General features: G+C 56.0%; 73 protein-coding genes, 1 tRNA gene, 1 other RNA gene and 1 pseudogene (1 of these 76 only partly in view). 46 read left to right on the forward strand and 30 right to left on the reverse strand.

Going from position 1 to position 115,343, the window contains the following annotated elements; all coding sequences use genetic code 11:
• Positions 1-204 precede the first annotated feature (204 nt).
• From PT275_RS00180 to leuA, 4 genes are all read left to right on the forward strand, one after another.
• A complete protein-coding gene (locus PT275_RS00180; protein ID WP_277151186.1) occupies positions 205-1,278 on the forward strand; it encodes an aspartate-semialdehyde dehydrogenase in 1,074 nt (357 codons plus the stop codon).
• Between the two features lie 378 nt (positions 1,279-1,656).
• Positions 1,657-2,277, forward strand: a complete 621-nt coding sequence (locus tag PT275_RS00185; protein WP_277151189.1) for a DUF5701 family protein — start codon at positions 1,657-1,659, stop codon at positions 2,275-2,277.
• The gene (locus PT275_RS00190; protein WP_277151191.1) at positions 2,228-2,590 is read left to right on the forward strand and encodes a hypothetical protein; all 363 of its coding nucleotides are present in this window, start codon (positions 2,228-2,230) and stop codon (positions 2,588-2,590) included. Before PT275_RS00185 ends, PT275_RS00190 begins: the two co-directional genes overlap by 50 nt.
• 139 nt (positions 2,591-2,729) lie before the next feature.
• Entirely contained in the window at positions 2,730-4,640 is a 1,911-nt protein-coding gene (gene leuA, locus PT275_RS00195; RefSeq protein ID WP_277151193.1) for a 2-isopropylmalate synthase, read from the forward strand.
• Positions 4,641-4,802: 162 nt separating this feature from the next.
• Here leuA and PT275_RS00200 read toward each other — a convergent pair whose 3' ends face one another.
• Both PT275_RS00200 and PT275_RS00205 read right to left on the reverse strand, forming a co-directional pair.
• Entirely contained in the window at positions 4,803-4,991 is a 189-nt protein-coding gene (locus PT275_RS00200) for a hypothetical protein (protein WP_277151195.1), read from the reverse strand.
• Between the two features lie 274 nt (positions 4,992-5,265).
• On the reverse strand, positions 5,266-7,644 hold the full coding sequence (locus tag PT275_RS00205) for a transglycosylase domain-containing protein (protein ID WP_277151197.1): 2,379 nt from the start codon (positions 7,642-7,644) through the stop codon (positions 5,266-5,268).
• A gap of 285 nt (positions 7,645-7,929) precedes the next feature.
• Between PT275_RS00205 and PT275_RS00210 the strand changes: the two genes are divergently transcribed.
• Complete coding sequence (locus PT275_RS00210; RefSeq protein WP_277151199.1) at positions 7,930-9,072, forward strand: inositol-3-phosphate synthase; 1,143 nt, start codon at positions 7,930-7,932, stop codon at positions 9,070-9,072.
• A 334-nt stretch (positions 9,073-9,406) separates the two neighbouring features.
• On the opposite strand, the gene glf is transcribed toward PT275_RS00210, so the two are convergent.
• The gene (glf, locus tag PT275_RS00215) at positions 9,407-10,588 is read right to left on the reverse strand and encodes a UDP-galactopyranose mutase (protein ID WP_277151201.1); all 1,182 of its coding nucleotides are present in this window, start codon (positions 10,586-10,588) and stop codon (positions 9,407-9,409) included.
• A gap of 323 nt (positions 10,589-10,911) precedes the next feature.
• Between glf and ffs the strand changes: the two genes are divergently transcribed.
• The 5 genes from ffs to PT275_RS00240 all read left to right on the forward strand — a co-directional run bounded on the left by ffs (position 10,912) and on the right by PT275_RS00240 (position 23,730).
• Positions 10,912-11,008, forward strand: an RNA gene (ffs, locus tag PT275_RS00220) — signal recognition particle sRNA small type.
• A gap of 148 nt (positions 11,009-11,156) precedes the next feature.
• Positions 11,157-16,322 carry a PD-(D/E)XK nuclease family protein gene (locus PT275_RS00225; RefSeq protein ID WP_277151203.1) on the forward strand — a complete coding sequence of 1,722 codons (5,166 nt, stop codon included), beginning with the start codon at positions 11,157-11,159 and terminating at the stop codon, positions 16,320-16,322.
• A 1-nt stretch (position 16,323) separates the two neighbouring features.
• Positions 16,324-20,991, forward strand: a complete 4,668-nt coding sequence (locus PT275_RS00230) for a UvrD-helicase domain-containing protein (protein WP_277151205.1) — start codon at positions 16,324-16,326, stop codon at positions 20,989-20,991.
• Positions 20,992-21,208: 217 nt separating this feature from the next.
• Positions 21,209-21,910: a GNAT family N-acetyltransferase gene (locus PT275_RS00235; RefSeq protein ID WP_277151207.1), complete on the forward strand. Its 702-nt coding sequence runs from the start codon at positions 21,209-21,211 to the stop codon at positions 21,908-21,910.
• A 464-nt stretch (positions 21,911-22,374) separates the two neighbouring features.
• Positions 22,375-23,730 (forward strand): MFS transporter, encoded by a 1,356-nt coding sequence (locus PT275_RS00240; RefSeq protein WP_277151209.1) that lies wholly within the window; start codon positions 22,375-22,377, stop codon positions 23,728-23,730.
• A 387-nt stretch (positions 23,731-24,117) separates the two neighbouring features.
• On the opposite strand, the gene PT275_RS00245 is transcribed toward PT275_RS00240, so the two are convergent.
• Positions 24,118-25,164, reverse strand: coding sequence for a hypothetical protein (locus PT275_RS00245; RefSeq protein ID WP_277151211.1), 1,047 nt, complete (start codon positions 25,162-25,164; stop codon positions 24,118-24,120).
• Between the two features lie 397 nt (positions 25,165-25,561).
• On the opposite strand from PT275_RS00245, the gene dapB reads away from it, so the two are divergent.
• From dapB to PT275_RS00260, 3 genes are all read left to right on the forward strand, one after another.
• Positions 25,562-26,314 (forward strand): 4-hydroxy-tetrahydrodipicolinate reductase, encoded by a 753-nt coding sequence (dapB, locus tag PT275_RS00250; RefSeq protein ID WP_277151214.1) that lies wholly within the window; start codon positions 25,562-25,564, stop codon positions 26,312-26,314.
• A gap of 282 nt (positions 26,315-26,596) precedes the next feature.
• The gene (gene dapA, locus PT275_RS00255) at positions 26,597-27,508 is read left to right on the forward strand and encodes a 4-hydroxy-tetrahydrodipicolinate synthase (protein WP_277151216.1); all 912 of its coding nucleotides are present in this window, start codon (positions 26,597-26,599) and stop codon (positions 27,506-27,508) included.
• A gap of 159 nt (positions 27,509-27,667) precedes the next feature.
• Positions 27,668-29,722 (forward strand): ribonuclease J, encoded by a 2,055-nt coding sequence (locus PT275_RS00260; RefSeq protein ID WP_277151218.1) that lies wholly within the window; start codon positions 27,668-27,670, stop codon positions 29,720-29,722.
• 261 nt (positions 29,723-29,983) lie between these two features.
• Here the strand turns inward: PT275_RS00260 and PT275_RS00265 are convergent, their stop codons facing one another.
• Positions 29,984-31,894: a BspA family leucine-rich repeat surface protein gene (locus PT275_RS00265; protein WP_277151221.1), complete on the reverse strand. Its 1,911-nt coding sequence runs from the start codon at positions 31,892-31,894 to the stop codon at positions 29,984-29,986.
• 143 nt (positions 31,895-32,037) lie between these two features.
• On the opposite strand from PT275_RS00265, the gene PT275_RS00270 reads away from it, so the two are divergent.
• Both PT275_RS00270 and PT275_RS00275 read left to right on the forward strand, forming a co-directional pair.
• Positions 32,038-32,520 carry a hypothetical protein gene (locus PT275_RS00270; RefSeq protein ID WP_277151223.1) on the forward strand — a complete coding sequence of 161 codons (483 nt, stop codon included), beginning with the start codon at positions 32,038-32,040 and terminating at the stop codon, positions 32,518-32,520.
• Positions 32,521-32,879: 359 nt separating this feature from the next.
• The gene (locus tag PT275_RS00275) at positions 32,880-33,725 is read left to right on the forward strand and encodes a phosphatase PAP2 family protein (protein WP_277151225.1); all 846 of its coding nucleotides are present in this window, start codon (positions 32,880-32,882) and stop codon (positions 33,723-33,725) included.
• 22 nt (positions 33,726-33,747) lie between these two features.
• On the opposite strand, the gene PT275_RS00280 is transcribed toward PT275_RS00275, so the two are convergent.
• Both PT275_RS00280 and PT275_RS00285 read right to left on the reverse strand, forming a co-directional pair.
• Positions 33,748-34,038, reverse strand: coding sequence for a hypothetical protein (locus PT275_RS00280; RefSeq protein WP_277151227.1), 291 nt, complete (start codon positions 34,036-34,038; stop codon positions 33,748-33,750).
• A complete protein-coding gene (locus PT275_RS00285) occupies positions 34,029-34,421 on the reverse strand; it encodes a hypothetical protein (protein ID WP_277151229.1) in 393 nt (130 codons plus the stop codon). The genes PT275_RS00280 and PT275_RS00285 overlap by 10 nt, the downstream gene beginning before the upstream one ends.
• 524 nt (positions 34,422-34,945) lie before the next feature.
• Here PT275_RS00285 and PT275_RS00290 point away from each other — a divergent pair.
• From PT275_RS00290 to PT275_RS00305, 4 genes are all read left to right on the forward strand, one after another.
• Complete coding sequence (locus tag PT275_RS00290; RefSeq protein ID WP_277151231.1) at positions 34,946-35,098, forward strand: hypothetical protein; 153 nt, start codon at positions 34,946-34,948, stop codon at positions 35,096-35,098.
• A gap of 295 nt (positions 35,099-35,393) precedes the next feature.
• Positions 35,394-38,003 (forward strand): aminopeptidase N, encoded by a 2,610-nt coding sequence (gene pepN / locus PT275_RS00295; RefSeq protein ID WP_277151233.1) that lies wholly within the window; start codon positions 35,394-35,396, stop codon positions 38,001-38,003.
• 453 nt (positions 38,004-38,456) lie between these two features.
• On the forward strand, positions 38,457-39,845 hold the full coding sequence (gene glmM / locus PT275_RS00300; RefSeq protein WP_277151235.1) for a phosphoglucosamine mutase: 1,389 nt from the start codon (positions 38,457-38,459) through the stop codon (positions 39,843-39,845).
• Positions 39,845-40,618: a peptide deformylase gene (locus PT275_RS00305; protein WP_277151237.1), complete on the forward strand. Its 774-nt coding sequence runs from the start codon at positions 39,845-39,847 to the stop codon at positions 40,616-40,618. Before glmM ends, PT275_RS00305 begins: the two co-directional genes overlap by 1 nt.
• Positions 40,619-40,702: 84 nt before the next feature.
• Here PT275_RS00305 and PT275_RS00310 read toward each other — a convergent pair whose 3' ends face one another.
• Positions 40,703-41,767: a helix-turn-helix transcriptional regulator gene (locus PT275_RS00310; protein ID WP_277151239.1), complete on the reverse strand. Its 1,065-nt coding sequence runs from the start codon at positions 41,765-41,767 to the stop codon at positions 40,703-40,705.
• Between the two features lie 667 nt (positions 41,768-42,434).
• Between PT275_RS00310 and PT275_RS00315 the strand changes: the two genes are divergently transcribed.
• From PT275_RS00315 to PT275_RS00355, 9 genes are all read left to right on the forward strand, one after another.
• Positions 42,435-43,787 (forward strand): sugar ABC transporter substrate-binding protein, encoded by a 1,353-nt coding sequence (locus tag PT275_RS00315; protein WP_277151242.1) that lies wholly within the window; start codon positions 42,435-42,437, stop codon positions 43,785-43,787.
• Between the two features lie 137 nt (positions 43,788-43,924).
• Positions 43,925-44,857 carry a sugar ABC transporter permease gene (locus tag PT275_RS00320; RefSeq protein ID WP_277153589.1) on the forward strand — a complete coding sequence of 311 codons (933 nt, stop codon included), beginning with the start codon at positions 43,925-43,927 and terminating at the stop codon, positions 44,855-44,857.
• Positions 44,854-45,867 carry a carbohydrate ABC transporter permease gene (locus tag PT275_RS00325; protein ID WP_277151244.1) on the forward strand — a complete coding sequence of 338 codons (1,014 nt, stop codon included), beginning with the start codon at positions 44,854-44,856 and terminating at the stop codon, positions 45,865-45,867. The genes PT275_RS00320 and PT275_RS00325 overlap by 4 nt, the downstream gene beginning before the upstream one ends.
• A 212-nt stretch (positions 45,868-46,079) precedes the next feature.
• Positions 46,080-48,356: a beta-galactosidase gene (locus PT275_RS00330; protein WP_277151246.1), complete on the forward strand. Its 2,277-nt coding sequence runs from the start codon at positions 46,080-46,082 to the stop codon at positions 48,354-48,356.
• A gap of 33 nt (positions 48,357-48,389) precedes the next feature.
• A complete protein-coding gene (locus PT275_RS00335) occupies positions 48,390-49,466 on the forward strand; it encodes a LacI family DNA-binding transcriptional regulator (protein WP_277151248.1) in 1,077 nt (358 codons plus the stop codon).
• A 277-nt stretch (positions 49,467-49,743) separates the two neighbouring features.
• Positions 49,744-53,784, forward strand: a complete 4,041-nt coding sequence (locus PT275_RS00340) for an ATP-binding cassette domain-containing protein (RefSeq protein ID WP_277151250.1) — start codon at positions 49,744-49,746, stop codon at positions 53,782-53,784.
• A 311-nt stretch (positions 53,785-54,095) separates the two neighbouring features.
• Positions 54,096-54,971 carry an aldo/keto reductase gene (locus PT275_RS00345; protein WP_277151252.1) on the forward strand — a complete coding sequence of 292 codons (876 nt, stop codon included), beginning with the start codon at positions 54,096-54,098 and terminating at the stop codon, positions 54,969-54,971.
• 102 nt (positions 54,972-55,073) lie between these two features.
• The gene (locus PT275_RS00350) at positions 55,074-55,346 is read left to right on the forward strand and encodes a BrnT family toxin (RefSeq protein WP_277151254.1); all 273 of its coding nucleotides are present in this window, start codon (positions 55,074-55,076) and stop codon (positions 55,344-55,346) included.
• On the forward strand, positions 55,324-55,575 hold the full coding sequence (locus tag PT275_RS00355) for an antitoxin (RefSeq protein ID WP_277151256.1): 252 nt from the start codon (positions 55,324-55,326) through the stop codon (positions 55,573-55,575). Before PT275_RS00350 ends, PT275_RS00355 begins: the two co-directional genes overlap by 23 nt.
• 145 nt (positions 55,576-55,720) lie before the next feature.
• Here the strand turns inward: PT275_RS00355 and PT275_RS00360 are convergent.
• The 5 genes and pseudogenes from PT275_RS00360 to PT275_RS00380 form a co-directional block, all read right to left on the reverse strand.
• Positions 55,721-58,898, reverse strand: a pseudogene (locus PT275_RS00360) (DUF3427 domain-containing protein).
• Positions 58,891-59,310, reverse strand: a complete 420-nt coding sequence (locus PT275_RS00365) for a (deoxy)nucleoside triphosphate pyrophosphohydrolase (RefSeq protein ID WP_277151258.1) — start codon at positions 59,308-59,310, stop codon at positions 58,891-58,893. The pseudogene PT275_RS00360 and the gene PT275_RS00365 overlap by 8 nt, the downstream one beginning before the upstream one ends.
• Before the next feature lie 162 nt (positions 59,311-59,472).
• On the reverse strand, positions 59,473-59,814 hold the full coding sequence (locus PT275_RS00370) for an ATP-binding protein (RefSeq protein WP_277151260.1): 342 nt from the start codon (positions 59,812-59,814) through the stop codon (positions 59,473-59,475).
• 149 nt (positions 59,815-59,963) lie between these two features.
• On the reverse strand, positions 59,964-61,019 hold the full coding sequence (locus PT275_RS00375) for a Gfo/Idh/MocA family oxidoreductase (protein ID WP_277151263.1): 1,056 nt from the start codon (positions 61,017-61,019) through the stop codon (positions 59,964-59,966).
• A 95-nt stretch (positions 61,020-61,114) separates the two neighbouring features.
• The gene (locus PT275_RS00380; RefSeq protein ID WP_277151265.1) at positions 61,115-62,167 is read right to left on the reverse strand and encodes a bile acid:sodium symporter family protein; all 1,053 of its coding nucleotides are present in this window, start codon (positions 62,165-62,167) and stop codon (positions 61,115-61,117) included.
• 146 nt (positions 62,168-62,313) lie between these two features.
• Here PT275_RS00380 and PT275_RS00385 point away from each other — a divergent pair, with 146 nt between their 5' ends.
• A complete protein-coding gene (locus tag PT275_RS00385) occupies positions 62,314-62,877 on the forward strand; it encodes a very short patch repair endonuclease (protein WP_277151267.1) in 564 nt (187 codons plus the stop codon).
• A gap of 84 nt (positions 62,878-62,961) precedes the next feature.
• On the opposite strand, the gene PT275_RS00390 is transcribed toward PT275_RS00385, so the two are convergent.
• Entirely contained in the window at positions 62,962-63,738 is a 777-nt protein-coding gene (locus PT275_RS00390; RefSeq protein WP_277151269.1) for a DUF4391 domain-containing protein, read from the reverse strand.
• Positions 63,739-63,943: 205 nt separating this feature from the next.
• On the opposite strand from PT275_RS00390, the gene PT275_RS00395 reads away from it, so the two are divergent.
• Together PT275_RS00395 and PT275_RS00400 are read left to right on the forward strand one after the other, a co-directional pair.
• A tRNA-Arg gene (locus PT275_RS00395) sits at positions 63,944-64,016 on the forward strand.
• A 154-nt stretch (positions 64,017-64,170) separates the two neighbouring features.
• Positions 64,171-65,814, forward strand: a complete 1,644-nt coding sequence (locus tag PT275_RS00400) for an ABC transporter substrate-binding protein (protein ID WP_277151271.1) — start codon at positions 64,171-64,173, stop codon at positions 65,812-65,814.
• 196 nt (positions 65,815-66,010) lie between these two features.
• Here the strand turns inward: PT275_RS00400 and PT275_RS00405 are convergent, their stop codons facing one another.
• Positions 66,011-66,934, reverse strand: coding sequence for an isoaspartyl peptidase/L-asparaginase (locus PT275_RS00405; protein ID WP_348519502.1), 924 nt, complete (start codon positions 66,932-66,934; stop codon positions 66,011-66,013).
• 272 nt (positions 66,935-67,206) lie between these two features.
• Between PT275_RS00405 and PT275_RS00410 the strand changes: the two genes are divergently transcribed.
• Both PT275_RS00410 and PT275_RS00415 read left to right on the forward strand, forming a co-directional pair.
• Positions 67,207-68,376 (forward strand): endonuclease/exonuclease/phosphatase family protein, encoded by a 1,170-nt coding sequence (locus tag PT275_RS00410; RefSeq protein ID WP_277151275.1) that lies wholly within the window; start codon positions 67,207-67,209, stop codon positions 68,374-68,376.
• 179 nt (positions 68,377-68,555) lie between these two features.
• Positions 68,556-68,756: a hypothetical protein gene (locus tag PT275_RS00415; protein WP_277151277.1), complete on the forward strand. Its 201-nt coding sequence runs from the start codon at positions 68,556-68,558 to the stop codon at positions 68,754-68,756.
• A gap of 182 nt (positions 68,757-68,938) precedes the next feature.
• On the opposite strand, the gene pntB is transcribed toward PT275_RS00415, so the two are convergent.
• The 4 genes from pntB to xseA all read right to left on the reverse strand — a co-directional run bounded on the left by pntB (position 68,939) and on the right by xseA (position 74,087).
• Positions 68,939-70,327, reverse strand: a complete 1,389-nt coding sequence (pntB, locus tag PT275_RS00420; RefSeq protein WP_277151279.1) for a Re/Si-specific NAD(P)(+) transhydrogenase subunit beta — start codon at positions 70,325-70,327, stop codon at positions 68,939-68,941.
• A 4-nt stretch (positions 70,328-70,331) separates the two neighbouring features.
• Positions 70,332-71,942 carry a Re/Si-specific NAD(P)(+) transhydrogenase subunit alpha gene (locus tag PT275_RS00425; RefSeq protein ID WP_280924657.1) on the reverse strand — a complete coding sequence of 537 codons (1,611 nt, stop codon included), beginning with the start codon at positions 71,940-71,942 and terminating at the stop codon, positions 70,332-70,334.
• 419 nt (positions 71,943-72,361) lie between these two features.
• Positions 72,362-72,697: an exodeoxyribonuclease VII small subunit gene (locus tag PT275_RS00430; protein WP_277151283.1), complete on the reverse strand. Its 336-nt coding sequence runs from the start codon at positions 72,695-72,697 to the stop codon at positions 72,362-72,364.
• A 130-nt stretch (positions 72,698-72,827) separates the two neighbouring features.
• Entirely contained in the window at positions 72,828-74,087 is a 1,260-nt protein-coding gene (gene xseA / locus PT275_RS00435; RefSeq protein ID WP_277153590.1) for an exodeoxyribonuclease VII large subunit, read from the reverse strand.
• A gap of 461 nt (positions 74,088-74,548) precedes the next feature.
• On the opposite strand from xseA, the gene nrdD reads away from it, so the two are divergent.
• The 3 genes from nrdD to PT275_RS00450 all read left to right on the forward strand — a co-directional run bounded on the left by nrdD (position 74,549) and on the right by PT275_RS00450 (position 83,241).
• Positions 74,549-76,945, forward strand: a complete 2,397-nt coding sequence (gene nrdD / locus PT275_RS00440; RefSeq protein WP_277153591.1) for an anaerobic ribonucleoside-triphosphate reductase — start codon at positions 74,549-74,551, stop codon at positions 76,943-76,945.
• 210 nt (positions 76,946-77,155) lie between these two features.
• The gene (nrdG, locus tag PT275_RS00445; protein ID WP_277153592.1) at positions 77,156-77,875 is read left to right on the forward strand and encodes an anaerobic ribonucleoside-triphosphate reductase activating protein; all 720 of its coding nucleotides are present in this window, start codon (positions 77,156-77,158) and stop codon (positions 77,873-77,875) included.
• A gap of 299 nt (positions 77,876-78,174) precedes the next feature.
• The gene (locus PT275_RS00450) at positions 78,175-83,241 is read left to right on the forward strand and encodes an acyl-CoA dehydratase activase-related protein (protein ID WP_277151285.1); all 5,067 of its coding nucleotides are present in this window, start codon (positions 78,175-78,177) and stop codon (positions 83,239-83,241) included.
• A 109-nt stretch (positions 83,242-83,350) separates the two neighbouring features.
• Here PT275_RS00450 and PT275_RS00455 read toward each other — a convergent pair whose 3' ends face one another.
• Complete coding sequence (locus tag PT275_RS00455) at positions 83,351-84,478, reverse strand: NADH:flavin oxidoreductase/NADH oxidase (RefSeq protein WP_277151287.1); 1,128 nt, start codon at positions 84,476-84,478, stop codon at positions 83,351-83,353.
• Between the two features lie 417 nt (positions 84,479-84,895).
• On the opposite strand from PT275_RS00455, the gene PT275_RS00460 reads away from it, so the two are divergent.
• Positions 84,896-86,170: a glutamate-cysteine ligase family protein gene (locus tag PT275_RS00460; protein WP_277153593.1), complete on the forward strand. Its 1,275-nt coding sequence runs from the start codon at positions 84,896-84,898 to the stop codon at positions 86,168-86,170.
• Between the two features lie 46 nt (positions 86,171-86,216).
• Here the strand turns inward: PT275_RS00460 and PT275_RS00465 are convergent, their stop codons facing one another.
• Positions 86,217-86,819, reverse strand: coding sequence for a helix-turn-helix domain-containing protein (locus PT275_RS00465; protein ID WP_277151289.1), 603 nt, complete (start codon positions 86,817-86,819; stop codon positions 86,217-86,219).
• A gap of 171 nt (positions 86,820-86,990) precedes the next feature.
• Positions 86,991-88,271 carry an MFS transporter gene (locus tag PT275_RS00470; RefSeq protein ID WP_277151291.1) on the reverse strand — a complete coding sequence of 427 codons (1,281 nt, stop codon included), beginning with the start codon at positions 88,269-88,271 and terminating at the stop codon, positions 86,991-86,993.
• A 416-nt stretch (positions 88,272-88,687) separates the two neighbouring features.
• Here PT275_RS00470 and PT275_RS00475 point away from each other — a divergent pair, with 416 nt between their 5' ends.
• From PT275_RS00475 to PT275_RS00490, 4 genes are all read left to right on the forward strand, one after another.
• Positions 88,688-90,520, forward strand: coding sequence for an ABC transporter ATP-binding protein (locus tag PT275_RS00475; RefSeq protein WP_277151294.1), 1,833 nt, complete (start codon positions 88,688-88,690; stop codon positions 90,518-90,520).
• Between the two features lie 76 nt (positions 90,521-90,596).
• The gene (locus PT275_RS00480; protein ID WP_277153594.1) at positions 90,597-92,612 is read left to right on the forward strand and encodes an ABC transporter ATP-binding protein; all 2,016 of its coding nucleotides are present in this window, start codon (positions 90,597-90,599) and stop codon (positions 92,610-92,612) included.
• A gap of 99 nt (positions 92,613-92,711) precedes the next feature.
• Positions 92,712-93,104, forward strand: a complete 393-nt coding sequence (locus PT275_RS00485) for a cupredoxin domain-containing protein (protein ID WP_277151296.1) — start codon at positions 92,712-92,714, stop codon at positions 93,102-93,104.
• Positions 93,101-95,824 carry a heavy metal translocating P-type ATPase gene (locus PT275_RS00490; RefSeq protein ID WP_277151299.1) on the forward strand — a complete coding sequence of 908 codons (2,724 nt, stop codon included), beginning with the start codon at positions 93,101-93,103 and terminating at the stop codon, positions 95,822-95,824. The genes PT275_RS00485 and PT275_RS00490 overlap by 4 nt, the downstream gene beginning before the upstream one ends.
• A 460-nt stretch (positions 95,825-96,284) precedes the next feature.
• On the opposite strand, the gene PT275_RS00495 is transcribed toward PT275_RS00490, so the two are convergent.
• Together PT275_RS00495 and PT275_RS00500 are read right to left on the reverse strand one after the other, a co-directional pair.
• Complete coding sequence (locus tag PT275_RS00495) at positions 96,285-97,085, reverse strand: DUF6198 family protein (RefSeq protein WP_348519511.1); 801 nt, start codon at positions 97,083-97,085, stop codon at positions 96,285-96,287.
• Positions 97,086-97,248: 163 nt separating this feature from the next.
• The gene (locus PT275_RS00500; protein ID WP_277151301.1) at positions 97,249-97,680 is read right to left on the reverse strand and encodes a MarR family transcriptional regulator; all 432 of its coding nucleotides are present in this window, start codon (positions 97,678-97,680) and stop codon (positions 97,249-97,251) included.
• 134 nt (positions 97,681-97,814) lie between these two features.
• On the opposite strand from PT275_RS00500, the gene PT275_RS00505 reads away from it, so the two are divergent.
• The 3 genes from PT275_RS00505 (at position 97,815) to PT275_RS00515 (ending at position 104,636) form a co-directional block, all read left to right on the forward strand.
• Positions 97,815-100,172: a TetM/TetW/TetO/TetS family tetracycline resistance ribosomal protection protein gene (locus PT275_RS00505; RefSeq protein WP_277151303.1), complete on the forward strand. Its 2,358-nt coding sequence runs from the start codon at positions 97,815-97,817 to the stop codon at positions 100,170-100,172.
• A gap of 124 nt (positions 100,173-100,296) precedes the next feature.
• Positions 100,297-100,998: an ABC transporter ATP-binding protein gene (locus PT275_RS00510; protein ID WP_277151305.1), complete on the forward strand. Its 702-nt coding sequence runs from the start codon at positions 100,297-100,299 to the stop codon at positions 100,996-100,998.
• A 5-nt stretch (positions 100,999-101,003) separates the two neighbouring features.
• A complete protein-coding gene (locus PT275_RS00515) occupies positions 101,004-104,636 on the forward strand; it encodes an FtsX-like permease family protein (protein WP_277151307.1) in 3,633 nt (1,210 codons plus the stop codon).
• Between the two features lie 247 nt (positions 104,637-104,883).
• Here PT275_RS00515 and PT275_RS00520 read toward each other — a convergent pair whose 3' ends face one another.
• The 6 genes from PT275_RS00520 to PT275_RS00545 form a co-directional block, all read right to left on the reverse strand.
• Positions 104,884-106,905 (reverse strand): bifunctional hydroxymethylpyrimidine kinase/phosphomethylpyrimidine kinase, encoded by a 2,022-nt coding sequence (locus PT275_RS00520; protein ID WP_277151309.1) that lies wholly within the window; start codon positions 106,903-106,905, stop codon positions 104,884-104,886.
• A gap of 19 nt (positions 106,906-106,924) precedes the next feature.
• Complete coding sequence (gene thiD / locus PT275_RS00525; protein WP_277151311.1) at positions 106,925-107,791, reverse strand: bifunctional hydroxymethylpyrimidine kinase/phosphomethylpyrimidine kinase; 867 nt, start codon at positions 107,789-107,791, stop codon at positions 106,925-106,927.
• 169 nt (positions 107,792-107,960) lie between these two features.
• The gene (thiE, locus tag PT275_RS00530) at positions 107,961-108,701 is read right to left on the reverse strand and encodes a thiamine phosphate synthase (protein ID WP_277151313.1); all 741 of its coding nucleotides are present in this window, start codon (positions 108,699-108,701) and stop codon (positions 107,961-107,963) included.
• A 236-nt stretch (positions 108,702-108,937) separates the two neighbouring features.
• Positions 108,938-109,855, reverse strand: coding sequence for a hydroxyethylthiazole kinase (locus PT275_RS00535; RefSeq protein ID WP_277151316.1), 918 nt, complete (start codon positions 109,853-109,855; stop codon positions 108,938-108,940).
• 244 nt (positions 109,856-110,099) lie between these two features.
• Entirely contained in the window at positions 110,100-110,729 is a 630-nt protein-coding gene (locus PT275_RS00540) for an NAD(P)H-binding protein (protein WP_277151318.1), read from the reverse strand.
• 106 nt (positions 110,730-110,835) lie between these two features.
• Entirely contained in the window at positions 110,836-111,450 is a 615-nt protein-coding gene (locus PT275_RS00545) for an NAD(P)-binding domain-containing protein (RefSeq protein WP_277151321.1), read from the reverse strand.
• A 339-nt stretch (positions 111,451-111,789) separates the two neighbouring features.
• On the opposite strand from PT275_RS00545, the gene PT275_RS09185 reads away from it, so the two are divergent.
• Both PT275_RS09185 and PT275_RS00555 read left to right on the forward strand, forming a co-directional pair.
• Complete coding sequence (locus PT275_RS09185; RefSeq protein WP_277151323.1) at positions 111,790-114,672, forward strand: ABC transporter ATP-binding protein/permease; 2,883 nt, start codon at positions 111,790-111,792, stop codon at positions 114,670-114,672.
• A 385-nt stretch (positions 114,673-115,057) separates the two neighbouring features.
• Positions 115,058-115,343, forward strand: the 5' portion of a protein-coding gene (locus PT275_RS00555; RefSeq protein WP_277151325.1) for a PLP-dependent transferase. The gene runs 1,127 nt beyond the window's last position; only the first 286 of its 1,413 coding nucleotides appear in the window; the start codon lies at positions 115,058-115,060; its stop codon lies off the right edge, out of view.

The raw sequence follows: 115,343 nt of genomic DNA on the forward strand, positions 1-115,343 counted from the left end.
GAGCCTTTTCAAATGCGGTCTTTGGACGTGCCATGACGCTGATGTCTCACATACTCGTCACGGCCCTGTTGCCGTGTGGCACCTCGCGCTATGATGTGCCACATATGTAGCCTGCCGCTTTTGCGCGTGGGTGGCAAAGAAATGCAAGGGATTACCGCGATACCGGCCAGAAGCAGGCAATCGCAAAGCGGAAGGGAAACACCAATGGCTGAGTCCAACGAAACGCAGCAGCGTAAGGTCAACGTCGCAGTGCTGGGGGCCACGGGCCAGGTCGGTATGGTGATGCGCCGGGTGCTTGACGAACGCAATTTCCCTATCAATAACCTGCGTTTTCTCGCTTCTTCGCACTCGGCAGGTACCGTGCTCAAGTGGCGCGGCCGCGACATCGTTGTCGAGGACGTGGCCAAGGCCGACCTGAGCGACATTGACATCGCCATCTTCTCCGCCGGTGGCGGCACTTCCAAGGTCTGGGCGCCGAAGTTCGCCGAGGCCGGGGCTTATGTCATCGACAATTCCTCGCAGTGGCGCATGCATGATGACGTGCCGCTGGTAGTGGCTGAGGCCAATCCTGACGACCTCGATGATATTCCGCGCCGTATCGTCGCCAACCCCAACTGCACCACGATGGCCTGCATTCCGGTGCTCAAGGCGCTGGATACCCACTTCGGCTTGAAGCGTTTGATTGTCAGCTCCTATCAGGCGGTTTCCGGAGCCGGCCGCGCCGGTGTCGAGCAGCTGATGAACGAGGCCAAGGCCGCTGTCGACCAAGGCGCGGACAAGCTCGTTTTCGACGGTTCCGCCATCGATTTCCCCAAACCCACCAAGGTTGTACGCACCATCGCGTTCAACGCCGTGCCTTTCATCGGTGCCATCGTCGACGATGGTAGCGAGGAGACTGACGAGGAACAAAAGCTTCGCAATGAAAGCCGCAAGATTCTGCACCTGCCGAACCTCGCCGCCTCCTGCACCTGCGTGCGTGTCGGCGTCTTCACCGCTCACGGCATGTCGGTCAACGCCGAGTTCGAGCGCGATGTCACTCCCGATATGGCCCGCGAGGTGCTGAAGGACGCGCCGGGCGTCGAGCTCAACGACATCCCGACCCCGCAGCTGGCTGCGGGTAAGGACCCGAGTTTCGTCGGCCGCATTCGCCAGGACCAGGCCGTCGACGGCAAGAAGGGCCTTGCCTTCTTCATCGCCAACGACAACCTGCGCAAGGGCGCTGCGCTCAATGCCGTCGAACTTGCCGAAATCGTCGCCCGCAAGCACTTTGGTGCGTAACTTTTTATAGTGTTGGCGCGCCCCACGTGCCTCAGCTGCAACGCGACCAAAAGCATGGAAAATGGTGCTTTTGGTCGCATTATTCGTTTTGTTGCGAAAAGCATAGAAATGGTCTGGAATTGTGCTTTGCCTCGTGATGCTGGTTCTTTGGGGTAGTAATCGTGGGGGAACAGCTCGGAGCCGTGATTTTCATCTCCTGTTTAGAAGTATGCGATCAAAAAGCACGAAAAGCTGAAAGTCGTGCTTTTGGTCGCGTTTCTATAATCTCCAGACAATGGGTAGGAGCCACGATCCCATCTCGGTGAAGCGGATTGCATGCGGTGAGCGTTGAAATGGTTTGCTTCACGCTTCATCATGAGCAGGTGACATACTGGAACTATGTCGAAGGCATCTGAAGAAGCGAAAAAACAATTGGACCGCATCGTGGCGTTGGGGTATCCCGACGTGGCCGACATGAGCGCGGCGGCGTTCCGTGCGCTCGCGCGTCCGCTTATCGATGCCCTGAAAGACAGCGACTTGGGCGAGAATATCCTTCTGGTACCTACCCACGAGCTCGTGAGCCCGGAATCGCTGATCGCCCGAACCAGCATCAACCGCATGGCCGGTTTCACCACCATGCCTCCGCGCGATGTCGCGAGTTTCCTTCCGCAGGACGGCTTCGAGCCGCCGGAGGGCCCGTTCTATCTGGTCGTCGATCCGCACACTGGTACCGCTTACGTCAATCGAGAGCCGGACGTGGCCCGAAAGCTCATCGATTCCGACGAGCGCATGCCACTGACCCTTGAGGAAGGCCTTGCCATCGCCACCCAGCACCCGGATTGGCTGGTCAAAAAGAACGGCTTCAACCTGCTTGGCTCCCGCAGTGCCGATGGCCGCGTGCCGAGCATCTGGATGAGCCAGACCGCCCCCCGTCTTGGTTCGGTGTGGCCGACATCCCGACACACGTGGCTTGGCAACGCGTATTGCCAAGCCCGTCGAGGCGTCTCGCTTTTCCGCTGATTTCCGCGTTTTCGCGCCACTTCATTCGCTGTCGATTTCTTCGGTAACTCTTTCGTGGCGCGGCAATGTCATCGTGTTTTTGCTTTTATCAGTTCAGCCTCTCTTACATTTTTTTGGGGTCTCTTGGCGCGCCAAGAGCTTCGATTTTGCAAGATTGTTGACCAATTCTTCATTTTTCGAGGTGCTTGGCGCGCCAAGAACCCCTTTTTACGAGGAATATGGTGGCAAAGTTGCGATTTTGGGGTGCTTGGTGCGCCAAGAACCCCTAAATATGGCGAATATCGACGTTGGACGCAATCGAATCTTGGAATAAGGGCGATTTGAACGCTTTGAACCGTCTATCATAGTCATTTATATGTTTCCGCTTGGTAATCACACCGAGCGAAAGCATATGATAGCTGTTGATATCGCGCCGCAACCTGCAGCACGTAAAACCAAGAAAAGGAGGAGTGATGGGTCAGGATCAAGAATCATCGGTATTTGATCTCGCGGCGGTCGCCGCACAATCCAATGGAGGTAACAATGACCTGCTGCTGCCTCCCCGGCGTTTCGTAGGAGAACCCCAAAAGCCGAGCTCGATGCCGTATACCAAGTATGTGGCCTACGACAAGCAGATTCCATTCGATTACCCGGAACGCACCTGGCCGTCCAGGAAACTGCGCCGGGCCCCGCGTTGGTGCTCGGTCGATCTGCGCGACGGCAACCAGGCGCTGGTCAACCCCATGGATTCCGAACGCAAGCTGCGTTTCTGGAACCTCCTGATTTCCATGGGCTTCAAGGAAATCGAGGTCGGCTTCCCGTCGGCATCCGACACGGATTACGATTTCGTGCGCCTGCTTATCGAGCGCGAGCTCATTCCCGACGACGTCACCATCGTTGTGCTGACGCAGGCCCGCGAGCATTTGATTCGCAAGACCTACGAATGCCTGCGCGGAGCCAAGCGCGCCGTCGTGCATTTCTACAATTCCGTCTCCGTCCTGCAGCGCGAGGTCGTCTTCCGCAAGGACAAGGAAGGCATCAAGAAGCTCGCGACCGACGCGGCAGAGCTATGTAAAGATCTTGAAAGCGCGGCCGGCGGCACCGACCTCTACTACGAGTATTCGCCGGAATCCTTCACCGGAACCGAGCCGGATTACGCCGTTGAGGTGTGCAACGCCGTCATCGACGTCATCAAGCCGACGCCGGATCACAAGATGATCATCAACCTGCCGGCTACCGTCGAAATGACCACGCCGAACGTCTTCGCCGACGAGGTCGAGTACGTCTCCAACAACCTCAAAGACCGCGATTCCGTAGTACTTTCGCTCCACCCGCACAACGACGAGGGCATGGGCGTGGCCGCGGCGGAACTGGCCGTGCTGGCCGGTGCCGACCGCGTCGAAGGCTGCCTGTTGGGCAACGGCGAACGCACCGGCAACGTCGATCTGGTCACGCTGGGCCTCAATATGCTTACCCAGGGCGTCGATCCGCAGATCGATTATTCCGACGTGCCGAAGATCCGCAAGACCGTCGAATACTGTAACCAGCTCGCCATTTCCGAGCGCCACCCCTACGCCGGCAACTTCGTGTTCACCGCCTTCTCCGGCTCCCACCAGGACGCCATCAAGAAGGGCCTGGAAGCCCGTCAGGCCGCGGCACAACGCGCCGGAGCCAACCTGGACGATTTCGTCTGGCTCGTGCCCTACCTGCCCATCGACCCGAAGGACATCGGCCGCAGTTACAAGGCCATCATCCGCGTCAATTCGCAATCCGGCAAGGGCGGCATGGCCTATTTGCTCAAGACCAACCACAACCTCGATCTGCCCAAGCGCCTGCAGATCGAGTTCGAGAAGGTCGTGCAGGACTACGCCGACAAGACCGACAAAGAGGTCAGCGACGACGAGATCTGGCGCCTCTTCAAGGACGAGTACCTCCCGGTCGAGGAGGACGGTGCGTTTGCGGCCGGCGAGGCTGTGGGCGATGAGGGCGACGACGATCTCGAGTCGTGGGGCCGCCTGAAGCTTTTGAATGTTTCGGTCTCTTCGGGCGCGGACGGTTCCGATACCGTCCTGAAGGCCAAGCTTTTGGACCGTGGTGCCGAATACGGGGCCGATCCGATCGAACGCGAGGTCTCGGGAGCCGGCAATGGCCCGCTTGACGCCTTCCTCAATGCGCTTTCCTCGATTGGCATTACCGTCAGTGTGATGGATTACGCTGAGCACGCGATGACCGCCGGTACCGACGCGATGGCCGCCTCGTATATCGAGTGCCAGATCGGCGGCGAGGCCAACGCGAAGATCATTTGGGGCGTCGGCATCGATTCGTCGATCACCACCAGCTCGCTGAAGGCGATCATCTCTGCGATCAACCGTTCGATGCGCTGATATTCTTAGGCCCTTCGTTAGGCGTCGAGTCGCACATATCGGCTGATACCGTATAGCGGTAATCGACATTGAAATATCAATGGCGGTGCCGACGACATACAATCGTCGGCACCGCCATTTTGATTGAACGGTCTTTTTATTGTGCTTATTGTGCTTCCGTCTTTACGGAATCAAGCCATGACCGGCCGCGCGACCTTCGTCGATTTTACGGTTGATGTCGTTGTATGCTGCCTGTGTGCGGGGGTCATCGGAATCTTTGACTTTCTTGTCAATGCGATGACTCGGGCTCAGCAATGTCGCCGCGACGATACAGGCGATAAGGACTCCGATGATGATAATGATCTTCAGCATATTTTTCACTCTTTTCGGTGGTACGCAAGTAGGGAACCTAGCTAACTTTTCCAGGTCGAGCGATGCGTTCATCTGCAAAATCGGGCGGTTTTGTGGGTAGCGCCTAGTTTCCGGTATCAATCTCCTTTGATTATCGCTGTTCCTTAATGAATAGGAACAATAATTAATTGTATCATCTGTCCCATCAGTTTTTGCAATAAGCCAGGGGGATGAATCATTACAATTCATCCCCTAAGCGACATCGTTTTGCCATACGAGTTTGAGTTTGATTCGGTTATTGCCCGGTCTGTGTCTGAGGTTGGGACTGACCGTTGTTGCCCTGGCTTGGAGTCTGATTGGCCGGTGGGGTAGTGGTGGCGTTTCCACTTGTCGTATTTCCTTCGGTCGTGGTGCCAGTGCCACCAGAGGTCCCGTTCGAGGAATTTCCGTTTGAGGAAGTGCCTCCAGTCTCATTGGACCTGCTGGTCCCGTTCGAGCTATCGGTACCGGTGCTGCCTGTGCTGCCGGAACCGCTCGAAGAATTGCTGTTCGAGTCATTGCCTTCTGTGCTCCTGCGGCTGTAATTGCCGTTTGAGGAGCTTGAGTACCTCGCGCCGGTGCCCCAGCTGCCGTCGGGCCCGCCGACCTTGCCTTCGTCGTGGGCGACGGGGAACGATTCGGAGTCCGTGTCCGCAAGCGTCTGCTTCATATACTCGGTGAACAGATGGGCAGGGTAGAGGCCACCGGATCCGTAGCGTCCCAGCGCCTTGATTTCCTGCGGTTTGCCGTCGGCCCCCGGTTTCCACATCGCGATTACGGTCACTACGCTTGGTGTAAAGCCGATGAAGCTGCCCGCCGTGGAATCGTTGGCGGTGCCGGTCTTGCCGGCGATGGGCTTGCCAACGCGACGCACTTCGGTGGCGGTGCCGTATTGCACCGTTCCGGTCATGGCCTTGGCCACCAGAGCTGTGTCGTTGGCGCTGAAGATGCGCTCGCTGCCCGTGGGCGCGCGGTACATGTCCTTGCCGGCCGAATCCTTGACGCTCGCCACGATATGCAGCGTCGGCTTGTTGCCCTGGTTGGCGATGGTGGAGTAGGCCTGTGCGATGTCGGAGACGTGCACGCCGTCGTTGCCCAGCACCGTGAAGGGGTTGTCGCCGGTCATCAGCTTCGGGTTCATGCCGGCGGCCTGTGCGGTCTGCGCCACCTTCTTGGCGCCCAGATGCTCCTGCAGATCCATGTAGACCGTGTTGACGGAATTTGCCGTTGCGTTGTACAAGTTCGTATAGCCGTACTGTTCGTTGCCGAAGTTACGAACCGGCTGGGTGATGCCGGCGTAGGTGCGCGGCGAATTGCCGTTGAACGTCGTGTTAAGGCTCACACCGGCCTGTATAGTGGCCAAAAGCGCGAACGGTTTCATGGTGGAACCGGGTTCGTAGGTGGCCTGGGTGGCGTTGTTGAGCTGTTTGGTGAGGTAATCGTCGCCGGCGTAGAACGAGATGATCGAGCCGTCCTTGGGATTGACGCTCATTCCACCGGTCTGCATGCCGTCGTTGAGGATTTTCTTGTTCTCGTCGGTCGAAGGGCTCACGGTGTTAAACATCAGGTCCTGTTTGTCTTTATCGATGGTGGTGACGATGGTATAGCCGCCGGTGTCAAGGTCGTCGGGGGTGAAATTCCCGCTGCCGGTCAGTTCATCACGGACCATCTGCAGAATATAGCCGTTGGTGCCCTTATAGGAGCTCTGTTGCGTTTGGGGCGGTACGGTAGGCGGCATCTGTTGGGTGGCGGCCGCGTCCTGGGCGCTGATATAGCCCTGGTTCTTCATAATGTTGATGACGCGGGTGAAACGCTGTTGTGCGCGTTTGGGATTCACGGCCGGGTCCCAGGTCGAGGGAGCGGGGATGATGCCGGCGAGCAGCGCCGACTCCGGCATGGTCATGTCTTTGGCATCCTTGTTGAAATAGGCCTTCGACGCCGCTTCGATACCGTATGCCCCTCGTCCCAGATAGATGGTGTTCATGTAGTTGCACAGCACCTTGTCCTTGTCTTGGGATTTTGTGATTTTCATCGCAAGAATCGCTTCGCGCACCTTGCCTGAATACGTGTGGGTGTCGCCCATATAATAGCGTTCCGCGTACTGCTGGGTGATGGTGGAGGCACCTTGCCGCGCCCCGCCGCTGACGTTGTTGAGCAACGCGCGTGCGATGCCCTTGAAATCGACGCCGGTATCCTTATAAAAGCTTTGGTTTTCCGAGGCAACCATGGACTGGCCGATGTATTTGGGCAGCGCGTCGCAGCTGATGATCTCGCGGTTCTGCGTGGCGAAATTGCCGACCGGTGTGGTCCCGTCGGCGTAATAGACCTTCGTTTTTTCCGCCATCGCGATTTTTTCGGGAAGAGGAATTTCGGTGGTGGCGTAAAGATAGGCGAACATGCCGATGCCGGCCAGAATGATGGCTGCAATGATGCCCAATGTCCATTTGAGAATGCGGTGCCTGTGTCGCTTCGGCCCCCTGCGTTGCGGGGCACGCGGGGCGGAGCCTCTGCCTGTATTGCTACCGCGTCGTGGCTGTTCAGCGCGGCTTGGCTTGGCGCTTTTATAGGCGCGTCGCGGTTTGGCTCTGCCTGAGCCAATCGAACGTGCCGAAACTCTGCGGGACTCTTTTTCCATGCAAACTACCGTAACTGTTACCCCTGAAAAACTGCTGGAACGAAGGGTTAAAAGCTGTTGAAATGTGCATTTTTTGTGTCAAAAGGCAAAAAATGGTATAGCTCATAGTTATGTCCACAAGGGGTGTAATCTAATTATCCGTGGGCTGTATCACATGGAAGATTTATAGGTATCTATAGAGTTGTCTTCGCGTTGTTGAATATGTGCAGTATCTGGCGGTGTCCTTTTCTTTATGGGGGGCTAAGCTGGTAAATGGAATTTTGCACGTGAAATAAAGGAGTCGATATGAGTATTCGCGTGGCAGTGGCAGGCATAGGCAACTGTGCCTCGTCCCTAATTCAAGGTGTCGAGTATTACAAAGACGCAAAGGATGATGAAAAGATCCCAGGCCTGATGCACAACAACTTCGGCGGCTACCGGGTGCGTGATATCGAATTTGTAACGGCATTTGACGTCGATGCCCTTAAAGTGGGCAAGGACATCTCCGAGGCCATCGGGGCTTCGCAGAACAATACCTACAAGTTCTGCGACGTACCGAACAAGGGTGTCGAAGTGCTGCGCGGACCGACCTATGACGGTCTGGGCGAGTACTACCGCAAGATGATTACCGAGTCCGACGCCGAGCCGGTTGACGTGGCCCAGGTTTTGAGGGATAAGAAGGTTGACGTTCTGGTCAGCTACATGCCCGTTGGCTCGGAGCAGGCCGACAAGGCCTATGCTCAGGCCGCAATGGATGCCGGTTGCGCTTTTGTCAACTGCCTGCCCGTCTTCATCGCTTCCGATCCTGAGTGGGCCCAGAAGTTCCGCGATGCCGGCGTGCCGATCATCGGCGACGACATCAAGAGCCAGGTCGGTGCCACCATCACCCACCGCGTGATGGCCCGCCTCTTCGAGGACCGCGGCGTGCGTCTTGATCGCACCTATCAGCTGAATGTCGGGGGCAACATGGACTTCATGAACATGTTGCAGCGCACGCGCCTGGAATCCAAGAAGGTTTCCAAGACCCGCGCCGTCACCTCGATTGTTCCGCATGAGATGGACCCGCACAACGTGCATATCGGCCCGTCCGATTACGTGGCGTGGCTTGATGACCGCAAGCTCGCGTTCGTGCGCTTGGAGGGTACCACTTTCGGCGATGTGCCGATCAGCCTTGAGTACAAGCTTGAGGATTGGGATTCGCCGAACTCCGCCGGCATCGTCATCGATGCCGTTCGTGCCGCCAAGATCGCGCTTGATCGCCACCTCTCCGGGCCGATTCTTGCGCCGAGCTCCTACTTCATGAAGTCCCCGGCTGTCCAGCATGAGGACTCCGAGGCTCGTCAGTTGGTGGAGAAGTTCATCAAGGGCGAAGTCGAGGGCGACGAAGCTGAGCTCGATGCCGACGTGAAGTCCGCTAAGGATAACGGTAAGGACGTCTGGCACGCCTGAGTAGCCAATCGGCGTGTTGTCGCGTTGGAATCGTAATGATGGCCGTCATCTGCATGGTGCAGGTGGCGGCCATCATCGTATTCCGGAATATCGGCGCATTGGCTGAGTACGTCCGTCTGCTGTTTCGTTACTGCTGGTAAATGGACTCTGACGTTGCGTTACGGTCCGTCTTCCAGCACCAATCTTTGCGGGCATTGATAAAATGCGTGTTTTCCAGCATTCTACACAGATTTATGCTGGAAAAGTCCTATTCTGTACGGCTAAATGGGACTTTTCCAGCATAGGTAGTGCACTTACTGCTGGGAAAGTTGTCTTTGCTCCGCCGATCTGTCGGTCACTTGCCCAGCAGCGGTCCGACCTGCTTTTCATAGGCGACGAGCGCGGAATTGATGACCTGGTGCATGTCGTAGTAGGCATAGGTGCCGAGACGGCCGCCGAAAACGACCTCCGGCTCCTTGGCCGCCAAATCCTTGTACTGCTGATAGAGCTTCTGATCGTCCGCGGTGTTGATGGGGTAGTAGGGCTCGTCGTCGCGTCCGGCCGAACGGCTGTATTCCTCCCAGACCACGGTCTTGTTCGGGTTCTGCTGGTCCTTGCGTTCGGGGTTGAAGTTCTTGAACTCGATGGCGCGGGTGTACGGTACATCGGCATCCACGAAGTTCATCACCGGGCAACCGAAGTGGTCGCCCTCGTCGTAGCGCTGCTCCTTGAAGTCGACGGTGCGCCATTTGAGGTCGCCGAGCGCGTAGTCGAAGTACTTGTCGACCGGACCGGTGTAGACGATCGGCACGCGACCGAGTAGCGCCTTCTTGTTCAGGGGCTGGTTTTCGTCGAAGAAGTCGGTGCTCAACGTCACGTGAATCTTCGGGTCGTCGATCATGCGCTGCATCCAGGCGGTGTAGCCATCCTTGGGCAGGCCCTCCCAAGTGTCCTTGAAATAGTGGTTGTCGTAGGTGAAACGCACCGGCAGGCGCTTGATGATCGAAGCGGGGAGCTGCGCCGGGTCGGTCTGCCACTGCTTGCCCGTGTAGTTCTTGATGAACGCTTCGTAAAGCGGCCGTCCGATGAGCTGGATACCCTTGTCGTTCAAATTGCTGGGGTCGGTGCCGGCCAGCTCGCCCGCCTGCTCCTTGATGAGCTCCTGGGCCTGAGCCGGCGTGTAATGCGCGTGGAAGAACTGGTTGATGGTCCCCAAGTTGATTGGCATGGGGTAGACCTCGCCGTCGTGGGTGGCGTAGACGCGGTGCTGATAGTCGGTGAATTCGGTGAAGCGGTTGACATAATCCCACACGCGCTTGTTGGAGGTGTGGAAGAGGTGCGCGCCGTACTGATGGATTTCCGCGCCGGTCTCCTTGTCCATATAGGAGTAAGCGTTACCACCGATATGCGGGCGGATGTCGATGATCTCGACGGTGTGCCCGTTCTCTGCCGCCTGCTGCGCGACGGTCAACCCGAAGAGCCCGGCTCCCACCACCACCAGATCCGGCAGTGCGGTGTCCTTTTCGTTATTGGTCATTGCAGTTTCCCTTTCCGCCCCATAATTGGCTTTTGCGAAAATCGCATGGCTTGCCCGAACGCGTTTCTCGGCGTTTCGGTCGTGGATAAACAGGATCGTTGCGATTGCCGCAATCCCTACCTGCCATATGTGTGGCCGCGTGATTTCCGACGATTAATGACCCATAATACTCGTGGGCTTGTTTTTGCTTCTTCTGCGCCGTTCCAGCTGGTACTGGCAAGTAATCGTTCGGCTTGCATCTTGGGCGCAAGCCAAGTGTATTGACTTCTAACCGGCAACCCAACCACCTTTGACATGGCGTTATCCGGGCATGGGGTATACTGGTTAAGCCTTCACGTGGCGTTATGTCACCCAATCCCCCCAGGGCAGGAATGCAGCAAGGGTAAGTGGCCTCTGTCGGGTGCGTGAAGGTTTTCTCGTCTTTTCAGGCAACGGAATCGGTGTCGATTCCGGCGTCATCGTTTGTTTTAGCGGCTGTAATGATAAGTCAGAACGTGTGTCATTATTCGTTCGGGGACGGTGCGGGACATATGGAACTGGCGACCACACCGGCCTCTAGACTGGAACAATGGCTATGAGTGGGAATGATACATTGGATTTGCGCGATAATGCCGCAATGGACGCGGTGAAAACGATGCTGGACGGGCAGCCCGACACCCACACGCTTTTGATTGCGGGTGCGCCATGCTCGGGCAAGACCGAGTTCGCGCTGGCGGCGACGCTTGAAGGCATTTCAAGATTCGGAGATGCCCACGTTTCGATGGTGGTTTCGGGGCGGCAGACCGCCGACAAGCTTTCGGACAGGATCATTCGTGCCGTCGGCTCCACTTCCAGCGCCCGCCCGGTAACCACCCTTTCGGCGCTCGCATTCCGTTTGCTTTCCTCAGTGCGTGAAAGCGAACGTGAGCCATTGCCGAAGTTGCTGAACGGCGCGGAGCAGGACGCTTTGTTGCGTCAGGTGGTGGCGGTGCATGTCCGACATGCCCAGACCGGTGAATTGTGCGACACCTGTGAACTGATGCGGCAGTATTTCGCCACCGACGATTGGGTTGACACCGTTTACGGTGACGACGGAAGTGAAGTGAGCGGCGGGACTCGCAGTACTGTGACCGATCAACGGGTGTCAGGCACTTCGGCTTCCAAGGGGCAACCCCGTTCGACTTCGAAAGGCATCGGTTCCAGCGATGTCCTGTTCGCTCGCGGCGTCAACGACGCTTTTGTCATGCAATTACGCGACATGCTGGCGCGTATGGATGAGCTCGGCTTGGGTGCCGAGCGTGAGGACGAGGTCCTTGCGATGCTTGCGGATTCGCAGGATTCCGGCGAGGGGTACAGCCTGCGGGTGGAACGGCTTGGCATTCAGTGGCGGTTGGCGTTCGCGCTGCGACATGAGTATTCACAGGCGGTGACGGATGGTTATCCGGGGGAGTTTCGGCTGGATTCCTCGCGTCTGCTGGTCGAGGGTGCGCAGGCCGCAGCAAAGGTCGCCGATGCTGTGCTTCCGAAACTTGTGGTGGTCGATGACTTTCAGGATCTGACGCTGGCCGGTCTCACGTTCCTTGAGATTTTGGCGCATCGCGGCGTGAAGCTGGTGTTGGTCGGCAATCCCGACGAGGCGGTGCAGACCTTCCGCGGCTCTTATCCTGAGTATCTGTTCAGTCGTGCTCAGCAACCCCCGCTTTCGGCCGAGTCGATGACATTGCCGGCTTGCCGGATTCGCAAGGTTGTCGGCATTTTGCATGGTTCCGACGATGTCGGGAAATCTGGCGATTCTCGCAATCTGGCGGATAAGGGCAGCGTCGTTGGACCCAAAATTTCCCAGTCGGTCGACGATGAGGATAATAGCGGAACAGCCTGCGAAAACGGTTCTGCAGCAGCGGTTTCGTATCTTGATTTACTGGCTTCACGCGTCTCGCTTTCCATAGCCGCGAATGAGGACACGTCGGTGGCGTTGCCTGACCGGCCCGGAAAACTGCCGCGTCTTGCTGGTAGCCTTCCCATCACATCACTTGATCCCAATGATCCCAAGCTCCAGGACGGCAGTGTCAGAACCGCACTCTATCGGACCTCGCGAGAGGAACTGGACGATGTGGTCTGGCGCATCAAGGAAGCGCATCTTGCTTCTGGTCGTCAATGGAACGACATTGCCGTCATCGCCCACGACAACGATACGGTACGCGCGTTCGGTGAACGGTTGCGGCGTGATGGGGTGCCGGTGCGCTATTCCGCGGTCACCGAGCCATTGAAAGATGATCCGAGCGTGCAAGGGCTGTTTGCGCTCTTGGAACTGGCCAAGCTGCGACACGATGGCATCGAACAGACGAGTATGTCGTTGACGCAAACCGCACGATATGTGCGCGGTCGCGTGCAGACTCTGTTGGAAAGTCCGTTGGTCAGCCTTCGCGCGTCTTCATCGGGTTCTCTTTCGTCTTCTCCGGCACGTCTGGCACCGGTGGAGTCGGTGATGAAAGCCATCGCTTCGCTGGCACACGTTATCGATGTGGACGATTCCGCGTCGGTGCAGGCTTCACGGGATGTGACAGTCGGAGATGGTTTATCGAATCAGAGCGAATCTTCATTGGCCGATGATACCGATGTTAGTGGTGCTTCCGCATCTGCTGATTCGTCGTCTCACGCGACGTCCCCTGATTCGCAGGTCTTGGACGAAACCAAAGATGAGGTCGGTCGTGCGGATGTCGTCGACGTTACCGCTGCGTTGCCTCGTTTGCAGCAGGAGTGGCGCGAGCTGCGTGACCGTGTATTGGCCGCACGAAAACAAAGCGGTGTGCAGGTTGACGACAGCCTTGTCAATGCAAGTGCCGATGGTGGCGAGGACGAGGCGGATATGCCGTTGGGCGTGGATGCGCTCTATATCATGCTTGGTTTTGATATTGCGCAACAACCGTCTGAAGCCTCCGTTTCCCAGAAACACGTGAAAACCGGCAAAAGGCGTTCTTCCGATTGCGATGAGGCCAGCGGTGTTGCCGATGAGGTATTGGAATTGATCGGTAACGTGGGCGGTGACCTGTACTCCCGCGCCTTTGCCCATGTCTGGAGCCTGGTGGGCAAGGTCGAGCATGGCTTATCGGCGTTGCCGAGCCGTGAACCGCAATATGCGCTGGGACTGGCATGGGACGCTTGCCGTGTGGCCAATTCCTGGCAATGCCAGGCGTTGGTGAACAATGACGAAGGCCGTGCCGCCAACGACCGGCTTGACGTGATGATGCGGCTTTTCGCCTACGCTTCCGGTTCAGGGGCGAAACAAAGTGTTGAGGATTTCATCGCCGGTGTGCGTTCCATGCGCATTGAGGCGGATTCACTGGCGAAGGTCGCGCCCATCGATCAGGCCGTCACCCTCAGCACACCGGCCGGTGCTGCAGACGGGCATTGGCCTCTGGTCTTTGTCCCTCAAATCCAGCAGGACGTTTGGCCCAACCTCGCCGAGCGCAACACCATGTTCGGCGGTGAAAACCTTGCCGAAATCGTTTTACATGGCCGGATGGGCAATGAGCGGAAGCAACAGGCCGGCTGCGTCGACCCCGAGCTTGCGCAGGTGCTTTCCGCCGAGCAGAAGAGCTTTTTGGTGGCGTTGACCAGAGCCGGCGAGCAGGTGATGTTGAGTGCCGTCTTAAGCGATGACACGGTGCCCTCTGATTTCCTCTATACGTACATGCCTGAGCGGTTTGATCGCGTGCGCGATGCCGATCCGGAAATGCGGGATTATGCGCAGCTCGCCGATTCGGACCGGTTCGCCGGTCTAGACACCGATCCGCGCGGTCTGGTGGCGGCGGCCCGCATCGAGCTGATGCGACAGTCGGATACGAACACAGTTCAGACCGACGGCGCTGACGGTGTTAACGGTGGCAGCAATAGTGGTAGTGCTGGTGATTCCACAGGTGGGAACGCCGCCGGTGTGGGCGATTCTACTGGCGGCGACTTTAGCGATGCTCGTAGCTACTCTAGCGATGCCGGTAGCGAATCGAATGATTCTTGTAACAATAAAGATTGTTCTTCCATGTTCATTGGAACCGATGCGCAGTCATCAGCCCGTGTGCGCGATGCCGCGGTATCACTGGTTCTTCTTGACGATGTGGGTCTGCAGGCTGCCGACCCCGATAGCTGGCCATATACATATGGCGTGGTCGATCAGAATAATAATGGCAACACCGATCAAAATGGTATCGATACTGGAAGTGCGAACACACTTAGCCCGGCTGTTAAGAGCGGTGGCGTCAATACCGTTGAGAACGCTAGCGGCGATACCGCTTATCAGGGCGGCGGCGGTTCTTCTTCGGCGTCTGGTGATTCCATGGCCGGCGGCCCGGCCCGGACCTCTGTGAAAAATTCGGCATCGAACAAATACGATGTCGTGGCGCAAGAGGCGTTGAAGACTGATTCTCCGGTTGCCGCATCGCTTCCGCGGGCTTCGCAAAACGAATCTCAATCCAATCAACAAACGGTTTTGCCGTCGGCGCCGACGGTGACGCTTTCGCCCTCGCAAGTCGACCGCATCTGGGCGTGCCCGGTCTGTTGGATGCTCGAAAGCCAATTCGCCGGACCCCGTCCTTCCAACGCGGCCACCAATTACGGTTCGGTCATCCATAAAGTCGCCCAGATGGCCAGTGCCAAAGGGCTTGACAATCCTGATTTCATGGCGGAGCGTTCCAGCCACGAACGTATTGCCAGCATCACTTCGCAGATGATGGACATGTACCGTCAGCTCACCGATGATGCTGACACGATCGACGACCCGGAACAACGCTACAACGCGGAAGGCAAGGACGAAGGCGCCGAACAGACGCTTACCGATATCGCCACGTATTTTGTCAATTCCAACGACAGCGATTATCCCCATGGCAACCTCAAGAACTTCAGTGTCGGTCGGCTGCGTCGCGCGGAATGTGAGTACGAGTTCGCTTCGAAATTCGATGTCGAGGACATTCGCGCCGCCTATAACGCGATTGACGGCATTGAGCCGGTCACCAATGCTGAACTCGTCGCCATCATGGGTGTGCTCAACGGCGGCTGGCCGTCAGGGATGCAGCCTGATTTGCAGATACGGCTCACCGGCCGGATCGATCGCATGGAATGGAGGGATTCGGGTGACGGCAACGAGCACGTCCGTCTCATCGATTGGAAAACCGGCCATAAGCACGACGGCAAGCAGATGTTCAACGATCTGCAGCTGGTTTGTTACCAGCTCGGTCTTGCATTCCCCGAATCGAATCAGCCGACGGACACCGAGGGCGCGGCTTCAACGTATTTGCCCAATGCCGGACTGCATGGCGTGGACGCGATCAAAGCCATGCCCGACATCACCCAATCGGCGCTGTTCGACGTCGATTTGGCTTCGTCTCCGGGGCAGGGGTACGGTGCCGACGAGACGTTGTTCCAGCCGCCGCTGTTCCACGCGGGGACGCTGAACGCTACCGGATTCACACGCCGCAGCCATTACGCGGAACTGCAAAAACTGGCCGACCTGCCCGACCCGCCTACCGAAGCGCCGGAAGGCGTAAGCGCGCAAGCCTGGCAGCAGCTCCTTTCCCTGCGCGGCACGCAAGCCGTGTGGGCGTTGACCATGATCTCGCGCATCTTCTACGCTGCAGCGGCCTCTCGCTCGAAGACCTTGGTTGCGCGCCCGCAATCCAGTCACGTTCAATTCTGCAGAATGAAAACGGTATGCCCGGCCTGCGCCGGCGAAGTCGATACGGTTTACGAAGTCAGGAGGGGCTGAAATGGATAAGAACGATAAACTGTCCCAATTCAACGGCATCAACGGGGTGCGTGTCGGTATGGGTGTATCCGATAGCGATAGCGGCCACAATATGCAGGATGACGCTGATCGCGCCGCCGACAATCCTATGAACGTTTCGTCACCAGAGCAGGCGGCAACAGGCGAATCGGCGCATGGCCCAGTTTCCGGCCGTCAACCCCCCACCGACAGCCCCGAACAGGAGGCGGTCATCAACGCGCCTAAGGACGCGGACGTGCTGGTGGTGGCCGGTGCCGGATCGGGCAAAACCTACACCATGACCCGCCGCATCATCAACCTCATCAGGGTCGGTGTGCCGCCCGAAAAGATTCTCGGCCTGACTTTCACGCGCAAGGCTGCCTCCGAACTTTTGGGGCGTGTGTCGAGCGCCGTGGTCGAAAACGCGCGAATCGAGGAGCGCAGTGCCAGCGTGACCGGAACCTCGCGTCGCGTCAACGTTTTCCTGAAGCCGCAGGTATCGACCTACGATGCGTTCTTCCAATCCATCGTCCGCCAGTATGGCCTTCTGGTCGGCTTCGACCAGAACACCCAGCCCCTGAGCGAGGCCGGTGCCCACCAGCTTGCCGTCACCGTGATCGACGAGAACATGGACATTCTCAAAGGACAGGGATTCGGCAGTTTTTCGGACATCGTCACCAAAGTGCTCGATCTTTCCAATGCCATCAGCGGTTCGATGATCGGCGAGGGGTGTGCGAGCGTGCCCGAAGCCATCGCGCGCATCCGGCAATGGGATCAGGCGTTCATCGCGCAGATGGATGGGGCGATTGGCGACGAAACGGTTCCCGATGATGAGCCGAAAACGGGCAAGCCTCCGAAGCGCAGGAAAAAGGAGAGCGAGGAGCAATTCGCCGACCGTCAGGCACAATACCGTGCCACATACCACCAATTGGCCATCTACCGCACTGCCGGCCTGCGGGACGTTGCCGGCAAACGGGAAATATTGCTGACGTTGGTCGAGCGTTACCACGAGCGCAAACAGCAGCTGAATATGGCGGAATTCAATGATTTCACCGTAGCCGCCTACGCGCTGGTCACTCGTTTCCCCTCAATCGGCGAGCGGCTTCGCCACCGGTACTCGCACGTTCTTTTGGACGAATACCAGGACACGTCCACCACCCAAGCCGCGTTGATCGCAAAATTATTCCATCCTGATAATTCTCGGAATCGCAATGATCTCGACGGTTTCAGTAATACAAATAATCTGAATCCAGCGTCCGTGTCGGCGGATGGCGTTTCATCTGGCAACCCTCAAAACCGTCTTCAAACCGGCAACCGGCAATCGGGCAGCTCCGCAGTCAACGCCGTGGGTGATCCCTTCCAATCCATCTATGCATGGCGTGGCGCGAGCCCCGGCGCGTTCCGCATGTTCGAACGTGACTTCGGCATGGACGAAACGGCCAAACCGTACTCGTTGAGCGTCACGCGCCGCAACGCGCGGGTTGTGCTCGAGGCCGCCAACGACTTGACGCAGCCGTTGCGTACCCCCGACCGCATTCCCTCAAGCTCGCCCATGCGCGAGGTGCCGGTTCCGGCGCTTACGACCATCGACAGTGCCAAAGAAGGGACGCTGGGCGTACTCGGTTTCGACACGCTCGGCCAGGAAATCGATGCCGTGGCGCGTTTCGCCAAAGCCTCCATCGCCCGTCACACTCCTAAAGACCCAAGTCAAAAAGACGTTCGTCCGCATGTCGCCGTGCTCTTCCGCGGCAAAAACCACATGCCGGAATTTGCCGAAGGATTGCGTAAAGCGGGGCTGACAACGTTGACCGTCGGATACTCGGCGTTGCTCGACCGCCCCGAAATTCGGGACGTGCTCGCCCTGTTGCATGTCGTGGCCGACCATGCCGATTCCAATGCCTTGATGCGTCTTCTGGCCACACCGCGGTTTGGCCTCGGCAGCAAGGATCTGACCGCTTTGTCCAAGCTCGCCAGCCGCCGCAACGACAAATACCGTCTTCGCGCGTTGGCTGAAGCCGGTCTGGTGCCGGCGAACGCCACGCAGGAGGAGAAGGCGAAACTTCTCGCCAAGCATCGTGACAAGGTGCCCAACATGGTGTTCCTCGCCGACGTGCTGATGGATGACAAGCTTGAAACCCTCTTGGATTCGCCGCACGTCGCCGGTGCCTTCAGTTCCGCGGGACTTGTGACGATTCGCCGCGCCGCTAAGGTTTTCAGGCAGGTCGGAGCCGTCATCAACCATCCGCTTGCGCAGATTGTGCAGACGGCCATTGAAGCGCTCGATCTTGATATCGATTCTGTGGTGGCGCAGGCGATTGCGCAATCGGGCAAGCCGGTTCAGCCGGTTTTGGCACACTCGCCGATGAATGCGTTGATCGATCTGGTCGATACCTATACGCACGAGATTACGGAAGGCGCGACGCCGACGTTGCGTGGGTTCGTTTCCTGGGTGGATTCGTTGAACAGCATTCCCGACGAAATGGCGGCGGTTCCCAGCGATCCGGTCGATGTCGTGCTGATGACCATTCATCAGTCCAAGGGCCTCGAATGGGATTCGGTGGCCATTGTCGGCATGAAAAAGGGCAGTTTCCCCTCCAACCAGGGCGACGGGCTCAAGGTCGACATCGATGACGATTACATCGGCGGATTGCGCGAGGGAAGCTGGCAGTCGCCGCAGTACCACGAAACGGCCAAGACCTGGCTCGACAACCCTGCCGCTGTGCCCGTTCCGGTGCGTGCCGACGCTGATATCCTCCCGCGATTCCCGCACGACGTGGGTGTCGGTGACGATCCGCTTGAGGCGTTGTCTGCGCTGGCCGACGTGGAAACGGTAGCGAATGAGTCCGAAGGATTGATGCGTCTGTTTGATGCAATCGACGGCGACGATGGTGATCTATCTACGATTGGTGGGATTGCGGGGCCGGCCAGCGGTAGCGCGAACTATCTGTCACAGCAGGAAGAATACGGCCGCAGATTGCACGCCGACGAACGCAGGCTCGCTTACGTGGCGCTGACACGCGCCCGTGAGGAAGTGCTGATGACCTATAGCCGCCACGCCGATCTTTCCCGCGATTCGCGGGACGCCGGTACGCGCAATAGCGCAAATCCATCGAATTTCTTCTCCGAAGTGCATGACGCCCTGTCCTATCGTGACGGTGTTGTGGCCGTCGGGTCGGGGACTGATCAGACCGACGCCGATACTCAAAAAGCCGTCGATACCCGCGAAACCGCCGATACCGATCGCCGGGACGTTCCGACCACCTTGTCGTCTTTGGGCGTCGCCAAACCCGACGGGCTTTTCGTGGGGGCACAGGCGAAGGAATACGAGCAGGCCATCGTCGAACAAGCGTGGCAGGCCCCTCTTGAACTGGATGGGCAGGAAAGTGAACCATTGCCTTGGCCCGCTTCGATGAGCGAGGGGATGGCCGGTCGGCTGCAGCGTTCGGCCGATGTTGTGCGTCAGGTGCGTCGCGGTCTTGTCAGTGAAGTTTCGGCCGGGCGTGTTGCCAATGCCGGTGTGCCTTCTGCAAAAGCCGAGGGAGAGGATGACAACGAAGCTGGGAATGGTGCCGGAATCGGAGGCAACGGTACCGAAACCAGACAAGGCGATGCAAAGAGAAGCAGCGTTGAAACCGAAAACGGTGCTGAAGTTGGACGTAACGTAAAAACCGGAAGCGGTACCATCGCCGGCAACGACGTCGTGACCGAAACCGTGAACAACCTGACTGCCGAACTTCCGGCAGGTCAATCGCTGGCCGAACGCACACGCATGCTTCTGGCGGATGACGATCTGATGCCTTCCGTCCAAGTCAGTGTGCGCGACAGCGACACGGTCCAAGGGGCAGCGGATAGAAGCGATTCCAACGCCGAAAGCACCAATGCGCTTGATGTCGAGGTACGTAGGCGCGGCAAACGCATCCTTGCCGGCAGACGGCAGAATGTCACCTCGTTGCAGGCCGGTGCCGGCAGGATGAGTGAGCGTGAAAGTCGGGAATACTGGCGTGGGCTCGTGCGCCCGGTTCCCCGCGTGGCCACTCCCGCAGCGCAGGCCGGCACTCGTTTCCATGCCTGGGCGCAGCGTTTCATGGACGCATACGACGTTGAGGTGTCGGCGACCAATGCGAATGGCGGCGTTTCGGCGGTGGTTACCGGTGAAACGCCGGAAACCCGCGCTTCGATGGTTGCCGGGCTTGAACGCGCCGAGCGGCATCCTGATCCCGATCAGAGTGCGACGGATCGCAAGATAGTGACGTGGCAGCATCGCCTGGTTGACAGCCGTTGGGCGTCTCGCCGTCCGTATTCCGCCGAGCAGCAGATCGTCGTTGCGATTGACGAGCTTGGCGGCCGTATCGTCAACGGCAAGCTTGACGCCGTTTTCTACGGTGGACTTGACGAAAACGACAGGACGAAGCGCTTCACCATAGTCGATTGGAAAACCGGCAAGAAACCGACCGCGCAGCAGGACATCGAACACAAACTGGTTCAGCTCGATATGTACCGGCTTATGTTTTCGGCTATGAAGGGAATCCCGTTGGACAGCATTGACGCTACGCTATATTACTTGGATGTCGCACGCGAAGAGCAACGTGAGATTCATGCCTTGAACAAATCGAAAGCCGAGATCTTGAAGGAATTGAACGTCGAGATTCCTGTCTGGAGCGATGAGGACTAGGTATTTGTGCCATTAATGTATACGGTATGATGCTATATTGAGTGATGTTTTGTATCTTAGATTGATGATGCGTGAGCGTCGTTTTCTAGGATGCGGCTGTAGGCGTTATGGCCTGTTCATGTTAGGTGAATGGCTTTGCGCGTCGAGGTAACGAAACCGAATGGGTTTTTGCTGCGTCGATTGGGGATTGACGTAGGAGACAACGGGGGGATAGTAGATGCAGGACGTTGCAAAAGGCGATGCCGGAATCGGAATCGTATATTCGCCGATGATTTGGAGCGACGTCGAGGCCATCACGCGCTCGTTTGACGAGACCTGGGGCCATTATGCGCCGATCGGTGACGATAAGAAGCTTTCGATGCTGCTTTCGTACCATTTTGTCCTGCATTATATCGAGCCGGCCACCCGTGGCGAGATCGCCCATAAGAACGGTGAATTCATGGGGGTCACGCTTTCGCGCGTCGTCGGCCAACCGGTGATGTTCGCTGATGTGGCCAAGAGAATGGCGAAAATCGATGACCGCCTCAACGCCACGTCTGCCGGGCACAAGGCGCTCGCTGATCTCGAGCGCGGTTTTGAGATCGAGCGGCGTATGGAACGCCAGACCGGCATCAATGACAAGGCACCCGCCGAAGTTGAGCTTTTCTTGGTTTCTCGTGCAGCTCGGGGTCACGGCGTCGGTGGTGAGTTGTGGCGCCGCGCCATGGATTCCTTCAGACGCTTTGAAGTGCCGATGTTCTACCTGCACACCGATTCGGATTGTGATGTGAGTTTCTATGATCGTCACGGCATGACGCGCATCGCCGAGCGGCAGGAGCAGCGTCATCCTGATGATGGCCGCGATCAGCAGATGGCCCCGGCTGAGATGTACATCTATGCCGGCGTCCCGCAAAAGGTCGCGCGCACCGTGGCTAAGTAGCGGCAATCGCTGGTATGAGGTGGTCAGACGGCAGCCGAGACGACAGGCAGTGTCAGGGTGAAGTCGAAAGTATTGCGGTTGCGATGTCAAGGCGACATGAAGTAATACAATCGTAATATTGCTATTGTGCTGGAACGTTGGTATACGCTCAACAATCCACTCCGACAGCAGTGACGTATATGTATTGATTTTTTTAAAGCGGCTTCGTGCCGCTTTTACTGTATTCAGACCATTTCTTTGTTGCGGTATTCACGCTGGAATCATTGCGCGATTCTCTGCAAAACTCTTCTATTTACGCTGCAGGCTTTTCGTCCGAGCCGGTTGGATAGACTGGATATATACATTAAAAATATCGAATTATGTGAGTAAAAATGTGCCATAATCAGGCGATTTGCAGAGGCGAAAATGTTTCCTCTCAATTCCGCCGTGATTGTGGTTGTCTTGTCTGAAAGGATTGATGGGTAGTGAATAATGCAGGTCGTAGTGTGCCGAAGCAGCGTCATAAGTCACCGTATGGGCGACTTTTCGCCATCTCTGGCGCCAAGGCGTTCTGTATTTCCGGGGCGGTGGCCAGGCTCCCGATTTCGATGATGAGCCTTGGAATCGTGCTCGCACTGAACCACATGTACAACAATTGGACGGTCGCCGGCACGATGAGCGCCGTGTATATTCTCGCCGTCGCCGCTGTCACGCCGTTGTACGCCCGTCTGTTCGATCGGTTCGGCCAGCACAAGGTCGGTTGGATGGCGCTTGTGCTTTCCGTGGTTTTCATGCTGGTATTCGCACTGGCCGCTTGGGCCCGCGTTTCGATTCCAATCCTCTTCGTGTTGGCGATTCTGATGGGATGCACGCAGTTCTCGTTCGGGTCTTTGGTGCGTACCCGTTGGGCGTACGCACTGCGCGACCCGAAGGACAGTGATCTGCTTGATACGGCCTACGCGCTTGAGGCTGGCATCGACGAAATGGTGTTCATCCTGGGACCGATTCTCGCCGCGTTCCTAGCCACTTCGGTGAGTCCCGTTTCTCAGCTTTTCGTGCCGACCATTGCCTGCGCCGTTGGCGGATCGGTGTTCTTTTCACTGAAAGATACCCAGCCGCCGGTCATCGAACCCGTATCTGTTGTCGCTGCCTCGCCTAATGACGAGGACGTGAAGGCCGCTTCCGCCAATCTTGGCGGGACCCAGGGCGCTCGGCTGGACGAGGACGGCGTGAGCCTGCGCCAATTGCACACCCACGTGCCCAAACCCAAGAGCGTGCTGCTTTACGCCGGCATCATTCCGCTGCTGGTGGTCTTCGTGGTCTTCAACATGAGCTTCAACGAGTTCGACGTTTCTGTTACAGCGATGATGAAGGCCATCGATCGCGAGCAGTTGCTGGGCCTGCAGTTGGCCATGTTCGCCGTTGGCTCCTGCATCGGTGCGTTCATCTTCGGTTCCAAGAAACCGAAAGGTTCCAATTGGCAGCACATGGTCGTTTTCCTTACGCTGCTGACCTTCGGCTACGTCTTCTGCCGGTTGGCAATGGACAATCTCATTTTGCTTGGTGTTTTTTCGATTCTCTCCGGTTTGTTCGTCTCACCGCTTTTTGCGACTGGCAATCTCATCGTCAAGGATATCGTTCCGCCCAGTTCGCTTACCGAAGGCCTTTCCTGGGTCACCACGGCCGGTTCGGTCGGCACATCCTTCGGCTCGTCTTTGGCCGGCATGGTACTTGATGTCTCCAGCCCGCACGTCGGCTTGATATTGCCGATCGTCACCACGTTCGCCGCCGTCCCGTTGGCCGTCTTGGGCTGGTTCCTCGCCCGCAAGCACAATGCGTAATCAATCCTGATGATTTCGCTCCCCGATTTCCGTTTTTTGGCATTGTTGGCGCGCCAAGTGCCCCAAAAATGAAAGATTCATGCCCATATCTTCTGTTTTCGCCCCTCTCGGCGCGCCAAGAGGGCTGTTTTTTAAAGAATTACCCTTAATTCTTCATATAATCAGTCTCTTGGCGCGCCAAGAGGGTTAAAAAAACAAGAATGAATGCTCATTCTTTTAAAAATTAAAAACTTGGCGCGCCAAGAATGCCGGAAAGAGAATGTTGGTCTCTTTCTGAGTATTAGCTGGCACGACTAAAAATCTCGCATGGCTCCAATGCCATTTATCATCCAATTTCGAAAAGAGCGGACATACTTCTACGGAGTGATAAAGGGTATACCTCCTGCTTTATGGAAGAGTTTTGAGATTTGAAAGTATGGAGATGTTCCCGTGGCGTTCTGATTGAGACTGATCTTTTCTTGTAGGCGGACAAGAACGTTTTATGATTGTGCTGTTGCCATTATTCTTTTGATATTTTCGTTTCAGCAAGAGAATATCGCCATATTTAAGTAATTGCCGATCGGAGAAGGTTTCATGCGCCATCACGCGTTTTCCTGAACTGCGTTCCAAAGCGGCAATGATGGTTTTGGCGATTTCCGAGCAAGGACCTACCTCGGAAAGTTCGCTTAAATCCTTTGCGTATACCGTAATAATTTGCCATCCCGATTTGCGTAGACGTTGACGTTTGTGAGTATCGGCTATTACCTGTTGTTCTGAGAAATGATAGTGTCCGTCATATTCAAGACCTACTTGATATTCGCTCCATGCTAAGTCTATTGACCACTTATGCTGTTCCTCAGCGTCGAAGACTTGTGCGTTGATTTCCATACCTCCCAGACCGATGCGTTCAAGTTGTATTCGTAGTCTGCTTTCCATCGAGGAGTCCGTGTTTGGACGCATAAAACGTAAAGCTGACTTGCATTTTGCCAGTCGTGGGGTGTTGGGCTGAAAACTATTAATCGATTTACGGAAGACTTCAGCAGTTATGCGCTTCAAAGATGAATTTTTGCGCATCATGCTATCTCCCAGCACTACAAGTTCCTCCCAATTGAGGTATGCGGACATTTGCCACCAGGCCAGAACGGGAGGTACTGAGCGAATATGGTCTTCAATGTCTAACGGTTCGTAGTGGATTCTGGTGCTATGGCAAGTAATCAAAGTGGAATCAGGCAGGCGCTGGGAATGTTGCCGATCGCTGAGAATATGAAGTCTGTCGTTTTGGTTGTTGAACGACAAGGGCAATTCAATACGTAATAATTTAAGTGCCGTTGTGCGGCTGACGATGACTTCTTCGCCGAATATGGGTACTAACTCGTGCAGTACTTGCACTGTCTGATCGTATACAGCCTTAAGCTGTTGTTGAGCGAGGCTTTCAGTTTGATATGCCGTTGTCATAGTGGCAGTCTAAATGAAAATCGACTTTTACCGTGTCGAAAACGACCACTGTGGTCGAATGATAGGAGTTATCCACATTTTCGGGCGTGTCGTCATTTTATATGAAATTATGTGTGGGCTGTTGTCAATTTTGCTTATTTTTGGCTCTCTTGGCGCGCCAAGTACCACTTTTTTTAATGAATTACCCTCAATTCTTCATATAATCGGTCTCTTGGCGCGCCAAGAGGGTCGAAAAATGAAGAATGAGCACTCATTCTTTTAAAAAATGGCTTCTTGGTGCGCCAAGAGGACAAAAATATGAACATTGAAGATGTTTGGCGATGAATGGCTGTTGTACCATGAAAGAAAAACAGATTTCTATATTTTATTTTGTGCCAATGTGTGAATTGGAGGAAACATGATCAGGGTTTCGGTAGTAGGCGCATCCGGGCGTATGGGCGGCAGCGTTGTTGAGGCCGTCAAGGCCGCGGACGATATGCAGATTGCGCAGCGGATCGACGAGCACGACGATATCGCAACGGTTACGCCGGACAATACGGATGTGGCGGTGGAATTCACCGTGCCGACCTCGTCGCTGGGCAACGTGTTGAAGCTCGTGGCTCAGGGCGTCAACGTGGTGGTCGGCACCACCGGTTGGACCGACGAGAAACTCGATCAGGTCAAGGCCGCGCTCGCCATTGCCCCTCGCCGTGACCAGGCCGTCTTCATTGCCCCGAACTTCGCCATCTCCGCGGTACTTGCCGACAAGTTCGCCGCCGAGGCCGCCAAATACTTCACTTCCGCCGAAGTCATCGAGCTACATCACCCCGACAAGGTCGATGCACCTTCTGGCACTGCCATCCACACTGCGCAGGCGATTTCCGTGGCCCGCAAAAAGGCCGGTTGCGCCCCGATGCCCGACGGCACGCAGGGGGAAGCGGCCTCCCGCGGCCAGGTCGTCGACGGTGTCCATGTCCACGCGGTGCGCTTGCAAGGCCTTAACGCCCACGAGGAAGTGCTGTTGGGCAACACCGGCGAGCAGCTCACGATTCGTGCCGACAGCTTCGATCGCGCTTCCTTCATGCCCGGCGTGCTGCTGGCCGTGCGCAACATCGCTTCGGGGTCCCACCCAGGATTGACCGTTGGCCTCGATGCATTCCTTGACCTTTGAGGTCAGTCGCGAATCTGTCTGATACGCAGATGCTTGCAAAAAGTTGACTCATTCCTTGAGATCTCTAGGCACAGGTACCAATCTGTCTGATACGCGGGGCTTGCACGAACCAATCATTCCTTACGGTTCCCGAGATTAGCCGCGAATCTGTTCAGCATGTCAGCAGGTGCAAGGCAAGCCTGTATTCGGCGGTTTCGCATGAACAGGAACCGCAATATGTATTGCAATATTGTTGTTTATCGCGAGCCGACAACCGTCCCACCCGAGAAGTAGCGTTGAAGTATGAGTGAGTCTTCTATGCATCTTCTTGATCCAGCGCCATTTGGTCGGGTTATCCCCGCAATGGTGACGCCGATGCACAATGATGGTTCCGTTGATTTTGAAGCATCCGTGGCATTGGCCAAGCGCTTGGTCGCCTCCGGTGCCGATGGCCTGTTGGTCAACGGCACGACCGGTGAATCGCCGGTCACGCATATGGACGAGAAGGTCAAGCTCGTCCAGGTCGTCAAAGCTGCCGTCGACGTTCCGGTGATTTCCGGCGCAGGTTCCAATGACACCGCCCACACGGTACGTATGGTCGAGCAGACCCAGGAGGCCGGCGCCGACGCGGTGCTGGTGGTCGCGCCTTACTACTCCCGTCCTTCGCAGGAAGGCATTTTCCGCCATTATCAGGCGGTCAACGAGTCGGCGGACAAGCCGATCATCGTCTACGATGTCCCGGGGCGTACCGGCGTGCATCTGACGCTTGACACGTATCGTCGCCTTGCCGGCCTCGACCACATCAAGGCCGTCAAGGATGCGACGGGTGACATCGCGGGGGCTGTGCGCAAGCGTATGGAAACCGGCCTGACCTGGTATTCCGGCGACGACGCGCTCTTCCTGCCGTTCCTTTCCATTGGCGCGGTCGGCGTCATTTCGGTGATTGCGCACGTCGCGTCCAACCCGATGCGCCAGCTTGCCGATGCTTTCGATCGTGGCGATATCCACGAGGCCCAGCGTCTCGCGGTACGCCTCGCCCCGTTGGTCGATGCCCTCAACGGCACCGGGTTCCAAGGGGTTTTGGCCAAGGCCGCGTTGCACGAGCGCGGATGGCTCGACGAAACGACGATGCGCCTGCCGAACGTCGGTCCGGGAGAGCCAGAATACCGGCGTGCCCACCAGGGCATGGTCGATGTCGGAATCCTGGACGCCTAGGTTTAGGGAAGGCTTTTTGACGACAAAGCAGGGTATGGCATAACCATTACAGCGGGGAAGTCGGTGGCGAGGAATGGCCACGGGCTTTTTCCGCTATTTTTATTCCTCGTCCACACACAGGTGCGGACACTAAGAAAACAGAAAAACAGTTAGATAGATATGACAGATACAGAAGAAAAAACCACAGCGGCAACCACGCATCGGCGTGGCAGCGCCAGCAAGTCACGGGCTCGCAAAAGCGAAGCGACCGCTGAAAAAACCGAAAAGCGCACCAGCGTCAAACGCGGCACCGGCGCTAAAACCAGTACCAAGAGCGGCGAAAAACGCACCAGCACGAGCACGAGCAGCAAGCGCAGCGAATCCCGCGGTTCCTCCCGTTCCGGTTCACGTCGTTCCGGCGGCTCCGGTTCATCGCGTAATACACGCAGCGGCAGCCATTCCAACAGCCGTCGTTCCAGCTCGCGCACCGTCTCCCGCACCCCGGGCACTTCGCCCAACCAGGACGCCGTGTTGATCGCGCCGCCGAAGTACCGTAAGGGCTCCATGCGCATCGTGCCGCTCGGCGGCCTCGGCGAAATCGGCCGCAACATGAACGTGATCGAATACAACGGCCACCTGCTGCTGGTCGATTGCGGCGTGCTCTTCCCCGACGAGGAACAGCCCGGTGTCGATCTCATCCTCCCCGATTTCAGCTATATCAAGGATCGTCTCGATGACGTTGAGGCACTTGTCCTGACCCACGGCCACGAAGACCATATCGGCGGTGTGCCGTATCTGCTGAACCTGCGCCCGGACATCCCGCTGATCGGCTCGAAGCTCACGCTCGCCTTCGTCAAGGCCAAGTGCGAGGAACATCACCAGAACCCGCGCTGCATCGAGGTCACCGGCCGCGACAAGATCAAGGTAGGCCCGTTCAATCTTGAGTTCATCGCCGTCACCCACTCGATTCCTGACGCGCTGGCCGTGTGCATCAACACGCCTGCCGGCACCGTCATCGACACCGGCGATTTCAAGCTCGACCAGCTGCCCATCGACCATCGCATCACCGATTTGGTCGAATTCGGCAAGCTCGGCGAGAAGGGCGTCGACTTGGTGATGGTCGATTCCACCAACGCCGAAGTCCCCGGCTTCGTCCGTCCCGAAAGCACCATCGGCCCCGAGCTCGAGCGCGCCTTCAGCGAGGCCACCCGCAAGATCATCGTCGCCTCTTTCTCCAGCCACGTCCACCGCGTCCAGCAGGTCGTCGACGCCGCGCACAAGGTCGGCCGCAAGGTCGTCTTCGTCGGCCGTTCGATGGTGCGCAACATGTCCATCGCCGCCGACCTCGGCTATCTGCATATCCCGGAAGGCACCGTCGTTGACCTGAAGAAGGCCAAGGACATCCAGGACAACAAACTGGTCTACATGTGCACCGGTTCTCAGGGTGAGCCGATGGCCGCGCTTGGCCGCATCGCCGACGGCACCCACCGCGACATCACCATCAACGAGTTCGACACCGTCGTGATGGCCAGCTCGCTGATCCCCGGCAACGAGAACGAGGTCTACGGCATGATCAACAAACTCGTGCAGAAGGGTGCCCGCGTGGTTAACCGCGACAACGCGAAGATCCACGTCTCCGGCCACTCCAATGAGGGCGAGCTCACTTACTTCTACAACATCCTGAAGCCCAAGTGCGTCATGCCGATCCACGGCGAGAACCGTCATCTGGTCGCCAACGGCCTCGTGGCCGTCAAGACCGGCGTTGACCCGAAGAACGTCGTGCTCGCCGAGGACGGCGACGTGGTCGATCTCTATCATGGTCAGGCTGCGGTCGTTGGCTCAGTGCCGTGTGGTTACGTCTACGTCGACGGCGATACCGTCGGCGAGCTCACCGACGAAGAGCTCGAGAAGCGCAAGGTGCTCGGCACTGAAGGCTTTGTCTCCGCTTTCGCCGTGGTCGACACCGACGCCAAGAACGTCATCTCCGGCCCGAAGGTCTACTTGAACGCGATGCCCGAAGACGAAAGCGAATTCGAGAACGTGCGTCACCAGATCGTTCAGCAGCTCGAGGACGCGATGATGGACGGCACCCACGACACCCACAAGCTCCAGCAGATCATGCGCCGCACCATCGGTAGCTGGGTCTCCCGTCAGCTCCATCGCAAGCCGATGATCATCCCGGTCGTCGCCGACGTCGCCCACGACGTGATCGACGGCACTTCGTACGGCAACTGAGGCTGAGACAAAACTAGAAGAATGCTGACTGTCAGGCACATTACGTACAGTCGTTTGTGCTTGGCATTCAGCATTTTCTGTTTTATGCCTTGGGAAAGTAAAATAACCGTCGACAGCGTTTGAACAATAAAACACGGTTGACGGCTATTCTTTACCTGTTTGAAGTTTTAATTTCTGTGATGCTAGTTGGTATCTAACAATTAGATTTGCCCATTGACTGATACTGTTTTGGCGCAATCTTCGGCCTTGGTTTGTCTTTGCCTACCTGTTTGCCCTATCAGGGTATCCTTTTGGATTAAAAATTCTGCGGCGGCGCAAAACCTCAATGCCAACGACGGCTAACGCGGTGAAAGCGGCGCCTGTCAACGGCAGGAAATAGTGGAGTGCCTGAGAACTCATGCTTGCTCCTGTCATAGGCAGCGATGAGACAGTCGGCATCGTCAGTGGCAACGAAACCTGCTGTGAGACGTTCGGTGCAGTAGTACCGGTACCGGTCAACGTCACTGTGTCAGCGGTTGCCGGGAGGTCCTGTACGCTGATTTGTGCGGAACCGCCAAACGCAGTACCGGGCGGTGCAACTACCGAGAAAGCGCCGTTGCCGTTGGTGGTTGTTGTTGATAATGTGGTCGGTGAGGATCCGGTGGGCCAAATTATCGTTACTTTGTCGCCTGATTCTTTATCGCGGTTCGATTGGGCAACGGCATCACCCGAACTATAGACGGTGCCTGAAACGGTGCGGGTGGATGGGTTGAAGGTGAGACCGTCAACGGCGGGCGCCACCAAATCGGCTTTGAATGTGAAGAACGCAAACCCTGAATTGCCGTGCCCGCCGGTGCGCAGACGTACACGGAATGTCGGTGTGGTGCCTTTGCCGGTTTGGTCGTAAGCATTGAGAGCAGAGACGGGGAACTGTGCACTCCACTTATTTGTTGAAATGATGAGCGTTGAAGAACTGGCCTGAGTTCCGACTGATTCGGATGTAGAAGTAGAAGTTGTGCCGGGCGGCATCAGCCAAACATCTTCGACATCGCCGCTTGCTAGCGGGAAGTAGTTGGAACCGGAAGTGAGTAGTCCGGTTACTGTCACGGAATCGGGCGTATCGTTGGTAGGTGGCAGCAACTTTACATCGGTCGATGTAGGCAGTGTTTTCGGGGGTGCATATTGCCACACGACATAAAACGTGGTATTTTGTTGAAGTGTTCGCAGGGTATCTCCCGGACTGTACTGTTTGTTCGTAGCGGAAGGATTGGTACTCCATCCCAGAGCCTGGTAATTTGTTCGGTACATCGTATTGAGCGGCGGAAATCTTATAGTGAAGTACTGCCAGCTACCGCCTGAAGCTGAATCAAACCAACCGCAAATACCTGATTGTCTAGGAGGAGCACTGCCTGACCCGTTATTGGCGTTGAAAACAGCATAGCAAGTCGTGTAGAGTGGAGTCGGTGTAGGCATCATTGCATCATTTTTGAACCAGGTGTCCTCGCTGCCAGCCGTCAGCCCATCCACAAACGGTACACCGTCCCATTCCGGTGTGGTGCCAGATTTCCATTGAACGTTTTGCCAGCTTTCGTCGTTCACCACGGTCGCATTGTCGTTGTCATATTGTTTGTGGAACGCAGCAGCTGGTAACGATTGCCCGGATCCAAGCTTGATTTTGGTAAGCGTCTGCCCGAGTCCACCAAAGATGCAGTCGAAGTCGGTGACCTGCGCCATTTTCCAGCTGCCGAGATCCAACGAAGCGAACGACGTGTCGCCATTGAATATTCCTGCAAGACTCGTTGCTTTTGATGTATCCCAGTGTTCTATTCCGTTGACGGTAGAAAGTGCGGTGTCGAAAGCAAAGGCATCCGCCATGTTCCCGTCTTGAAGATCAGAAAAGTCCAGATTGCCCACGTCGGCAGAAGCCACCATGCTGAGCCCTGCGAAGAGGGCGTGCGCGCTCAAAACCTTGACGTGCCCGCTGACCCGAATCTGTGAGATGTCGTCGCGTGGATGCCATGCCCCGTCAGTGTAGCCGGACCATGGCGGAGCATAGTAGGCTTTGGAACTGCTGTAGTTCGGCACGGTGCCGCTTTCCAGCTCCAGTACGCAGCTGCCACCCTCCAAGTGAATGTTCCAGTGAAGGGGATCAACGGTACTGGGGGTGTCGGGCCAAAGGTGTTCGCCGGCCATTGCGCACGCTGGTCCCGAATCATCTGCACTTGCCTTGGCTTCGCCCGCTGATGTTTCAGCATGGTTGGTGTTGCTGTCCGCTATTTTTCCGTTATTTTGCGAATTCTGCGTGGGGGGGGGGCGTTTGCTGGCTATGAGCAGTTGTGTTCGAAGATGCATGTGCATCCGCTGAAACCGGCACATTGGAGGGAGCCGTAGCGCCAGTTGAAGTTGAGGTGCTTGCAGGAGTTGAGTCGTTTGCGGGAGTTGGAGCAGAGGCACTTGTTGGAGTTGAGGTACTTGTCCCTGATATGACCGGGTGGCTTGCGTTGGTTGTTTCCTGTGTAACCGAGTTGTTTACGTTCGTTGTTCCCGTGGTTGATGCGACGGATTCATGTTCGGGCGATTGCTGCGCCGGTGTGGTTCCGGAAGTGGCCGAGGCTGGAGAAGCCGTGTTATTGGTGGTCGCAGCATTGGCCGCTGGCGCGCCGATAACGAGCAATGAAAGAACGGAAATGGAAACCGCGATTCTACCTAAGAATTTGCCGTGCCTCATCTTATCCCCACGTTATCTCATAAAATTATTGCATGTTATACACTCTCTAATTGCGACAATACCATTTTATAAGTACAAAAGTATTGCGTGACAATGTGAATTGTCGTATTGACAATACTAAAAGAAGATTTTTGTTGCAACGCTCCACGGGTATTGAGTGCCTTATGGTTTTGTTTTACTAACTGTTTTAAACAGTGTCATTGAATGTAAATGTATGTTGCCTTACCGGTTTCGCACCTGCCGGGGAAATTGTTATGGGGCTATGTGAACTTTTCCCGAACCTCTACTATACGGTCAGGGTTTGGAACTTGGACGGGAATAGACTGTTGAACTTGGTATGAGGTTTGAAGTTCGGTATCATATCGTCGAAATTGAAATTGTCGTGAAGCGCAAATGGTGAGATGCATGCGGCAGCCGTCTGGAATCACCGAAACCACGAGGAATGAACGTATGAAAAAGATTTTTCCTGCCACTGCGATCGGTGCATTGGTGCTGCTGATCATCGGTACATTTGCCGATTTGCGCATTGATCAGGCGTTGTATATGCCTGGCAACGGCTTCTCGGCCTTCTTTGAGCGTTTGGCTCCGATCGTCGGCGCGACCGTCCTGATGATCGGTGCGGCGCTTGTCTTTTGGACCTACAAATTCGTCAGGGAAAACCTTGCCAAACTGGTGCTTTCAGGGCTTGTCTACCTTGGCTCGACGCTTGTAGGGCTTGCGCTTTGCTATAAATATTGCCACTTGTTCGGCGTGGCCTATGGCGTCATCGTTGCTGTTCTCATCGCCTGCATCGTCTACAAGATTCCTGACGAATTGAAGCGGCAGTACCGCTGGGCCGGCATCGCCATCGTAGTGGTGTTCCTTTGCTCGATGGGCTTGCTGGAAGTACTCAAGGTCTTCTGGGGCCGTGTCCGTTTCCGCTCGATGCAAGGTCATTTCGACCTCTTTACGCCTTGGTACCATCCCAACGGCAAGCACTATCTCGCCGCCGTCGGGGGCGTGGCCGAGGAGATCAAATCCTTCCCCTCCGGACATTCTCAGTGGGCCGGCACCGCCCTGTCGCTCTGCCTGCTCGCGTTGGTGAACCCTCGTTGGAAAAACAAGGAAAGCATGGTCTATGGCGTCGCACTGGTCTATGCGCTGGTGGTCATGTTCAGTCGCATGATGCAGGGTGCCCATTTCCTCTCCGACGTCACCGTCGGTTTCGCTCTTCCGTTCCTTGGGCTTTGGTTGGCGCGTTACCTGTTACTCAAGCAATTGTCTCAGCACTATCCGCAGCAATACGAACTCGCGTGATTTCGTATCAGAAACCTTAATATTATTTCACCGCAGAAACGTAGACCTTGTGGCTGCGGGGAAATTCACGCTTGAACGCCTGCTTGACGGCGTGCTTGCATTCGCGGGTGGCCTCAGAATCGATGGCAACATCGAAGGTGGCTCTTTCATCTCGATAGCCCTGTTCGTGCAACATGACAGTGCCATTTTCATGTTCGAGGCTAAGCGAGCGGTCCTTTTTCGCCGTCAAAAACGTGAGCTTTCTATACTCAGATTTCGCCGTCGCTGCGTTCTCCATCATGTTCAGCGCCTGTTTGACGGGAATCAGTCGCATAGTCCGGCCTCTTTCAGATTATGCTCCAGCAGATGCGTGAACTCGTCCTTCTGCAATGTCGAAGAGATGAAGAGCACGGTGATGTTCGCATGGTTTTCTTCATTGGCTGTATCGCTGCTTTTGCAGGAGTTGTCCGCGTTATCAACAACAAACGCGACGCGCGCCGAGCCGGTACGTTTGAGGTTGATCCGGCATTCGTAGACGCATTGCCCGTCGACCCTCGCCGACACCGCACGTTTGACTTTCGACATCCCGGTTTCCAGCTGCAGATTCAGCGCGTTTTCGATGCAGGTTTTGATAGTTTTCTCGTCGTCGCAATGCTTCTTGAAAAACTGCTTGCATCCGGAACGCTCATACTTCACGTCCATCACATCACGACCCAATGCTTTACTCGATACCTGTTTTCAGCATAAGGAATTGGCTGACATTTCATTCAATTGTATGCTCGCGTTGGTTGTTGCCAATTGTCTTCGCTGGCATCAATTGTGTGCTTGCTAAGTTGGCCGCTGAAAATTTGTATGGGCCGCCAGCCGAAACCAACGACCCATACAAATCAATCCAATAATTAGGACGAAATGAAAGACGCCCTGCCGTTGAAGCCCAACGAGACGAAGCTTTGAAGACCCGGGCAAGTGCCCCGAAGTGAACCGGCTTCAATCGACATTTCGAGCGTATCACGGTCCTTTTGAATCCACAACTTTTCTCAAGGTTTCTCGATTTTGATATCAAGAAATCTTGATTTTTCCTTGATATTGCCGTTTTAATTTGCAATTCATTTCTCGATGTGTCACGTTGGTTATGCCGCGCGTATGCGGCGGGCAATCCCTGAACCGGAGAACCAGAAACGTACGTGCGACCGGCTTGGACCAAAAGGTCGGCTGAAATCTAATAAAGAAGGGAGCCAGAAATGGCACCTGATGATGAAAACAAGCCCGGGGACTCCGGGCTCTGCTGGCTCGTGACAACGGTGTTGCTCGCGATCGTGCGCAAGGTTGGTTCACTTGTGGCTGCGGCAATTCTGCTGATCTGTCTGTTGTACGCAATCAGCAGGATGGGGTAGTGCCAGCACCTCGCTGCCTCTAACGGGGTAGCGGGGCCGGATGATCCGGCAGTCGAGCAATCTGCTGCCGGATTTTTGTACCGTTGCTGTTCGGTCTTGTGTCTATTGTTTTGTATTTTTCTAATGGAATCCGAGCGATACCTATATATGCGCATGGCCTACTGGCAGGCCGTCCGAACCCCTGTGTGTGCTGTCGGCGTGGAGCTGACGTGCCCCGTTGACATAATGGAATCAATCTCTTGATCCTGCGGTGCAAGCTATTGCCGCCGCATGCACGAAATATAAAAGGAGCGAAATGCCAGGAGCGAATCTCACACGTGTCGAAGCCGAAGAGCGCAAGTCCGTTATCACCGGGCCGGTCAGCTATCAGGTCGATCTCGATTTGACGAAAGGGCCGAAGAATTTCCCGTCGGTTTCCGTTATCACGTTTGACGCGAAGGCGGGTGCTTCAAGCTTTGCTGATCTCATCGCCGACGAGGTCGGCGACATCGAGTTGAACGGTGAAACGCTTGACCCGAAAAAGTATTACGTTGATAATCGTATCGAACTGCAGAATCTAAAGGAACACAACACCCTCAAGGTCGTATCCTCCTGCCAGTATTCGACCACCGGCGAAGGCCTGCACCGCTCTGTCGACCCCGCCGACGGCAACGTTTACCTCTACTCCCAGTTCGAGGTGCCGGACGCCCGTCGCGTCTACGCCGTTTTCGATCAGCCCGACATCAAGGCGACGTTCGATTTCGAGGTCACTGCGCCGCAATCGTGGTTGGTCACTTCCAATATGCCGGTCAAGTCCACCGAGGATCTCGACGCAATGACCGCCGAAGGAACGCTGGGCACGCACCCCGCCGAAACCACCAAGCGCTGGGTTTTTGAAACCACGCCGAAGATGAGCTCCTACCTCACCGCCATTTGCGCCGGTCCGTACGCGCAGTGGCACACCACATACGCCAACGAAGACGGCCGCACCATTCCGATGGCACAATATTGCCGCCAGTCGCTCAAGGACGATTTCGACAAAGATGCCGAGTACCTCTTCGACATCACCAAGAAGGGCTTCGCCTTCTACGCCAAGACCTGGGGCGTGCCCTACCCGTACGCCAAGTTCGACCAGATCTACGTGCCGGAATACAACGCCGGCGCGATGGAGAACATCGGTATGGTCACCATCCGCGACTCCTACGTCTTCGGCTCCAAGGTCACCGACGCGCTGGCCGAGCGCCGCGTGGTCACCGTGCTCCACGAGCTTGCGCACATGTGGTTCGGCGACTTGGTGACGATGAAGTGGTGGAATGATTTGTGGCTGAACGAATCCTTCGCCGAGTTCATGTCGACCCTCTCGACCGCCGAAGCTACGGAATGGAAGGATTCCTGGGCCACGTTCACTTCCGGCGAGAAGAGCTGGGCCTTGACGCAGGACCAGCTGCCGACCACCCACCCCATCACCGCGCCGATCAACGACCTGCACGATACCGAAGTCAACTTCGACGGCATCACTTATGCCAAGGGCGGCTCCGTATTGAAGCAGCTCGTGGCCTACGTCGGGCGCGACAAGTTCTTCAAGGGCATCAACAGCTACCTCAACAAGCACGCGTATTCCAACGCCACCCTGAACGACCTGCTGGTCGAGCTCGAAGCAGCGAGCGGCCGCGACCTGAAGGCGTGGAGCAAGCAGTGGCTTGAGGAGGCTGGAATCAATACGATTGCCGCTTTGGTTGAAGAAGCTGGCGGCGGCACTATCAAGTCGCTGACTTTGACGCAAACCGCGCCGGCCGAGCACCCTGTGCTGCGCGTCCATCGCATGGCCATCGGCTTCTACAACCGCGACGCCGCAACCGGCAAGGTGGTACGCACCGACCAGATCGAGCTCGACGTCGACGGCGAAACCACCATTGCCACCGAAGCCGCCGGCAAGAAGCGTCCCGACTTCATCCTCCTGAACGATGACGACCTGACCTATACCAAGCTGCGCTTCGACGACAAGTCGCGCGAGTTCGCCGCCGACCACCTCTTCGAGTTCGACGACGCTTTGGCGCGCGCCGTGGTCTGGCTGGCGTTCTGGGACATGACCCGCGACGCCGAATTCCCGGCCGAGCGCTTCATCGACCTGAGCCTGAAGATGCTTTCGACCGAGCACGAGTCCACCACGTTCCGCTACGCGTTGAGCTGCCTCAAGACCACGGCCAAGCACTACGTCGCGCCCGCACGCCGCGAGGCCGTCGACAAGCACGTCGCCGAAGGTCTGTGGAACCTGGCCAATGAGGCCAAGGCCGGCAGCGACGAGCAGTTCCAGCTGGTCACCGCTTATTTGGGTTACGGCGAAATCGGCGATGCTCCGTTCATTTCGAACGTCAAAGGCTTGCTTTCCGGATCACTCAAACTCAAAGGTCTCGAAATCGACAACAACATGCGCTGGGCGCTGGTCAAGGCACTCGCTGCCGTCGGCGAGATGGACGACGAGGCGATTGACTCGGAATTGAAGCTCCGCGACACCACCGACAACCGCGAGTTCGCCTACGGCGCGCGTGCCTCTGTGCCGACCGCCGAGGCCAAGGCATGGGCTTGGGATGCTTCCATTCACGACCTGAACCTTACCAATTCGCAGCTCACCGCAGCGGCGCTCGGCTTCTCGACGAACCTCACCGACAAGTTGGCCGAACCGTATACCACAAAGTATTACGACACCGTCGACTGGATCTGGGAAAACCGCACCTTCCATATGGCCGAAACGCTTCTGGACGACCTCTATCCTGCTTATGCCGACCCAGCCGAGCTGGTGAATTTGGGCGACGAATGGTTGGATTCCCACAAGGACGCCGCCCGCGCTCTGCGCAACATCGTCATCGCCAACGTCGAATCTTCCCGCCGCGCCCTAAAGGTCAGCGCCTACAACGCCAGCCTGTAAAGCCTAGTTGCCAGAAGGTTCTTAAAGCGATAAAGGGGGTTGACGATCGTCGTCAACCCCCTTTGCGAACCCTGGCGAATCATCGCATTGTGATTTTTTATCACCGAAAGCAATGAAATCTTGCAACGCCAGATTGCAAGAAATGCCAAAATCTTGCCGCGCGAGATTGCAAGGAATAGCGAATCTTCACACGACAGGTTGCAAGGAATAACTAAAAACTTGTATATCTACGTTGCAAGAAATAGGTATTTTTTTGTATAGCTACTATACAAGTGCAACGTTTTCCTTAATTTATCTCGGTTTAACTGACGGTTTGCCGAGTATATTTGAGCGTTAATCCAGAATCGCCAAATGCGACGAAATCGGGCAGTGTTGTGGTGGGCGCGGCATCTGCAAAATCCGTTGAGTAAGATTGAACACAGTAATATTCACGCAGACGGAGGATATAATATCATGCCCAATATGTTTGGAACCGATGGCGTTCGCGGATTGGCGAACAGGGATTTGACCGCAAGGCTGGCGCTTGACCTGGGTGATGCAGCCGTACGCGTATTGGGTGATTCCTCAGGCACTGAAGAAGAACACAAGGAAGGTCGTCGTCGCGCGCTGATTGGACGTGACACCCGCGTTTCCGGCGATTTCTTGGCATCGGCGCTTGCGGCAGGCATGAGCGCAGGCGGTTTTGACGTCATCGATGCCGGCATCATCCCGACACCGGGCATTGCATATCTGACCGATCAGCTCAATGTGGAGATGGGCGCGGTCATTTCCGCCTCGCATAACCCGATGCCCGACAATGGCATTAAATTCTTCGCCCGTGGCGGTTTCAAACTTCCCGATACGAAGGAAGACGAGATTGAAGCGGTGCTCGGCAAGGACTGGGAACGCCCGATCGGTGCCGGCGTCGGTCGCGTGAGTCACGATCCCACCACGGCAACGAACATGTATATTGACCATCTGGTTTCCACAATTGCTCCCGTCGCGCCCGACAAGACCCAGCCCAAGCCGCTTAAGGGGCTCAAGATCGTGATGGATTGCGCCAATGGCGCGACTTCGGTGGTTGCCCCTGAGGCCTTGCGCCGTGTGGGTGCCGAGGTGCTGGTCATCAACGCTTCGCCGGATGGCTATAACATCAATAAGAAGGCCGGTTCCACTCATCCTGAGCAGCTGCAGGCCATGGTCAAGGCCACCGACGCGGTCATGGGCGTGGCGTTCGACGGTGACGCCGACCGCTGCCTCGCTGTGGACGAGGACGGCAACATGGTCAACGGCGATCAAGTGATGGGCATTCTTGCGCGTGCCAAGAAGCGTGAGGGCAAGCTCAACCACGATACGTTGGTGGTCACCGTGATGAGCAATCTCGGCCTCAAGTTGGCGCTGAAAGACATGGGCATTTCGACGGTGCAGACCAACGTCGGCGATCGTTACGTTCTCGAGGAAATGCTGAAGGGCGACTATTCGCTTGGTGGCGAGCAGTCCGGCCACGTCATCAACCGCGAATTCGCCACCACCGGCGACGGCACGCTGACCGCGCTGACGCTGTGCAATGAGGTCGTCAAGTCCGGCAAGTCGCTGAAAGAGCTGGCCGCCGACTTCCCGCAACTGCCGCAGCAGCTCATCAACGTTCCCGACGTCGACAAGAAGGCCGCCCCCACCAACGCCAAGGTGCAGGATGCGGTGGCCCGCGAGGAGAAGCTGCTCGGCGACACCGGCCGCGTGCTGCTTCGCCCCAGCGGCACTGAACCGCTGGTCCGCGTGATGGTCGAGGCCGAAACGCAGCAGCAGGCCGACGAGGTCTGCCAGCGTCTGGCCGAAGTGGTCGCGCAGGAGCTTGCCATCTGATGTTCTCGCGCAATTCCAAAGTCGATACAGAACTGAACCATGCCGTCGAACAGCTGATCAAAACCGGCGGTAAGGAAAAGATCCTTCCCATCGTGCAGATGGGGGAACCCGTGTTGCGCCAAAATGCCGCCGAATATGACGGCCAGCTGAGCAAACGGACGCTGTCCAAGCTCATCGAGGCCATGCATGTGACGATGCTCGAGGCACCGGGCGTCGGTTTGGCCGCCCCGCAAATCGGCTTGGGATTGCGCATCGCCGTGGTCGAGGACCATGTGCGTGTCGGTGGCAGAGGGGTCGACGACAATCCGGAAGGTCACGTCGGCAACAAAAACGATCAGGATTCGTCGGATCAAGATAACGGCTCCGGTGACGGCGGCGAAAATGAAGGCATGATCGACGACACGAACGACCCGCGCGAAATCGCCGAATTCCCGTTCCGTGCCATCATCAACCCGACCTACGAACCCATCGGTACCGAGCAGCGCAGCTTCTACGAAGGTTGTTTGAGCTTTGCCGGTTACCAGGCCGTTCGCCATCGTTGGCTTGACATCACCGCCCGTTGGCAGGACGAGGACGGCAACAGGCATGAGGAATATCTGCATGGCTGGCCCGCGCGTATTTTCCAGCATGAGACGGATCATCTGAGCGGCGAGGTCTACATTGACCAGGCCGAAATCCGCTCCCTTGCCACCGACGAAAACCTCGAGGATTACTGGTGCAAGGATCCGGTTCCCACCGATGCCGCCAAAGAACTTGGTTTCAAGCTCGCCTGAGGTTGGTTGAGTTGTCGGTTAATCGACTCGTATTTTTAGGAACGCGGCAAAACCTGGAATTAGGTTTTGCCGCGTTCCTATGCCCTATGCGGTCCCGTTGTGTTTTCGTTCCCCATAAATGGTAAGTGCTTCATGCCATGAATGCGTATGATATTTGCCCATGATATGGCTGCGATGGGAATATACGGTATTGGTTGAAATGCTGAGACATTCGGCGACTTCATCGGTTTCCATTCCCTGTGAACATAAATTGATGACGCGGAGCTCACTCGGTGAAAGAGGGATTTCTTTTAGATTCAGAGATGAGTGAGCGACCATGGTGCCTTGTGCTTTTGCGAGGTCGTGTTTCATAAGACATTGATTTTTAAGACCCGTCGGATCGGGTTTCTCTTCCGCTGCGAATCGTTCGCTGTTGCGCCCGTTCTCGTCTCTATTCGACCTTTGAACTGCTGTGTTCGGATTTAAAGAATAACGTACTTGATGGAATTTGTTGTTGTTTGTGGCTTCATCATGCTTTTGTCCATTGATTCCCTGCGGACTGCCGGCGCTCCCGCCTTCGGCCGATGCGTGATGGGGGCTGTGCGATTTCCGATTTCGTTGCCTGCGTTGTCTGCCGGTTTCCTGACTTGCCCGATACGTTGCAGGAGTTCCCCTTACTGACACCGTTCGATTCACCTGATGGGCTGCTGAAGTTCTTCTCATCGGTTCCGCCTGACCGGTCCGATGCCGAGGTGTCTTTTCGCTGTAAATCGCATTGACGATTGAAGGCAACTCGTGGTTGAGGGTGGCTTTGTCGATGATGCAATGAAGGTGTTGCAAATAAACCAGCGTGTGGACGTATCGATCGATGTGTGCGGTTATGCCGATGATAATGATATCCGGTTGAGCGTTTTTAATTTCCTCCAACACCGTTTCCTTGGCGTTTTCGACCAGGGAAATGTCTATGATGACCACGTCGGTTCGCTGAAGACTATAGACGCATTGATGAATGCCCACATCCAATTTCGTTGTGTTCCAGATGTTGACGTGGCAGCCGTTCCGATTTTGGACACGACTGACGATGCCGACTTCGTGTTCTAGGGCACAAGGATCATCATCGATGATGCCGATGCGCAGCTCGCGTCTTTGCGGGTATGATTTCTCTTTCATGGATTCATTTTATACAACACATATTTAAATACCTAATTATTTTAATAAAATTCAAGATTTCTTGATTTCTTTTCCGCAATCGAATTTAAATTTGACTTTTAAGAATAAAGTGCAAATCAAGATTTGCTTTTTGGTCGGATTCGGTTTTGTCAGCATCTCGCGAGTCAGGGGAGGGAAGTGTTTGGTGGCGCACTGTTCGGTTCTCATGTCTCCCGTATTCTCTCAGGAGGCTGGAGCTCCATATCTCTTAGCGTTTGGGCTTCGTTTCGCTGGTTGGTGGGTTTGCCGAAATCCTGTACTTGGTGTTTTCGAATCTGGTTGACGCAGATATCTTGCCGATTTGTACAGATGCTGTAAGAGTGTCGATTTTGCAATATTGCCGGTTGCCTTGAGTCTGTCGTTGCTTGATTGCCTTAAAACCGCATGTTTTATTGGGTGTTCGGTTTTGTTTACCGAAATTAACTTTTATGTTCATATAATTAGACCAGTAATTACAGATTGACAAACAAATGCAACTCTGTACCATGGTAAACGTAACTGATACACGGTTGTACCAAGCGATTGAGTATCCAAAAAAACAAAGCTTCGTGAGAGCCAATCGACTGATAGCGAACTCAAACAAAGCTGACAGACGTAATACAAAGGTACGATGCAAAGGAGTCGAAAAATGAGTAACGTGAAGAAGGCCGTTGCGGTTGCAGCCGCCGCAGCGACGATGATTGGTCTGGCCGGCTGCGGCTCTTCCAATTCGAGCAGCAGCGGAAGCAAGGGCTCGGACGACAAGGGCGAACTGGTCTTTTGGGGTTGGGACACCGGAGACTCGATGAAGAAGATCATCGAGAACTTTGAAAAAGACAACCCTGGAATCACCGTGAAGTTCAACAACACCGGCACCGCCGAGAAAACCTCGACGGCATTGAGCAATGCGGTCGCGGCAAAGAAGGGCATCCCCGACGTGGTGATGCTCGAGGACCCGACGGTCACCCAATTCGCGGTAACCGGCGATCTGGCGGACCTGAGCCAGTTCGGCGCGGACAAGCTGGCCGACGATTTCACCGAAGGCCCGTGGAACAAACTGCAATATAACAACAAGGCCTACGCGTTGCCCGTCGATGCGGGCCCGGAAATGTTCTTCTACAACAAGGCCATTTTTGACAAGGCCGGTGTCGACGGCGAGTCGATCAAGACCTGGGACGATTACTATGAGGCGGCCAAAAAAGTCAAGGCTGCCGGTTCCTATATCACCAACAGCTCAGGAAGCTCAGGCGATTACCAGCCCTTCACCGCACAGGTATGGCAGGCTGGTGCAAAGCCTTGGAAGGTCGATGGCGAGAAGATCACCATCGATATGACCAAGGATTCGGGAATGAAGAGGTACATCGAATTCCGCCAGAAGTTGATCGATGAGGACCTTATTGACCTGAAGACCGCGAACTGGTCGGACGAATGGAACCGTGAGTTGAACGACGGCACCATCGCCTCACTGACCATCGGCGCCTGGATGCCGGTCAACCTCATCAGCGGTGCGCCCGATCAGAAGGGCAACTGGCGTGTGGGTGCGCTTCCCCAGTGGGAAGCCGGCAAACAGGTCTCCGCAGAAGACGGCGGTTCGGCGCTCGCCGTGCCCAAGGCCGGCAAGTCGCAGGCTGCGGCCTACAAGTTCGTGAAGTATATGACCCACGGTGCCGGTGCCCAACAGATGGCCGACACGGGCACGTTCAGCAGCTTGAAGAAGATCCTCAATTCCAGCTCCTTCACCGACCCGAACACCGAGGCCAACAAGAAGGTCAATGAATACTTCGGCGGACAGAACGTCAACAAGATTCTGGCCGAAGGTGCGCAGCGTCCCGTCGAGAAGTTCCAGTACCTGCCGTACAACCCGTTTGCCCAGACCGCTTTTGGCGATGAGATCTCCAAGGCATATAGCAAGAACATCACGCTGGAGAAGGCCATGCAGAACTATGCGCACAAGCTTGCCGACCATGGCAAGGAAGAAGGCTATAGCGTAACCCTGAAATGATGCGCCTGACGGCACAACAAAATGAGCGGAGAAGATCGTGGCACGGCTAACGTTCTTCTCCGCTATTACGAAGGAGTGTATTTTTGTCAACGAAAATAGCTAAGGATGGCGCCGGAGGGGTTCCCGCTGACGTCGACCTGGGCGATGGTGCCGCGACCTCGACGGTTTCGGTGTCGAAAAAGCCTGAGGTGCAGGCCAACAGACATCGTGTGGATTGGCGGGGATGGAAGTTCCTCTGGCCGTTTGTGCTGGTGTTCATGTTCGTGTTCGTGATTCCGGTGCTGTACGCGATCTATCTGTCGTTCTTCCAGTCGAAGATGATCGGCGGCACCGTATTCGTCGGTTTCCAGAACTATGTGCGTCTTTTCCATGATGGCCAATTCTGGAGTTCGGTGTGGCGCGTGACGCTTTTCACCATCGTGCAGGTGCCGATCATGCTGTGCCTGGCGGCCTTGCTGGCGCTGGCTTTGGATTCGATGAAGCTGCATGGCACCAAGTTCTTCCGCATCTCGACCTTCCTTCCCTACGCGGTGCCGGCGGTGGTCTCCACGCTGGTGTGGGGGTTCATGTACGGAGCGAAATACGGCCTTGTCGGTTCGCTCAACGGTTGGTTGGGAACGCACTTGGACGTGTTGCAGCCCAGCGTGCTTCTGGCGGCGATCGGGAACATCAACACCTGGGAATTCACCGGTTACAACATGCTGATCTTCTATTCCTCGCTTTCCACGATTCCGCATTCGCTTTATGAGGCGGCGTCGATTGACGGGGCGAGCGAGTGGCAGACCATCCGCAAGATCAAGATGCCGGAGCTCAAAGGCAGCCTGGCCATCACGGTGATCTTCAGCATCATCGGCAGCTTCCAGCTGTTCAACGAACCGAGCATCATGCAGAATATGGTGCCGGGCAACGCCATCACCACCTATTACACCCCCAACATGTACGCCTACAATCTGAGCTTTACCGGCGGTCAAAGCAATTACGCCGCGGCGCTGGCCATTGTGATGGCCGTGATCACCATGGTGATCGCCTACGCGGTGCAGCTCAAAAGCATGAAGGAGCAGATGAAATGAGCGACGCCACCACCATTCAGCCACAGGTCGGCCGTCTGAGCTCCTCCGAACTGAAAGCGCAGGAACGCGCGGCCAAAAGGGCCGAGAAGGCGCGGCAGCATCAAATCGCAAAAGACGAGGCGGCTGAGCGCAAACGAAGCGCGAAGAACGGGTTCAGCAACCCCGACAACCCGCGTCGTAGCTGGACGTTGACGTTTGTCGTCGGTATTTTCGCGATCTACTGCCTTTTCCCGTTCGTCTATCTGCTGATCAATTCCACGAAGACGCAGTCTGATTTCACTTCGACATTCGGCTTGGGATTCGGCCATTCCTTCGCGCTTTGGGACAATCTCAAAGAGGTTTTCACCTATCAGGATGGAATATTCGGCCGCTGGCTTTTGAACACCCTGTTTTACGTGTTGGTGGGCGCGGGTGGTGCCACATTGCTGGCGATCATGGGCGGTTACGCGTTGGCCAAGTTCCGCTTTCCGGGGCGTAAGGCCGTTTTCGCCGTGGTCATCGGCGCAATCTCGGTGCCGGGCATCGCGTTGGCGGTCCCGCAGTTTCTCCTTTTCGCCAAGCTGGGACTTACCAACACGCCTTGGGCGATGATATTGCCGAGTCTCATATCGCCGTTCGGTCTCTACCTGATGTGGATTTTCAGCGAACAGGCCGTGCCGACCGAGCTCATCGAGGCGGCGCGTGTGGATGGGGCGGGCGAGTTCCGTACCTTCTTCACCATCGCATTGCCGCTGCTTGCGCCGGGAATCGTGACGACCGCGCTCTTCACGATTGTGGCGACATGGAACAACTACTTCCTGCCGCTGATCATGCTGAAGGATTCGGACTGGTACCCGCTGACGATTGGTCTGAACCTGTGGAAGGACCAGGCATCCACCGCCGGCGGCAAAGCCATCCAGAACCTGGTGATCACCGGTTCGCTGGTCACGATTATCCCGCTGGTCATCGCGTTTCTCCTTTTGCAGAAGTACTGGCAGTCCGGTCTCGCCGCAGGTGCCGTCAAAGAATAAATCGCGGTGTCAAAAAATCGTGATGTATGTGTTTGCGGGTGTCTTCTTCGTTTACGGTTTCGTCCATTCCGTGCAGACATTTTGGATTGATGAGATAATGAAAAATATCGGTCGAGGGTACCGATGAAGCGTTGATCACTGACCCCGGTGAAGATATCCGCTTGCAATACAACTTCGTATCTATAGTCGATTTTAATAAGGAATAATCAAATATGCCTGTCCCAGACGAATCAACATTGAGCCGCGACGGCAAAGGTCACCGCCGTATGTTCCGATGGCCGAAATTGCTGACGCCTGACGGACGGGACATCGCTTACGGCGGCGACTACAATCCCGACCAATGGCCGGAAGATGTTTGGGATGACGACATTCGCCTGATGAAAGAAGCCGGCGTCAACGTCGTGGCGTTGGGTATTTTCAGCTGGGGCCGTATCCAGCAGGACCCGCAGACTTGGGATTTTGATTGGCTCGACCGCATCGTCGACAAGCTCGGCAAAGCCGGAATCGCCGTGAACATGTCATCTGCCACGGCGACAGCCCCGATGTGGCTGTATGAAAAGCACCCCGAGGTGCTTCCCGTCGAGTCCGATGGAACCGTTATCCGCCCCGGTTCCCGGCAGTCGTGGAGTCCGTCAAGCCCGGTTTTCCGCAAGTACGCATTGGCGATGTGCCGCAAAATGGCCGAACGGTATGGCGATAACCCTTACGTCGTCTCATGGCATGTGGGCAACGAGTATGGCTGGAACAACCGCAACGACTACAGCAAAGACTCCCTTAATGCTTTCCGCGAGTGGTGCAAAAAGCGTTATGGCACTATCGAGGCCGTCAACGAGGCTTGGGGCACGGCGTTCTGGTCCCAGCAGGTGCGTTCCTTCGACCAGATCGAGCTGCCGATGCATCCCGGCGATGATGCCATGGTCAATCCGAGCCTCCAACTCGATTTCGAACGGTTCGGCAGTGATGCCTTGAAGGATTTCTATATCGCCGAGCGCGATGCCATTGCCGGAATCTGCCCCGACAAGCCATTGACCACGAATTTTATGGTGTCGGTCGATCAGTGCGTTATGGATTATGCCGATTGGAGCGACGAAGTGGATTTCATCGCCAACGACCAGTATTTCGAGGCCGGCGGCAGACATCTCGATACGTTGCTGTGCGGCGACGCGTTGGTGGATTCCCTTTCGCTTCGCAAACCGTGGTATCTGATGGAACATTCGACGTCGGCGGTGCAGTGGAAGCCGGTCAACGCACGCAAGCGAGGCGGTGAATTGGTACGCGACGCCATGGCGCATGTGGCCATGGGCGCCGATGCCGTCAATTTCTTCCAATGGAGGCAGTCGCAGGCCGGTTCCGAGGCATTCCATTCCGCGATGGTTCCACACGCCGGGGAACAGACCAAGGTATTCCGTGAGGTGTGCGAGCTGGGCGGCATATTGGGAAAGCTCTCGAAAGCCGGCGTGCAGGGCACCGAGCTCGAGCAGTGCGGAACGGCCATCGTTTTCGACGCCGAATCCGAGTGGGCGACGAAATGCAAAACATTACCCACTACCAAACTTGATCATTGGGGCCTTGTCGGCGCGTGGTATAGCGCTTTTCTGGATATCGGCCTGCGAGCGGATGTAATACCGTTACGTGCTGATTCCAGTGGTTACTCCACGATTATCCTGCCGGGTGTCTTGGCACTTTCGGCCCAACAGACGAAGCGCATCGAGCAATTTGTGGCGGAAGGCGGCACGCTGGTCGTCGATTATTCCACGGGTCTTGTCGATGAACGTTTCCATGTCGGGCTTGGCGGTTATCCGGGTGCCGGTGACGGTCTGTTGCGCCAAGTGCTGGGCGTGACCGGCGAGGAGTTCAATATTCTTGGCCCCATCGACGGCGAACCGGATGAAGTTCGGCTTTCCAACGGTGCCGTTTCAAAGCTGTGGCAGACGGTCGTCGGTTCCCATGTCGGGTCGGCGGAAGTGCTCGCCACCTATCAGGGCAGTGAAGCCAAGGACTGGGAGCTTGAGGGTATGCCCGCCATCACCCGCAATACGTACGGAAAAGGCAGGGCCTACTATATCGGCTGTGATCTCGACGGCGCTGCGCTGGTTTCGTTGCTGCGACAATATGGGGATCTGGCCAGTGCACATGAGGATTGTGGACGCGGCTTTGACGGATTCAACGGACAGGACCAAGCCGGCAACGGCGTCCGTGATCAGGCGCCGGGTTACAGCGACAATGGGCAGTCCGCACTGGGCAATTTGGTCCATATCCGCCGTCGAGGCGACAGGCATGTTTTCGATTTCTATTTCACCCGTGGTGCCGGACCGGCCGAAGTCGAGCATATCAATGGGGAGGTGCTGTTCGTATACCGCGGACATTCCCGGGATGCCGAAGGCGGGGTACGCACGTCCTTGCAAAACACAAGTGCGGAGCGGGGCGTGAGCGAAGCACATTATATTCTTGAGCGGAACGGAATATTGGTAACCAGACAAACGTATTGATGCTACATTAAAAATAAGGCAAGGAGGCTTTATATGGCATCTGACGAAGAACGCAATGACGCGAATGCCGATCACAGGCACGTCACGCTGAGAAATGTCGCCCAGGCCGCCGGGGTGTCGCTCAAAACGGCGTCGAATGTCATCAATGGGACAGGGCGCATGACCGATGCCACGCGCGAGCGAGTCAAATCCGTCATCGCGCAAACCGGCTACCGGGTCAACGTCGCCGCCCGCAATCTCAACCGCGGGCTTACCGGATTCATCACGCTCGCGGTGCCCTCCCTGACCCCGCCTTATCTTGCGGAATTGGCGAACCGCGTAATCGACGAGGCGCGCAAGCGTGATTATTCGGTCTATGTCACCACGTACGCCGAAGGTTCGGGCAAGGGGGTGCGGGACGTGTTGCACTCGTTCAACCCTTCGGTCTCCGATGGCATCATTCTGTCCATGAGCGAGGTTGAGGACATCTCGCCGGGGGATTTCGATGTTGACTATCCGCTTGTGGTCGTCGGCTCGCGCACGACATGGGGTCGCGTGGACCATATCACCCCGGATGACGTCGAGGCGGCGGCCATGGCAACGCGTTACCTTTTGGATCACGGCAGTTCACGACTTGCGGTGGTAGGCGCTCGTGAGGCTTTGGATGAGCGGAAACTGCGCAATGCCACGGAAGGCAATGCCCAGCTGCGGCTCAAAGGGATCATCGAGGAATGTCGCCGGCATCACAAGCGGCTCGATCCAGCGCTTATCGGCATCACCCCAAAGGACTGGACCATCGGTGCCGGAGTGCAGACGACCCGTCAGATCATCGAAGGCAAGGTTCCATTTGACGGGTTGATTGCCTTGAATGATCAGCTGGCGCTGGGATCGCTGTCGGCGTTGGCGGCAATGGGTGTCAGGGTCCCCGGTCAGGTGCAGGTCATCGGTTTCGACAACATCGAGGAGTCTGCATATCTTCAGACCCCGTTGACCACGATGGATTCGCGTCTGGATTGGACGGCGCCCACAGCGGTGGAACGTCTCATCGGCAGGATTCATGGAACCGTAACGACCCCACAGCTGCTCAAGGTGAAATCAAGAATCGTCGTGCGGCAGACGACACGGCCATGAACGTGGCGCTTTCGGTCTGACGGACGATAATTCGGAAACTTGACGATTCGCCGCGCGAACGTTTCGTGACCGTTATTGGGCATTCAAAATGATAATGATGAGGCACAGGGCCGCTCATAACGGCGTAAAACCCATAAATTTAGCACTTTTGTGATGAATTCTGTTTGAGGGTGATGTCGTATTCGGCCTACAGTATTGTGTAATAGGCGTTCTGTGGAAGGCATCGTATCGTGACGTTGATGCGTGCGCTAGGATTGCCGCGGGAAAGGTTTTTTCTATGTTCGATCGTCGGCTGTTCACCCTCGTTCCGCGCAGTGGCGCGTTCGTCGCCGCGAAAGTGCTGAGCCTTTGGGTCTCGTTGCTGGCGGATATCGGATTTGCCTTCATCGCCGTCGGTCTTCTCGGCAATCTTTTTCCTGTACTTACCGGCGTCAATTCCGTTGCCAAAGCCTCCATCGTCAAAAAACTCTTGAAAGACTTCCAAGCGGTTCCGCAAGGTTATTCGGCCTTTGTCTTTGCGCTCGTGGTTGTGGCGATCATCAAATATCTGGCCATACGAGCCTCGCACTTCTTTGGTACCGAAGCCTCTGAACGCGTCAAGATAGCGTTGCGGGAGCGGCTTTACAACAAGATGCTCGACCTCGGCCCCACATATTCGGAGCATGTGAAAACGGCCGATGTGGTGCAATCTCTGGGCGAGGGCGTTGACCATATACAAAGTTTCTTTGAGTCCTTCCTTCCGCAACTGGCTTTCGGCATCGTAGGTCCGTTGACGTTGTTTGTCGCGGTTTTGCCCTTGAATGCCCCGACGGCCGGCTTGCTTCTGGTCTGTGTGCCGATCATCGTCGGCATCATCTGGTGGGTGTCGGTGGCGACCTCACGTGCATTCGGGCAATATTGGGACAAATACACGGATATGGGTGCCACGTTCCTCGATAATGTTCAGGGTTTGGAAACGTTGAAGACGTTCGATGCCGACGAGGCCGCCGCGCAGCGTATGGATCGCAAATCCGAAAATTTCCGCAAGGCTTCGATGAAGGTGCTCCAGATTGAGCTCCGTTCGCATCTGGTGCTGGATCTGGTCTCATACGGGGGAACCGCCGGCGGCATCGGCATTATTGTCTGGCAAGTGCTTTCCGGTCATCTCAAGCTTCCCGCGGCTTTGGTGGCGATACTGCTTTCGGTGAGTTTTTTCGTTCCGCTGCGCAAGCTGGCTTCATATTCGGATACCGCCATGAATGGTGTGGCTGCGATCAAGCGAATCTATGCGATGCTGGATGTTCCGGTTTCCGGCGATGGTCAGTCTGCATTGCCGCAGGGTATCGAGGATTGCTCGATCAGCTTCCGCAACGTCGATTACACCTACAACAATGTTGAACAGGGCGAAAAGAAAGCTACGACCGCGAACGCTGCCAATGATTCAAAAGAGCAGGCGAACGCCGATCGTCATGCTCAGCATACGCTGAATATACATAAGGCTTTGGATGGGGTCAGCTTCACCGCCCGCGCAAACGGGTTCACCGCCATCGTCGGTGTCAGCGGCTCAGGCAAGTCCACTGTCGGCGCTCTTATCGCCGGTACCCGCAACGAATACGAGGGTTCAATCCGTTTGGGATACCGTGTGTTGGGCAGTGTTGGCAGTTGTGAATTGCATACCCTCAAGAACCGTTCGCTGTGCGACGCGGTCACTTTGGTCGATTCACGCAGCCATCTTTTTGCCGGAACGCTTCGTGAAAACCTGCTGATGGCCAAGCCTGACGCTACGGCCAATGAGATGTGGCTTGCCCTTGAAGGCGCCCATATCGATGATTTTGTCTATTCCCAGCCGCAGCGCCTCGATATGCGCATCGAGCCGGAAGCCGCCAATCTCTCCGGCGGACAGCGGCAGCGTCTTGCCATTGCGCGGGCACTGCTTCGTGACAGTCCGATTTATGTCTTCGATGAGGCCACAAGCAGCGTCGATGCCGAAAGCGAGAGCCTGATTGACGTGGCAGTCCGCGATCTGGCGCACGCCCATACGGTCATTGTCATCACCCACCGCCTTTCGCAGGCCAGGGACGCCAGCAACATTGTGGTGCTCGACGCCGGTCATGTGGTCGAAAGCGGCACCCATGCGCAGCTGATGGCTCAGCAAGGCCGTTACGCGACGATGTTCCACACCCAGGAATCGATTGAGCATGTCTCGCATCGCAATAGCTGGGGGACCGCTTACGCGAAGCCGCAATCGGCCAAGTCCGAGGTTCGCAGGCCGTTCGATTTCGCGTTGCTTGATTATCAGGGCAACGATGATTTTGACGTTGACGATGACCGGTCTGGCTCCAGCTCCGGTCGTTCTGCCGAATCGAAAACGGTGGATAGGCCGGCAAACCATTCGTCCGCCTCGACGGGTCGTTCGGCGAAAACGGAAGCGGCCCGAGCCCATGTTTCGGCAGTAAAAGCCGGAACGCAAAAGCCGGGAGCCGATGGTGCCGATAGGCGAGAATCGTCATCTGCTTCCGTGGTGCGTGCCGGTGGTGGCAATGGCTTCGGCGCGACGGCAAAAGCGGGAAGCCGGCATTCCAATGGAATGCATTCTGACGAATCGGCAAAGCGGGCCGACGAAGCCGATGCGATATTGGATGTCGCCAACCGTCCGCAAAGCGAAAACAAGTCGATGGGAACCTTCCATCTGACGATGAGACTGCTCGGTTGCGTCGGCCGTTTGAGCCCCTTCATTGTGGGCGCCTGTGTCTTTGGTACTCTTGCACGGCTTGCCGAGACTTTCCTGCCTGTTTTCGGCGTGCTGGCCTTGATGGCAGTATTCGGTCATCCCGTTTGGAATGTGAACGTGACTGTTGCGCTCATCGCCTTGGTCGGGTGCGCAGCGGGCAAGAGCTTGATGCATTACGCCGAGGAATACATGAACCACGAGATGAGTTTCCGCGTGGTCTCGCTGTTCCGCTCCAAGGCGTTCCAGGCGCTTCGCCGGCTTGCGCCCGCCAAGCTCGCGCGGCATGGCAAGGGAGACCTGACCACGTTGGTGACTTCCGATGTCGAGCTGCTTGAAACGTTCTTTGCCCATGCGATTTCCCCGGTGGTCATCGCGATCACCACTTCGGTCGTCTTTGCGCTGGCCCTGTTCACACTCAATCCATGGTTCTCGCTCTTGCTGATTGGCGCCCACCTGTTCGTGGGATTGGTGCTGCCGCGGCTGTATGCCGGCAACGTGCGTGGAATAGGGGCAAGGATCCGCAACGATTCCGCCAAACTCGGCGACCGACTCATTGACGATATGCACGGTCTCGATGAGATCATCAGATTCAATCAAGGGCGCCGTCGTTTGACCGACATCATCGCGGAAGACAAGAATCTGTGGCTTTTCGAAAGCAGACTCAGCCGCAAGAACGGCGTATTCGGCGGTCTTGGCTCAGTTTGTGTCATTGTATTTACGTTTGTGGCCGTAAGAATCATGTTCGGCATCGTCGAAGCCAACCCTGTTTCGATGGCCAAGTGCGTGGTCGCCGTCATGCTTGTTTTCAGCTCATTCGGCCCCACCCTTGCCTTGAGCGCCTTGCCTGGCAGCCTCAACCAGCCGTTGGCGGCCGCCAGACGCATGTTCGCCCTGTTCGACGAGCAGCCTGCCGTTGAGGAAACGGGAACGGACAAGCCGAAATTCGAAACCGTCGCGTTGAAAGATGTGACCTTCGGCTATCCGCTCGCGTATTCGGGTTCGACTTCCGCCTCCGCGCTGGTACTCAAAGATTTCAACTTGGCGACGCTGCATTCGGGAATACTCGGTGTCCAAGGACCTTCGGGCCACGGCAAGTCCACGATTCTGAAGCTCATGATGCGCTATTGGGATCCTCAGCAGGGCTCGGTCGATTTCTCGGGGGAACCCTTGCCGCACGTCGAGGCGCATTATCGCCGTCGGGTCGAGACGATGATGGATCAGGACACGTATCTTTTTGACGGCACGATTCGTGACAACCTGTTGGTCGCCGATCCGGGCGCCAAAGACGCCGACATGCATCAGGCGTTGCAGCGTGCCTCGATCGCCGAGGCCATCGACGCGTTGCCCGATGGGTTGGATACACAGGTCGGCGAGCTCGGTTCGCGGCTTTCGGAGGGAGAGCGCCAGCGCATCAGCCTTGCCAGGATTTTCCTCACGGGTGCTTCTTTGGTGCTTTTCGATGAGCCCACGAGCCGTGTGGACGCATTGAACGAATCGGTGATTCTTCACTCGATCAACACCTTGGCCAACGAACGTCCGGTTTCGATTGTGCTTGTATCCCATCGTGCTTCCACGATGCAGATCGCCGATCGCGTCATCACGCTGTAAATCTGAGGATTCGATTTTATTCCTTTCTGACTCATCAGATGTAGAAGCTCGCTCATTCGCTGGTTGTAAGTGACCGTTTTTCGGCTTGTATGTCTGGGTATGCCGAATACCGTTCATTTAGCATTTGTGGATGAACGCTTTTCTACACGAGCATCTTCAGATGCTAGAAAGTGTTCACTGAGCAGGTCTTAGTGATCGTTTTTCTACATAAGCGTTTGCAAATGCAAGAAACCGTTTGTTTTGATAGGTTGGCGCGGACGGAGTCGGCTAGTAATGTTGGTTATCTGTTGACAGCAAAAGGAGTGATAACAATGAGCAATAAAAAAACCGTTGAAACGGGTGCAAAAGTTGCGAATATCACGCTGAGCGACGGTAATGAAATTCCGCAGATTGGCTTGGGCGTGCTGCGTATCAGCGACGACGATGTGACCAGCGTTGTCAAGTCCGGCTTTGAAATAGGGTATCGGCATATCGACGCAGCAGCAGGCTATAACAATGAACCGGGTGTTGGCCGTGCGCTCGTGGAAACCGGTTTCAATACCGGTGAGGCACGCAAATCGTTGTGGGTGACCACGAAACTCAAGGATTCCGAGCAAGGTTATGACAATGCACTCAAGGCCTTCGACCGTCAGTTGGGCGATTTGCGACTTGATTATGTCGACATGTACATGTTGCATTGGCCGACCCCGTTCAACTGGCGTTCCGGCGAAACATGGAAAGCGTTCGTCAAGCTGCGCGACGAGGGGCGCGTACACACGCTCGGCGTCTGCAACTTCATGCCGGAGCATTTGGAACGTCTGCACCGTGAGACAGGCGAGTGGCCGACGGTCGATCAGATCGAGCTGCACCCCACCTGGCAGCAGCGCGAAGTGGTGGCTTTTTGCAAGGCTCACGGCATCGCCGTCGAGGCGTATTCTCCCATGGCCCGCGGAGCCGACCTGAACGCCGGCGACGGTACCATCGCCCGCATCGCAGCCGCCCATAATGTCTCACCCGCACAGGTCATCCTGCGCTGGCACATCGAAAACGGCACCATCATCATCCCGAAGTCCGTCCATCCCGCTCGCCAGCGCGAAAACCTAGATCTCTTCGGTTTCGCCCTAACTCCAGCCGAGCATGCCGAAATCGATGCTCTAGATGGCCCGACTCGTGCCGGCCACGACCCGATGACCTTTACGTATGCGTGAAAGTTGAATTAGCTTGACTTCTTATAATGTCTTTTCTGATGTAGAAATGATATTAAATTAATGGTCAATATGATATCGTATTAGGTATGGAGGTGATGGTGAGTGGATTTTGAATATGATCCGAATAAGAGTCTGAGCAATCTGAATAAGCACAGTATTGATTTTGAGCAGGCTCAAGCCTTGTGGGACGATCCAGACCTTATTGAAGTCCGTCTTGCCTATGCCGATGAACCGCGTTGGGCGGTTATTGGCATGATGAGTGGCAAACATTGGACAGCTATCATCACTTATCGTGGAGAGTCCACAAGGATTATCAGTGTCAGACGCTCTCATCCCAAGGAGGAGCAGGTATATGAAAACGAGAAAAGCAGCTGAGCTTGACCGCATTTTTGACGATGGCAACGAAAGCATCCTTGACTATGCCGATATGAGCACTTTGCGCAAGCCCAATAAAGAGAAGGATGAACAGCGATCCTTAAGTCTTCAAGTCCCTGAGTGGCTGGTCGAGGTTTTAGACAGGGAGGCTGCACGCGTAGGTATTAGTCGTCAAGCCGTAATCAAAGTATGGTTGACCGAGCGTGCTGATCGTATGCGTGCGGTGTGAGAGTGCGCTTAACGTATTCCAATAGCTGGGGCATCCTGAGTCAGGAAGACAAAAATTGAGATATCTTGTGTTCGTAAACTCTTAGGCTTAGTTTGATGTTTTACGGTTCTAATAAGACTGGGATGTATTCGAAAGGCCGTGATGGCTATAGTGCAGATTTGCCTGTGAGGTGTCTGAACAATTCTGGATCGACGGGCTTGCTCAGACGCAGCGTGGAAATGACGACGTTCAGCTCTTTTCCGTTATCGTCAAGATTGTGATCGGGATGAATCTCGCTGATAGCGGCAACATTGCCGACATAATAGTAGTTTTTCTCCTTTTCTTCCTGTTTGCGACGAATGAAGATGGGGACGAAATGGGAACGCTGCCAATTCCCGCTTCCAATACCATCTTTAAGCCAAATGAATTTTTTTGAATGCAGTGTGCGGTTGTTCTTGCTGAACCATTTGATTTCACTGGTGTTATTGAAACGATCGCCATATTGGCTGGCTTCATATTTGATGAAAATAGGCAATGAACTTGTATCAAGATCAAGCTTGTAACCGCCTACATTTTGTGGAACTTGTTCGCTTTTCCATCCACATAGCCTCATAACATCGAAAATGCTATATTTTTCTCCGTAAATAAAGCCGCGTGTTTGGTTGAGGGACGTATCTGGAATCTTCCCATAGCGCATATTGCAATTGATCAGGCCAGCTTGTACCGTGTCTGCGAAAAATGTCGCGAAAGTTGAATTGGAACACAAGGAATCATACAACCAGTCAACAAGAGCAAAAACATTTTTTTCGGATTTGTTTGACCAATGGACTGCCACCGAAGCGTTCCTTGTTTTTCGTGGTGAAATATGACAAATCCAGCACGTGGAATGCCTGTGCGCATTGTTCTGCGCTGTTATCTGCTTTCGGAAAATGAGTCGATAGTATGGTTCCCAATTCTTTGATCGAAAGTGCGTGCTTATCGTTTGGTTCTTGATGCTGATCAAACTTATGCTCGATTGATGTGTTTTCTGCGTCCGGCAAGGCGATGTCACAGAGGTTCGCCAGAATTAGCAGCTCATGAGGTCTCAGTCCTCTCAGCAAAGTCGAGGTTAGCATTTTGAGCGCGCCGTTCTCATCAGCATTCGTTGACTGCAACATCTCCAAGTATGAATTCTGTGAGTTCTTTCCACGAGAAAGACTTTGTTCTCTTGATCGCACAAATCGCAGATAACTATCCTCTTTGTCTGCCAAGGTATAGATCAACGATGGATCAGTTTTGGCGAAATCAGTAAGCATGGGAATGCGATTGAGTTGATTTCGCAGTTGACGGTATTGACTCGAAAGCAATTGCATTTGGGAAAGATCCGCCTTGTCGATAGAGGCAAGAACCTTCTTTTCGGCTATGGGGTCGAAGCTTACCGACGAGAGACCAATGGATTTCCGTTGCAAGTTTTTACGTGCGATGTCACGATCGCCGGTGTTGCCGTAAAGAGCGATGGGGATAAGGTAATTGTTGGCGTAATTGCCAATGAAATCGATAATGGTGACCGATTCCTTGCCGGGATATTTGCGCAATCCGCGGCCTAGCTGTTGGGTGAAGACGATGCTGGATTTGGTCTGGCGCAACATCACGATTTGGTTCAATGCCGGAATATCGACACCTTCATTAAACAAATCAACGGTGAAGATATAGTCCAGTTCTCCATTCTCAAGTTGCTTTACGGCTGAATCTCGGTCAACTGCATTGTCTCCGGTTACGGTCACCGTGTGGTATTTGCGTTCCGTTTGTTGATTCCATCGAGCGTTGAACAGCGCTGATAGTTCTTTCGCTTCTTTTTGCAAACTGCAGAAGACCAAGCCCTTTACTGGAACTCCCGGGTCTTCATAAGTTTGCAACTTGTCAATGATGTAGTGGACACGATCGGCTGATACCAGTTTTTGAATCCATTCATTAAGCGCACCACGTTCGCCACTTTGTGTTACGTTGACGCGTTTATTCAACATACCTATCGTATTTGGATCGGGTTCGTCCTTAATATATTCATGGACGCCGTAATAATGGAACGGACATAGCATATTCTCTTCGAGTGCTCGCTGAAGTCGAATGTTATAGGCAATATTGTTGCCAAAAAGGCCGAAGATATCGGCATCATCGGTTCGTTCTGGTGTTGCTGTCATTCCTAACAGGAAACCTGGAGTAAAATGGCGGAGTACCTTTCGGTAGGAATCCGCTGCAGAATGATGTGCTTCGTCAACGAGAATGTAGTCAAAAGAATCCGGAGCGAAAGAATCCAGATTATTGACAAGTGTCTGAACCGTTGCGAAGACGTATTTGCGGTCGCCTTGCTTGCTTGTTCCGGAGAGCAATCCGAGATCTTTGTCTTCGCAGCCAAGCACTTTCTGATATGACTCCATTGACTTCTTGAGTATTTGCTGTTGCTGAGCGACGTATAGCATACGTTTTGGTTTGGATTGGCACACATCAAATGCGGAAAGATATGTTTTGCCAGTTCCTGTCGCCGAAACAATGATGGCTTGGCTCTCGCCAGCCTTTCTGAGCTGAGCCAGGTTCGTTAATGCCTCTTGTTGCATGGCATTGGGTTTAATCGTTCCGTTTTCAGGTTGCGGCAAAATGCGTTGTGGAGGAGCGTAATGTTCGAACTCTTCTTCGTACTTCTTAAGCCACTTGTCGGTAAGTTGAACTGATTCACTCAGCTGATCGTTGAGTTCGCTGTTGATTTGGCGAGTGAGTCCACTGTTGGTCTTCGAAGAGACTCGGAGGTTCCATTCCTTATTGAGTTTGAGTGCACTGGATGTAAGATTCGAGCTGCCTATGTAAGTCGAATCCAATTCTTCGCCGTTTTCGGCGCGGTGCCGGAATACGTAACCTTTTGGATGATATCGATAGTTCGATATCGCCGTCGAACTGTGATTTTCAGAATCTGCCTGCCATATGAACACTTTGATATTGGTACAGTCCTGAATTTGCAGAAGGGTTTTGAAAGCCTCGGGTTGGTTGAAATAGTTATAGGTCGAGGTAATGATACGACCAGACCGTTCGCTTTCTTTCTTGTCGAAATTAAGCAGGTACTGTTTGAGACTTTTGAGCTCCTCGTTATTGACAAAAGCAACGGACATATCAAAATCGTGGCATTGGTCCAGTTCCGATTCGATGGCCTCTTCCATGGTCAATCCATTGCGGTTTGCAATGAGGGTAGGTGTGAGGGTGTTGTCAGCATCGAGATTTTGGTGGATGAAGCCTGATGTGATCGCTTCCACTAATGAATCATTCGAAGAAGTTGCTTCGAAATTTATCTCTTTCTTCCCAGTTTCCTGCTCAGTCATTGTATTTTTCGCCTGGCTGGTTCAACGTTGCTAAATATTGAGCTGTTTTTCGGTCAGCTGGAGCCCAATTCAAAGTTGCAAGTTTGTTTTGGGGAGTCCAACGAAGCTGGGTGTGCTCGGTTAATTCAGGTTCACCGCTGGTGAGAGAACATAAGAATGTAGTGAGTTCGATGGTCCCAAAATCATATCGCTGTTGCGTTGAGCATATTTTTTGACCGACTTCGATATCGCAGAGCAATTCTTCTTTGATTTCGCGTTGTAACGCTTGCTCCGGTGTCTCGCCACGCTCGATTTTTCCCCCAGGAAATTCCCAATATCCTGCCAAGGATTTCGACGGACCTCTTTGCGCACAAAGAATAGCGTCGTCCTTTCTTATCGCGGCTCCGACGACTTGCACTGGCGCGTTACCCATATTGTTGACATCCTTTACGTAAAAGATACTATGTCCAGGATAGCGCAGGAATACTCGTTGCTATTTATAGATCCCCTTGTTTGGTGAGCTTGCTGTCAGATCTGTTTATATGATTCTATTATTAGAATTGAGTAAAAATTTGACGCTACAGACTTGAGTCTCTTATAGCTGCATCAACCAATCAAGTGCATAAATCTGTTGAATACCATTGTGGTTAGTAGGGCGTTCGTCATCGAGAGTGATGAGGGTTTTGGGGTAGTTGTCGTCTAGGTTGCGCAATGAGGAGAGCTCGCGTTCCAACGTCTTGGGATCGCGTACTGATTCAGCGACCTGATAGTAGGCCGGGCCATTGGCGCCGTTGGTGACGAAATCGATTTCGCCTCCTGTGCTTTGTCCGACGTAAACCGTCCCCGCGCGTCGTTTGAGATCGAGGAACACGATGTTTTCCAAGATCCTGCCGGTGTCACGTACGTTTCCTGAAACGAGTATGCGACGCAGCCCCATATCCACGGCGTAATATTTGCGTTCCTGTTTGAGGATGTCTTTGCAGATGATTCTGATGCATAAGTTAAAAATACTTTTCAACTTTATCTAAAAATGCGGCAAGTTTAAAATGATTTTAAACTTGCCGCATCGTTAAAACCAATTTCGACTTACTCGAACGGATACTTGAGACCCCAGATGTCGCGGATCTGATCCATGAGGCGCATGATGCGCAGGGTGTCGGCGTGGGTGATTTCGAGGCATTCGGTTTTGCCGTCGAGAATGGCATCGGCGGCGGCGGCAACCTCGTATTCGTAACCGGTGAGCTGGGCGGGGATGTCGATGTGGCGAGTCAGCTTATGGTCGAGATTGTAAAGGTCGATGCCTTGGATGTCGTTGATGTTCTGGCAGACCATGTAGCCCTTGGTGCCCCAGATCGCACCGGAACGGTCCGAACAACACATCATCGACGAGGTGGCCGTCGCCATCACGCCGTCGTCATATTGCAAAGTGATGGAATCGGTAGCGTCTACGCCGGTTTTGTATGGAACCATGAAAGTCGAAACCGACGAAATCTTGCGCTCGCTGGTATCGGCTCCCAACGCCATATCGAAGAAATTCAGCGGGTAGACGCCTACATCAAGCAGTGCACCTCCGGCCATCGCGGGGTCGGTCATACGCGCCTTGCGTGTGGTGGGGTAGCAGAGGTTGGCCGTAGCCGCCTGCACTTCGCCGATTTCGCCGAAATTGATGAGGTCGCTGATGATGGCGCGTGAAGGCATGTAGCGCGTCCAGATGGCTTCGGTGCACAGCAAGCCGGTCTGATCGGCGACATCGAGCAGTTGCCTGGCTTGTGCGGCGTTTGCGGTGAATGATTTCTCAACCAGAATGTTCTTGCCAGCCTTGAGGCAGGCGATACCTTGCTCAGCGTGCAGGGCGTGTGGCGTAGCGATGTAGACGAGGTCCACGTTCGGGTCCGCCAATAGTTCGTCATAAGAGCCATACGAAACGTCGAATCCGTACTTTTGCGCAAAGTCGGAGGCGCGGTCGGCATCACGTGCTGCTACTGCATAAGGCTCGACTAGGCTGCTGTAGCGCGAATCGCCAGCCATTTGAACCAGTGTATTCGCCATGGTGCGCGCGATGCCGCCAGCGCCCAGAATTGCAACATTGATCTTAAGCCCCTGTTCTTGTGCTTCAGCCCGTTTGCCGTTCAGCCTGCTCATGAAAACCTCCCTGTGAATCATGGTCGAAAACGTTCACATAACCATGATTCACAGGGAGGTGTACATCCGGTGATTAATCGGAGTTGTTTGCTATTTCAGTCCTTCTTATCAGCTTTTGTGGGGGCATTGGCAGACTTGGTACTGTTGTCGCTCCCTTTGCTGGTTTCGGTATCATCGGCAGCAACCAAGCCCTTCTTCTCGTCGTGGCGACGCCACCAGGAGGAGAGCACCGAACCGGAAATGTTGTGCCAGACGCTGAAGAACGTCGACGGAATAGCGGTAATCGGCGCGGCGGCGAACGAGGTCAGCGCCAGTGTTGCGCCAAGGCCGGAATCCTGCATGCCGACTTCGAAGGTGATGGCCTTCTGTTGCGCATAGCCGAAGCCCTTCGGATAGATCTTGTACATGAGCTTGGAGAAGCCGAAGCCCAGTCCGTAGCCGCACAGGTTGTGCAGGATGACCACAGGGATGGCCAGCGCGGTGGCCTTGCTGAACAGGCCCGCGTGGTTGGCGGCGACGACGATGCCGATGATCAACAGAATCGCGGTCTGCGAGATGATGGGCAGCACGTCGGTTACCTTGGAGATTTTGTCCTTGAAAATCGTGTGGCAGATCACGCCGAGGGCGACGGGGATGAGCACTACCTTGACAGCGGTCAGGAACAGCGATTGCCACGGAATCGTCACGTACTGCGAGGCAAGCAGCTGCATTAAGAGCGGGATCATGAACGGCGCGAGCAAGGTGGAAAGCAGGCCGATCGAAACGTCGAGCGCCACGTCGCCGCGTGCGAGGAAGCTCATCACATTCGAAGAAGTTCCGGACGGGCAGCAGCCCACGAGGATGACGCCCACGGCGAGCGGCCCGTCGAGATGGAAGATCCAGCAAAGCGAGACGGCGACCAGCGGCATGATGACGTAATGGGCCACCGTGCCGACGATGACCATAAGAGGTTGCTTCAGAATTCGGGCGAAATCGTCAAGCGAGAGTGTCAAGCCCATGCCGAACAGCACAATGCCCAGAAGCCAGCTCGTATCGTGCTTGGCCCATTCGCTGGTCTGCGGTACGAAATAATTGAATACCGCCCAGATAATGACGATAAGCGTGAACCATTTGGTGATCCAATCCGCTACCGCTTTTACCTTTTTCATTTCCTTCAGCCTCTTTCTTTATTCGGGAGTAAAAGTTATCGTAGATTGATGTTCCGGAAGCAGGTCTCCTCGTCTCAAAAACAGAAACTTTCATTTCATATCGTGGACATTTACTATTTGTCGCCTAGTGAAAGTGAAATGGAAATATGGTGCGAAAATCAGGGGTAAGTCAGGTTCATGGGGGCAAAGGTGTTGGTAAGTCCAAAACCAAATCCGCAAAAGTGCCCGAAAAATACGAACGCGGCACCCGTAGCTACACAATGTCGCATATCCGCGGCAAGAACACGAAAATCGAAGTCCTGGTACGTTCCTATCTGTTTCGCCGGGGCCTACGATTCCGCAAAAATGACAAGCGATATCCCGGCCATCCCGACATCGTGCTGCCGAAATGGCACACCATGGTTTTCGTCAACGGTTGCTTCTGGCATATGCACGAGGGTTGCACGAAGTTCTCAATGCCCAAATCCAACGTCGAATTCTGGACGGCGAAATTGGTGCGCAACCACGACCGTGATATCGCGCAGCATGCCGAACTTGAAGCTGCCGGATGGAAAGTGCTTGTCGTCTGGGAATGTGAGCTGGCCAAAGACCGTCGTGAGGAAACGTTGGAACGGCTTTATCGGCAGATTGTCGGTGACGAGAACGTCGGCGACAAGGTCGACGGAGACGTAAAAGTCAAACAAATATATCTAACGGAAATGAATAAGTAGCAGTGTGTGGTTTCGTAGTTATCAGGATACGAAACCGTTTGCGAGCACGGTGTTTGATGTAGGTAGCAATGTCATTGCTGGTGCTTATTGCTGTAACGCTTCCAGTTGTTTTTTCGCCTTGTGCAGTTTGACGAAGATCTCGTTGCGTTTCACACCGTCCTTTGCCCGGGCGTGGTCACCTTCCAGCTTGGCGATCTGTGCGGTGAGTTCGGCGATAGCCTCACGCTTCGCGATTCGTGCGTCAAGGTCGCTGCCGTCGGCATCCCCGAAAATGACTTGGGCGCAAAGGTTTTGCCAGACGTCGTCAAGGCTTTCGCCATCTAAGGAAAGCTGAGCCGACTTGGGCTCTTGCCATTGACTGACGTAGGTCCGCATCTGCGCCTCGCCTTGATGGCCTGCGCGTACGGACGAAATCCGCTGCACCGCAAACGCGCATTGTGTCTCGCCGCTTTTGGCCGGGGACGTGTTGCCATTTGCGTTTGCCTTGCCGCCGGCATTGCTGTTTTCGTCGGCGAACGCCGCGTCGCGTACGCATACGAACAGAATGTTTGACCCCGAACGCAACTTTGCGATGTGTTCCATCACCTCTACTGGCGCGTCCTTGCAATTCTGCTCGATGCCCATCACCAGAACCTCGCGGACTTTCGTGCCAGCGGCCACACCGATGGTATTCGGCCGCAGCAACGCAAGCATGGTGATGGATTCGACATCGCCGACGAACCGTTGTTTGAGCCGTGCAGAAACCGGCGGTTTGACATAGAACATCTGCTTGGGCAGGGCGCTTTTCGCCTCAGGAATCGCGCAGGAAGCGGGCAGACCCAGTGTAAGGGCGGATACGCTTGCGCAGTGTGCAACAGTCATTGTTGGTCTTCCTTTGCCTTAGTGGCGTTTGCCATGTTGTGTTGGCGATCTAGGTTCAAGACTAATAGCAATCACCGATTATCGGGTACGACGTACCGTTTGCAGTCCGAAGAAAACATTGATTTGTGATGGCTTGTATCCCTTCGGAAACTGGAAAACGGAAGTGTGGCGCGCGGCCAGGTTCACGTGTACAATACGATATGTTGCCCGGGTAGCTCAGGGGATAGAGCACCGCTCTCCTAAAGCGGGTGTCGTCAGTTCGAATCTGATTCCGGGCACGAGTTTTTTGTAGGCTCTGATTTTATCCGGTTTCGTAATGTTTATTTACACAGCCATGTGATATGGTTCCTGACATAACAACCCCTTATCGTGCCGGTTCCGTTGCTGGGCGGACGAGGCTGTTGCTGCCTTGGTTCAAAGAAAGAAGGAGAAATGAGATTCAGATCTTGGGGTGTCCGTATAGCCGCGGTTCTGGCGGCTTGCGCGACATTGGTTTCTGTGGCCGCCTGCGGATCCAATTCCGGGAGCACCGCGAAGAAAGCCGATTCCAACGCCATTATTTCGGTGAACAACACCGAGCCGGAAAGCCCGCTGGTGCCGGCCGATACCAACGAAATGGGCGGAAGCCGCATCATCCGCTACCTGTTCGAAGGGCTCGTCAGTTTCGATGCCAAGGGCAAGCAGCACATGGAAGTGGCCAAGTCGATCACCTCCAATCCCGAAGCCACCCAGTACACCATCAAGCTGAACGACGGTTGGAAATTCACCAACGGCGAGCCGGTAACCGCCCAGTCCTTCGCCAAGGCGTGGAGCTATGCCGCCAATGTGAAACACGCCGAGAAGCAGTCCAGCCGCATGTCGGTCATCAAAGGCTATGACGCGCTGCAGAAGCCCGACGCCCCTGACGACGCACAGCTTTCCGGCCTTCAGGTTCCCGACGACCATACGCTTGTCGTCACCCTGAACAGCCCCGATTCGGTGTTCCCGACCCAGGTCTCCCACCAGTCGTTCTTTCCGCTGCCCAGCGTGGCCTATAAGGATATGAAGGCGTTCGGCAAGCACCCGATCGGCAATGGCCCGTATAAGTTCAAGTCCTGGACGGTCAACAAGAACATCATCATCGTGAAGAATCCGGATTACAAGGGCTATCGGAAGGTCAAAAACGGCGGTATCGAATACCGCGTCTATTCCAGCCCCGACGCCGCATATTCCGACGTGGAGGCCGGCAGCCTCGACCTGCTGATGGATGTGCCCCAGTCGGAGGTCAAGAGCTTCCGCTCGGATTCGTCCATTCACGCCTACAGCAAGCCCGGCAGCTATTATCAGGGTTTCATCATCCCCGAATGGGCGCCGCATTTCGGTTTCAACAAGGAAGGCATCCTGCGTCGTCAGGCGATATCCATGGCCATCGACCGCAACCAGATCGTCGACAAGGTTTTCTCGAACACCAAGTCCGTTGCCACCGATTTCACCTCTCCGGGAGTGCCCGAGCATCAGACGAACCTCAAGGGTACCGCCAATCTTCGCCACAATGCCGAAAAGGCCCGCGATCTTTGGAAACAGGCCGATGCCATCTCGCCGTATAACGAGAAATTCAGCCTTGCCTATCCTTCCGACGGCGGCCACAAGCCCTGGGTGGATGCGGTTTGCAACCAGCTGAAGAACACGCTGGGCATCCAGGCCGTGGGCGACGCCTATCCGACCTTCAGTGACCTGCTCAACCGCGTGACCGACCGCACCATCCAGACGCCGTTCTTCTCGGGCTGGTCGCTGGATTATCCTTCGGCCGAGGATTACATGACGCCGCTTTATGCTTCCGAATCGGCCAACGGGCACGGTTCCAACGACGGCGACTACAAGAATCCCGAATTCGACCAGGCACTGCTCAAGGCGAAGTCGGAACTCGATCCCGCCAAGCGTACCGAAGATTTCAACGCGGCCCAGGAGATCCTTCTGAACGATCTGCCGGCGATCCCGCTGTGGTGCAACAACGTTTCCGCGGTTTCCTCGCCGAAGCTCAGCAACGTGAACTTCGACTACACGAATCTGCCTACCTACAACACCATCACCAAGTAGGGTTCGGCAGGCAAACGTTTGCCAAGTTACCAGTAGCGTTCGGTGGGGTATCGGTGGTGTGTTTGCGTAAGTAAATACCGATAGCTCGAAATAACGCAGGATATACGCAGGGGCGTTCCTCCAAGAATATTGTGGAGGGACGCCCCTGTTTTGCCTATGTAACGGTTTCCATCGTTTCATAAGCCTCGTTATTTGTTCAGCTTTGCACTTTGCTTTCGCTTTCTGAGCGGAAGCCGAATTTCATCGTCTCGCTGTTGTAAGCGACGACACCGCGTCCCTTGGCCGGCAGAATGATGACACCGCCGTCGCCGTGATAGCCGTCGATTTCGTCAAGGGTCGCCTTGGCCGCATCCTCTACGGATTGGCCGGCGAAACGCACCCTGGACGCGATCTGGTTGGCCGCGACGGCCTTGATGAACGCCTCGCCGATGCCGGTGCAGGAGACGGCCACGCTGCGCTGGTCGGCAAAGGTGCCGCAGCCGGGAAGCGGGGAATCGCCGACGCGACCGTGCATCTGGTTGGTGATGCCGCCGGTCGAGGTACCGGCCGCAATATGGCCTTGCGCGTCGCGGGCCACAGCTCCGATGGTGCCGTGCTTCTGCCAGTCGTCGCCGTTGTTTTGCGCGTTCACCAGTTGTCTGCGCCGCTCGTCGGTGATGAAATATTCGTTGTCTTCGGTTTCGATGCCCCAATCGGCGAGTTCCTGCGCGGTCGGCTCCGCGAAAAGGACGTGCTTGGTCTTGTCTTTGACGGCCTGCGCCACGTCGATCGGGTTGCGCGCCGTGCCGAGGCCGGTGGCCGCCCCCACGCTGCCGTCTCCGTCCATCAGGCAGGCATCCATCTGCACGATGCCGTCGCTGGTCAACGCCGCGCCGCGTCCGGCATTGAACTCAGGGGCGTCCTCCATCACATGGATGGCCGCGATGACGGCTTCCTCGGCGCTTGCTCCCGCCTTGAGCCTGGCGTATCCGGCGTCGAGCGCCCGGTTGAGGTCGCGGTCTACCTCCTCGGCATTGTGATTGCCGCGTGATCCGGCCCCTCCGTGGATCAACAACATTGGGCCGTCTTCTGCCTCGGTTGTGATGGTTATTACGCGTGCATGGTTACCCGGTTCGGGCATGGTTTCCTCATTTCTGTATTACAAATTTCAGAGATTAAGCTGATGAAATCATCGTAGGTGCAGGCTGGCATAATCCAATTATATTGAAGTAATAAAGTGTCTAGGGTAATAAATAATCGTATTTGTCTTCAATATATTGTGGTGGATTTTCGTTTTTCATCCGGCGACGGTAGGTATTCTGCTAGCATGAATGGCTCGGTGGATATGTTTGAAGGCGCGAATATTGGGCGTATTGTGAACCTGTCGTTTTAGGCGGGGCAAAGGATAAAAGAATGGCAAGAACCCGGCAGGGCGAAGTCCGTACGAAATCTGTGAAGAAAGGCAACGCTAAGACGAAATCCAGATCAAAGGCCGCGGTCAGGGCAAAATCCACGGCTAAAGCAAAAGGCGGGACCGCTTCGAAGGCGCGACCAGTACCAAAAGCCAAGAAGCGCGGAAGATTCTTGCGTAAGGTCTTTGCGTTGCTGGCTTGGCTGTGTCTGCTCGCTGCGTTGTTGGGAACGGCAAGTCGGGAACTTCCAGAAGAGCTGCAGTCGCTGCCGTATGTGCCGGCGGTGGTTTCATTGGCCCCTTGGTTTGCGTTGCTGGCATTGCTGGCGTTGATACTGTCACTCGCTTCGCGCAGGTGGTTTGCGGCGCTTTTGGCGTTGGCGTGCCTTGGGCTGCAAGGATGGCGGCAATATCCTTATTTCGCCCCGTCAATGCATCTTGACACTGCCGCTGTCTCGGCGGTTTCAGGCAACCATGCTGATACGCACGATTCCTATGCCCGCGTGATGACAGCCAATGTCTACAAGGGCAGGGCCGATGCCAAGGCGATAGTGGAAGCGGTACGCGACCAGCGTGTGGAAGTGTTGGCGTTGCAGGAGACCACCAAGCCTTTTGTTCGTGCGCTTAAGGACGCAGGAATCAACGATTACCTGCCGTACTCACAGATTTCATCTTCCGATGGCAAATACGGCAATGCACTGTTTTCGGCTACCGCTTTGGATTCACCGGCCGATGACGATGTCGATTCCAGCGCCTCCTTCATGCCGGGCGGCACCGTTTCGTTTGCCGATGGCAAGACGCCGATCCGTTTCGTTTCGGTGCACACCACGTCTCCCAAGCCTGGGTATTGGACCAAGTGGCGCACCTCGCTTGACGAAGTGGCGGCGATGCGGTCGCACAAAGACGCCAGATACATCTTCATGGGAGATTTCAACGCGACCACCGACCACACGCCATTCCGCAATATTCTGGGGTCTAGGTTCCGCGACGCCGCACAAAGTTCGGGAAGCGGCTTCGTTTTCACTTGGCCGGCAGACAGGGTAGGAATCCCCAAGTTTGCGGGAATTGATCATATCGTTCTTGACCAAGGGATTACGGCAGGGCAGGTTAGTACGTTGTCGATACCCGGCTCGGATCACGCTGCGCTGTTGGCCACTATCGCCGTGCAATGAACGACTGTGGATTTGTGGCCGATGCCTACTTACTTAAGGGAAAACCTTGCGTTTGGCCTGATTTTTATCATATCTCGATATAAATTGTGACACGGTAGACATTCATCTACATGGGTGGCTAGAATAATGGCAGGCAGTGAATGCCGGACGTATAAGTGAGATTACAACGAGGAGTGCTCATGGACGAGAAAACACTGGTAGATAAGCTCTCGAAGGTTACTACCATCACTGATTTGCAAGAAGTCGCCAAAGAAGTCGGAAAGCCTATGACCGTAGAACAGGCCGACAAGGCGCTGAACCGCCTGTTTGGTGCGGAGAACGACACGGGTGAGCTGATGGGTGATTCCGTGGCCAAGGCCGCCAAGGATATCTTCGGCTGAGTTTTCGCTCTGGTTTTTAAACGATTCGGGCTTATCCACTTGCAGTTTTGTGGATAAGCCCGAATCGTTGGTATATAACCCAAATTTTTTAAAAGATTGGGGCCTGTCCACTTCTGCCTGTACTGATAACAACGGATAGACCCCAACTTTATTCAACTATTTATTCACTTTCACTTTCGTGTTCACACGGCGTTGGAGATGGCTTCCACACTGGCTTTCGCGTCGCCGAAAAGCATCGACGTGTTGTCGTTGAAGAAGAGCGGGTTCTGTACACCGGCGTAACCGGTGCCCATCGAGCGCTTCAAAACGACGACCTGCTTGGCCTCCCAGACGTGCAGCACCGGCATGCCGGCGATAGGGGAGTTCGGGTCCTCGGCCGCGGCGGGGTTCACGGTGTCGTTGGCGCCGATGACGAGGACGACGTCGGTATCGGCGAAGTCGTCGTTGATCTCATCCATTTCCATGACGATATCGTAGGGAACCTTGGCCTCGGCCAGCAGCACGTTCATGTGGCCGGGCAGACGTCCTGCCACCGGGTGAACGGCGAAGCGGACCTCGACGCCCTGTGCACGCAGCTTCTCGACCAAGGCCGCCACGGCCTGCTGGGCCTTGGCGACGGCCATGCCGTAACCGGGGGCGATGATCACCGAGTTCGCGTTCTTGAGCATTTCCGCCACGTCGGCGGCGGTGGTCTCGTGCACTTCACCGGTGATTTCCTTGGCATCGCTTGCCTTGGCCGGTTTCTCGCCGAACCCGCCCAAAATCACGGACATGAACTTGCGGTTCATGGCCTTGCACATCAGGTAGGAGAGGATGGCGCCGGAAGCGCCAACCAGCGAGCCGGTGATAATCAGCAGGTTGTTGTCGAGCATGAAGCCCGAAGCAGCCGCAGCCCAGCCCGAATAGGAATTGAGCATGGAGATGACCACGGGCATGTCGCCGCCGCCGATGGCCGCGACCATATGCAGTCCTAGCAGCAGCGCGAGCACCGTCATGATGGCCAGTGGCCAGATCGATTGCGTCGGGATGAACCAGGCGATCATGGCGAGCATAACAATCAGCACAATCAGATTGATGATGTTGTGGCCAGGGATGATCAGCGGCTTCGACTTCATCTTGCCCGCCAACTTCAGGTAGGCGATGATGGAACCGGTGAACGTCACGGCGCCGATCAGGACGCCGATGTAGATCTCAGCCAGATGCGCGCCATTCGGGTTCGTTTCGGTGAGCCACGAATTATAGCCGATCAGAACCGCGGAAATACCCACGAAGCTGTGGAGCATGGCGATCAGTTCCGGCATCTGCGTCATCTCGACCGTGCGGGCCTTCCAGATGCCGAAGGAAGCGCCGACGATGAAGACCAGTGCGATCAGGAGGGCGGTGACCCAGATCGGGCGTTGCGAATCGACCAGCGCCAGCGCGATGGTGGCGACGATGGCGATGAACATGCCGATCATGCCAAGGATGTTGCCGCGACGGGCGGTCTCCTGCTTGGAAAGTCCGGCGAGGGAGAGGATGAAGAGGACTGCCGCCAGCAAGTAGGCGGATTGGGCAATGGATTCGAGTGTCATGATCTCACGCATCCTTCCTGAACATGCTGAGCATTCGGTAGGTCACCAGGAACCCGCCGAACACGTTGATCGAGGCGATGGCCGCCGAAATCACGGCGAGCACCGTCACCAGCGTGTTGTTCGAGCCGATCTGCAGCAACGAGCCGATGAGGATGATGCCCGAAATGGCGTTGGTCTGGCTCATCAGCGGCGTGTGCAGCGAGTGGGTGACGTTCGAAACGACGTAATACCCCACGAAAATCGCCAAGATGAAGATCGAGAACGTCATCAAGAGCTTCGAGTCGGCGAATGCCAGCGCGATGGCGAGCAGGATGGCCGCAATGGCCATCAGTGCGGTGTTGCGCTTGCTCTTCTGCGCTTTGATGGCCGCTTCCTTCGCTTTCTTGGCATCCTCCTGGGCTTTCTGCTCCTCAGGTGTCAGCTTCGGTTTGTCGTCGGTTTTCGCCGCAGCGGACACCGCGACTTTTGGCGGCGGCCAAAGAATCTTGTCTTCCTTGGTTACCGTCATGCCGCGCTGCACCTCGTCGTCGAGGTCGAGCGTGACGTTGCCGTCTTTCTTGGGCGTCAGCAGCTTCATCAGGTTGACCACATTGGTGCCGTAGAGCTGCGAGGTCTGCTGGGGCATGCGGCTGGCGAGGTCGGTATAGCCGATGATGGTCACGCCGTTGTCAGTGGTGATCTTCTTGCCGGGCTGTGTCAGCTCGCAATCGCCGCCACCGCTTGCCGCGAGGTCGACGATCACCGAACCGGGCTTCATTCCAGCCACAGCGTCCTTGGTAATGGTCAGCACGCCCGCGCCACGCACCAAAGCGGTGGTGATGACGATGTCGGCGTTGGCGGCTTCCTTGGTGTACAAGGTCAGCGTCGCCTTCTCCTGATCCTCGCTCAGCGCCTTGGCATATCCGGTGTCGGATTTCTCCTGCTGGGCACCTTCGGCGCGCACGAACGTGGCGCCAAGCGATTCAATCTGTTCCGCGGCTTCCGGGCGGACGTCGAAGGCGCGAACCTCGGCACCCATCGAAGCGGCCGCACCGATGGCGGCCAGACCCGCCACGCCGCCGCCGATGACGAAGACCTTGGCGGGGGCCGTCTTGCCGGCTGCAGTGACCTGCCCGGCGAACATGCCGCCGTAAGATTCCGCGGCCTCGATGACGGCTCGGTAACCGGAGACGTTCGACATGGTCGAAAGCACGTCCAGCGACTGCGCTCGCGAAATGCGCGGCACGGCATCAAGCGCGAGGGCGGTGATGTTGCGATGAGCCAGGATGTCCAGCAGCTTGCCGTTGCTATGCGGCGCGAGACGGGAAACCAACATTGCGCCTGACTTCATCGTGGCGATTTGCTCGGGGGTAGGGGTGTCGACGGTGACGACGATGTCGGCTTTCCAGACGTCCGGCGATTGGCCGATCGTCGCGCCTGCCTCTTCAAAATCCTTGTCGGAGAAACTCGCCTCTTCTCCGGCTGAAGTCTCGACGGAGACGCCATAACCGAGCTTTTTGAGTTGGCCGACGGTTTTGGGTGTCGCCGCAACCAGCCTCTCGCCAGGCGATGTCTCCTTGGGTATTCCGATAATCACAGTTGCTCCTTTCTTGGGGCAGTGACGGCAATGCTTCATATCTGCAATACAACTTCTCTGTTGTCGTTTTGTGCTCCTTCGTTGGGCACTTACAAGTAACAGTATAGTCGTTTATCGCACGATTATATTGGAAATCAATACTTTGAAACGAATCGATTTCGGTTTTGGTTTCATGAATATTGGCCACTTCGCTTGGAAGACGGTGCTTCACGATTTGTATGTCGATGTGATCTGAATGTTTGCCCGTTTCTCGCAGTAAACGATTCAAGTATTCGTCTTGTTGTGTGGTACTTGTAGTTCAAGAGCTATTAGCATCATCCAACAAGACGCAAAATGTAAACTAATCTTGTTTTTTACTCCAGATTGGATTGCTGAGGCGTTAAGCGTAGAGCCCTGTGGGCTCTATTGTAGCCGAGGTGAGCGCGCCTAAGCGTGCGAAGACGGAATCTAATCTTGCGTTACTCAAGATTAGATTGCGTCCCAGCGGTCGCCGCCGTTGACTGTTGCTCGGCCTCGGCGTTCTCGAGCTTGGCGCGCACATCGTTCAGCAGGCTCTGGGCGCGTTTGGCCAGTGCTTCGCCGATTTCCCACTGATGCATCGATTGGTCGAGGTTGAGCCCTCCCGCCTCCAACGCCTGCACGGCCTTGATGAGGTTGTCACGGGCTTCTTCATACGGCATTTTGGCGATTTGGTCGCGTTCCTTGTCGGTGAGGCTTGAAGCAGGGGTGTTCGCCTGCTTTGTCTTGGTGCCTTTGGTCTTGTCGTCAGTCGAATCGTTGGTTGTTGCTGCCATGATCTGTCCTTTATAATCTCTCGTTTTGTCGATTACTATTAAATTTTCGTTCTATCCAGGAATCGCATGTTGCCGCCGTTATCCCAAGTGTCTCAAGTCAAATGGGGACAATCCTGCTGTTGTCTTCAGGCTATTTCGAGTTGACCGATTTGGCCTCGGTGACCACCTCACCCTTCTTCAAGGTCAAGGTCAGCACGTCGCCGGGGGATACCGCCGAGGCGTCATCGAGCACATGCCCGTTGGCCGCCTGCACCACCGCATACCCGCGATCAAGCGTGGATTGTGGGCTCAATGCGTTGAGGCTGGCATGCAGCTTTTCAACGGTCAGGCTGGCATCGTCCACAAGCCTCGTCAGCCCCAATTGCATGCGCTGCACCGATTCGTCGAGGAATCGCTGATGTGGATCGAGCATCGTCTGCGGGTGGGTGAGGCTGGGGCGGCTGGCATAGCCTTCGATGACGCGGATTTCGTTGTCGACACGGGCACGGACACGCATGTTCATCTGCGCACGGGCGTTGGCGATGAGCTGCCATTGTTCGCGCACGTCCGGCACCACTTTCTTTGCTGCGTCGGTTGGGGTGGAAGCGCGCAGGTCTGACGCAAGGTCGATCAGCGTCCAATCGTCCTCGTGGCCGACGGCCGAGATGATGGGGGTCTGGCATGCCGCGGTGGTGCGTACCACCCCTTCGTCGGAGAATCCGATAAGGTCTTCGAAGCTGCCGCCACCGCGGGCGACGATGATGACATCGACTTCAGGGTCGGCATCAAGCTTCTGGATGGCGGCGATGACGTCGGATGGGCATTGCACGCCTTGGACATGGGCGTGAACGACCTTGAACTTCACGGCTGGCCAGCGCAGATTGACGTTGGTAATGACGTCACCTTCCGCGCGCGCCTGCGGGGCACAGATCAGTCCGATACATTTCGGGAATTCGGGCAGTTCGATCTTGTTTTCCTGATCGAACAGGCCTTCACCTTTGAGTTTCTTGCGCAACTCGTCGATCTGGGCCTTGAGGTCGCCGGCGCCGATGCGCCGGATGTCATCGGCTACGAAGCTCAGGCGGGTGGCCTTGATCCAGATATCCGGCCTGCCATGGATGACCACGCGGTCGCCTTGGTGGAAATTCGACGCCATCGCCACGAAATTGCGGAAGCCCATCACCGAAATGGAAATGTCCTCGAAATTGTCGCGCAAGGTGATATAGCCGGAGCTCGCGCGGCGCATGTTGATCTCGACGATCTGCCCTTCGACCCACGAGCCGGGCCAGCGTTTGACGGCATCGTGATACTTTTGGCTGACCACACTGACCGGCCAAGGGTTCTCCGGCGTGGTGTCCCGTGCCAGACGTGGTAGCTGGTCTAGCGGCTTTGGACCGGCGGTGCCTTGCATTCCGCCAGTGAACATCTGTTGTCCATAACTCATACCATCAGGATACATGTTATGGCGATATTCAAGCAGCAATGAGTTTGTAATACTCAAGGTTTCTTGAAAATAGGTGTCATCGCATTCTTTCGATGTTATATAAAACAGGATTGTATTATGAAACATCAAGCGATTGCCGTTTTGACATTGCTATCCGGATGCGTTGATTCAGGGGTGGACAAATACTCAAGATATTTTGTGCAACATTCCGATGAAAAAACAAATGTGAATTTTTTGTACTATGAGTTTCCGCACCATTCCGCCATTGTTACTAAATCTGGGGGCAAAACGCCGTCACAATCCCTAGATATAGTATTTAGGGCGTCGTATAGTGAGTGAAGACACAGAAAGTTACATGCATGTGATTTCATCCATGTGATTTGTAGGATTCTGTATCGGTTCTTTTTAACAGCAGAGGAAGGTATGTGATGCAGGCTCAGGTTCTGGATGCGCCCACCAAGCCAACGACGGCGACAAAAACCGTGTTGGTGGAAAAGCGTGACGGGCGGGTTGTTGACTTCGACCCGGTGAACATCATTGCGGCGGTGAAATCGGCCTTTAAGGATCTCGACAAAGAGGTTGGTCCTGAAGAAGAGCAGATGATCCGTGATCTTGCCAATGGCATTGAAGGCGAAGTCAAGGAACGTTACAGCGGTCCCGCGAAGATCGAGGACATTCAGAATCTCGTCGAGCATGGTTTGGTTGAAAACCATTTGTATGACGTTGCCCGTAACTATACCAATTATCGTTTGAACAAGGATATTGACCGCGCCAAGGCCACTGATATCAATGCTGCCGTCGATCGCTTGGTCAACAAGGACGAAACGCTGGTGCGTGAGAACGCGAACAAGGATTCCAACGTCTACGCCACCCAGCGCGATCTGCTCGCCGGCGCCGTCTCCAAGGCCTCAGCGTTCTCGATGCTTCCCAAGCGCGTCGCCAACGCCCACATGAAGGGCGACATCCACTTCCACGACGCCGATTATTCGCCGTTCACCGCCGAGACCAACTGCAGCCTGCCGAATTTCGCCGACATGCTCCACAATGGTTTCGAGCTGGGCAACGCGATGATGGACACCCCGAAGTCCATCGGCACCGCCGCAACCCAGATCACCCAGATCATCAAGGATATCGCGGGCGACCAGTACGGCGGCCAGACCGTCAACCGCGCCGACGAGATGCTTGACGAATATGCCCGCAAGGATTACCAGAAGTTCCTCGACCAGGCCCACACCATGATTCCGGACTCCATGCCCGAGAATGTGGCGCAGGAGATCGTCGACGGACTCAAGGCCAACGAGCCCAAGACCCTGCACTTCGACGCCGACCGCAAGCCGATTCCGCAGGATACCCCGTTCCACGCCGATGCGCCGCGTATGGAGCAGATTCGCGAGATCTACGCCAAGATCATGACCCGCAAGGCCATCTACGACGCCATGCAGACCATGGAATACCAGATCAACTCCAACCGTGTCTCCAATGGTCAGACTCCGTTCGTCACTGTCGGCTTCGGCCTTGGAACTTCGTGGTTCTCCCGCGAAATCACCCGTTGCATCTTCCTGGTTCGCATCTTGGGACTCGGCCGCGACCACCACACCGCGATCTTCCCGAAGCTCACCTATGCCATCAAGCATGGCATCAATTCCGAGCCTGGCGACCCGAACTATGACTTGAAGCAGCTCGCGCTCGAGTGCTCCACCAAGCGTATGTACCCCGACATCCTCTTCTATGAGAACCTCGTCAAGATCACCGGCTCCTTCAAGGCGCCGATGGGCTGCCGTTCGTTCCTGCCCAACTGGACCAACCCGGATACCGGCAAGGACGAAGAGGAAGGCCGCCTGAACCTCGGCGTCGTCACCGTCAACATTCCACGTATCGCGCTGGAATCCCGTGGCGACAGGGATCGCTTCTGGAAGATCTTCGACGAACGCATGGATGTCGCCCACGAAGCGCTGCAGTTCCGTATCATGCGCTGCAAGCAGGCCAAGCCGATCAACGCACCCACGCTGTATCGCTACGGTGCCTTCGGCCGTTTGGCTGCCAACGACAACGTCGACCAGCTCTTCAACCGCGACCGCGCCACCGTTTCGCTCGGCTATATCGGCCTGTACGAAGCGACCAGCGTCTTCTACGGCAAGGATTGGATGACCGATCACAGCTGGGACCCGGAAGGCAAGGAATTCGCGCTTTCCATCGTCAAGAAGATGCACGATCTGTGCGCCAAGTGGGCCAAGGAAGAGGGTTATCACTATTCGCTTTATTCCACTCCTGCCGAGTCGCTGACCGACCGCTTCAACCGCATGGACCGCGAGAAGTTCGGCCGCGTGCCGGGAGTCACCGACCATGACTTCTACACCAACTCCTTCCACTATCCGGTCTGGCTCTCGCCGACCCCGATGGAGAAGCTCGACTACGAGAAGGACTTCCCGTATTACGCTTCCGGCGGGTTCATCAACTACTGCGAGTTCCCGACCCTGCAGACCAATCCGAAGGCGCTCGAGGCCGTGTGGGATTACGCCCACAACATCGGCATCGGTTACCTTGGCACCAACACCCCGATCGACCACTGCTATGTCTGCGGCTTCGAAGGCGACTTCGAGCCGACCGAAGAGGGCTTCAAGTGCCCCGAGTGCGGCAATTCCGACCCCGACAAGTGCAACGTCACCAAGCGCACCTGCGGCTACCTCGGCAACCCGGTGCAGCGCCCGATGGTGCACGGCCGTCACGAGGAGATCACCCATCGTGCCAAGCACATGAGCGGCGAGACCGGCCATGTCGTCCTTAAAGACGGCACCGAGCGTGAATGGTACGAAGAGGCCAAGTAGTTCGGTAGTTTTATAAGCATAAAAGTAAAGGCGGTTCATCGTTTGGTGTGCCGCCTTTGCTTTTGCCAAGTTTATCGTTTGTGGCAATATTCCAAAACGGTATTGTCATAATCCGCGTAAGTAATGAATGTTTTTCATGCGAGAGAGAAAACCATACCCTGGGTTTGGGGTGGATTGTTCTATTTGAAAGAGGAAAAGACAATGGGAAAGCTGGCAGGCGGCAAACTGCATGATTTCGCGGCGGACGAGCAGAACCGTGGTCCTTGGATCCCGACGGCTTATGCCAATAATCCCAAGGCGGGGCAGTGGACCAGCGGCAAGCTCAGCCACGATATGATCGCCGACTACAAGCCTCTGGTGATGACCGACGGCGAGGGGATCCGGTGTTCCCTCTACGTTGCCGGTTGCCCGTTCCACTGTGTCGAGTGCTTCAACGAATCGATTTGGGACTTTCAGGCCGGCCATCCCTATACACGGGGCCTTGAGGACAAGATTATCGATGATTTGTCGCAGGATGTTGTACAAGGCATTACATTTCTTGGTGGCGAACCGCTGCTTAATACCGGTATGCTGCTCAAACTTTCCAAACGTATCCGTGAGGAATTCGGCCATGATAAGGACATCTGGTGCTGGACTGGCTATACATGGGAAGAGTTGATGCGTCCAGGCGAAAGCGATGACAAACTGGAGCTGCTGCACTATGTCGACGTGCTCGTGGATGGCCGCTATATGAAGGACCATCACGATTCCCTGCTCCAGTTCCGTGGCTCCAGCAACCAGCGTATCCTGGACGTGCCAGCCTCGCTGCGTGTCCATGACGAGACCGGAACGGCGACTCCCGTCATCTGGCCGAAATTGCACGACCAGCACCGTTTCATCCCGGAGGTCTACGGCAAGGATCGCTCAGAGGGCGAAGGCGCCGCCAGTTGAGACGGTTTGGTTACTTCGTTTTCTTTGTGATGGCTCAGATTCCATGGCAGGTTTGATGACGTATCGGGTGAGATTGTGATGGTGTCCTTATAAGAAAATGCGACACTACGAAGCAGCATGATTCGTTCTATTTGTCAAGAGATGTAGGTCACACTGCTTGTCTCTTTCAGCTGAATCATTGAGTTGTATCTGCCCACTGGGAAGTGTCGCGACTAACCTTACTAAATATATGTGTGTAAACTCACAGCGTCAGATTACGCAAAACGCGGTGGGTTTACGGAAACGGTAAGGATTCAGGCATGGCTGACGTGATGGAAACCAAGACAACGGAGCATGAGGTTGCGCCCCTGCGGGTCGGGCTCGATATCGGTTCAACTACGGTCAAGGCCGTTGTGCTGGACAAAAGCAACGACTTGAACGATGTGTTGTTCGCGGATTACCGGCGTCACAATGCCAACGTGCGCGCCACGGTGGCAGGCTTGCTGCGCGACATCAAGAAACAGCTTGATCAAGAGGGTCGCGGCGCTCAGCCGATCAACCTTGCCATCACCGGTTCCGGCGGTCTGGGCCTGGCCGACGATATGAACGTTCCGTTCGTTCAGGAGGTCATCGCCGAGACCAAGGCGATCGACCAGGTCTATCCTGAAGCCGACGTCATCATCGAGCTCGGTGGCGAGGACGCGAAGATCACGTACCTGAAGCCGACGCCCGAACAGCGTATGAACGGCTCCTGCGCGGGCGGCACCGGCGCATTCATCGACCAGATGGCGACGCTGCTGGATACGGATGCCAGTGGCCTCAACGATATGGCCAAGGATTACAAGCTTCTTTACCCGATCGCCTCGCGTTGTGGTGTGTTCGCCAAATCCGATCTGCAGCCGCTGATCAACGACGGTGCCGACAAGCCTGATCTGGCCGCTTCCATCTTCTCGGCCGTCGCCACGCAGACCATCGCCGGCCTCGCTTCCGGTCGCCCGATTCATGGCAACGTCGTCTTCCTTGGCGGGCCGCTCTTCTTCCTTTCCGAGCTGCGTGAGGCCTTTGCCCGTGCGCTTGAGGGCAAGGTCGACAAGTTCATTATTCCCGAGAACGCCCACCTTTACGTGGCGTATGGTGCCGCGCTGATGTGCGGCGACGACAACGAGCTTGACGCCGGCCAGCATTTCGAATCCCGCACTTGTCAGGAGATCATCGACGACCTTGAAGCCCTCAAGAACAAGCCGGTCGACACCGCCACGATGCCGCCGCTTTTCCCGACGGAAGAGGACCGCCGCAAGTTCAACGAACGCCACGGCAAGGAACAGGTCAAGGTCGGCACGCTGAAAGGCGCGAAAGGACCACATTTCCTGGGTATCGACGCCGGCTCCACCACCATCAAGGCGACGCTGATCAACGACGACCGCGAGATCGTATGGTCGTCATACGGCACCAACGATGGCAGCCCGCTTGACGCGGCCGTCGAGATTGTACGCAAGATCGAAAACGCGCTTCCGGCCGAGGCTTGGATCGCCCGCAGCTGCGCCACTGGGTACGGCGAAGGCCTGATCACCACCGGCCTGCACCTGGACGAAGGTGTGGTGGAGACCATGGCGCACTATCGCGGTGCCGAAATGGTGAGCCCCGGCGTCACCGCCGTCATCGACATCGGCGGGCAGGACATGAAGTACCTGGCCATCGCCGACGGCGTCATCGATTCGATTTCCGTCAACGAGGCCTGCTCGTCGGGCTGCGGTTCGTTCCTGCAGACCTTCGCGTATTCCATGGGTCTGACCATCGAGGAATTCACGCAGGCCGCCCTCAATTCCGACCATCCGGTCGACCTGGGCTCGCGCTGCACCGTGTTCATGAACTCGTCGGTCAAGCAGGCGCAGAAGGAAGGCGCGAGCGTTGAGAACATCGCGGCCGGCCTCTGCTATTCCGTGGTGCGCAACGCGCTTTACAAGGTCATCAAGCTGCGCGATTCCGGCCAGCTTGGCGATACCATCGAGGTGCAGGGTGGCACGTTCCTCAACGATGCTGTATTACGTGCTTTCGAGCTCTTGACCGGCAAAGAGGTCACCCGGCCGAATATCGCCGGCCTGATGGGTGCGTTCGGTGCGGCGCTGACCGCACGTATGCACTATGAGGACGCCCACGATACCGATGAGACGGCCGAGCATACCAAATCCGCTATCGTCGAAGGTGATGAACTTGACCATCTTTCGATGACCTCCGAGCGCGACGTCTGCAAGCGGTGCCAGAACCGTTGCAAGCTCACCATCACGACGTTCCAGGACGGCTCGCGCTACGTCACCGGCAACCGCTGCGAACGCGGCGCCGACGCCAAGGCGGAACGCAGCGACCGCCCGAACCTTTACGATTACAAGTACAAGCGCGTCTTTGCCTACCGTCGCCTGACCGACAAGAAGGCCTACCGCGGCGAAATCGGCATTCCGCGCGTGCTCAACATGTACGAGAACTATCCGTTCTGGTTCACCCTGCTTACCAACCTCGGCTTCAAGGTGCGGCTTTCCGGCCGATCCAGCCATGAACTTTTCCAATCCGGCATCGAATCCATCGCCTCGGAAAACATCTGCTACCCGGCGAAGATGGTGCATGGCCACATCAAGTGGCTGCTCGACCGCGGCGTCAAGACCATCTTCTATCCCTGCGTTTCCTATGAGGAAAACCTGGTCGAAGGCAACACCGACAACCATTACAATTGCCCGATCGTCGCGAATTATCCGGTCGTGATCGAAGCCAATATGGCCGAGCTGCGTGAACCCGGCATCCACTACATGCGTCCCTACTTCAACCTTGCCAACCATGAGCTGATGGTCGACCGCATCGTCGAGGAATTCGCCTGGACCAACGTCACGCGCGAAGAGGCCGAGAAGGCGGTCAAGGCCGCGTACGCCGAAGACAAGATCTTCAAGCATGACGTGCAGCAGGAAGGCCTGCGCGCGCTCGCCTATATGAAGGAACACAATTGCCGCGGCATCGTGCTCGCCGGCCGTCCCTACCATATCGACCCCGAAATCAACCACGGCATTCCCGAGACCATCTGCTCGCTCGGGATGGCGGTGCTTTCCGAGGATTCCATCTGCGAGCTGCAGCCGGGCGAAAACCTGCACTTAAGCGAATACCTCAGCAAGGGCGAGAAGGATCCGAAGGCGAAAAACGAAGGCGGGTTCCGCGAGGTGGGCGACCGCAAGGTCACCAAGATGCCTCTGCGCGTGGCCAATCAGTGGGCTTACCATTCCAGACTTTATGCGGCGGCGAATTTCGTTGCGTCCTACCCGGGGCTCGAGCTCGTGCAGCTCAATTCCTTCGGATGCGGCATCGACGCCATCACCACCGACCAGGTCAGCGAAATTCTCGCCGACAAGGCCGACGTCTACACATTGCTCAAGATCGATGAGGTCAGCAACCTCGGTGCGGCGAAGATTCGTCTGCGCTCGCTCAAGGCGGCCGTCGAGGAGCGCGAGGCCAACAAGGCGAAGCTGAAGAAGGCTGCGGATAAGGCCGAGATTGAAACGAAGCCCGCTGGCGGTGCTACCAATGCTTCCAATGAAGAAGGTGTTATGGAATCTGCGCAAACTACCGCCGAAGAAGCGGCCAGGAAGGTGGCCGAAGCAAAGGCTCGTGAGGAAGCCGAGGCCAAGCGCCAAACCGAATTGAAGGATGCCGAAAGCAAGCTCGAAGAGGCCAAGGCGCAATTGGCTGCGGCTCAGGCCGCTGTCGACGCCGCCGAAAACAAGGCTAAAACCGCCAAACAGCATGTTGAAGCTGTAGCAGCTGTAGATTCTGCCGACACGACCGAGACCTCTGAGGTCCCTGCCGACAAGCAGGGCGAGTTCCGCAAAACAGGCTCCGAGGCACCGACCCCGGGTCGTCAAGTGCTGCTCGACAGTGTGATGAAGTCGAATCCGAAGCTCACCGAGTCGATGAAGGAAGCTTCGCGCCGTGCCAACGGCGAGGCTCGGGGAGAAGCCGGCAAGAGCAAGGCCGGTGCCGCAACCGGCGGTACGGCGTCTGTGAAACCGGCCGCAGGCAGGAAGACCAAGAAGCGCAGCAAAGGTACCCTTTCCGCCTACGCCCACAAAGTGCGTTTCCAGAAGGACATGCGCCGAGACTACACCATCGTCGCCCCGCAGATGAGCCCGGTGCACATGAGCCTGGTCGAGGCCGTGATCCGTTCCGGCGGCTACAAGTTCGACGTGCTGAAGATGGCCGACCAGCAGGACGTGGAGACCGGCCTCAAATACGTCAACAACGACGCCTGCTACCCGGCCATCATGGTGGTGGGCCAGCTGGTCGATTCGATCATCAAGGGCAAGTACGACCCCGACAAGGTCTGCCTTGCCATCACGCAGACCGGCGGCATGTGCCGTGCGACCAACTACTACGGCCTGATTCGCAAGGCGCTGGTCGACGCGGGTTATCCGCAGGTGCCGGTCATCGCGCTTTCCACGCAAGGCATCGAGGACAACCCCGGTTTCACCGCGACCCCGACCCTGCTCTGGCGCGCAATCAAGGCGTTGGTCATCGGCGATCTCTTGATGAAATGCCATTACCGCGTGCGTCCGTACGAAAAGGTCAAGGGCAGCGCCAACGGGCTCTATCAGATGTGGGACAAGATCGTGCGCGAGACCATCGAGCACCATGGCCATTCCGCGACCGCCAAGAAGAAGATTGGCAAGGGCTATCTGCCGTATCAGACGCTTTTGAAGGAGATCGTCAAGAGCTTTGACGCCCTGCCGCTGCGCAACATTCCGCGCAAGCCGCGCGTTGGCGTGGTCGGCGAGATTTTGGTGAAGTATCATCCCGACGCCAACAACCATTTGGTCGACGTCATCGAATCGCAGGATTGCGAGGCCGTGGTGCCCGGCATCATGGAGTTCATGACCACCGGTCCGTACATCACGGATTGGAAGGAAAGGAACCTCGGCATGGGCGGCAACCAGAAGGCGTATGCCGTGATGCGTTGGGGGCTTGATCGGATCATGAACCCGGTGCGTCGCGCCATCGATACCGCGCACGGCAAGTTCAGCCAGGACACCCCGATGCCGGAACTGGTTCAGCTCGCCTCCACCGTCACCTCCATCGGCGTGCAGGCCGGCGAAGGCTGGCTCTTGACCGGTGAAATTCTGGAGCTCATCAAGTCCGGCTGCCCGAACGTCGTGTGCGCCCAGCCGTTCGCCTGCCTGCCCAACCACGTCACCGGACGTGGTATGTTCGGCAAGATCCGCAGGCTGCACCCCGAGGCCAACATCGTTTCCATCGACTACGATCCCGGCGCTTCCGCCGCCAACCAGCTGAACCGCATCAAGCTGATGATCGCTGCCGCCAAGAAGGCCGATCAGAAGCTGGCCAAGGCTGACTGAGCCTGAGAGCCGCAGCTGATTTCAATCACATGGCAGGATAAAAGTCGGGCGATACCTCATTTCCAAGGTATCGCCCGACTTTGTTTTATCGCAAGTTTTGTTACTGCGTTTACCACTCGGCACGCCAATACTGCGGGGCGCAGGGAATGTCCTCGCGTGGCACGCCGAGACGGGCGGCGGCCATCGCTGGCCAGTGCGGGTTACGCATGGCGGCGCGGCCGATCGAAACGGCATCGACCTGATGGGTGCGCAGCATCGTTTCGGCCTGTTCCGGGCTGGAAATTCCACCCACCACGCTGACAATCGCGTCGGTATCGGCCAAAGCTTCTTTCATTTGGGCACCGAGAATGGCGTGGAAGCCGGGGCCGGAAGGTTGCAGCGGGGTATTGACCAGCCCGCCGGAAGAGACGTCGACCCAGTTCACTCCGTGGTTCACGACCAGATCGTGCATCAAACGTGAGGTGATATCGATATCAAGCCCGCCTTTGACCCAATCGGTGGCGGAGATGCGGATGCCGAGCGGCTTGGAATCCGGCCAAACAGCACGAACGGCGTCGACGACCTCGCGGGTCAGCCGAAAACGGTTTTCTTCACTGCCGCCGTATTCGTCGGTGCGCGTGTTGGTCAGCGGGGAGAGCGATTGGTGAAGCAGATAGCCATGTGCGCCATGAAGCTGGATGGCATCGTAACCTGCGGCATCGGCCCGTCGCGCAGCGGCAGCAAAGTTCGAAACGATCTGTTCGATGCCGGCTTTGTCGAGTTTCGTCGTCGGCCGGTAGCCTTTGGCGATGGATTGGTCGGTCATCCCGACCGTCTGCCACCCGCCGTCTTCGAGAGGTGCCGAGCCGCCATGGTAACCAGGCAGCCAAGGCTTGCCCGAAGCGCGACCGCCCGCGTGATTGAGCTGCACCGCCGCTGCGGCACCTTGCGAATGAATGAACGAAACCAGATGCCGGTGCGCCGCTTCCTGTTCGTCGCGATACATGCCCAAATCGCGTGGCGAAATCCGCCCGACCGGTGATACCCCGGTCGACTCGACGGTAAGCATCCCGAACCCGCCGGCCGCGATGGCCCCGTAATGTTGCAAGTGCCAGTCTGTGGCCACCCCGTCCTGCCGGTCGACGGCATACTGGCACATGGGGGAGAGAATGGTGCGGTTACGCAGCGTGAGTCCAGTCCCGTCGGGTGTGGGAACGGTCAACGGCGAAAACAACGTGCTGCGATTGTCCGTGGTCATGGTTGGCTCCTTTGGTCAACGATTCAGATATTCCCATTCTAAGCGGTCGAGATCTTACGGCAATTTCGCTTTCGCGCCGTTTGTGTCATCGTCATCGGGTTATTGCAATTGGTTCGCTGTCATCGAATCACTATAATCGGCTTGTTTCCATCAGGTTGATGCCATCCGTTTGTGGTTATCGTGTCGCTGGGATCTTAAGCGCGCCACATTTACGGTTGAGTGATTGCTTGCGTTGATTATTCGGAAGATGTAAGCGACAATGCGAGGCTCGTCCAATACCTAATGGCGGGCCTCGCACATTGTCGATTCGTCAGTCGTCTGCAAACGGAACAACACAAGCTGAGCCGCGTGCGAAAAACAATGTGCAACCCGCGTAATTACTCGATAAACCGGTTGCAAACGAATACGATGATAGTCATGAACACTACTCCACGGGTGAGTTACGCGCATGTCGGCGCGAAAGTGAACAGCAAGCATGTGGACAGTCTGCTGCGCTTCTTTGAATCCGGCGCCAAGCCGGAACGTGACGATGGCTACGGCGTCGAGATTGAGCATCTTCCCGTACGAAACGGCAGCGATCGGGCGGTCAGTTACGCCGAAACCGACGGTATCGAAACGCTTTTACAACGGCTTCGGCCATACTATGACCCCGATAAGGAGTTCGTGGAGGATGGCCATTTGCTCGGCCTTGCCCGCAAAGGCATCAGCCTGTCCCTGGAGCCGGGCGGCCAGCTCGAGACATCCATCGGCGTGCTGCACGCCCCGCAGGAATTGCTTGACATCTATGCAACGTTTCGCAGCGAAGTCAATCCCATCCTCGACGACTTGGGATTCCGCCTGATCAATTACGGTTACCAGCCGATCACCGGTTTTGTGGATGTTCCGCTCAATCCCAAGCGTCGGTATGCCGCGATGAACGAGTATCTTGGCCACGTCGGTTCCTACGGCCTGTGCATGATGCGCTGTTCCGCTTCTACGCAGGTGAGCATCGATTACAGCGACGAGGCGGATGCCGTCGCCAAAATGCGCATAGGCACCGCTCTGGGGCCGATCATTTCCATGTTCTTCCGTAATTCCCCGTATTTCGAAGGCGCGCCGAATCCATTCCCGCTGCTGCGGCAGCGTATGTGGGACAAGGCCGACCCGCAGCGCACCGGCATCACGCCAGGGCTTTTCGATCCCCGGTTCGGCTGGGAGGATTACGCCCGCGACGTGCTGGCCACACCGATGATGTTCGCCGACCTGACGCATACGCCCGAGGCCGCCGGATTAAGCGAAGATGAGCAGGAATTCGTCGCATTCCGTCGCAACGCAGCCGATATCTACCCGGATCGTGAGCTCAATACCTACGAAATCAGCCATATCCTTTCGACGCATTTCAACGATGTGCGCTTGAAGAATTTTGTGGAGCTGCGTCACTGGGATTCGTTGCCCATCGAACGTGCGGAATTACTGACGCAAACCGTGAAGAACGTCTTTTACGATGATGCCAATTTCGCGCAGTGGAAGACGTTTGTCGAGGGAATTTCGATTGTCGATGTTGAGCTGGCGAAGGATGATCTGCAGACTCGCGGTATAGAAGCACAACCATTCGGGAAGCCTATGGATAAATGGCGGGACGCGCTCGGCTTGGAGGATACGCAGGCCGATATTCCTGGTGATCCGGTACATCCGGAAGTGTTTCAAAAGTAAGGCTCACATTTTTTCGGCGGTTATAAAAAATGTGAGCCCGGCCTTTCTACCGATACCCCTGCCACAATGGCATCGGCATCAATTCTGCCTCGCACTCGGCCCACATCTCATTGAGATCGCGTTCCGGTGCGCGCAGCCAGCGCAGCTGAATGCCGTCCATCATGCTGTATCCGGCTTGCACCAGGTTCTTGATATTGATGCCTTGTGGCACAACCCATTTGGTCTGAAGCGTGACATCGATGACGTGCTGGTCCCGATTTTTGAAATAATTGTGTGCAGGGTGCTTGGGGTCTATTGATTCGGCGTCGAGCGTCGAGAACATGTGCACCTGTTCCGGTCGTTTGGCATTGACGGCAACCACCCCACGCCACATGTCGGCGATGAGCGGGCGTTCGTCATTAACGAAACCTTCGACAATGGTGTCGGTCGCATCGTCGTAGACCTCGTTGAGCACAATGTCAAGCAGTCCCTCTTTGCTGCCGACGTGGTGCAGTACCCCGGCCTTGGTTAGCCCCACGCTATTGGCGATCTTCTGCAATGACGTTCCGTAGTACCCGAGTTCCCCAAAAGAAATAACCGCGGCGTTAAGTATGGCAGCGCGACTGTCGACACTTTTGTCATGCTTTTTTGCATGGGGAAGATGCAACATAATGGTAAGGACCTCTTTTGTTATATAACACCATTAATTATTCTATATATGCTCGACTGTTGACACTGTCAGGTGCCGTACGTAGTGATATCGAATTTGGGTAACGGGCCTTATAAAAAATGCCGTGTCCGACGCGAAGTGGGACACGGCATTTTTATGGATTGTCGACTTTTACTTGACCTTGCGGATCATCATGATGAAGATCGTGCCCACAAGCAGGAAGACGATGGCGACAGGGAACACGCCTTGATAGCCACCGGTGATGCCGATGAACAAGGTGGTGAACGCCGGGGCGAGAGCCTGGCCGATGGTGTTGGCGAGGTTCAGGATGCCGAGGTCCTTGCCGGCCTCCTGCGGGTTGGGCAGGACGTCAACATTCAGGGCCTGGTCGACGGACATGTAGCAGCCATTGCCGAGACCAGCAAACGTTGCGTAGATGTAGATACCGGTGGTGGTGGGCATGAGCCATGCGACCAACATGCCGAGCGCGATAATCACGCAGGCGATGGCCACGATGAACTTACGGCGATGCAGATAGTCGGAAAGCGGGCCGGAAACCATGGAAGCAAGAATTGTGGAGACCAGCGTAATGATCGACATGACCTGCATGGCGGTGCCTGCGGCCTTTACGTCAAGGTGAATGTAGCGCTCGAGGATCAGGAGCTGATAGCCGGAGATCATCCAAGTGCCGATCACGAAGGTGAGACGGCCGAACAGTGCCAGATAGAAGTCGCGGCAGTTCTTGGTCGGAGGAATGAAGGAACGCAGGATATCTCCGACGGAGGTCGCCTTGGTGTTGTTCTCTGCGGACTTCTCACGAGGCCAGATGATGACGGTGAGCAGACCGGAGAAGAGGAAGACGCAGGTGCCGATGGTCAGACCGGTGTTGAGCTTCGTCAGGAAGAAGCTTCCGACGAAGTTGCCCAGCTGCATGCCGGCGATCTGGCCGGCTCCGTACAGAGCGGAGAAAGTGCCGCGCACGTCCTCAGGAATACGGTCGGAAAGAACGGCGACCGCCGGGGCGATCAGGCAGTTGATGCCGATCTGGACGATGCACCAGCCGACGACCATCCAGACCAGTGAAGTGGAGTGAGCGGTCAGGAAGTAACCTGCAGCGCCGATGACGCCGCCGGCGACGATCCAAGGGGTGCGCTTGCCGATTTTGAATTTGGAGATATCAGAGAAGGTACCGAAAACGATGTTCGCAACCAACGCGAAAATCGCGCTGACGGCGTTCATGGTGCCGAGCGCACCTTCAGCGGAAATACCCTTGATACCTGAGAAAACCTGCGGCAGCAGCACGCCGGAACCCATGCTGAAGGGAATGCCCCACATCAGTGAGACTACGAGGAAACCGAGAGCGAAGCGGAACTTGTGCTCCAGCGGTTTTTGAGTGTCGGGCGCCAGATTAGGTGGTGTCACAAATATTGCTGATTGTGTTTCTGCAGCCATGCATTTCCTCCTTGATTTCACGGTAACAACAGAGTTACCGTCCGGTCGGAAGTATTGTATCAGACTGGTATTCGACAGGAAATAATTTTTTGGGACGATGACATGGCTTAATGCCCGCATAACTTGAAAATCAATAAAAATTGATATTTGAGATTGGCAAAAATATTCTCGGAGCTGAAAATACGCATCCGACAATGAAATCGGAAATGGCGAATTACGAACCGTGAACAGGAGTTTCAGGCGGGTATATATTGTAGCCGGTTCGTAATAGCGTTAAATATAGTCTGTCGGCTTCAGCAGTCCCTCGTTTTGCGGTTGTGCACTGTCTTCCACGTGCGGAAAACCTGAACGTAAAACGGGACGAAAGTCATGGGGGAGAAGCGGCGGTTCGAGGCAAAGCAAGAAAAGAGGGATGGATGAGCAAGGCACTTGATGCTCCCCAAAGTACACAGGTGATCGCAACGGATCGGGAACACCCCAAGCACCTGATACGCACGCTGCTGCACAGCCTGCGTGAATACAAGCGTGAGAGTCTGCTGGCTCCGGCGTTCGTGATGGTCGAGAGCGTCCTTGAGATTTTGATTCCCACCGTCATGGCCCAACTGATCGACCAAGGCGTCTCCGGCGGCTCGATGCCGGCCATCTGGAAATTCGGCCTCATCCTTCTGGGTTGTGCCATCGTTTCGCTGTTCGCTGGATTCATGTCCGGACGGTACGCGGCCATCGGTTCGTCCGGTTTCGCCAAGAACCTGCGTCACGATCTGTTCGAGAAGGTGCAGTCCTTCAGCTTCACCAACATCGATCGCTTCTCGACCGGTTCGATCATCACCCGACTGACCACCGATGTGACCAACATCCAGTTCGCCTTCCAGATGATCATCCGTGTGGCCGTCCGCGCCCCGATGATGGTCATCGTCGCTTGGATCTTCTCGTTCAGGATCAGCCATTCGATTTCAATGGTCTTCCTTGTCATCATTCCGATTCTGGGCTTGGCGCTTACAGGTCTGGCGCTTTCGGTGCACCCGATTTTCGAGAAGGTGTTCCATACATACGACCACTTGAACAACATTGTCGACGAAAATCTGCAGGGTATCCGCGTAGTCAAGTCCTACGACCGCGAGGAGCATGAGGATCACAAGTTCGGCCGCGTCTCCAAGCGTATCTACGAACTTTACTGCAAGGCCGAGCACGTCATGGCCTTCAACTGGCCGATTCTGAACACCTGCATCTACGGCGCGATGCTCATCATCTCTTGGATGGGTACCAAGCAGATCGTCGCCGCGCACAACAACCCCATGCTGGGCCTCACGACCGGAGATTTGACGGCTCTGGTCACCTACGCCATGCAGATATTGATGTCGCTGAATATGGTCTCGATGATCGTTGTCATGGTCGTCATCTCCCGTGCGGACGCCGAACGTATCTGCCAGGTCTTGAATGAAGTGAGCACCGTGCGCGACAACAGCCACCCGATTACCAAGGTGCCCAACGGCTCCATCAAATTCAACGACGTTACCTTCCGTTACTCCGAAGGCTCGGAACGACCGGTGCTTGAAGACATCAACCTAGATATCACGGCCGGCAAGACCGTCGGCATCGTCGGCGGCACCGGTTCATCCAAATCCAGTCTGGTGCAACTCATTCCGCGGCTGTACGACGTGTCGTCCGGTTCGCTCGAAGTCGGCGGGCACGACGTACGCGACTACGACCTGGTCACGTTGCGCGACGCCGTCGCCATGGTGCTGCAGAAGAACGTGCTTTTCACCGGCACCATCGCCGAAAACATCCGTTGGGGCAATCCCGATGCCACCGATGAGGACGTGGTGCGTGTCTGCAAGCTCGCCCAGGCCGATGGATTCATCCGCGAATTCCCCAAGGGCTACGACACGTATATCGAAGAAGGCGGTTCCAACGTTTCCGGCGGGCAGCGACAGCGCTTGTGCATCGCCCGTGCGCTGTTGAAGAAACCGCAGATTCTCATCCTTGACGATTCCACCAGCGCCGTCGATACCAAGACGGACAAGTTGATTCGCAATGCCTTCGCCACCGAAATTCCCGACACCACGAAGATCATCATCGCCCAACGTCTCGCTTCGGTGCAGGAATCCGACGAGATCATCGTGATGGAAGAAGGTCGTATTTTGGACCATGGCACGCATGACGAGTTACTGAAAACGTGCGAGGAATACCGTTCGATTTACGAGTCCCAGACGAAGAACCAGGGTAAGGGGGATGATGACGATGAGTGAAACGACTATGACTACGAAAAACAGCAGCGAGCAGGACATAACGGGTAACGACGGCAAGAGCCAGTCCAAGGGTGCGATGAGAAAAAACAAGGCTGGCAAGTCCGGCATGCCAGCGGTGCAGAAGGCTCCGAAAGGCACCACCAAGCGGCTGCTCGGCTATATTTTCCACTACCGTTGGCAATGTGTGGTCGTTATCATCGGCATTCTGATATGCGCCTGCACCCAGTCGCTGCCCTCGTTCGTGCTGCAGCCGCTGATCGACAACTGCATCATGCCCTTCATCCACGCGCAAACCCCGGATTGGGGACCGCTGATTCATATGACCATCATCGTCGGCTCGATTTACGCGCTGGGTATGGTCTGCTCCTTCATCTGGAACTATATGGTCGTCGGGATCGAGCAAGGCGTCCTGAAAACGGTTCGTGACCAGATGTTCGAACACCAGCAGAAGCTGCCGATCCGCTACTTCGACACCCATGAGCATGGCGACATGATGAGCCGCTACACCAACGACACCGATACTTTGCGTCAGATGGTCTCGCAGGCCATGCCGCAGCTGCTGATTTCCGGGGCGTCCGTTCTTGCCGCGTTGCTCGCGATGCTCTGGCTTTCCGTGCCGTTCACGATTTTCACCGTCGTTTTCATCGTCCTGATGATGCTTCTGGTGCGGGTGATCGTCAGCCGTTCCGGACGCTACTTCATGCGCCAGCAGGAGAACATCGGCGACGTCAACGCGTTCGTCGAGGAAGCCGTCAACGGCCAGAAGGTCATCAAGGTCTTCAACCACGAGAACGCCACGCAGAGCGTTTTCGATCAGAAGAACGAGCAGCTTTTCGAAGCCTCCTCCAAGGCCAACATCTACGCGAACATCACCATGCCGGTGATCGGCAACATGGGCAACGTGCTGTATGTGTTGTTGGCCATCGTCGGCGGCGTCGCGGGCATCAACGGCTGGTTCAACTTCGGCATCTCCGGTTCCGGCACGCTGACGTTGGGTATGATCGTTTCGTTCCTCACGCTTTCCAAGGCCCTGATCAACCCGATCAGCCAGATCTCCTCGCAGATCAACATGATCATGATGGCGCTCGCCGGTGCCGCGCGTATCTTCAATCTGATCGACGAACCGGTGGAATCCGACAACGGCACCGTGCGTCTGGTCAGCGTCAAGCTCGGCTCAGACGGCCGCACGATGACCGAGACTGACCACGAGACCGATCACTGGGCTTGGAAGCGCGCCGCGGACGATGACGGTACACGTTCCCTGGAAGCCGCCAAGAAACTCAAGGGTTCGGCCCGTGAAGTGGCAATGAAGGCGCACGAAAAGGCGATTACCTCGCCGGACGGACGTTTGACGCTGCTGCGTGGCGATGTGCGATTTACCAACGTTTCCTTCGGGTACAATCCTGACAAGACGGTATTGCATGACATTACGTGGTTCGCCAAGCCGGGGCAGAAGATGGCCCTTGTTGGCGCTACGGGCGCGGGCAAGACCACTATCACCAACCTCATCAACCGGTTCTACGACGTGCAGGAAGGCCAGATCCTCTACGACGGCATCGATGTGAAGAACATCAAGAAGGCCGATTTGCGCCGTTCGCTCGGTATCGTTTTGCAGGACGTCAACCTCTTTACCGGTACAGTGCTCGACAACATTCGTTACGGCAAGCTCGACGCCACTGATGCCGAATGCATCGACGCCGCCAAGCGCACCAACGCCGACGGCTTCATCCGCATGCTTCCGCAAGGCTACAATACCGTGCTGCAGGGCGACGGTTCCGGGCTTTCGCAGGGCCAGCGACAGCTGATTTCCATCGCGCGCGCCGCCGTGGCCGATCCGCCTGCCATGATTCTGGACGAAGCGACCAGCTCCATCGACACCCGCACCGAGGAAGTCGTGGAACAGGGAATGGACGCGCTGATGAATGGCCGCACCGTTTTCGTCATCGCCCACAGGCTCTCAACCGTGCGCAACTCTGACATCATCATGGTGCTCGATCATGGCCGCATCATCGAACGCGGCACCCATGACGAACTTATTGCCCAGCACGGCGAGTACTACCAGCTCTACACCGGCAAGCTTGAGCTGGAGTAAAGCGGTTTTACGATTTCACCAGCCGGCTAATTTCGGTTGTTTCGCAGATGGATGTTGTTACTGTAGAAAGACAATTTCGGAAGCGGAATGTGAGGGGATATGGTCGGCAATATCGCGGTGATTCTGGTGGCGCTTGTGGTGAGCGTTGCCATCATCTGGTACTTTTTCGCACCCAGAAAAGCCGCGCAAGCCAGCCGAGACGGTGCCTTGCAAACTGCGCATATCGTCGTCAAAGGCGGCTATACGCCTGCCGAAATCGATGTGGAAGCCGGTTCGCCCGTGCGGTTGCAGTTCGACAGGCAAGAGGATGGCGAGTGCTCGTCCCACGTCGTTTTCAGCGACCTCGGCATCGACCAGACCCTGCCTCCTTTCAAGACCACAAACGTTGAATTCACGCCGCAAAAGCCCGGTGATCTGCCGTATGCCTGCGGCATGAACATGCTGCATGGTGTCGTGCATGTGCTGCCGAAGGGCGGGAAGAACAGGTCATGAGTCAAATCAGCAAGCCAGCGGCAACACGACCTTCTGCAAACAATGGTCTGGCTCAGGAAGGTGATCCGGACGCCGTGCGCAAGGCCGAGATCAAAGCGCTCAATCGCCGGCTTATCGTCGCCGCGGTCCTGACGATTCCCGTGTTCGTTTTCGCCATGTTCGGCATGTGGTTGAAGGCGTTCATCCCCATGGGTATCGTCGATTTCTTCACCAATCCGTGGGTCGAATTCGTCTTCATCACGCCTGTCATGTTTTATTCGGGCTGGCCGATCCACCGCACCGGCTGGCTGGCGCTGATCCATCGCGCCCCGGAAATGAACTCGCTGGTGGCGCTGGGAACCGCCGCATCTTATACGTATAGCGTCGTGGTCACTGTTATGCCGGGGATTTTGCCGCCGAGCGCACGTGATCCGTATTACGAATCCGTTGGCACCATCATCACGCTGATGCTTCTGGGCCAGCTGCTCGAAGCCCATGCACGTCTCGGCACCGGTGAATCGATCCGTGCGCTGGTCAACTTGACGCCGAAAACCGCGCACGTCATCCGTGATGGCAAGGAACTCGACATCAACGCCGACCAGGTAGAAGTGGGTGATATCGTCGTCATCAAGCCGGGGGAGCAGCTTCCGGTCGACGGCAAGGTCATTTCCGGCCAGACCTCCATCGACGAATCCATGATCACCGGCGAATCCATTCCGGTTTCCAAAGGAGTTGGCGATACAGTGACCGGCGCGACCATCAATGGCAACGGGACTTTGAGCTACCGCGCCACCAAGGTCGGGCGAGACACGGTGCTGGCTCAGATCATCAAGCTCGTGCGCACTGCCCAGACCTCGAAGGCCCCGATCCAGAAGCTTGCCGACAAGATTTCCGGCTATTTCGTGCCTGGTGTTATCTTGATCGCCATCTGGACGTTCGTCATTTGGTGGGTGTTCGGACCTGCGCCGCAAGGACTTTACGGGCTGGTGTCGGCCGTGGCCGTGCTGGTCATTGCCTGCCCGTGCGCGCTTGGCATCGCCACCCCGCTTTCGGTCACCATTTCCACCGGCAAGGCCGCGCGCTACGGCGTGCTCATCTGGTCCGCCGAGGCCCTGCAGACCGCACGTGACGTCGATACCGTCGTGCTCGACAAAACCGGTACCATTACCCGCGGCAATCCCGAGCTCACCGACATAGGCTGGGTTGGTGAAGCTGTGGACGGGAATAGGCAAAATGGGAGGATCGGGCAGACGCAAACGCAAAGCGAAAACAGGCGAGAAAAGGTGGAGGACCAGACGCAGACGCGACGCTCAGACCTTCTTTCCCTGATTGCCGGAGCCGAACAGGTCTCCGAGCATCCGCTTGCGCAGGCCATCGTCAAAGGCGTTCAACAGCGCAAACTGGAAGTGCCGAAGGCCGATTCGTTCGAAGCTGTGCCGGGCAGTGGGGTAGTGGCGAAAGTCAATGGCCGCGATGTCATCGTCGGCAATGCTGAATTGATGACAAGCCGCCATATTGTTGTGTCTGGTTCGCAAAACCAGCAGCAAGGCGAGGCTGGTTCGTCGGCGTTGAACGATATTGATGCTGTGAAGCCTGTCTCTGCTGAAACGAACCAAGGCAATGCAGCTGCGTCGATTGCCGGCCATGATATTGCCAAGGCAGATTCGACCGACGGCCAGACCATACAATCTCGTTCCGATTCGGATATTGATGATGAACATTCGGCATCACAACCATCCAATGCAAAAGAACTGTTCGCAGACTATGCCCAAAAAGGCAAGACCCCGATTCTGGCGGCTGTGGACGACAAATTGGTCGCGGTACTTGCGGTGGCGGACACCGTCAAGCCGGACTCGGCCAAAGCCATTGCTGCGCTGCGGGAACGCGGGCTGCAGGTGGTCATGCTTACCGGTGACAACAAGACGACCGCCTCGGCCATGGCCAACGAAGTGGGCGTGGACCGCGTCATCGCGGGTGTCCGACCGGAACGCAAGGCCGAGGAAATCGTGCGATTGCAAAACGAAGGCCACATGGTCGGCATGGTCGGTGACGGCATCAACGATGCCCCGGCACTCGCGGCCGCCGACGTCGGCTTCGCCATCGGCACCGGCACCGACGTGGCCATCGAGTCCTCGGACATCACGTTGGTGTCCGGCAGCCTCACCGGCCTGGTGACGGCCATCGACCTGTCGCGTGCGGCCATGCGCAACATCAAGCAGAATCTCGGCTTCGCCTTCGGCTACAACGGCATTGGTATCCCAATCGCTGCCGGGATCCTCTACCCGTTCTGGCACATCATGCTGAACCCGATGATCGCCGGCGCCGCGATGGCGTTTTCCTCGCTTTCCGTGGTGTTGAACGCGAACCGTCTGCGTTCGTTCAATCCCGAGACCATCAAACCGCGTCACTTCACGTTCAAGCTCCGCGAGCGTCACGTCGAGCTCAGAGACACTTCGAAAGATGGCGAAGTCTCGAGAGCGGAATCTGCGCAAAAAACTGTTGACGCGTCTTCGGATGCGTCGCGCAACAAGAACAATCAACCCGCGAAAGCGAAAGAAGGAACCACTATGGATATGAACATGAACGGCAAAGCCACCACCGTCAAGGACCCGGTCTGCGGCATGACGATCGACCCGAAGTCGGCCGCCGGCAGCCAGGAATACAACGGCAAGACCTACTACTTCTGCAGCAGCAACTGCGCCAAGAGTTTCGCTGCCGATCCTGCCAAGTACGCCGACTGACGACGAGATAATCTTTAGGAAATTTCAAGAATGTGGTCATTTTTGATAATGGACCATATGGCCGCACTCGCACTAACCCACAGTTACCAAAAGAAACCATGGGAATACGTACGGTATCTTTTGGTAATCGTGGGTTAATGTGAGCCGACTTCTCAATACCAGCCGGAAAATTGATAAACCTGGACTCGTAATCCCTGTAAATTTAAAGTGAGACAAAACTTTATTAAAGTGTCGCAAAAGACGATAGAAGCGTGTACACTGTAAACCGTGATTCGATGAAGGCCGTGTCTTTTGTCTTTCGTAGGTCATGATGGATGTCCGGTTTTACTGGAGAATCGGATATCCGCTTGTTGTGTGGTGAAGCGTCGTCGCTTGTTCTTTCTTCCCAATTCTTTTGGCCCGCTTCACCATGCCCGCATATACTCGCTCCATGTTTTGGTGGTTCTGTGCCGTTTGTAGCTTAGCGGCGTAAAAAATTGGTGAATCTCGGCAATCCCCGTTCGACGAGGCTGACACATTCGCCGGTGAGTAAAGCTGAGAAAATAGTGCCTTCACGTACGCCAATGAGCCGGTGTGTGCAAACGAGCGCAAGCAGGGCCGCTGCCAGTACCATCGTGCTATCGGCGATGATTTTCATGGTTCCGAATTTTTTGTGGAAACGTTGCGCCATTGCAAAAGCGATTCCTTCGCCCGGCATCATCAACAGGTTCGAATTGACCTCGCAGTAAACGCCGATGGCGAGGATTGGTATGCTTACCAGGCTCAGCCCGAGCTGCGAGATGTAGGAATGCAGATGGATGAAGCCAAGGAGGGAAACGAAGACATCGATGATGGCTCCGAACAATAGTGATGGTAAAGGTTGAATGATGTTACGCCAGCCAAATCCATGACGAAGTACAATCCACTCGAGAAAGACGATAACGAGCATGAAAAGGACGGTCGCCTCGCCAATGGTCAAGGGTGAAATAATGCTGACCACATTGGGGACGCTTGAAATGGGCGAGGTCCCGATGAGGGCTGTTTTTGCCAAGGCGACGGCAAGTCCCATCACTGCGATACCGAACGACAACGTGATGACACGTTTGATCAGATTTCCTGCGGAAATGTGCGGATGACCGATAATGTTTTCGTTTCTCGAAGCGTTGTGCTCTGTAATTTGGCTTCGCGTGTTTGCGTGGCCTGTTTCACGGCTTGTATGGATCCGCTTTTCTTCCTTATGTTGATGTTTGTTGTCTTTTCCCGTTAAATTGAACGTATACAGCCCCTTCTATTGCTGGTTTGGTTCTCTGAAAATCGTCAGGCCGGCATTGACTATTGATAGCCGACCCGTAAATTTATAAGAATTTTGAAGATTCGCTATTTGGCGGTGATGATGTGTAGGTCTGGCCGAATTGCAGCGGTTTCAAAATTGCTTGTTTTCTGTCCTATTTGTTCGGTTTCAGCAAAGCCTGATAGATGTCGTACAGGGCGTCTGCAAATCGCTCGGCGTTAAAGTCCGGCATGGTGGCAAATAGGTCCTGCCATTCTTTGTCCATGATGGTGGTGAGGCGTTCGGCCATTTGCTCGCCGGAGCGCGTGAGTGATATGGTTTTTGTCCGTTTGTCGGTTTGCGACGTCTCTCTGACTACTAGGTTTTGAGCTGCCAAGACGGTAAGGTCTTTGGCAAGTAAGCTCGGATCGATGCCCATTTGTATGGCGATGGTCGATTGCTGGAGGTGTGGGTTTTCGTGAATGAACATCAACAGGTCACTTTGCGTGGCGCGCAGGTTCAGGGAATCCAGCTGGTGGTTGATATTGCTTTTGGTCTTGCGGTAAATGCCGGCGATGTATTTGCTGAGGTAATGGTAATGCTTCAATATTTTTCCTCGTGAAATTTAGTGGACAAGTCCAGAGTAACCACATTCATGGACTTGTCCACTAAATTTGGTCACAAGCCCAGACCGTGCGGTAATCTTCGTGTGCTGATGTGGATGTAGGGAGGAGTGCGGGTATGAGACGAGCGGTGGTGGGGATCGCAGCACATGTGGACGCGGGGAAGACCACGCTGTGCGAGGCGTTGCTGTATCGCGCCGGCGAGATCCGCAGGCTTGGGCGTGTGGATCATGGCGATGCGTTCCTTGACACCGACGCTATGGAGAAGCGGCGCGGCATCACTATTTTCTCGAAACAGGCCATTCTCGATGTTCGTGGTGCTTCTGATGCCGGTGCTTCCGATAATGGCAAGTCTGCAAGTAGCGTTAGCGGCCATAGAGCCGATATGGGAAAAGTCGGCAAAAGTGCGGGTAATTACGGAATGAACGGTGATGGCGGGCACAGCCAAAACAATATTCGAGAAGATGGCTTTGAGTTTACGCTTCTCGATACACCTGGTCATGTCGACTTTTCGGCCGAGATGGAGCGGACACTCACGGTGTTGGATTATGCGATTCTTGTGGTGAGTGCCAACGATGGTCTGCAGGGCTATACCGAGACGTTGTGGCGGCTTTTGGCGCGTTACCGGGTGCCGACGTTTATTTTCATCAACAAAATGGACACCGCTGGAGCGCATAAGGCCGGATGGATTGAGCAGATGCGGCAGCGCTTTTCCGAAGGGTGTGTCGATTTTGAAACCGACACCGAGCCCGGTGAACAGGAGGAAGTCGCGTTGCTCGACGAAAGTGGCGCGGCGATGGACGAGTTGCTTGAAGTCGGCAGGATTTCCGATGACACCTTGCGTTCGATGGTCGTCTCGCGTCAGCTTTTTCCTTGTTATTCAGGCTCTGCGCTGAAACTCGAAGGTGTCGATGAATTTCTCGTCGGTCTGGAACGGTTCACGAGACAGCGGGATTATCCCGGCGCATTCGGCGCTCGCGTCTACAAGATTTCACATGACGATCAGGGCAATCGACTCACCTGGCTCAAGGTCACCGGCGGTTCGCTCAAGGTCAAGGCGATGTTGACGAATGCACGAGGAGAAGATGATTCATCCGATTCCGACACTCAAATTTGGCAGGAGAAAGTCGACCAGATTCGGCGGTATTCCGGGTCGAAATTCGATTTGGTCGACGAGGTCGCGGCCGGTGACGTATGCGCGATGACGGGATTGACGAAAACGTTTCCCGGCGAGGGGCTGGGCTTTGAAGCTGACGCAGGAGAATCGATATTACGGCCGGTGCTGACATATACGGTATTGCCCGGAGTCGAAGATTCTGGCAAAGTATCCGTGATGAAGGTTGAAAATGCGGGTAAAAGCGGAAAACCGGAACCGTCGTCAGGGGCGGATGGTTTCAGCAACGCTGGAAGTGACGGAAGTTCGTCAGGTTCTGACAGGCGCTCGGGAAGCGCCAAGTCGTCGACAGTGGAAAATACTGCCAATGGTCCTCAATCATTGCGCAATCCCGTCAAACCAGCCGAAGTCACGCCTGAGCTGCACAAGATTCTGGTGGCGCTGCGCACGCTCGAGGACGAGGACCCGGCGCTCAACGTGCGCTGGGTGGCGCGGCTCGGCGAGATCCATGTGCAGCTGATGGGCGCGGTGCAGGTCGAAATCATCACGCAGATGTTGCACGACCGCTTTGGCATCGATGTCCATTTCGGCACTGGTGGGATTCTCTATCGCGAGACCATCGCCGCTCCGATGGAGGGCATCGGCCATTTCGAGCCGTTGCGTCACTATGCCGAAGTCCACTTGCTGCTGGAACCAGGGGAGCCCGGCAGCGGTTTGCATTTCGAGTCGCGGTGCAGTTTGGACGATCTTGACCGCAACTGGCAGCGGGCGATTCTGACCCACTTGCGCGAGAAGGAACATCTGGGCGTTCTCACCGGTTCGCCGATCACGGATATGAGGATTTCCCTCGTCGCTGGCCGCGGCCACGAAAAACATACGGAAGGCGGCGACTTCCGCGAGGCCACCTATCGCGCGGTACGGCAAGGGCTGATGGAACTTAAGGCGAAAGGGGAGTGCCGGCTTCTGGAGCCGTTCTACAGCTTCCGTCTTCAGGTCCCGCAGGACATGCTTGGTCGCGCGATGGCCGATATCCAGCGGATGAGCGGTACCTTCGATGCCCCGAAACCCGACGGCGATTACGCCGAACTCGAAGGCAGCGCACCGGTTTCCGAGATGCGCGACTACTCGATGGATGTCAATGCCTATACCCACGGCCGTGGCTCGCTGGCCTGCGTTTTCGCGGGCTATAAGACTTGTCATAACGCTGATGAAGTCATCAAACAAACCGCCTACGACCCGGAAACCGACCTTGAGAATACGCCCGATTCCGTCTTCTGCGCCCACGGTGCCGGCTATGCCGTCAAATGGAACAAGGTTCCCGATTTCGCCCATGTCGACAGCGGATTATCATTTGATAATTAGGCAAACAGACGTATATATTTAATTTTTTGCGGCGGGACGCATAATTTTCGCACGACATCAATATCATGGATTGAGTGCGGTTTTTGCCGTGCGACAAGATTTGGGCTACGGGAGGTATCCGGCGATGGCATATATTGACGTCAAAGGCGAGACGAAGCAATACAAAACCGGCGATACGACGATCTACGCGAACCGCGACGTCACCTTTTCCATCAACCGCGGCGAACTCGTGGTCATCCTCGGCGCTTCCGGTGCCGGAAAATCGACGCTTCTGAACATCCTCGGCGGCATGGACACCTGCGATGCCGGCCAGGTCGTCATTGACGGCAACGACATCGCGCAATACGACGCCAAACAACTCATGACCTACCGTCGTTACGACGTCGGGTTCGTCTTCCAGTTCTATAACCTTGTTTCTAACCTGACCGCCCGTGAAAACGTCGAACTTTCCGCCGAAATCGTGCCGCATGCAGCCGACCCGACGCAGACGCTGATCGACGTGGGTCTCAAAAACCGTCTCGACAACTTCCCGGCCCAGCTTTCCGGCGGCGAGCAGCAACGCGTCGCCATCGCTCGTGCCGTGGCCAAGAAACCGAAGATTCTGTTGTGTGACGAACCTACCGGCGCGCTTGACTACAACACCGGCAAACAGGTGCTCCACATCCTGCAGGACCAGTCGCGCAAGTTCGGTTCCACCGTCATCATCGTCACCCACAACGCAGCCATTGCACCCATCGGCGACCGTGTCATCCACATGCACGACGCCCGTGTGCAGTCCATTGAGGAGCACGCCGCGCCCGCCGACATCAACGATATCGAATGGTGATGGGTATGGCCGACGATACTACTATGGGTTCGGATTTCCGCCCGGACGACACCGTCCGTCTGCCCGGCGACATGCTTCAGAGCGATGAAGCCGATTCCGGCAATGCATATGGCAACACGGACTTCGCCGGTTCGTCGGTTCCCGATCCCGCCGGCGATGCCGGTCAAGCTTCGGGGTCTTCGCACTCGCGTACCTCGAAACGCATGTTGTGGCGCGATATCCGGCAGGCGTTCTCGAAATCCAAAGGCCGGTTCTTCTCCATCGTCTGCCTCGTGGCGCTGGGTTCCTTTGCGTTGGTTGGCCTCACCGTATCCGGGCCGGATATGCGCGACACCGGCAACGCCTATTTCGCCGAACACCATCTGGCCGATTTGAGCGTCATCTCCGACTATGGGCTCGACAAATCCGACCGGCAGCAGATAGACAAGGCTCCCGGAGCCTCGCGTATCGAATACGGATATCTGAAGGACGTCGTCGTACGGGGCAGTGACGAAAGCGTCCGCGTGCTTTCTGCGCCAAAAGACATCTCGACCTATCATCTGGTGAACGGAAGGATGCCGAAAACCGCTGGCGAAACGGCCATTGATTCGTCTCACCAGAGTAAATATCCGCTCGGGTCCACGTTGAAGGTTAGTGAGAAAGCGGATGCGCTGGGACGCAAGGTCTTGAGCCACGACAGCTTCAAGGTCGTCGGCGTCGTCGATTCCACCGAGATTCTGAGTTCGGTGAATATGGGTCCCTCGACCTCCGGTTCCGGTTCGCTTGACGGTTACGCGGTGGTGACACCGGGTGCGTTCAAGTCCGACGATTACATGATTGCGAGGCTGACCTATACCGATCTCGACCACATGCGTGACCATTATTCATCGAAATATAATGATGCACTGCAAACCCACAAAAAGGCACTTGACAAGATTCTTGCCAACCGACCGAAGGAACGGCGCGAGGGGATCGTCAAACAGGTCAACTCCCAGATCGATTCCGGGCGAAAACAAGTCTCTGATGCCCGGCAGCAGCTCGATAGTGCGCGAGGGCAATTGGCCGATGCGAAAACCCAGCTTGACAACGGTAACCGGCAACTGGCTGACTCCAAGCAGCAGCTGGCGACTCAGGTGGCCTCCGCGCAAAAGCAGATTGCGGCGGCGCAGACCAAGATTACCCAAGGCCAGAACGAGTACAACGTAAACAAGCAGCAGTATGATGCCGCCGTTCCACAAGTCACTGCTGCCTCTCAGCAGGTCAACGATGCTTACGCACAGCTGAAAACCGGCCAAGCGCAGATCGATGACAACTCGGCCAAGCTCGAAACCGGCAAGAAACAAGCCGACGATGCGGTTGCTCAGGCTACGACCGCGCAGCAGAACGTCAATCAAGGGATCACTAAGGTCCAAGGGCAAATCAATGCCATCAATGCCCAGCTTCCTTCGGTTTCCGGCTCCGACCATGACAAACTAGCCGGCGAACTTGCGCAGCTCAATACGCAACTGGCCCAGCTCAAAACGCAGGCTGCGGCGGTTGGGCAAAAGTCTACAGAGGCGACGCAAGGCCGCGACACATTCCTCAACACGACCTACAATCCGGGCATCGCGCAAATCCAGGCGGCGCAGGGGCAATTGAACGCCAAACGTGCGCAGGCTGATGCCGGCAATGCCCAGCTGGCCCAGAAGCAGCAACAGCTTGCCGCCGCCAAAACCCAGCTCGATCAGGCTGCGGCGCAGCTTGCCCAGGCCCGTGCCAAAGTACAGCAATCGCAGCAGCAGCTTGCCGCCAAGCAGAAGCAGGCCCAGACACAGATCGATGCCACACAGACGCAGCTGACCGATAAGACCAACGAATACAACAGCAAAAAAGCCGAGTTCGACCAGGCCGAGCCGGATGCGCAAAAGAAGATCAAGGACGCCGAAGGCAAGCTCGACGACGCCACCGCCATGCTGAACGCTGTGGAGGATCCGGTCTATTCCGTGGATTCCAAACGCGAGACCCCTGGCTCAGACGGCTATAAGATCTACGATTCGATTTCCGTGATCGTCGACTCGCTCTCGCATATTTTCCCCTACTTCATGTATTTGGTCGCGGCGCTGGTCACCTTCACCACCATGACCCGTTTCGTCGACGAGGAGCGCATCAATGCCGGCACGCTCAAAGCGCTTGGCTATTCCGACCGGGACGTGATGAAGAAGTTCGTGGTCTATGGCTTCGCCGCTTCGATCTTGGGCGCGGTGATCGGCATCTTCACCGGCCATACGCTCCTGCCGATCATCGTCTACAACGCCTACAAGGTCGGCTTCAACGTGCCGGTGATCCATCTCGGCTTCCACTGGCAGGTCACGTTGCTCGCCGTGGTTCTGGCCATGCTGAGCGCCGTGGTGCCGGCGGTCTGGAGCGCCGCGCGCGAGCTCAAGGAACGGCCTGCCGCGCTCATGCTCCCGAAGCCGCCGAGCGCCGGTTCCAAGATCCTGCTGGAGCGCATACCCTTCATCTGGAACCATCTGAACTTCACCCACAAGGTGACCGCACGCAATATCTTCCGCTACAAGCAGCGCATGTTCATGACCATTTTCGGTGTGTGTGGCTCGGTGGCGCTGTTGACCGCCGGGTTTGCGGTGCAAGGTTCGATTTCGGGCATCAACGAGCACCAGTTCGGCGGCGTGATGCATTACAATCTCATCGCCGCACAGAACGCCCACGTCACCGATTCCCAGAACAAGGCCATCGATGCACGGCTTCAAAAGTCCGATATCAAGCGTTCGTTGCCGGTTCATTACGAATCGATAACCAAGGTCGCCGGCCGCAACGGCGACAAGCAGTCCGTCACGATGCTCGTGCCGCGCGATACCGCAGCCTTCAACGATTACATCAAGCTCAACACCCGTCAAGGCCACCACCCGCTTTCGCTTGATTCGAACGGGGCCGTGGTCTCCGAACGGTTCGCGAACCTCGTGCACGCCAAGAAGGGCGACACCATCGATTTCCAGGACGGTGCCGGCAAGACCTATCACGTCAAGATCTCCGGTGTCTGCGAGATGTATCTTGGCCACTTCATGGTGATGAGTCCGTCCGCCTACCGCTCGGTCTTCGGACAACGTTACCAGACCAACGCCTATATGGTCACGCTCAAAGACGGCAGCGTGGCCAATACCAAGCGGCAGGCGGCCTCGTTCATGCGTTTGGGCGGCATCCAGGGCGTGGTGCAGAACACGACGTTGATGCATCAGATCGACGTGGTCGTCAAGGCCCTGAACCAGATCATGTGGGTGCTGATCATCGTGGCGACCATGCTCGGCGTGGTCATCCTCTACAACCTCACGAACCTCAACGTTTCCGAGCGCGTCCGCGAGCTCTCCACCATCAAGGTGCTGGGCTTCTACAACGGCGAGACCACGATGTACATCTACCGCGAAACGATTCTGCTCTCCGTCCTCGGCATCATCGTCGGCTACGGTTTCGGTGCGTGGCTGCACCGCTACATCATCACCGCCGTTCCGCCGGACGACGTCATGTTCGACCCGTCGGTTTCCTGGCTCGCCTTCGTGGTTCCGCTGGTCGTGGTCGGCCTCATCACCGCCGCCCTTGGCTGGTTCGTCAACTCCAAGCTCAAGCACCTCGACATGCTCGAGGCTCTGAAGTCCGTGGACTAAAGACGCGTCAATATCGGCCTAATATGAAGCGTATGTTTCGAGCTGACGTGGGGCGTATATGTCGCTGCTAGAACCGTGAATCTTATATCCCTCCCCCTGATACTGGCGGAACGTGCGTTTTTGATTGCGTTGAGGAAGTTTGCAATTTTCCTGTCGTGTCCCAATCAGAGGCTGTATTTCTTGCTTGGTTGGAGGCGGTTTCCGATGTTTCTGTCGCTAAGGTAACTCGGCCATGAGGTGATAACAATCATTTGTGACGGGCAAGTGCCTGGTCGAAGAAGCGATATTCGTGCTCGGTGGAGCCTAGAGCGGCTTCCATCATTTCGTTGTAATCATACATGTTCGCAGATGCCGCGAGCTTGTCGCAAATGTGTAGCTCCTCGAGGGTGCGTGAAGCGAAACCGGGGTCGGCATACATCCGGATCCACAGGCCGTATGGGTGATGGTCGAGGTCGAGATTGCGCTCGCGAACCTGCTCTTCCATCTCCTGCCCGATGACCGAATAGACCCAGTAGCAGGGCATGACCACGGCAACCAGCGCAGCGTAAGAACCATTGTCGGTGAAGCGGTGTTCGTGGCCGAGATAGGCGGCGGTCGTTTCGCTCATTGGCGCACGTTCGGTGCTGAAACCATGCTCTCTGTACCACTGCTTATGGAACGTCAGTCCCTCCTCCAGCCCATACGAGGCCGCGTCGGCGAAGAACGCGCGTTCGTGCGGATCGGCGGCGCGACTGCTCGCCAGTGCCAACAACGAGGTGTAATCCGTCAGGTAAATATCGTCCTGGTGCAGATAGAACGCAAAATCGTCCAGCGGCAGCGTCCCGTCAAGCATGCGTTTGATAAACGGCATTTTGGCGATGCGTCTGCGGATTCCGGCGGTACGACGCCAATAATCCTCCGTGAAACTCATTCCGGTGGGGGAGTGCTGCCAGGTAAAGTCGACGGGGCCGTGGCCGTGACCCACATGCAGGTTGTCCGCGGCGGTGATGGCCCCGGTCATCCACGCTTTGGCGCGTTTTGCTGTTTCGACCCAATCTTCGGACTGTGGTCGCAAGGCCGCGAGCGTGCTTGACAGGGTGTCGCCGGTCCCGTGCACATTTTGCGTTGGTACGGCCGTGCCTTCGATACGGGTAATGGTTATCGGTTTCTCGTATCCTGAAACAGTTTTGGACGGGAATTGAAGCGTTCGGGCAGATGCGGTTGCTACGGGTGGTGCCGGTTCTGCGACATTCGGGTTCGTCCCCGATGCTGTTTTCTTCTGTGTGTTATCCATCGGCGCTGAAGGGTTGCTTTCAGAATCAGCTACATCAATGGGTTCGATCGAGCTTTTCGTGGCAATGCTGTCTGATTTATTGGCTCCAGCAGTGGTGTCGCTCAAGTTCGGTACTGCAAGAATATCGGTGCATTCCTTGTTGCCGTTCAGCGCCAGAGCGCCACCTTTTGCGTAGACGGCGACGCCGAAGCGAGTGGCCACGGATTTTGCCAGCCGTTCCATTTCCTCGTAGGAACGCGGGGCTTGGGGAATGGTGTGACCAGTTTTGACTGATTGAGGTGCGGTTATGTTATTGCCTAACGGCTTGTTTTCCGCATTTTTGCCGTCAAAAGCATCGCTATCTAATTCTGCTTCGTCGTCCATCGCACCAAGCGCAGCCAATTCCATGGCATTTGGCGTGATGATGTCGGCCAACGGTATCAGCGTGGTCAGTGCCTGTTCCGCTTCGGCGGTAAGCAGCCGGTCGCCGGACTTGGCGTACATTACCGGGTCAAGCACGACGGTCGGCTTGGACTTGCCGTTGACTTCATAATCGTTCAGCAGATCAACCAGCCATTTTCGCACCGTGTCGACCAATTCCGGCGTACCAAGCATGCCGATTTTCATAGCGTCGATATCCGCGTCGTTGCTGATCGCCTTGAGCTGGGCCAGTAAAAACGGCGGTTCGACGTTGACGATGTCGGTGACACCCTGCGTGTTCTGCGCAAGCACACTGGTCATTGCCGCATAGCCAAACACACCTTGGGCGGTAAACGCCTTCATATCGGCCATGGTGCCGGCCCCGCCGATGGGGTCGGAACCTTCGATGGAAAGCACTCGTAGGCGTGACGGCTTAATTCGGTTGAGGTCATTGTCGTAGCGCTGCTGCATATCGAGCAGTTTGGTAATAGCCTGTGCCGAACCGTCGTTCAGGGCTTCTGTCGTATTTTTCCCTTCTTGGGCTTCAGAAATACCCGAATTCTGAATGGAATCGAAGGAATCGACTGTATCGGTCATTCTCGGAATCTTTCCTTGTCTAGTTTTCTCTATTCCGCCATTGCCAAGCATGGTCCATTGGGCCCGAACCCGCTCCGAGGTCTAGGCCTGCAGCAATGCAGCCTGTGAGATAGTCTTTGCCGTTTTGCACGGCTTGGGCCAACGGTTGCCCTTTGGCAAGTCCTGCGGCGATGGCGCTTGAAAGTGTGCAACCGGTACCGTGGGTATTGGGATTTGCGATACGTTCGTGGCGAAACCACGCGATTTGTCCATTGTCTAATAACAGGTCGTTGGCACCATTTTGCCCGTGTCCGCCTTTGATAAGCACTGCACAGCCACCGCAACGTTTGGCGATACGGCGCGCGGCTTCGACGGTGCTCGCCTCGTCGCAGATGGTTCCGGAATCGGTTTCGCTGAGCGTCTCGGCTTCCGGGATGTTCGGCGTCACCAAAGTGACCAGTGGAAGCAGCTTCGTGCACAGCACGTCCACGGAATTTTTGCTGCTGAGCCTGTCGCCGCTGGAAGCGATCATCACCGAATCGACCACGATATTGGTGGCTTGAAAATGCTCAAGTCGGTTCGCGATGACTTCGATGAGTTTGGCGTTTGGCACCATGCCGATTTTGATGGCGTCCGGTCGGATATCTTCGAATACGGCATCGATCTGTGCGGCCAGCATATCCGGAGAGGTGGTCGCAGTGGCGCGCACTCCCGTAGTGTTCTGCGCGGTCAGCGAGGTGACGGCGCTCATTCCGTACACTCCACAGGCCATGAGCGTCTTGAGGTCGGCTTGGATGCCAGCCCCGCCCGACGAGTCGCTGCCCGCGATGGACAGCACCGTCGGTAGCCGGTATGGGCGGACGGAGTTGGATTCAGACGTACTGGTCGTTGATTCCGTGTTTGTCATTGTTCTTAATGCCGATTTCCTGCGATTTTGCTTTTCCGTTAATGGGATGCTTAACCCGCGCGCGTTCCCAGATGAAGCATCTGTCGTTTCATAGCGTTTCCAAGGGTTATCTTCTGATGATTCTCATCAAACTAAGAGAAAGTTGGTGAGCGGGTCATGCATTTACGTCTCACCCACGCTTCGCGCGTGCGGCGTTCCACGAATCCACCATGGCTTTGGTGGTGGCCTGCGGATCGTCGGCCCCGGCGATGGCCGAGACCACGAACCAGCCGGCGGCTTGCGTTTGCGCCAAATCAGGCAGGTCTTCGAGCTTCACGCCGCCGCCCACGACGATGGGATAGTAGGACTCACGGCACAGCGCATTGATGGATGCGGTGTCTTGTGTGTGGTGCTTGTGGTCGGCACCGATGACGATGCAGTCGGGCTTGGTGGTGCTGGGGTGCAGCGGGCCTGCGCCGATATAGTCGATGGTGCCGGCAGGCAGGGAATTGGCGGCTTTCACCTCATCAAGCACTTTGCAGCTCAGTCCGATGATGGCGTCCGGTCCGAGTAGCTTGCGTGCCTCGGCCGGGTTCATGTCATCCTGTCCGATGTGCACGCCGTCGACCTTGATGCCCATATCGCGGCACTGCCAGGCCACATCCGCGCGGTCGTCGATGACCAGCGGAACGGAGCCGGATGCGCTGGCCTGTGTGATGACGTCGGCGGTCTGCTGCGCGATCTCGGTGATATCCCTTGCATCGCCCGGTTTGACTCGAATCTGTACGAAAGTGATGCCTCCGGCCAGCGCCTGCCGCACGATGTCAGGGACAGGCCGTGATTTGGTGTCCGCAGGTCCGAGCACGAGGTACGAGCTCAGGTCGAAGCAATCGCGCATCGAAGCGAATGGAGTTTTATACGTATTGGTCATTATTGACTCGATTCATTCAATTGAAATACTTGTCATAGGTGGCATTGTCCTGATTCCGGCCGGTGCAACGGGCGAGATCAATTTGCAAGGCCGCAAAAGGAGGTATCAACGTTGTTCTTCTGCGTCCAACACAACGTGAGCACGCATTTGCTGTTGTGTTGGAGACAGATCGTTGATATTCCTGCCTCCAACGCTGCTTGGATTTACTTTTCAGCTAGATTGAAGACGCCCCTGGTTTAAGCCAGAATCGGCGATGCGGCGATTTGCTCAGGCGTGGTCGACCAGAGTCCATCAAGGAAAGCGACCTGGAAGGAACCAGGTCCATGCGAATTGGCCTCGCCGGTTTCGCTTGCGCGGTTGTAGAGCGCGCTCGCGGCCAGGGCTGCGGTAAGCGGGTCGGCGACGGCCAGATACGTTGCTGTCACGCCGCCAAGCGAGCAGCCGGCACCGGTGATCTTGGTCATCATCGCGCTGCCGCCGGGCAGACGATACGTGTGTTCGCCATCGGTCACAAGGTCGGTTTCGCCGGAAACGGCTACCGCGCCTTGACCACTCACGTCGCCCTTGGCGATGAACCGTGCCAGAACACGTGCGGAGTCTTCCGCGGCTTCGACGTCATCGGCCGATTCCACGCCTACCGGACCGCTTGATTGCTTTGACGTATCGTCATTGCTGTCTCCGTCCAACGGTAGCTCCCACATTTCGCGCAGTTTGATGATTTCGGAAGCGTTGCCACGGATGATGGTAGGTGGGGCGACCTTGAACGACTTCAAAATATCGGTACGCGTGGTGCCTAGCCCTGCGGCCACGGGGTCAAGCACCCAGCGATGGTGATCGGCTTGGAAGTGCCTGGAGATTTCCTCAAGCGCATCCTCGTAGAACGGCAGCAGCGTGCCGACGTTGATGTAGCTGGCGCCACTGGCCGCCTCGCCGTCGGCGATGTCGTCGGGCAGGAAGCTCATCGCCGCTGCGCCGCCTGCTGCCAGCTGGGCGTTGGCCACCAGGTTGATGGTGACGAAATTGGTGAAGGATTGCGCCAAAGGCGTGGTGTCCCGTACGGTCTTTGCGGCCTTCTGGATGTTCGTACGCAGCGGATCGTCCGTCGCCAGATTGCTGAGATTGTTGTTTGCTGATGAGTATGCGTCATTGACCATATTCGCGTCTCCCTACGATGGTATTAACCAACAGGTTCCAAGGGTCGAGCGTTGTGCTCGTCTCAACTTGCGCACCCGCCGAAGCCGGTCCGCAGGTTCCCCTGCACTTACAATCATGACGCTATGCGCCTCATTGGACAAGGCAGATTCATAAAGGAGAAACTCGCAATCTATCGGATGATATCCGTAGATTGCGAGCTGGGGAATATTGCGTGTTAAGTCGGGAAATTTGACACGGTATAAACTACCAACGCACAGAAATGCGCTCGCGGTCATGTGGCTTGTCAGTGGCGATCTCATCGACCATAGCCACCGCATAGTCGGCGTAGCTGATCGCGCTCTTGCCGTCCTTGTCGGTGGTGTACTCCTCGCCGGCCAGAACATATTTGCCGGTACGCGGGCCGTCGGCTTTAAAATCGCCAGCAGGGCTCACGTAGGTCCAATGGACGTCGTTGCGGCGGCGCAGCGCGTCAAGCGCCTTACCCATGGCCAGCGGAACGCCCTTGATGTTGTCCGGGAACGAATCGGAAAGCTGCTTGGTGTGCGCTTTGTCGGTGTAAAGGCTGCCAGCGCCGCCAACCACGAGCAGACGGGTGTCGCTGCCGGACAGGGCGTCGGCTAGGTGTTTCAACGAGGTGCTGTGCTCGTCGAGCTTGGCCGGATCAAAGATGCCGAAGGCGTCCACCACGGCGTCGAAACCGGTGAGGTCGGCGGCCGTCAGGTCAAAGAGATCCTTGACGATGGCGTGCGGCGCCTTGGTTTTGTTTTCGCCGCGCACGATGGCGGTGACATCCATGCCGCGATTGACGGCCGCCTCGACGATCAGACGTCCGGACTTGCCGTTGGCTGCGACCACTGCGATTTTCTTGCTCATAATAAGTACTCTTTCTGTTGGAATCGTATATAAATGCGGTTTCACGGCATCAAATGAGCGTAATGGCTTGGATTTTTGTTCATTTTCCGCCACGAACCTGATGCGTCTACTTGACGACCTTGAAGCCGCTGGTCCATTGGGTGGCGCCGTTCATGGCCAGCACCATCTGCAGTGCGCCGAAGCCTTCCATGTAGGATGCACGCTTCAAAGGGCCGGCATCAGCAAAGCGCAGGCCCGCGCCTTCGACAACGGCCTGCAATGCCTTCTTGGCGTCCTCGCTGTCCGAGGCGGCCATCACCGTGGTCGGCGCCCCGTCGTTGGTACCGCTGGCCAGCGTTGCGGCAAAGTCGGTGTTGAACGCCTTGATGACTTCGGATTGAGGAAGTTTGGCTGCCAGTTCTTCTGCGGCGGAATGTGCTCCTTGCGGCAGCGCCAGATCCATCGTGCTGAAATCGAGCGGATTACTCGGGTCCACAACCACCCTGCCCGCAAGTTGTGCGCCATATTCCTCAACGACATTGGCCTCCGCGGGATAGGGCAGGGCCAGAACAACGATGTCGCCGGTGATTTCCTCACTCCACGCCGAGGCGGTGACGCCTGGGATGGCTGCAGCCTTGGTTTTGTCGCGGTCGATGACCTGCACGTCGGCCCCTGCTGCGACGCCGATGCCCGCGACTGCCGCGCCGATATGTCCTGATCCGAAAACGGTGATGCTTGTCATGATGTGCTCTTTTCTTTTGAAAGTTATATGGTGCAATGCAATGGTCCCGTGCAAACTGGAATCGCGGCATACGCTGTGGTTGTCACTCTATCCAAGAACTATGCTGAAAGTCAGCAGTTACTTTAAACGCTTATAGATCCGGGCAATCTAGCGCAAAAGTGGGTTAGATAGCGAAAAATAATTCGTAATTCGTGCCGATGAAATAAGTGTGGCCGATGGGGATAGCGCGGCGGATGGCGTAAGTACGGCTGACGGGCTGTGCGTTGGGGTAGAGTGGCAAGACGAAGTTGTGACATGGCGACAACGCGGTAACTCGACGATTAGTCAGGCAGGGAATTCGTGCTACAGATTAAAGACATCAGCAAGCAGTACAAGACGGGTGATTTCGTTCAGCAGGCGCTCGACGATGTGAGTCTGACTTTGCGCGACAACGAGTTTGTCGCGATTTTGGGTCCGTCCGGTTCCGGCAAGACGACATTGCTCAATATCATCGGCGGGCTTGACCGCTATGATTCCGGCGACTTGGTGATCAACGGCACGTCGACCAAAAAATACAAGGACCGCGACTGGGACTCCTACCGCAACCATACGGTCGGTTTCGTCTTCCAAAGCTACAATCTGATCCCGCACCAGACCATTCTTTCCAACGTCGAACTGGCACTGACCATCTCCGGTGTCTCGCGTGTCAACCGCCGTCGGCGGGCCAAGGAAGCCTTGAAAAAGGTCGGCTTGGGCGACCATATCAACAAAAAGCCGAACCAGCTTTCCGGTGGGCAAATGCAGCGTGTGGCCATCGCCCGCGCGCTGGTCAACGATCCCAGCATCGTCCTGGCCGACGAGCCGACAGGCGCGCTTGATTCCGAGACTTCCGTGCAGATCATGGATTTGCTCAAGGAAGTGGCGCAGGACCGTCTGGTCGTCATGGTCACCCACAACCCCGACCTCGCCCACCAATACGCCAACCGTATCGTCGAGCTCAAAGACGGTGTGATTCGCGGCGATTCAAGGCCAGTGAAACCTGAAGAAATGGCCGACGAAAAACCTGCCGTGCACCGCACGATGGGCAAGGCTTCGATGTCGTTTGCCACTTCCGTCGCGTTGAGCTTCAATAACCTGAAAAGCAAGAAGGCGCGCACCATCCTCACGTCGTTCGCCGGCTCCATCGGCATCATCGGCATCGCGCTGATCCTTTCCGTCTCTACTGGCGTCAACCGCTACATCGCGGATATCCAGAAGGAGACGCTGACCTCGTACCCCATTGAGATCAACGAGCAGACCTTCGACATGAACAAGATCATGGACACCGCCCAGGCCGCGGCCGATTCCAAGGAGAAAGCCAAGCCGCGCAACGGCATCTACCCCGACGATTCCAGCGTCAAGGGAGCGGCGTCCGTCACCAATGGCATCACCAGCAATAATCTGAGTCCGTTCAAGGAATACCTTGACAAACCTGGCAACGACGTGCGCAAGTATGTCGGTGACGTCGGCATCCAATATTCCTATTCTTCCAAATTCTCCGTGTTCACCCACGATTCCAAAGACACGCTTGTGGACGTGGATGGTGTGAAAGTCGGCGGAAGCTCCGCCGCAACCCAGTCCGCGGCCAGTACATTCGCCGGGCTCAATTCGTCTTCCAACGACCTTGGCAGCCTGCAATCCCTGCAGATTTCCAAGCTCACCGGCAAAAGTGACAACAACAAGGCGCCGTCAGCATTCGCCGAAATCATGCCTGGCGAGCACGCCGACAAACAACCGGTCAGTTCGGTGATCACCGACAACTACGAAATGGTCAAAGGGCATTGGCCGAAAGCAAAGGACCAGGTGGTCTTGGTTCTCGACAAGAACAACCAGATTCCGCTGACCCAGGTCTACGAGCTCGGCCTGCTTCCCAGCGCCGATTACAACGACATGATGAACCGGCTCAACAGCGGCGAGAAGGTCAAGACCGCCACCTCCCGTATCGACTATTCCAAGGCGATGGACCAGTCGCTGACGCTTCTGCCCGCCGCCGACCAGTATGTCAAGGGTGCGGACGGGCATTACAAATACGTGGGCAACGACGCGGATCAGGTCGGCAAGTTGATGGATTCGCAAGCGGCGGTCAAGTTGCATATCGTCGGTGTCATCCGTGCTCATGCCAATGCGAAGACCACACCGCTGGCACCGGGCATCGGCTATACGCGAATGCTCACCAATTCGCTGATCGATTACGCGGAATCCAGCGAAATCGTCAACGCGCAGAAGGCCGATCCAGCCCACAACATTTTGAACGGCATGACCTTTGCGCCTTCGGACGATGCGACCAAGGCGGCCAACGCCAAGGCCTACGTGGCCTCGCTGCCGGTCTCGGAGCAGGCTAACATGGCCAAAAGCCTTATGACCCAGGCTCCAGGTGGTATGGGTGCGGCAAGCTCCAACCAGTCCGCCGACGTCACCAAGCAACGCAACGCCGCCGCGACCGCCGCCGGCAATTCCGCAGTGGCCAGTAACCCGCAGGAAGCGGTCTCTGGCATGGGTGAACAGCAAGTGGCCCAGTCCTTCGAAAAGTATCTTGCTACGGCTCCGGAAAACGTGTTGGTATCGATCTACAACCAGTACGTCTCAACCGGCACCTATAACGGCAATCTCGCTGATTTCGGCGTCATCGGCCGCGATGCGCCGAGTTCCATCAAAATCTATGCCGACAGTTTCGATGCCAAGAACAACATCGAGGACGCAATCAAACGCTATAACGACGGCGTCAAAAAGAAGGACCGCATCGTCTACACCGATTACGCGGGCCTCATGATGAATTCGGTGACCACTATCATCAATGTCATCACCTACGTGCTGATTGCCTTTGTCGGGGTTTCGTTGGTGGTCTCTTCGATCATGATCGGCATCATCACCTACATTTCGGTGCTTGAACGCACCAAGGAGATTGGCATCCTGCGTGCTATGGGCGCTTCGAAGCACAACGTCTCCACGGTCTTCAACGCCGAGACGGGGATCATCGGCCTATGCGCCGGTGTCATCGGTATCGTGGTCACGTTGATCCTGATCGTGCCTGGCAATGCCTTGATGCACCACTTCATGGGCACGAATCGGGTCAATGCCGCGCTGCCGCTTTCCGGTGCGATAATCCTCATCATCCTGTCGGTAGTGTTGACGCTGATCGGCGGGCTTATTCCGTCGCGCAAGGCCGCCAAGCAGGACCCGGCCACTGCGTTGCGCACAGAATAGCTTCCTGTATGAATCAACGTCATTCTGCGTGTACGGTCTTACCCTGTGCGCGCAGTGGCGGGCGGCCAGATACTATGGGTATTTTTTCGCAAGATTATTCTGCGCCTCTACGAGGCTTGACTTATCCATTGGCGATGTCCAATAAGCAGTTGGTATTGACGGCTTCATCAGGCTCTTATATGGATAATGAATGGTTGTCTGGTTACAGCCCGAAGTCTTGTAGAAAAGTCATTTCTGTTGTGTCCAAATTCCTTTCTGCCTTTTGCCTCATGAACCGCGTATAGATTTTTGATATGACAAGACGCGTGGCGGCGAAGGTTCGGGACGGTAACGTGATATCCAAACATTTATCGAAACCGAGAGGGCATTGGGGGGGGGGGACACTATGGCCAGTGATACCGAAAACGACTTTGCAGGTTGTCAAACATCCGACAATTCGGAAAGCTACGATTCCCGGGCTTACGATTTTCAGCGAGATAAGTCCGGCAATGTGCAGCAACGGCAACCTTTGGGGTTTGAGACCCGTGCCATCCATGCCGGTTACGACCCTTACGAACACCACGGTTCGGTAAGTGTCCCGATCTATCAGAGCGCCGCGTTCGCCATGCACGACGCCGTTCGCGGCGATGGCCTTTCCTCCGGCGAAATCGAAGGATTCTCGTATTCGCGCT

It is taken from the genome of Bifidobacterium sp. ESL0745, from assembly GCF_029433335.1.
Lineage (GTDB): Bacteria > Actinomycetota > Actinomycetes > Actinomycetales > Bifidobacteriaceae > Bifidobacterium.

Coding starts and splice junctions, on each gene's coding strand:
- PT275_RS00460 (WP_277153593.1), top strand. CDS start 84,896: ATGAACACTACTCCACGGGTGAGTTACGCGCATGTCGGCGCGAAAGTG.
- dapA (WP_277151216.1), top strand. CDS start 26,597: ATGAGTGAGTCTTCTATGCATCTTCTTGATCCAGCGCCATTTGGTCGG.
- PT275_RS00275 (WP_277151225.1), top strand. CDS start 32,880: ATGAAAAAGATTTTTCCTGCCACTGCGATCGGTGCATTGGTGCTGCTG.
- PT275_RS00505 (WP_277151303.1), top strand. CDS start 97,815: ATGAGACGAGCGGTGGTGGGGATCGCAGCACATGTGGACGCGGGGAAG.
- PT275_RS00230 (WP_277151205.1), top strand. CDS start 16,324: ATGGATAAGAACGATAAACTGTCCCAATTCAACGGCATCAACGGGGTG.
- PT275_RS00485 (WP_277151296.1), top strand. CDS start 92,712: ATGGTCGGCAATATCGCGGTGATTCTGGTGGCGCTTGTGGTGAGCGTT.
- PT275_RS00245 (WP_277151211.1), bottom strand. CDS start 25,164: ATGACAACGGCATATCAAACTGAAAGCCTCGCTCAACAACAGCTTAAG.
- PT275_RS00330 (WP_277151246.1), top strand. CDS start 46,080: ATGCCTGTCCCAGACGAATCAACATTGAGCCGCGACGGCAAAGGTCAC.
- PT275_RS00515 (WP_277151307.1), top strand. CDS start 101,004: ATGGCCGACGATACTACTATGGGTTCGGATTTCCGCCCGGACGACACC.
- PT275_RS00540 (WP_277151318.1), bottom strand. CDS start 110,729: ATGAGCAAGAAAATCGCAGTGGTCGCAGCCAACGGCAAGTCCGGACGT.
- nrdD (WP_277153591.1), top strand. CDS start 74,549: ATGCAGGCTCAGGTTCTGGATGCGCCCACCAAGCCAACGACGGCGACA.
- PT275_RS00510 (WP_277151305.1), top strand. CDS start 100,297: ATGGCATATATTGACGTCAAAGGCGAGACGAAGCAATACAAAACCGGC.
- PT275_RS00400 (WP_277151271.1), top strand. CDS start 64,171: ATGAGATTCAGATCTTGGGGTGTCCGTATAGCCGCGGTTCTGGCGGCT.
- glmM (WP_277151235.1), top strand. CDS start 38,457: ATGCCCAATATGTTTGGAACCGATGGCGTTCGCGGATTGGCGAACAGG.
- PT275_RS00480 (WP_277153594.1), top strand. CDS start 90,597: ATGAGAAAAAACAAGGCTGGCAAGTCCGGCATGCCAGCGGTGCAGAAG.
- PT275_RS00380 (WP_277151265.1), bottom strand. CDS start 62,167: ATGAAAAAGGTAAAAGCGGTAGCGGATTGGATCACCAAATGGTTCACG.
- PT275_RS00345 (WP_277151252.1), top strand. CDS start 54,096: ATGAGCAATAAAAAAACCGTTGAAACGGGTGCAAAAGTTGCGAATATC.
- PT275_RS00260 (WP_277151218.1), top strand. CDS start 27,668: ATGACAGATACAGAAGAAAAAACCACAGCGGCAACCACGCATCGGCGT.
- PT275_RS00365 (WP_277151258.1), bottom strand. CDS start 59,310: ATGGGTAACGCGCCAGTGCAAGTCGTCGGAGCCGCGATAAGAAAGGAC.
- PT275_RS00390 (WP_277151269.1), bottom strand. CDS start 63,738: ATGACTGTTGCACACTGCGCAAGCGTATCCGCCCTTACACTGGGTCTG.
- PT275_RS00200 (WP_277151195.1), bottom strand. CDS start 4,991: ATGCTGAAGATCATTATCATCATCGGAGTCCTTATCGCCTGTATCGTC.
- thiE (WP_277151313.1), bottom strand. CDS start 108,701: ATGACCAATACGTATAAAACTCCATTCGCTTCGATGCGCGATTGCTTC.
- PT275_RS00405 (WP_348519502.1), bottom strand. CDS start 66,934: ATGCCCGAACCGGGTAACCATGCACGCGTAATAACCATCACAACCGAG.
- PT275_RS00415 (WP_277151277.1), top strand. CDS start 68,556: ATGGACGAGAAAACACTGGTAGATAAGCTCTCGAAGGTTACTACCATC.
- PT275_RS00455 (WP_277151287.1), bottom strand. CDS start 84,478: ATGACCACGGACAATCGCAGCACGTTGTTTTCGCCGTTGACCGTTCCC.
- PT275_RS00185 (WP_277151189.1), top strand. CDS start 1,657: ATGTCGAAGGCATCTGAAGAAGCGAAAAAACAATTGGACCGCATCGTG.
- PT275_RS00385 (WP_277151267.1), top strand. CDS start 62,314: ATGGTGCGAAAATCAGGGGTAAGTCAGGTTCATGGGGGCAAAGGTGTT.
- PT275_RS00370 (WP_277151260.1), bottom strand. CDS start 59,814: ATGGGGCTGCGTCGCATACTCGTTTCAGGAAACGTACGTGACACCGGC.
- PT275_RS00450 (WP_277151285.1), top strand. CDS start 78,175: ATGGCTGACGTGATGGAAACCAAGACAACGGAGCATGAGGTTGCGCCC.
- PT275_RS00340 (WP_277151250.1), top strand. CDS start 49,744: ATGTTCGATCGTCGGCTGTTCACCCTCGTTCCGCGCAGTGGCGCGTTC.
- PT275_RS00375 (WP_277151263.1), bottom strand. CDS start 61,019: ATGAGCAGGCTGAACGGCAAACGGGCTGAAGCACAAGAACAGGGGCTT.
- dapB (WP_277151214.1), top strand. CDS start 25,562: ATGATCAGGGTTTCGGTAGTAGGCGCATCCGGGCGTATGGGCGGCAGC.
- PT275_RS00545 (WP_277151321.1), bottom strand. CDS start 111,450: ATGACAAGCATCACCGTTTTCGGATCAGGACATATCGGCGCGGCAGTC.
- PT275_RS00305 (WP_277151237.1), top strand. CDS start 39,845: ATGTTCTCGCGCAATTCCAAAGTCGATACAGAACTGAACCATGCCGTC.
- PT275_RS00430 (WP_277151283.1), bottom strand. CDS start 72,697: ATGGCAGCAACAACCAACGATTCGACTGACGACAAGACCAAAGGCACC.
- PT275_RS00520 (WP_277151309.1), bottom strand. CDS start 106,905: ATGACCGATACAGTCGATTCCTTCGATTCCATTCAGAATTCGGGTATT.
- PT275_RS00325 (WP_277151244.1), top strand. CDS start 44,854: ATGAGCGACGCCACCACCATTCAGCCACAGGTCGGCCGTCTGAGCTCC.
- PT275_RS00225 (WP_277151203.1), top strand. CDS start 11,157: ATGGCTATGAGTGGGAATGATACATTGGATTTGCGCGATAATGCCGCA.
- thiD (WP_277151311.1), bottom strand. CDS start 107,791: ATGACAAACACGGAATCAACGACCAGTACGTCTGAATCCAACTCCGTC.
- PT275_RS00315 (WP_277151242.1), top strand. CDS start 42,435: ATGAGTAACGTGAAGAAGGCCGTTGCGGTTGCAGCCGCCGCAGCGACG.
- PT275_RS00280 (WP_277151227.1), bottom strand. CDS start 34,038: ATGCGACTGATTCCCGTCAAACAGGCGCTGAACATGATGGAGAACGCA.
- PT275_RS00205 (WP_277151197.1), bottom strand. CDS start 7,644: ATGGAAAAAGAGTCCCGCAGAGTTTCGGCACGTTCGATTGGCTCAGGC.
- PT275_RS00290 (WP_277151231.1), top strand. CDS start 34,946: ATGGCACCTGATGATGAAAACAAGCCCGGGGACTCCGGGCTCTGCTGG.
- PT275_RS00235 (WP_277151207.1), top strand. CDS start 21,209: ATGCAGGACGTTGCAAAAGGCGATGCCGGAATCGGAATCGTATATTCG.
- PT275_RS00265 (WP_277151221.1), bottom strand. CDS start 31,894: ATGGCCGGCGAACACCTTTGGCCCGACACCCCCAGTACCGTTGATCCC.
- glf (WP_277151201.1), bottom strand. CDS start 10,588: ATGACCAATAACGAAAAGGACACCGCACTGCCGGATCTGGTGGTGGTG.
- PT275_RS00410 (WP_277151275.1), top strand. CDS start 67,207: ATGGCAAGAACCCGGCAGGGCGAAGTCCGTACGAAATCTGTGAAGAAA.
- PT275_RS00355 (WP_277151256.1), top strand. CDS start 55,324: ATGAAAACGAGAAAAGCAGCTGAGCTTGACCGCATTTTTGACGATGGC.
- pntB (WP_277151279.1), bottom strand. CDS start 70,327: ATGACACTCGAATCCATTGCCCAATCCGCCTACTTGCTGGCGGCAGTC.
- PT275_RS00490 (WP_277151299.1), top strand. CDS start 93,101: ATGAGTCAAATCAGCAAGCCAGCGGCAACACGACCTTCTGCAAACAAT.
- xseA (WP_277153590.1), bottom strand. CDS start 74,087: ATGCAAGGCACCGCCGGTCCAAAGCCGCTAGACCAGCTACCACGTCTG.
- PT275_RS00425 (WP_280924657.1), bottom strand. CDS start 71,942: ATGAAGCATTGCCGTCACTGCCCCAAGAAAGGAGCAACTGTGATTATC.
- PT275_RS00535 (WP_277151316.1), bottom strand. CDS start 109,855: ATGGTCAATGACGCATACTCATCAGCAAACAACAATCTCAGCAATCTG.
- PT275_RS00310 (WP_277151239.1), bottom strand. CDS start 41,767: ATGAAAGAGAAATCATACCCGCAAAGACGCGAGCTGCGCATCGGCATC.
- PT275_RS00335 (WP_277151248.1), top strand. CDS start 48,390: ATGGCATCTGACGAAGAACGCAATGACGCGAATGCCGATCACAGGCAC.
- PT275_RS00180 (WP_277151186.1), top strand. CDS start 205: ATGGCTGAGTCCAACGAAACGCAGCAGCGTAAGGTCAACGTCGCAGTG.
- PT275_RS00470 (WP_277151291.1), bottom strand. CDS start 88,271: ATGGCTGCAGAAACACAATCAGCAATATTTGTGACACCACCTAATCTG.
- PT275_RS00210 (WP_277151199.1), top strand. CDS start 7,930: ATGAGTATTCGCGTGGCAGTGGCAGGCATAGGCAACTGTGCCTCGTCC.
- PT275_RS00465 (WP_277151289.1), bottom strand. CDS start 86,819: ATGTTGCATCTTCCCCATGCAAAAAAGCATGACAAAAGTGTCGACAGT.
- pepN (WP_277151233.1), top strand. CDS start 35,394: ATGCCAGGAGCGAATCTCACACGTGTCGAAGCCGAAGAGCGCAAGTCC.
- PT275_RS00475 (WP_277151294.1), top strand. CDS start 88,688: ATGAGCAAGGCACTTGATGCTCCCCAAAGTACACAGGTGATCGCAACG.
- leuA (WP_277151193.1), top strand. CDS start 2,730: ATGGGTCAGGATCAAGAATCATCGGTATTTGATCTCGCGGCGGTCGCC.